The 115343-nt window shown below is 50.7% G+C and carries 97 protein-coding genes (2 of these 97 running past the window's edge); 56 read left to right on the forward strand and 41 right to left on the reverse strand.

The genetic code is table 11. From position 1 onward, the window contains the following. From JTN23_RS01685 to JTN23_RS01695, 3 genes are all read left to right on the forward strand, one after another. On the forward strand, positions 1 to 97 hold the 3' portion of the coding sequence (locus tag JTN23_RS01685; RefSeq protein ID WP_247231888.1) for a serine hydrolase. Its footprint begins 827 nt before the window's first position; only the last 97 of its 924 coding nucleotides appear in the window; its start codon lies beyond the left edge, outside the window; its stop codon occupies positions 95 to 97. A gap of 71 nt (positions 98 to 168) precedes the next feature. After that, positions 169 to 1968: a TrkH family potassium uptake protein gene (locus JTN23_RS01690; protein WP_247231890.1), complete on the forward strand. Its 1800-nt coding sequence runs from the start codon at positions 169 to 171 to the stop codon at positions 1966 to 1968. Between the two features lie 85 nt (positions 1969 to 2053). Continuing rightward, the gene (locus JTN23_RS01695) at positions 2054 to 2737 is read left to right on the forward strand and encodes a potassium channel family protein (protein WP_247231892.1); all 684 of its coding nucleotides are present in this window, start codon (positions 2054 to 2056) and stop codon (positions 2735 to 2737) included. Here the strand turns inward: JTN23_RS01695 and JTN23_RS01700 are convergent, their stop codons facing one another. The 4 genes from JTN23_RS01700 to JTN23_RS01715 all read right to left on the reverse strand — a co-directional run bounded on the left by JTN23_RS01700 (position 2738) and on the right by JTN23_RS01715 (position 5857). Then, a complete protein-coding gene (locus JTN23_RS01700) occupies positions 2738 to 3787 on the reverse strand; it encodes a CHC2 zinc finger domain-containing protein (protein ID WP_247231894.1) in 1050 nt (349 codons plus the stop codon). A gap of 121 nt (positions 3788 to 3908) precedes the next feature. Continuing rightward, positions 3909 to 4391: a BON domain-containing protein gene (locus JTN23_RS01705; protein ID WP_247231896.1), complete on the reverse strand. Its 483-nt coding sequence runs from the start codon at positions 4389 to 4391 to the stop codon at positions 3909 to 3911. Between the two features lie 37 nt (positions 4392 to 4428). Next, positions 4429 to 5085, reverse strand: coding sequence for a DUF421 domain-containing protein (locus tag JTN23_RS01710; RefSeq protein WP_247231898.1), 657 nt, complete (start codon positions 5083 to 5085; stop codon positions 4429 to 4431). A gap of 55 nt (positions 5086 to 5140) precedes the next feature. Next, positions 5141 to 5857: a DUF421 domain-containing protein gene (locus tag JTN23_RS01715; protein WP_247231900.1), complete on the reverse strand. Its 717-nt coding sequence runs from the start codon at positions 5855 to 5857 to the stop codon at positions 5141 to 5143. Positions 5858 to 6421: 564 nt separating this feature from the next. Here JTN23_RS01715 and JTN23_RS01720 point away from each other — a divergent pair. Further along, positions 6422 to 6805: a hypothetical protein gene (locus JTN23_RS01720; RefSeq protein WP_247231902.1), complete on the forward strand. Its 384-nt coding sequence runs from the start codon at positions 6422 to 6424 to the stop codon at positions 6803 to 6805. A 76-nt stretch (positions 6806 to 6881) separates the two neighbouring features. Here the strand turns inward: JTN23_RS01720 and atpH are convergent, their stop codons facing one another. From atpH to JTN23_RS01745, 5 genes are all read right to left on the reverse strand, one after another. After that, positions 6882 to 7418 carry an ATP synthase F1 subunit delta gene (atpH, locus tag JTN23_RS01725; protein ID WP_247231904.1) on the reverse strand — a complete coding sequence of 179 codons (537 nt, stop codon included), beginning with the start codon at positions 7416 to 7418 and terminating at the stop codon, positions 6882 to 6884. An 84-nt stretch (positions 7419 to 7502) separates the two neighbouring features. After that, positions 7503 to 7997 (reverse strand): F0F1 ATP synthase subunit B, encoded by a 495-nt coding sequence (gene atpF / locus JTN23_RS01730; protein WP_247231906.1) that lies wholly within the window; start codon positions 7995 to 7997, stop codon positions 7503 to 7505. A gap of 221 nt (positions 7998 to 8218) precedes the next feature. Then, the gene (gene atpE, locus JTN23_RS01735) at positions 8219 to 8482 is read right to left on the reverse strand and encodes an ATP synthase F0 subunit C (RefSeq protein ID WP_247231908.1); all 264 of its coding nucleotides are present in this window, start codon (positions 8480 to 8482) and stop codon (positions 8219 to 8221) included. Between the two features lie 49 nt (positions 8483 to 8531). Beyond that, a complete protein-coding gene (atpB, locus tag JTN23_RS01740; protein ID WP_247231910.1) occupies positions 8532 to 9626 on the reverse strand; it encodes a F0F1 ATP synthase subunit A in 1095 nt (364 codons plus the stop codon). A gap of 400 nt (positions 9627 to 10026) precedes the next feature. Then, positions 10027 to 10260, reverse strand: coding sequence for an AtpZ/AtpI family protein (locus JTN23_RS01745; protein WP_247231911.1), 234 nt, complete (start codon positions 10258 to 10260; stop codon positions 10027 to 10029). 139 nt (positions 10261 to 10399) lie between these two features. On the opposite strand from JTN23_RS01745, the gene porW reads away from it, so the two are divergent. From porW to uvrC, 4 genes are all read left to right on the forward strand, one after another. Continuing rightward, positions 10400 to 12625, forward strand: coding sequence for a type IX secretion system periplasmic lipoprotein PorW/SprE (gene porW, locus JTN23_RS01750; protein WP_247231913.1), 2226 nt, complete (start codon positions 10400 to 10402; stop codon positions 12623 to 12625). A gap of 131 nt (positions 12626 to 12756) precedes the next feature. Next, a complete protein-coding gene (locus JTN23_RS01755) occupies positions 12757 to 15054 on the forward strand; it encodes a penicillin-binding protein 1A (RefSeq protein ID WP_247231915.1) in 2298 nt (765 codons plus the stop codon). Between the two features lie 93 nt (positions 15055 to 15147). After that, positions 15148 to 16302: a glycerate kinase gene (locus JTN23_RS01760; RefSeq protein WP_247231917.1), complete on the forward strand. Its 1155-nt coding sequence runs from the start codon at positions 15148 to 15150 to the stop codon at positions 16300 to 16302. Between the two features lie 114 nt (positions 16303 to 16416). Next, complete coding sequence (uvrC, locus tag JTN23_RS01765) at positions 16417 to 18228, forward strand: excinuclease ABC subunit UvrC (protein WP_247231919.1); 1812 nt, start codon at positions 16417 to 16419, stop codon at positions 18226 to 18228. 90 nt (positions 18229 to 18318) lie between these two features. Here uvrC and porN read toward each other — a convergent pair whose 3' ends face one another. From porN to sucD, 8 genes are all read right to left on the reverse strand, one after another. Further along, positions 18319 to 19380 (reverse strand): type IX secretion system ring subunit PorN/GldN, encoded by a 1062-nt coding sequence (porN, locus tag JTN23_RS01770; RefSeq protein WP_247231921.1) that lies wholly within the window; start codon positions 19378 to 19380, stop codon positions 18319 to 18321. A 56-nt stretch (positions 19381 to 19436) separates the two neighbouring features. Continuing rightward, the gene (gene porM, locus JTN23_RS01775; RefSeq protein WP_247231923.1) at positions 19437 to 21029 is read right to left on the reverse strand and encodes a type IX secretion system motor protein PorM/GldM; all 1593 of its coding nucleotides are present in this window, start codon (positions 21027 to 21029) and stop codon (positions 19437 to 19439) included. 57 nt (positions 21030 to 21086) lie between these two features. Then, positions 21087 to 21911, reverse strand: a complete 825-nt coding sequence (porL, locus tag JTN23_RS01780; protein ID WP_247231925.1) for a type IX secretion system motor protein PorL/GldL — start codon at positions 21909 to 21911, stop codon at positions 21087 to 21089. Positions 21912 to 22018: 107 nt separating this feature from the next. Next, positions 22019 to 23104 (reverse strand): T9SS ring complex lipoprotein PorK/GldK, encoded by a 1086-nt coding sequence (gene porK, locus JTN23_RS01785; protein ID WP_247231928.1) that lies wholly within the window; start codon positions 23102 to 23104, stop codon positions 22019 to 22021. A 256-nt stretch (positions 23105 to 23360) separates the two neighbouring features. After that, positions 23361 to 24314, reverse strand: coding sequence for a PorP/SprF family type IX secretion system membrane protein (locus tag JTN23_RS01790; RefSeq protein WP_247231930.1), 954 nt, complete (start codon positions 24312 to 24314; stop codon positions 23361 to 23363). Between the two features lie 146 nt (positions 24315 to 24460). Beyond that, complete coding sequence (locus tag JTN23_RS01795) at positions 24461 to 25246, reverse strand: uroporphyrinogen-III synthase (protein ID WP_247231932.1); 786 nt, start codon at positions 25244 to 25246, stop codon at positions 24461 to 24463. Positions 25247 to 25290: 44 nt separating this feature from the next. Beyond that, positions 25291 to 26472, reverse strand: a complete 1182-nt coding sequence (locus JTN23_RS01800; protein ID WP_247231934.1) for a DUF4271 domain-containing protein — start codon at positions 26470 to 26472, stop codon at positions 25291 to 25293. Positions 26473 to 26531: 59 nt separating this feature from the next. Next, the gene (gene sucD, locus JTN23_RS01805) at positions 26532 to 27410 is read right to left on the reverse strand and encodes a succinate--CoA ligase subunit alpha (RefSeq protein WP_247231936.1); all 879 of its coding nucleotides are present in this window, start codon (positions 27408 to 27410) and stop codon (positions 26532 to 26534) included. Between the two features lie 114 nt (positions 27411 to 27524). On the opposite strand from sucD, the gene JTN23_RS01810 reads away from it, so the two are divergent. Then, positions 27525 to 28097: a hypothetical protein gene (locus JTN23_RS01810; RefSeq protein WP_247231938.1), complete on the forward strand. Its 573-nt coding sequence runs from the start codon at positions 27525 to 27527 to the stop codon at positions 28095 to 28097. Here JTN23_RS01810 and JTN23_RS01815 read toward each other — a convergent pair. The 4 genes from JTN23_RS01815 to JTN23_RS01830 form a co-directional block, all read right to left on the reverse strand. Beyond that, on the reverse strand, positions 28086 to 28922 hold the full coding sequence (locus JTN23_RS01815) for a 5'-methylthioadenosine/adenosylhomocysteine nucleosidase (protein ID WP_247231940.1): 837 nt from the start codon (positions 28920 to 28922) through the stop codon (positions 28086 to 28088). The two genes, JTN23_RS01810 and JTN23_RS01815, sit on opposite strands and share 12 nt — an antisense overlap. Before the next feature lie 10 nt (positions 28923 to 28932). Then, positions 28933 to 30246, reverse strand: a complete 1314-nt coding sequence (locus JTN23_RS01820; RefSeq protein WP_247231942.1) for an NCS2 family permease — start codon at positions 30244 to 30246, stop codon at positions 28933 to 28935. 11 nt (positions 30247 to 30257) lie between these two features. Further along, positions 30258 to 31376 carry a hypothetical protein gene (locus JTN23_RS01825; RefSeq protein ID WP_247231943.1) on the reverse strand — a complete coding sequence of 373 codons (1119 nt, stop codon included), beginning with the start codon at positions 31374 to 31376 and terminating at the stop codon, positions 30258 to 30260. Between the two features lie 194 nt (positions 31377 to 31570). Then, positions 31571 to 33244, reverse strand: coding sequence for an amidase family protein (locus JTN23_RS01830; protein WP_247231945.1), 1674 nt, complete (start codon positions 33242 to 33244; stop codon positions 31571 to 31573). A gap of 222 nt (positions 33245 to 33466) precedes the next feature. Here JTN23_RS01830 and JTN23_RS01835 point away from each other — a divergent pair, with 222 nt between their 5' ends. Beyond that, positions 33467 to 34687, forward strand: coding sequence for an ABC transporter permease (locus tag JTN23_RS01835; RefSeq protein WP_247231947.1), 1221 nt, complete (start codon positions 33467 to 33469; stop codon positions 34685 to 34687). 219 nt (positions 34688 to 34906) lie between these two features. Here JTN23_RS01835 and JTN23_RS01840 read toward each other — a convergent pair whose 3' ends face one another. Beyond that, positions 34907 to 36169 (reverse strand): DUF4249 domain-containing protein, encoded by a 1263-nt coding sequence (locus JTN23_RS01840; protein ID WP_247231949.1) that lies wholly within the window; start codon positions 36167 to 36169, stop codon positions 34907 to 34909. A gap of 161 nt (positions 36170 to 36330) precedes the next feature. On the opposite strand from JTN23_RS01840, the gene JTN23_RS01845 reads away from it, so the two are divergent. The 5 genes from JTN23_RS01845 to JTN23_RS01865 all read left to right on the forward strand — a co-directional run bounded on the left by JTN23_RS01845 (position 36331) and on the right by JTN23_RS01865 (position 43865). Further along, positions 36331 to 38727 (forward strand): TonB-dependent receptor, encoded by a 2397-nt coding sequence (locus JTN23_RS01845; protein WP_247231950.1) that lies wholly within the window; start codon positions 36331 to 36333, stop codon positions 38725 to 38727. 384 nt (positions 38728 to 39111) lie between these two features. Continuing rightward, positions 39112 to 40710, forward strand: a complete 1599-nt coding sequence (locus tag JTN23_RS01850) for a TlpA family protein disulfide reductase (protein WP_247231951.1) — start codon at positions 39112 to 39114, stop codon at positions 40708 to 40710. A gap of 177 nt (positions 40711 to 40887) precedes the next feature. Further along, on the forward strand, positions 40888 to 42180 hold the full coding sequence (locus JTN23_RS01855; RefSeq protein WP_247231953.1) for a DUF4249 domain-containing protein: 1293 nt from the start codon (positions 40888 to 40890) through the stop codon (positions 42178 to 42180). A gap of 149 nt (positions 42181 to 42329) precedes the next feature. Further along, positions 42330 to 42896, forward strand: coding sequence for an outer membrane beta-barrel protein (locus JTN23_RS01860; RefSeq protein ID WP_247231955.1), 567 nt, complete (start codon positions 42330 to 42332; stop codon positions 42894 to 42896). Between the two features lie 33 nt (positions 42897 to 42929). Next, positions 42930 to 43865 (forward strand): amidohydrolase family protein, encoded by a 936-nt coding sequence (locus tag JTN23_RS01865; protein WP_247231957.1) that lies wholly within the window; start codon positions 42930 to 42932, stop codon positions 43863 to 43865. 190 nt (positions 43866 to 44055) lie between these two features. On the opposite strand, the gene JTN23_RS01870 is transcribed toward JTN23_RS01865, so the two are convergent. Both JTN23_RS01870 and JTN23_RS01875 read right to left on the reverse strand, forming a co-directional pair. Continuing rightward, on the reverse strand, positions 44056 to 46020 hold the full coding sequence (locus tag JTN23_RS01870; protein ID WP_247231958.1) for a right-handed parallel beta-helix repeat-containing protein: 1965 nt from the start codon (positions 46018 to 46020) through the stop codon (positions 44056 to 44058). Between the two features lie 33 nt (positions 46021 to 46053). Continuing rightward, positions 46054 to 47787: a PQQ-dependent sugar dehydrogenase gene (locus JTN23_RS01875; protein ID WP_247231960.1), complete on the reverse strand. Its 1734-nt coding sequence runs from the start codon at positions 47785 to 47787 to the stop codon at positions 46054 to 46056. 820 nt (positions 47788 to 48607) lie between these two features. On the opposite strand from JTN23_RS01875, the gene JTN23_RS01880 reads away from it, so the two are divergent. The 3 genes from JTN23_RS01880 to JTN23_RS01890 all read left to right on the forward strand — a co-directional run bounded on the left by JTN23_RS01880 (position 48608) and on the right by JTN23_RS01890 (position 51095). Next, complete coding sequence (locus JTN23_RS01880; protein ID WP_247231962.1) at positions 48608 to 49810, forward strand: TlpA family protein disulfide reductase; 1203 nt, start codon at positions 48608 to 48610, stop codon at positions 49808 to 49810. 17 nt (positions 49811 to 49827) lie between these two features. Then, entirely contained in the window at positions 49828 to 50205 is a 378-nt protein-coding gene (locus JTN23_RS01885) for a hypothetical protein (protein WP_247231964.1), read from the forward strand. A 203-nt stretch (positions 50206 to 50408) separates the two neighbouring features. Further along, the gene (locus tag JTN23_RS01890; RefSeq protein ID WP_247231966.1) at positions 50409 to 51095 is read left to right on the forward strand and encodes a metal-dependent hydrolase; all 687 of its coding nucleotides are present in this window, start codon (positions 50409 to 50411) and stop codon (positions 51093 to 51095) included. Between the two features lie 70 nt (positions 51096 to 51165). Here the strand turns inward: JTN23_RS01890 and JTN23_RS01895 are convergent, their stop codons facing one another. Further along, positions 51166 to 51870: a sulfite oxidase-like oxidoreductase gene (locus JTN23_RS01895; protein WP_247231968.1), complete on the reverse strand. Its 705-nt coding sequence runs from the start codon at positions 51868 to 51870 to the stop codon at positions 51166 to 51168. 30 nt (positions 51871 to 51900) lie between these two features. Further along, entirely contained in the window at positions 51901 to 53025 is a 1125-nt protein-coding gene (locus JTN23_RS01900; protein ID WP_247231970.1) for a tetratricopeptide repeat protein, read from the reverse strand. 116 nt (positions 53026 to 53141) lie between these two features. Here JTN23_RS01900 and JTN23_RS01905 point away from each other — a divergent pair, with 116 nt between their 5' ends. The 4 genes from JTN23_RS01905 to JTN23_RS01920 all read left to right on the forward strand — a co-directional run bounded on the left by JTN23_RS01905 (position 53142) and on the right by JTN23_RS01920 (position 57538). Then, positions 53142 to 54383, forward strand: coding sequence for a M16 family metallopeptidase (locus tag JTN23_RS01905; protein WP_247231972.1), 1242 nt, complete (start codon positions 53142 to 53144; stop codon positions 54381 to 54383). A gap of 214 nt (positions 54384 to 54597) precedes the next feature. Beyond that, positions 54598 to 55080: a 2-C-methyl-D-erythritol 2,4-cyclodiphosphate synthase gene (gene ispF, locus JTN23_RS01910; RefSeq protein ID WP_247231974.1), complete on the forward strand. Its 483-nt coding sequence runs from the start codon at positions 54598 to 54600 to the stop codon at positions 55078 to 55080. A 44-nt stretch (positions 55081 to 55124) separates the two neighbouring features. Then, positions 55125 to 56258 carry an amidohydrolase family protein gene (locus tag JTN23_RS01915; RefSeq protein WP_247231976.1) on the forward strand — a complete coding sequence of 378 codons (1134 nt, stop codon included), beginning with the start codon at positions 55125 to 55127 and terminating at the stop codon, positions 56256 to 56258. A gap of 176 nt (positions 56259 to 56434) precedes the next feature. Beyond that, positions 56435 to 57538, forward strand: a complete 1104-nt coding sequence (locus JTN23_RS01920) for a mandelate racemase/muconate lactonizing enzyme family protein (protein WP_247231978.1) — start codon at positions 56435 to 56437, stop codon at positions 57536 to 57538. Between the two features lie 19 nt (positions 57539 to 57557). Here JTN23_RS01920 and JTN23_RS01925 read toward each other — a convergent pair whose 3' ends face one another. Beyond that, positions 57558 to 59339, reverse strand: coding sequence for an ABC transporter ATP-binding protein (locus tag JTN23_RS01925; protein WP_247231980.1), 1782 nt, complete (start codon positions 59337 to 59339; stop codon positions 57558 to 57560). Positions 59340 to 59666: 327 nt separating this feature from the next. On the opposite strand from JTN23_RS01925, the gene nusB reads away from it, so the two are divergent. The 6 genes from nusB to coaE all read left to right on the forward strand — a co-directional run bounded on the left by nusB (position 59667) and on the right by coaE (position 63475). Continuing rightward, positions 59667 to 60896 carry a transcription antitermination factor NusB gene (gene nusB / locus JTN23_RS01930; RefSeq protein WP_247231982.1) on the forward strand — a complete coding sequence of 410 codons (1230 nt, stop codon included), beginning with the start codon at positions 59667 to 59669 and terminating at the stop codon, positions 60894 to 60896. Between the two features lie 80 nt (positions 60897 to 60976). Beyond that, positions 60977 to 61279, forward strand: coding sequence for a YtxH domain-containing protein (locus JTN23_RS01935; protein ID WP_247231984.1), 303 nt, complete (start codon positions 60977 to 60979; stop codon positions 61277 to 61279). A 14-nt stretch (positions 61280 to 61293) separates the two neighbouring features. Beyond that, positions 61294 to 61743, forward strand: a complete 450-nt coding sequence (locus JTN23_RS01940) for a DUF1573 domain-containing protein (protein ID WP_247231985.1) — start codon at positions 61294 to 61296, stop codon at positions 61741 to 61743. A gap of 49 nt (positions 61744 to 61792) precedes the next feature. Further along, positions 61793 to 62095 carry a preprotein translocase subunit YajC gene (gene yajC / locus JTN23_RS01945; RefSeq protein ID WP_247231986.1) on the forward strand — a complete coding sequence of 101 codons (303 nt, stop codon included), beginning with the start codon at positions 61793 to 61795 and terminating at the stop codon, positions 62093 to 62095. A 70-nt stretch (positions 62096 to 62165) separates the two neighbouring features. Next, positions 62166 to 62861: a YbbR-like domain-containing protein gene (locus JTN23_RS01950; RefSeq protein WP_247231987.1), complete on the forward strand. Its 696-nt coding sequence runs from the start codon at positions 62166 to 62168 to the stop codon at positions 62859 to 62861. 5 nt (positions 62862 to 62866) lie between these two features. Then, positions 62867 to 63475: a dephospho-CoA kinase gene (coaE, locus tag JTN23_RS01955; RefSeq protein WP_247231988.1), complete on the forward strand. Its 609-nt coding sequence runs from the start codon at positions 62867 to 62869 to the stop codon at positions 63473 to 63475. Between the two features lie 10 nt (positions 63476 to 63485). On the opposite strand, the gene JTN23_RS01960 is transcribed toward coaE, so the two are convergent. The 3 genes from JTN23_RS01960 to JTN23_RS01970 form a co-directional block, all read right to left on the reverse strand. Next, entirely contained in the window at positions 63486 to 65324 is a 1839-nt protein-coding gene (locus JTN23_RS01960; protein ID WP_247231989.1) for a DNA polymerase III subunit gamma/tau, read from the reverse strand. A gap of 30 nt (positions 65325 to 65354) precedes the next feature. Further along, positions 65355 to 66179 carry a glycoside hydrolase family 16 protein gene (locus JTN23_RS01965; RefSeq protein ID WP_247231990.1) on the reverse strand — a complete coding sequence of 275 codons (825 nt, stop codon included), beginning with the start codon at positions 66177 to 66179 and terminating at the stop codon, positions 65355 to 65357. Between the two features lie 139 nt (positions 66180 to 66318). Continuing rightward, positions 66319 to 67185: a glycoside hydrolase family 16 protein gene (locus tag JTN23_RS01970; RefSeq protein ID WP_247231991.1), complete on the reverse strand. Its 867-nt coding sequence runs from the start codon at positions 67183 to 67185 to the stop codon at positions 66319 to 66321. Positions 67186 to 67238: 53 nt separating this feature from the next. Here JTN23_RS01970 and JTN23_RS01975 point away from each other — a divergent pair, with 53 nt between their 5' ends. From JTN23_RS01975 to JTN23_RS02000, 6 genes are all read left to right on the forward strand, one after another. Next, a complete protein-coding gene (locus JTN23_RS01975; protein WP_247231993.1) occupies positions 67239 to 68243 on the forward strand; it encodes a GSCFA domain-containing protein in 1005 nt (334 codons plus the stop codon). Between the two features lie 106 nt (positions 68244 to 68349). After that, positions 68350 to 69456 carry an Mrp/NBP35 family ATP-binding protein gene (locus tag JTN23_RS01980; RefSeq protein WP_247231994.1) on the forward strand — a complete coding sequence of 369 codons (1107 nt, stop codon included), beginning with the start codon at positions 68350 to 68352 and terminating at the stop codon, positions 69454 to 69456. A 63-nt stretch (positions 69457 to 69519) separates the two neighbouring features. Next, complete coding sequence (locus tag JTN23_RS01985; RefSeq protein ID WP_247231995.1) at positions 69520 to 69783, forward strand: NifU family protein; 264 nt, start codon at positions 69520 to 69522, stop codon at positions 69781 to 69783. Between the two features lie 229 nt (positions 69784 to 70012). After that, positions 70013 to 71758 carry a D-alanine--D-alanine ligase family protein gene (locus tag JTN23_RS01990; protein WP_247231996.1) on the forward strand — a complete coding sequence of 582 codons (1746 nt, stop codon included), beginning with the start codon at positions 70013 to 70015 and terminating at the stop codon, positions 71756 to 71758. A 149-nt stretch (positions 71759 to 71907) separates the two neighbouring features. Continuing rightward, positions 71908 to 74601: an MGH1-like glycoside hydrolase domain-containing protein gene (locus JTN23_RS01995; protein WP_247231997.1), complete on the forward strand. Its 2694-nt coding sequence runs from the start codon at positions 71908 to 71910 to the stop codon at positions 74599 to 74601. Positions 74602 to 74673: 72 nt separating this feature from the next. Continuing rightward, the gene (locus tag JTN23_RS02000) at positions 74674 to 76437 is read left to right on the forward strand and encodes a phospho-sugar mutase (RefSeq protein WP_247231998.1); all 1764 of its coding nucleotides are present in this window, start codon (positions 74674 to 74676) and stop codon (positions 76435 to 76437) included. Between the two features lie 60 nt (positions 76438 to 76497). Here the strand turns inward: JTN23_RS02000 and JTN23_RS02005 are convergent, their stop codons facing one another. Continuing rightward, positions 76498 to 77535 (reverse strand): Gfo/Idh/MocA family oxidoreductase, encoded by a 1038-nt coding sequence (locus JTN23_RS02005; protein WP_247231999.1) that lies wholly within the window; start codon positions 77533 to 77535, stop codon positions 76498 to 76500. 164 nt (positions 77536 to 77699) lie between these two features. Between JTN23_RS02005 and tsaE the strand changes: the two genes are divergently transcribed. From tsaE to ppk1, 9 genes are all read left to right on the forward strand, one after another. After that, complete coding sequence (tsaE, locus tag JTN23_RS02010) at positions 77700 to 78173, forward strand: tRNA (adenosine(37)-N6)-threonylcarbamoyltransferase complex ATPase subunit type 1 TsaE (RefSeq protein WP_247232000.1); 474 nt, start codon at positions 77700 to 77702, stop codon at positions 78171 to 78173. After that, entirely contained in the window at positions 78155 to 79381 is a 1227-nt protein-coding gene (locus JTN23_RS02015) for an alanine dehydrogenase (protein WP_247232002.1), read from the forward strand. Before tsaE ends, JTN23_RS02015 begins: the two co-directional genes overlap by 19 nt. Before the next feature lie 46 nt (positions 79382 to 79427). Further along, positions 79428 to 79832: a hypothetical protein gene (locus tag JTN23_RS02020; protein ID WP_247232004.1), complete on the forward strand. Its 405-nt coding sequence runs from the start codon at positions 79428 to 79430 to the stop codon at positions 79830 to 79832. Positions 79833 to 80097: 265 nt separating this feature from the next. Beyond that, complete coding sequence (locus tag JTN23_RS02025) at positions 80098 to 81771, forward strand: hypothetical protein (protein WP_247232006.1); 1674 nt, start codon at positions 80098 to 80100, stop codon at positions 81769 to 81771. Between the two features lie 294 nt (positions 81772 to 82065). After that, positions 82066 to 85107 carry a SusC/RagA family TonB-linked outer membrane protein gene (locus JTN23_RS02030; protein WP_247232008.1) on the forward strand — a complete coding sequence of 1014 codons (3042 nt, stop codon included), beginning with the start codon at positions 82066 to 82068 and terminating at the stop codon, positions 85105 to 85107. Between the two features lie 39 nt (positions 85108 to 85146). Next, complete coding sequence (locus JTN23_RS02035) at positions 85147 to 86727, forward strand: SusD/RagB family nutrient-binding outer membrane lipoprotein (RefSeq protein WP_247232010.1); 1581 nt, start codon at positions 85147 to 85149, stop codon at positions 86725 to 86727. 101 nt (positions 86728 to 86828) lie between these two features. After that, positions 86829 to 90128 (forward strand): VCBS repeat-containing protein, encoded by a 3300-nt coding sequence (locus tag JTN23_RS02040; protein WP_247232012.1) that lies wholly within the window; start codon positions 86829 to 86831, stop codon positions 90126 to 90128. Positions 90129 to 90212: 84 nt separating this feature from the next. Beyond that, positions 90213 to 92168 carry a DNA topoisomerase (ATP-hydrolyzing) subunit B gene (gene gyrB / locus JTN23_RS02045; RefSeq protein WP_247232014.1) on the forward strand — a complete coding sequence of 652 codons (1956 nt, stop codon included), beginning with the start codon at positions 90213 to 90215 and terminating at the stop codon, positions 92166 to 92168. Between the two features lie 356 nt (positions 92169 to 92524). Further along, entirely contained in the window at positions 92525 to 94804 is a 2280-nt protein-coding gene (gene ppk1, locus JTN23_RS02050) for a polyphosphate kinase 1 (protein ID WP_247232015.1), read from the forward strand. Between the two features lie 77 nt (positions 94805 to 94881). Here the strand turns inward: ppk1 and JTN23_RS02055 are convergent, their stop codons facing one another. Further along, a complete protein-coding gene (locus JTN23_RS02055) occupies positions 94882 to 95373 on the reverse strand; it encodes a DUF4870 domain-containing protein (protein WP_247232016.1) in 492 nt (163 codons plus the stop codon). Between the two features lie 130 nt (positions 95374 to 95503). Here JTN23_RS02055 and JTN23_RS02060 point away from each other — a divergent pair, with 130 nt between their 5' ends. Then, positions 95504 to 96742, forward strand: coding sequence for a NupC/NupG family nucleoside CNT transporter (locus tag JTN23_RS02060; protein ID WP_247232018.1), 1239 nt, complete (start codon positions 95504 to 95506; stop codon positions 96740 to 96742). Between the two features lie 78 nt (positions 96743 to 96820). Here JTN23_RS02060 and sppA read toward each other — a convergent pair whose 3' ends face one another. Then, positions 96821 to 98587, reverse strand: a complete 1767-nt coding sequence (gene sppA / locus JTN23_RS02065) for a signal peptide peptidase SppA (protein ID WP_247232020.1) — start codon at positions 98585 to 98587, stop codon at positions 96821 to 96823. Positions 98588 to 98804: 217 nt separating this feature from the next. Between sppA and JTN23_RS02070 the strand changes: the two genes are divergently transcribed. Continuing rightward, positions 98805 to 99311 carry a SixA phosphatase family protein gene (locus JTN23_RS02070; protein WP_247232022.1) on the forward strand — a complete coding sequence of 169 codons (507 nt, stop codon included), beginning with the start codon at positions 98805 to 98807 and terminating at the stop codon, positions 99309 to 99311. Between the two features lie 3 nt (positions 99312 to 99314). Further along, complete coding sequence (locus tag JTN23_RS02075) at positions 99315 to 99530, forward strand: hypothetical protein (protein WP_247232024.1); 216 nt, start codon at positions 99315 to 99317, stop codon at positions 99528 to 99530. Between the two features lie 81 nt (positions 99531 to 99611). Here JTN23_RS02075 and JTN23_RS02080 read toward each other — a convergent pair whose 3' ends face one another. Next, positions 99612 to 100469, reverse strand: a complete 858-nt coding sequence (locus JTN23_RS02080) for an SDR family oxidoreductase (protein WP_247232025.1) — start codon at positions 100467 to 100469, stop codon at positions 99612 to 99614. A 393-nt stretch (positions 100470 to 100862) separates the two neighbouring features. Continuing rightward, positions 100863 to 101759 (reverse strand): site-specific tyrosine recombinase XerD, encoded by an 897-nt coding sequence (gene xerD / locus JTN23_RS02085; protein WP_247232026.1) that lies wholly within the window; start codon positions 101757 to 101759, stop codon positions 100863 to 100865. Between the two features lie 151 nt (positions 101760 to 101910). On the opposite strand from xerD, the gene aroQ reads away from it, so the two are divergent. Next, positions 101911 to 102333, forward strand: coding sequence for a type II 3-dehydroquinate dehydratase (gene aroQ / locus JTN23_RS02090; RefSeq protein ID WP_247232027.1), 423 nt, complete (start codon positions 101911 to 101913; stop codon positions 102331 to 102333). A gap of 177 nt (positions 102334 to 102510) precedes the next feature. Here the strand turns inward: aroQ and JTN23_RS02095 are convergent, their stop codons facing one another. Then, positions 102511 to 103005, reverse strand: coding sequence for a hypothetical protein (locus JTN23_RS02095; protein WP_247232028.1), 495 nt, complete (start codon positions 103003 to 103005; stop codon positions 102511 to 102513). Between the two features lie 155 nt (positions 103006 to 103160). Here JTN23_RS02095 and JTN23_RS02100 point away from each other — a divergent pair, with 155 nt between their 5' ends. The 6 genes from JTN23_RS02100 (at position 103161) to pepT (ending at position 108653) form a co-directional block, all read left to right on the forward strand. Continuing rightward, entirely contained in the window at positions 103161 to 104024 is an 864-nt protein-coding gene (locus JTN23_RS02100; RefSeq protein ID WP_247232029.1) for a histidinol-phosphatase, read from the forward strand. Between the two features lie 13 nt (positions 104025 to 104037). Next, positions 104038 to 105102, forward strand: coding sequence for an aminotransferase class V-fold PLP-dependent enzyme (locus JTN23_RS02105; RefSeq protein WP_247232030.1), 1065 nt, complete (start codon positions 104038 to 104040; stop codon positions 105100 to 105102). A 78-nt stretch (positions 105103 to 105180) separates the two neighbouring features. Further along, a complete protein-coding gene (locus JTN23_RS02110; protein ID WP_247232032.1) occupies positions 105181 to 105876 on the forward strand; it encodes an NUDIX hydrolase in 696 nt (231 codons plus the stop codon). Between the two features lie 203 nt (positions 105877 to 106079). After that, on the forward strand, positions 106080 to 106658 hold the full coding sequence (locus JTN23_RS02115; protein ID WP_247232034.1) for a MarC family protein: 579 nt from the start codon (positions 106080 to 106082) through the stop codon (positions 106656 to 106658). 185 nt (positions 106659 to 106843) lie between these two features. After that, entirely contained in the window at positions 106844 to 107314 is a 471-nt protein-coding gene (locus JTN23_RS02120) for a nucleoside triphosphate pyrophosphohydrolase family protein (protein ID WP_247232035.1), read from the forward strand. A 100-nt stretch (positions 107315 to 107414) separates the two neighbouring features. Further along, a complete protein-coding gene (gene pepT, locus JTN23_RS02125; RefSeq protein WP_247232036.1) occupies positions 107415 to 108653 on the forward strand; it encodes a peptidase T in 1239 nt (412 codons plus the stop codon). Positions 108654 to 108667: 14 nt separating this feature from the next. On the opposite strand, the gene JTN23_RS02130 is transcribed toward pepT, so the two are convergent. After that, positions 108668 to 109165 carry a DUF4199 domain-containing protein gene (locus JTN23_RS02130; RefSeq protein ID WP_247232037.1) on the reverse strand — a complete coding sequence of 166 codons (498 nt, stop codon included), beginning with the start codon at positions 109163 to 109165 and terminating at the stop codon, positions 108668 to 108670. A gap of 90 nt (positions 109166 to 109255) precedes the next feature. On the opposite strand from JTN23_RS02130, the gene JTN23_RS02135 reads away from it, so the two are divergent. The 3 genes from JTN23_RS02135 to JTN23_RS02145 all read left to right on the forward strand — a co-directional run bounded on the left by JTN23_RS02135 (position 109256) and on the right by JTN23_RS02145 (position 111764). After that, complete coding sequence (locus JTN23_RS02135; protein ID WP_247232038.1) at positions 109256 to 109888, forward strand: ribonuclease H1 domain-containing protein; 633 nt, start codon at positions 109256 to 109258, stop codon at positions 109886 to 109888. A gap of 98 nt (positions 109889 to 109986) precedes the next feature. Then, entirely contained in the window at positions 109987 to 110709 is a 723-nt protein-coding gene (locus JTN23_RS02140) for a tRNA1(Val) (adenine(37)-N6)-methyltransferase (protein WP_247232039.1), read from the forward strand. A gap of 59 nt (positions 110710 to 110768) precedes the next feature. Next, a complete protein-coding gene (locus JTN23_RS02145; RefSeq protein ID WP_247232333.1) occupies positions 110769 to 111764 on the forward strand; it encodes a glycosyltransferase family 2 protein in 996 nt (331 codons plus the stop codon). A gap of 139 nt (positions 111765 to 111903) precedes the next feature. On the opposite strand, the gene JTN23_RS02150 is transcribed toward JTN23_RS02145, so the two are convergent. From JTN23_RS02150 to JTN23_RS02165, 4 genes are all read right to left on the reverse strand, one after another. Continuing rightward, the gene (locus tag JTN23_RS02150; RefSeq protein WP_247232040.1) at positions 111904 to 113079 is read right to left on the reverse strand and encodes a serine hydrolase domain-containing protein; all 1176 of its coding nucleotides are present in this window, start codon (positions 113077 to 113079) and stop codon (positions 111904 to 111906) included. A gap of 24 nt (positions 113080 to 113103) precedes the next feature. Beyond that, positions 113104 to 113691: a hypothetical protein gene (locus tag JTN23_RS02155; RefSeq protein ID WP_247232041.1), complete on the reverse strand. Its 588-nt coding sequence runs from the start codon at positions 113689 to 113691 to the stop codon at positions 113104 to 113106. A 118-nt stretch (positions 113692 to 113809) separates the two neighbouring features. Beyond that, on the reverse strand, positions 113810 to 114643 hold the full coding sequence (locus JTN23_RS02160; RefSeq protein WP_247232043.1) for a LytR/AlgR family response regulator transcription factor: 834 nt from the start codon (positions 114641 to 114643) through the stop codon (positions 113810 to 113812). 130 nt (positions 114644 to 114773) lie between these two features. Beyond that, positions 114774 to 115343, reverse strand: the 3' portion of a protein-coding gene (locus JTN23_RS02165) for an alpha/beta hydrolase family protein (protein ID WP_247232045.1). It continues 378 nt past the right edge of the window; 570 of the gene's 948 nt are visible here — the last part of the coding sequence; its start codon lies off the right edge, out of view; it ends in the stop codon at positions 114774 to 114776.

Here is a 115343-nt window from a genome sequence, read left to right on the forward strand (position 1 = left end):
GTATGAACTGTTACGTACTATCTCGGCTACGGTCTGGAAGCACTTCGAACCACAAAGTACCTGGCAGCCTCCGCAGGGGTATGACAAGTGGTGGTAGCAATATAGTAGTGGCGGCGGGATGTAGTAGTAAGCTTGAATAGTATCAGCACGACTGTGTAACTATTGATTATGTTATCAAGACGTTTATACTGGAACTTCAGAAACTTTACGAACCGAACATTAAAAAGGCTACACAACCTTTTTGAGGATATTACTTTCTACATAGGCCTGTTCGTATTCCTGCTCATTATATATGACGTAGGATTTTCGCACATAGTCGGGTACATCTACTTTGCAAGTCTTTACCTGCTGTACCTGGTAAGCTTTACGATCACGTCGGCGTTACGTACCATTCGGTACCCACCCGAACGCAGATCTGTTCGCCGGGCGTTATGGTTTCTGAATTTTCTGCTGGCCTGCTTTTGCGTCTATAAGTTCAGCATCATCCAGATCAGCCCCGACCTTAACTCGTTGAGCTACTACGGGAGCCTGCTGCTCTGCTTTGTGCTGATCCTGCTGGATACCTCACGGAAGGTACTGGCCATCTATACCCTTGGCTTCAATCCGGCTCTGGCTTTTGCGCTGAGCTTTATCCTGCTATCCTTTATGGGCTGCGGGTTACTACTACTCCCTAGAGCTACGGTACACGGTATCTCATTTACGGATGCACTGTTTACGTCGGTCAGTGCGGTATGCGTAACCGGGCTCACTACTCTGGACACCGCTATGGAGTTTACCCGCCTGGGCAAGTTCTTTATCCTGTGTCTTATCCAGTTGGGGGGATTGGGGATACTATCATTTACCAGCTTTCTGGGGTACCTCTATAAGGGCGGGTTTTCGCTGCAGAACCAGCTCTTCCTGAGGGAGTACGTGACGGCGGAGCGGGTGAGCGACACGTTCCGGTCGCTGTCACAGGTTATCGTGATTACGTTGCTGGTCGAGGCACTGGGGGCGCTGGGTATCTTCCTGACCGTTGATCGTACCTTGTTTGATACGGTTGGCGAGCAGGTCAGGTTCTCCATCTTCCATTCGGTATCCGCCTTTTGTAATGCAGGATTTTCTACTACACCCAACGGGCTTTTCAACCCGGCACTCAGTACCGATTATGATTTTCAGTTGGTAATCTGTGCTCTGGTTATAGTAGGTGGTATCGGGTATCCTATTGTAGTGGATTTCTATAAATATATCCGGCACTATATTCTGCAGACCTTTGCGTGGGTGGTGTACGGGAGGTCATTCTACCATCTGCCGCGTACGGTAAGTGCCAATACCTCCATTGTCATCACGACGACGGTCATCCTGCTGGTAGTTGGATTCATTACGTTTTTTATCACGGAGTACTACGGCATCCTGTACGATCACACGACCTGGGAGGGGAAGGTCGCCACGGCCTTCTTTGGTGCAGTGACGCCCCGTACGGCCGGTTTTAATACCTTTGATCTAAGTCTGATGCAGCCCGCTACCATCCTGATCTACCTGCTTCTGATGTGGATCGGAGCGTCGCCGGCTTCTACGGGGGGCGGGGTAAAGACATCCACCTTTGCCCTGGCGGTGCTGAACGTACTGAGTCTTGCGAAGGGGAAGGATCGGGTAGAGATTCGTCGGCGCGAGATTGCCAACGAGTCGGTACGCCGGGCTTTTGCCATCATAACGCTGTCCCTGCTGGTGATAGGGCCGGCTATCCTGATCATCACGGTGCTGGAGCCCGAAAAGCTCCTGATCAACGTAGCCTTTGAATGTTTCTCGGCCTTCAGTACCGTTGGGCTTACGCTAGGCATTACGCCGCTGCTGTCGGACACGGCCAAGCTGGTACTGGTGGTGGTCATGTTTATCGGGCGGGTAGGTACCTTTACCCTGTTCGTAGCCTTCTCGAGAAGGGCTCTTGCCAAGAACTACCATTATCCCAAAGAGACCATTTTTATCAGCTAATAACAGTAGGGGGCGCGGGGACGTTTTAGTAGTACATGCAGGTCGCCTTTCGGCATAGCCTGGCTTTTACAATGACAATACATATATGAAATTTCTAGTAGTAGGCCTTGGTAACTTCGGGGCCGCCCTGTCAATGAAGCTTACTTCGATGGGGCATGAGGTAATAGGGGTCGACATCAATATGAGTAAAGTCGAGGGCCTTAAAGACAGAATTACTCATACCGTAGCGATGGACCTCACCGATCTGCAGAACCTCAACTCGCTTCCCCTGAAAGAAATGGATGTGGTAGTAGTAGCTATTGGGGAAGACTTTGCAGCTTCGGTACTGGTAACAGCTTTGCTGAAGCAGATGAAGGTAAAAAAACTAATCGGTAGAGCTATAAACGATACGCACCGTACGGTGATTGAGGCGCTGGGAGTGGATGAACTACTCCTACCCGAGCAGGACTCGGCCGAGAAGGTTGCCAAGCGACTGACCATCCCGCAGGTAGAGAACTCCTACGAAATATGCGATGAGTCGGCCATGCTGGAGCTGCGGATACCGCAGCGGTTTTACTACCAGCGCCTGTCCGAAACCGGCTTTACCCGATCCAGTAACCTAAAGGTAGTAGCCTACGTACACGTGGAGAACGAAAAGAGCCTTCTGGGGCACGCGCGTAAGGTCAAGAAACTGGAGCTAGATGTACATCCCGACATAGAGCTGAAGCCGGGCGATCACCTGATCCTGATCGGCAACGTAAAGGAGCTGAAACGGATCCTGGCCCGATAGCTACTCTTGTTCACGCCGGGTAAAGTACTCGTTCACGTCTTTGTAACCATCCCTGACCGACCTGGAGTGAGTACTGATGCCGGATAGCTCAAAAATGTCGTGGTAGGCCTTGGCGGCGTGCTGACCGGCCGGATCGTTATCAAACCAGAAGCATACCTCGAACCGCTGAAACAGCTTAGCCCACTCGCGCTTAAACATAGTAACACTACCCAGGCTAACGGCCGGATGCCCCTGCTGTACCAGTGTCATGCAGTCAAAAGCTCCCTCGGTGAGGTATATTGTATGGCCCGTCCGTACCTTACGCAGCATATCGGCATTGAATAGCGTAATAGGTACTCCATTAAGGAACTGGTAACGGGGCGTCTTGTCGGTGGGAGTACCTATAATCCGCCCCTGCAGGTACACCAGCTTTTCTTTCTGGTAGTACGGGATGATGATGCAGTGCTTGTAGAAAATCAGGTTGTCTTTCTCGTTGTATAAGCCGCACTCGCGCAGGTCGGCCATGGCGTACTGCGAGCGCAGGTAGTAGCTGGCCGCGTGATAATCTTTAATAACAAATATCCCGAACCGGCGGAGTGTATAGTCGGTGAAGCCCCGGCTGTGCAGGTAGGCGTAGGCCTGCCGGGAGATGTCGGTTTCGGGTTGTTCTTCGCAGTACTTTTTAAGCGATTCGTAAATCTCGCTGTGCAGGGGGTGGTACACATACACTTTCGTATCAGGTATGTGGTCAGCGGGTATTACGGGGCGCGGAGGAATACGCTGGGGCGGGGGAGTACCCCTTCGTACATAACCCGATACGTACTTGTAAGCCAGTTCGTGCATAGCTGCCTTGTACTCTTGCTGTGTATAGCCAGCGTAAAAGTGGATCACGTCACCGCGTTTGCCGCAGCCAAAGCAGTAGTAGGTGTTAGTCTGGGGATATAGTACCAGCGACGGCGTTTTCTCTTCGTGAAAGGGACAAACAATCTTCCGGTGCAGATGCAGGTCCAGTCCCAGGTCCTGCACTACCCGCAGCAAGTCTACTTTCCGTACTTCTTCCAGGATATTCATGAAAACTAAGGTACAAAAATTAGCCTTGACCGTGCATATAGTACCTACCAGGCTTCTCATAAAAAGGCCTGTGTCCAATAGAGAACACAGGCCTTCAATAGTAGTATGACAGGTGATGAGCCTACTGCGCAGTAGTTACCTGATAGATGATGCTTCTGGGCTGAAGCGACTTAATAGCTGTCAATAGCTCTTCGGACTTTTTGTTGTCCTGGGCTTTACCGCTCAGAGTAACAATGCTGTCCGCCACTGAAGCCTCTACTGCCGGATATTTCTTAAGTACACTGTCTACACTCGTTTTGAGGTTATGGTCGGTACCGATTGTAACAGGAGCGATGGTAATATGGCTGACAATATCTTTCACCCCATGTACTCCTTTCACCGTTTCTTCTACCTTCTTTTTCGACTTTTCGGACGGGCAAACGCCATTGATGGTAACGATTCCTTCCTCAACGACAAATGACACCCCCTGGAAGTCTTTTTCCCGTTCGGCCTTGGCAATGAAATCTGCCTTAAGATCTGCATCGGAAGGCCTGCATCCTGACAAAAAGGATAGCAGGCAGATACAGAAGGCCAGGGGTACTGATATATTAGTCTTGAATTTCATGCTATACTTGATCTCAGATTAAAAATAGTGCTAGTAGCTATCGGTCAATCGATGCCTGTACCCAATCAGCTTTGCCACAATTGGGACAGCGGGTACTACCATTCTGGGTACTATGATCTGGTTTTCGCGTACCACAATTATTACAGATGACAACATCTGTTGACTTCAGCTTCTCATTAATAAACTCCGTATCCCAATAAGGTAGCGTAACAAGACCCGGAACTGGTTTTTCCTGCTGAATAACAGAAAAGTTTCCGTCCGCCTCCAGGTACACGCGTCTCACATGACCCAGGTGAGGTATATTGCGTGATCGTAGTTCAGTAAAGAGCCGCTCACGGCTGATGAGTACTCCCTCCATATGCTTAATATTCATTACCGAATCTTCTACCAGTATGTCTATATCACCCTGAGTTAGCTGTTCAAACCGTTGGTTACGTACACTAATCATGGCGATAAGTCTGGTGATAAGTACTACAACAGCGGCACATATGAAGGCAGGTAACATACCTCTGTCCGCAACCAGAATAGGTACACCTATTGCCGAAGCAAGGGCTACCATGGCACTCATTTCAATCCGGCTGATTTGCTTAGCCATTCGTTTGCCCAGGGCACGCATACATACCATGAGCAGTATGTACACAAGAAGAGCACGAATGATAATCTCTATGTAAAATGCAGCGGGGACTTCCCCCATTATTATTCTCCCCCAATCACTGAGGCTTATATTATCCGGCATCATAGGTTTTTACTCAATTAGTCTGCAGTTCATTTTCTCTGGTATGGTAGGTATGGGTCCAGTCGGTGGCACCACAGTTGGTACACTGGATATTTTCTCTGGCCCCCTCCTGTACATGTCCGCAGTTACAGCAGGCCTTTACCGATCCATCCAATTTATTCTGGCTTTGTTTTATAGACTGATCAAACTCCGGATATATAGGAAGTCCGGGCTTGTCATCTTCTTCTACGAATACACTGAATGCACCACACCCTTCCAGATAAGCCCGTTTGACTTTACCCAGGTTGTAGATGTTCTTCTGGCGAAGCAGAGCGTACAGCTGCTGGTGAGTGATGTACGTTTTATTCAGCTCTTCGACTACGATTTTGCCATCTTTCACCAGCATGGATAATTTCCCCTGCGTAATTTCTTCAGCCCGGTGGTTTTTAACGGTCCATAGGTTAAACTGACGCTGGAAAATGAGAGCACAGATTAGGGCCAGTACCCCAAACAGAATACCTCGGTCGGGTAACTGCATCACCGGTGATACAATGGCACCAAGGGTAATCATAACAGCCATTTCGGTGAGGGTGATCTGGCCTGACATTCGCTTGCCCATCAACCGTACTATCAATAACAGGAAGATATAAATGAGTACCGTCCGTATTACAACTTCTATCATAAACTCCCACGTCGTTTGCCCGATGAGCCAACGATTAATATCTCCAAGGTGAATTTCCTCTTTCTTCATACTTCCTTTCTAAATGTATATGTTTAGAGCTTTTAAATAATTACGCCAGTACAGAGGGAAGATGAGGTGTGACTTGGCAGAATTATATTATCGCTAATAAAAATATAATATATAATGTAACTGGATATATACAAATGACTAAGGAAAGGAAATACTTATCCTGCTTATATTGTAGAAAATTAAAGGTTTACAGGCATATATGTGGAGGCGGATGCCCAAAGTGTCTTGGTTACATTTTTGAGTAGTAATAAGTTGTTGTATAATCGTTACCTAACTTATTTCCTATTAGTAGACAAGTACATATAGCCGCTATCTATGCAAAACCTCTTCTTTATTGCCCTGCTTTCTGGCTGCCTTACAACTACCAGTCGATAGCGATAATACCCCTCAGCCAGCGCTACGTGGAGTAGTCGTTAAGGTGGCTCCTGCGGAATACTTGGTCAATCTGTATACCATCACGCTGGGAACAGAGGTGCTGGTAGGTGAGCGAATTGGGTTGCATGCAGAAGCGGGTGTTGGTCATCCTGCCTCTAATCCATATGAGTCTGAAACTCCCGTATCTGGTTGTGCCGGCTGGAATGGCGCAAGTACCAGCGTCCCCACTTTGCCAGGACAGCCCGACTATATGGCGCGGTGAAGCATTATAATAAGTTCTCGACCGAATTCAGGACTACTAACCAGCCTTCGGTACTGAATGAACAGGACCATACATTACGGAGAAATATATATGACCTGCGGGTAAAGGACGGTATTCAGTGGATGGGCAAGCTATGGGTACTTGCTCTGTTTGGTGGGATAGGTACCCGGTACAGGGATGTCTGGATCGATGGAACAGACGGGCGTACCACTTTTCAGAGGTGGAGCCTATTATACGAACAACCGGGTAGATCATTTCGGCTGTACCCGGCTTTAGGATGTAAGGTAGGCTGGCTACTATTCAGGAAGTAGCTCAACAGGCAGCAAAAAAAGACCCAGCCGCAAAGCAGCAGGGTCTTTCCAAATTATACAGATAAAAAATGAAATCTTAGCCGATAAGCTGAAGCTTGAGGTTGTTAAGGCGGCTACGGAGCGAGGCATCTACCTGGCGGTCGCCTACCCGAAGCACAAAACCTCCGATCAGTTTAGAATCTACCTTTTCTTCGAGTTCAACCGTTTTGCCGGTAGCCTCAGCGACTATCTTGCTAAACTGCTGACGAAGCTCCGCTGTAAGGGGAGTAGTAGTCACTACGGTAGCTTTTTGTATTCCTTTGTAATCGTTATAGATCTTGATGTATTCGTCGGCTATGGCATCCAGAATTGATTCCCGGTTTTTCTGGGTAATAATTCTAAAGATAGCAAACGAAACCGGATCAACCTTGTCCTGAAACAAACCTTTCAGAATACCCAGTTTTTTTTCGTGACGTACCACCGGGCTACTTAGGGCAAGCATAAGACCCCTGTTTTCGACGGCGGTATTCCTGAAAAGCTGCATATCCTTATATACAGTCTCCACAACACCTTTTTCCTGGGCCAGGTCAATCAGTGATTGAGCGTATCGTGTTGCAACGGCACCTACTGACATATTCTTTTATTTTTGGATGAAGTACGGATGGTACTTCACGTAGTTTAGTTCTATAAATATCGCCTTTCAAAGGCGGAGCCAGTATTAGTTAAGATGAGCGTTGGAAGCCAGCTCAGCTACCAGTTTCTCCTGTGAAGTCTTATCACTCAGTTCACGACGCAGTACCTGCTCAGCGATCTGCAGCGACAGGGCCGCTATTTCTTTCTTCATGGTAGTGATAGCTGCCTGCTGCTCGTTACGGATGGTCTCACGGGCGCTTTCAAGTACTTTCTGACCTTCTACGGCTGCTTTATCGCGAGCTTCGGCAATCATACGGTCAGCGGCTTCTTTAGCCTCCCGGATGATGCGGTCGCGGCTGGCGTTGGCTTCGGCGAGTTGCTTGGCATTGTCAGCCTGCAGCTTAGCCATTTCGGCTTTGGTTTGTTGGGCCAGGTCCAGGGCACTCTGTATTTCGTGTTCACGGTCTTTGAGTCCGGCAATAATGGGTTTCCAGGCGTACGTACGAAGAACCACTACCAGCAACAGAAACACCACCAGCATCCAAAACAAAAGACCAATGGCGGGGGTAAGCAATGACATAGCTTTTAAGGATTTTAAAGTGTAAAGTAGTAATGTTTAGTAGGCAGGAACCCGGTAGTAACTCGAATGACTGAAAGGTACAGGTTACTCCATGCCAGCCGCAAAATATTCTTAAACCTTTTGTTTCTAAATTAAGTCCGTGGAGGCCTAATGCCCCCACGGAATGTTTTTTGCCACCTCATCGCCTAATGCAGATGAAGCTCAGGCCTCCTGATCTGTTATTACAGATTGAAAGAGATAAGCAGACAGATAACGGCTGCAAAAAGAGCCACCGCCTCAATAAGAGCCGCGATTACAAGCATAGCAGTCTGGATACGACCTGCAGCCTCAGGCTGACGGGCGATACCTTCCATAGCGCTACCACCGATGCGACCGATACCCAGACCAGCACCTAGTACAGCAAGACCAGCGCCAAGACCAGCACCCATTACTGCAAGACCTACACCGCTCTGCTCAGCAGCTTGAAGCAAAATTTGAAGCAACATAATTGTGTTCGTTTAGAGATATATTAATTAAAAAACAAAAGATTACTGATTAATGACCGATGCCGTGGTCGGCTTCGTGGTTATCTTCGATGGCACTACCGATGTACATGCATGACAGCAGCGTGAAGATGAACGCCTGGATAAAGGCTACCATGATCTCGATGAAGTTCATGAACAGGGCGAACAGCGAAACTACCGGTGCCAGCGCCAGGCTCTTGAAAATGAATATCAGACCAAAAAGGCTCAACAGGATAATGTGACCCGCGGTAATGTTCGCAAAAAGACGAACCATCAGGGAGAAGGGCTTCATAAATACACCCACGATCTCTACCGGTACCATGACAGGCAGCAGGGCTACAGGTACACCGGTTGGTTTGAAAAGGTGCATATAGTAATGCTTGTTGGCATTGATATGCACGATGATGAACGTCAGGACGGCCAGTGTCAGCGTAATGGCAATGTTACCGGTAAGGTTAGCCGCACCAGGTAGCAGACCGAGCAGGTTGTTGATCAGGATAAAGAAGAACAACGTCAGCATGTACGGGAGGTACTTCTCGTAGGTAGGGCCGATATTGGGCTTAACTACCTCATCGCGAATGAAAAGGATGATGATCTCCATTGCCGACTGGAACCCACGCGGAGCCTTGCCGGGGCGTGTCTTGTAGGCTTTGGCCACAGCTCCGAATATAAGCAGCAGCAGTACAGCGCTGATCAGCATGGAGGCTACGTTCTTGGTAATGGAAAAATCATAAACCGTACGTGACTCATCAACGGGTACGATTACCTCTTTCTCATCGTGGGTAAGACGGTAGCCGTTGTACTCGTGCTGATCGTTGTGAAACTTGCTGGACATGAATACTTCCACACCACGATCCGGCGAATAAAGAATTACCGGGAGAGGAGCCACCAGCCCATGTGCAAACTCCCACTCGTGTGAGTCAGCAATGTGGTGCATGATCATTTCACCAATGTTAAATTCCTCCTCTTCGTCGTGTCCGGGACTATGCTGCTCGGCGTGCTCTTCGTAGTTAGGCACTTCGGCGGCGGTGGTGTCAATGATTTCGTGCTGAGCCCTTAAGGGATTGGAAATCAATAGAGCTGCCGCAATGGCAATTGTAAAATATCGGCGGATATGAATTAACATAAAGCTTGTTATGACTATGCGTTATAAATCGCGGCGCAAGTTACTATACAAACCATATATTTCAAAGCTCGTATAAAATAAATAGAGTACAAGAAAGTTAATTATGAAGATCTTTTGATCAGGAACGCCTCTGTACAGAAAAAAGGCTACGAAAATCATGCACAGCAGGAGCCGGGCTACTATAGTAGAAATGTAGAAGGGAACGAAATTTTCACGCTTATTCCGAAAACCAATTTCCATAAGGCGATGAATCAGTATCGAAACTCCCAGAAAAAAAGCTAGTATATACCAGATCCATTGATGGATAAACCGGCCGAGTTCAGTTTTTTGAGCTAGAAAAAATACAATTCCCAGAAGGGCAGTAGCCAGAATGCTTCTCAGCATGGAAGAGATGAGTTAGTTAATTCTTGGGGAGACCCCGTATAAACATATATAAAGAGCCGCCGATAGACAGCAGCGACAGGATCAGCGTCCAGACCGGAACTTTATTCTGCTGCCACTCGTCAAGCTTATACCCAGCATAGGTGAATACCAGTATGGTACCGAGCATCTGAAAAGCCAGGCCTGAGTACCGGACGTAGGAGTTGGTACGATGGCGGGTCTTATCCAAATTGTCTTGTTTTGGGTCGCTCATGCTGGTTTATGTCTAAGCCCGGTGGAAATAGGGAGTAAAGTTGCCTCTAATTTCGGAATTGGCATTATCTTCGATACGTAATTATCAGAATTTACGTTCTTAATACAGCCAGATACTTTATTTAAATCTTTGAAATCACGTGTCTGTGATCCAGCATACCTTCTCGTTTCTTAGGCGCCTGGGAGCCATGACTGCACTGGTAGGTGCGCTATCAGGATGCTCGCAGTATAGCAACCGGCCCGGTAGCGTGGCTTTTCATAATCTTACCGCCAAGTACAATGCCTACTATATTTCGCGCAATAGCCTCAACGAAGCGGAGCGGGAGATCTACAAGGCCTACCGTGATGATTATAACCAGTTGCTGCCCATACTGTTACCTTTTGACTCCGTACAGGCTGTCAAAGTAAAGCCTCAGCTGGAAGACGCCATCAAGAAAGCATCTATCGTAGCTGAGCGTCACCAGAACAGCAAGTGGCTGGACAATAGCTATACTCTTATTGGAAAGTCGCGCCTGTACCTGGGGCAGTGGGACGATGGCCAGGAGGCCCTCCGGTATGTATTTGCCAATGGCCGTGACGAGGATGATAAAAATGAAGCGCTTATCTGGCTTATGCGCGCCTACATTGCCCGCAACGATTTTTCCAATGCTCTTAATGTGTCGGAATACCTGCGGCAGCAGTCGCTTACCAGGGAGGCTACCCGTGATTTTTATCTGGCCAAAGCGTACCTGCATCAGCAGCGGGGAGAACACCTGACGGCCGTAGCCATTCTGGAACAGACATTCCCGTTACTGAAAAAATCACTTTCAACGGCCCGGCTTCATTACGTAGCCGGCCAGCTCTATGACCGCATCGGGCAGTACGCCCTGGCCAATGAGCACTACCGCAGTGTCAGCCGCAACCGCCCGTCGTACGACCTGGCGTTCAATGCCAGCATGAATTCGCTGCAGAACCAGGTATTACTGAACCCCCGGACTGACCTTACGTCCGTAGGGTTTGACAGAATGCTGCGTGACCGTAAGAACAACGACCTTCGTGACCGCATCTACTATACCATGGGGCTGCTGGCAGAGCGTCGGGAGCAGTATCCTCAGGCGCTGGATTATCTGCACAGGTCCATTGCGGTAGCCGGTGCCAACACCCAACAAGTACCTTATACCTACCTCGAGCTGGCCCGTATCAACTACGACCGCCTGGACAACTACGAGGCAGCCAAAGCCTACTACGATAGTGCCCTGGTAGTGCTTCCCAAGGAGGCACGGGAGTACCGGCTGGTTTCGGATCGTAAGAAAGCACTGGATGAGTTTGTGACGCAGCTGACCATCGTCCGTACCGAAGATAGCCTGCAGCAGTTGGCCCAGATGAATCCGGTTGCGCTGGATCGTAAGATAGATGCCATTATTGAAGCTGAAGAAGAGCACAAGCAACAGCTTCTTCGTAAGGCTCAGGAGGCTCTGGTAGCTTCTAACAACTCCGCCGCTGGTGCAGGGGTACCTTTGGGCGCCGGTAATGAGCGCCGCTGGGAGCTGTATGATCCCGTACTGGTTAATCAGGGGCGCATGGAGTTCCGGAGGTTATGGGGCAATCGTCCTCTGGAGGACGACTGGCGTCGCACCACCAAGGACAACCGGTCTTTTGCCTCAGCGGGGCAGGAGGCTCTGGCCGGACCCGGACAACCCCAGGCAAACCCGCTGGCTGCCTCGGCCATGACCAAAGGCTCACCCGAGTGGCAGGCCCGCCGGGAGGAGCTACGACGTCAGGTTCCGGTTGGCGATGCGGCTATTGCTGCCTCGATGAAAAGAGAGGAAGATGCCCTCTACCGGCTGGGCAAGATATACAGGTTTGATCTGAAAGAGTCCGATAAGGCAGTGGCTTCGTTTAGTCGCTTGCTCAAAGATTATCCTAAGACGGAGTACCGCGAAGAATTGTACTACCTGTTGTACCTGTCGCTGCCGGAGCAGGACAAGACACGCTCCCAGTGGAAGGATAAACTTTTGGCAGAATATCCTGGTTCTACCTACGCTCGTTTGCTGAACCAGACCCCTAAGGCTTCCGAAGACGGAGCGGTTACTGCATCTACGGCTCCGGCCAAGTCCTACGATAAGGTGTACGAGCTGTACGTGGCAGGCAACTACTCGGAAGGATTAGCCCAGGTCGAAAATGCTCTTGCCCAGAACCAGGGCGGGCCACTCGAAGATAAGTTTGCCTTGTTACGGATATTCCTGATCGGGAAAGTACAGGGACGAGACGCGTATCTGCAGGCCATTAACGAGTTTATCCGTCTGTATCCTGACAGCTCCCTTTTACCACGGGTACAGGAAATGCTCGAGGTGACCGGTCAGGCATCCGTACGCCGGAAGTTCTGAAAATGCTATCTTTGCACTACTATATTGCTATATTGTAAAAGTAGGAGAAATAGCTTCCGGTACATTTGATAGTGTCAGGCTCAAAACCTGCCTGAAGCATAGACCCTCAATAAATATTTAAAAGTATACACATGATTGAGTTACAGCGGGGAAAGTACCAGCGAATCATTGTCAATATCTGGCGTCTGGCTGCCATCAGTCTGGCTCTATTCGCCTTCTATATTTTTGCTGTCAGCGTTAACCTCTTCTGGTTGTTCGGCGGAATGCCAGACCTGAAGACCCTCGAAAACCCCAAAAATGAATTAGCGTCCGAACTTATCTCAGAAGATGGTAAGTCATTGGGTAAATACTTCCTGGAAAACCGGGCTCCCATTGAGTTTGATCAGGTGTCGCCCCGACTTATCGAGGCGCTACTGGCTACTGAAGATGCCCGATTTATCAAGCACTCCGGTATAGATGTACGAAGCCTGGGACGCGCCGTTACGGGGGTAATGACTGGAAAGTCAAGCTCCGGGGGAGGTAGTACCTTAACCCAGCAAACGGCCAAAAACCTGTTTGAGACCCGTACCGAGAAGTACCGTGGACTACTGGGGGATGTACCTCTGGTACGTACTATCATTGCCAAAACCAAAGAATGGATCCTGTCGGTGATCCTCGAGCGGAAGTATACCAAGCGCGAGATCCTGATGATGTACCTCAATACCAACTCATTTGGTAACAATACCTATGGTATTAAGGTAGCTGCCCGGACGTACTTCAACAAAGATGCCTGGAACCTGGATGTACACGAAGCGGCCCTTCTGGTAGGTATGCTGCAGAATCCTACGTTCTGGAATCCAGTACGTTTTCCCGAGCGGGCGCTGCTACGGCGTAATACTGTACTCTCGCAGATGGTTAAGTACGACTTCCTGGGCGAAGAGCAATATCAGGCATATAAGGCCAGACCACTGGATGTAAATTTCACTCTGGAGAGCCACAATACCGGACCTGCTCCCTACTTCCGGGAGTCCCTGAAGTCTACCCTCAAGAGCTGGGTAGAGCAGTACAATGAGGACAACGATACTGATTTTGACCTGTATACCAGCGGGCTACGCATCTATACCACCATTGATTCGCGCATGCAACGTTACGCTGAGGAGGCCGTAAAGGAGCATATGAAGCAGCAGCAACAACTGTTCTTTGATCACTGGAAAGGCCGGGATCCCTGGATTGATGAGGAAGGAAAGCCGATGAAAGGCTTTATAGAGAGGGCTATCCGTAACTCGCCGCGCTATATTAGCCTCAAGAGAGAGTTAGGCGAAGAAGAAGCTATGAAGGTGATGCGGACTCCTTACAAGATGAAGGTGTTCTCGTGGGATGGGGAAAAGGAGGTAACTATGAGCCCCATTGATTCCATCAGGTACTACAAGCACTTCCTGCGTACCGGCTTTATGTCTATGGATCCCCGCAATGGCCACGTCAAGGCCTGGGTAGGGGGTATCAACTTCCGGCACTTTAAATACGACCACGTACGGCAGGGTAAGCGCCAGCCCGGTTCTACCTTTAAACCATTTGTGTACGTGTCGGCCTTGGACAAAAACTTTCTGACTCCCTGCTCCCACGTTACGGATCAGCCAATCACGTTTACGCTGGCGGATGGAGTACCCGGTAGCTGGACTCCCAAGAATTCAACGGGTAGGTATTCCTACCAGTCGTTGTCACTTCGGCAGGCGATTGGTCAGTCGGTGAATACGGTGAGTGCCTTTATCATGAAGCAGGTAAAGCCCAATACAGTAGTAGAATACGCCCATAAGTTAGGTATTACCAGTAAGCTGGACGCTAAACCAGCCCTATGCTTAGGTACCAGTGATGTGTCGGTATATGAGATGGTAGGAGCTTACTGTTCTTTCGTGAATGGCGGGTACCGTACGGAGCCCATGACCATCCTGCGTATCGAAGACAGATATGGTAATCTCCTGCAGGAGTTTTTCCCCAAGGCCAATCAGGAGCTTAGCTCTACTGTAGCTTACAACATGCTGTACATCATGCGTGGCGCGGTGGAAGATCCGGGTGGTACAGCCCAGCGTCTGCACAGCTTTGGTATTACCAAGGATAATGAGATTGCGGCCAAAACCGGTACTACCTCCAACTACTCCGACGGTTGGTTTATGGGTATGACCCATAACCTGGTATCGGGCCTGTGGGTAGGGGGTGAGGATCGTAGTATCCACTTCCGTACCATAGCCTATGGTCAGGGAGCGCGTATTGCGATGCCAGCCTGGGCCATGTACATGCAGAAGGTATACGCTGACCCTTCGCTGGTACAGTACCAGAAGGGAGCATTCAACAAACCTGCCGACTATAAGCTGGATTGTGGCGGCGTCTATTTCGATCCTAACGATACGTACGTGGCCCCATCGGTATCCGATGACGAAGGTGCCCTGTTCTAATTCAGGTTTTATAGAATTGATACGGTATGCCGGGGGAGAAATCTTCCGGCATATTCTTTAGTAGAACGCATCACCCATCCTAACCCCACTGACATGCACATACTCGTCGCTCCTGATAAATTTCGTGGCTCACTGGAAGCTGAAGAAGTCTGTCGGGCAGCCAGGGAAGGTATTCTGCTGGCTCATCCTGCGGCTGAGGTAACGACTGTTCCCCTGGCTGATGGGGGCGAAGGTACTACCACAGTACTTACACAAAATGCCGGTGGGAGGCTGGTCACCGTACAGGTGAGTGATCCCTTAGGAAGACCTATCAGCGCGGAGTATGGCCTATCAGCGGATAGCACTACGGCCTATATGGAGATGGCTGCGGCATCCGGTTTGAGACTACTGGCTCCACAGGAGTACAATCCGCTACTGACATCGACCTACGGTACCGGCGAACTTATAAAGGATGCTCTTAACAGAGGCGTTAGTACCATAATACTAGGCATTGGAGGCAGCGCTACTACCGATGGAGGTATCGGCATGGCGGCGGCTCTTGGCTATATATTCCTGAATGGGACAGGGAAAGTACTTCCACCCGTAGGCAAGTCTATGGAAGCGATTGCGTCTATCGACACTTCAAGAGTTGATCCACTACTGCGGCAGGTATCCATAGTAGTGGCCTGCGACGTTACCAATCCGCTGTATGGGGAGAAGGGCGCTGCCTGTATCTATGGTCCGCAGAAAGGAGCTAATCCTCAGATGGTACAACAGTTGGACGCAGGGCTGCGTAATCTGGCGCAGGTAGCGACAAGTACCTTCGGAAAGGATGTCAGCTCTACGCCCGGAGCAGGAGCGGCCGGTGGGGTAGGGGCCGGGGCATTATGGTTTCTGAACGCTACCTTACGCGAAGGGGTACAGATTGTAATGGAGCAGACCCGCCTGGCTGAGCAGGTAGAGAAGGCGGATCTGGTCATTACCGGCGAAGGAAAGGTAGATCATCAGACACTAAGTGGAAAGCTGGTAAAAGGGCTGGCTGACCTGTGTCAGGAGAAGGAGGTACCACTGGCCGTAGTATGTGGTACTTTGCTCATTTCGCCCGAAGAAGCACGAGAGGCAGGCATAGCCTATGCGGTATCGATTCTGAACCGCCCCCAGCGCCTTCAGGAGGCCCAATCCGAAGCATATGTGCGGGTGCGGGAAGCAACTTTTCATTTGGTACGGTTGTTTTATTTAGGCAGGAAGAGTGGCCGGAGCCTACACTAAGCAGTAGGCAGGTCACTACTAATCTTACACCTTGCTTCTACTTTTTAGAGGCTTATATTTCACCCTTCATTTGTGATTTTGATATATCTACCTCTTGGTTTTTAATTATAGATAATGGCTGATTTTGATTATAAAGCGGAGCTTGCCAGAATACCGTCAGACCCGGGGGTATATAGGTATTTTGATGATAAAGATGAAGTGATCTACGTAGGTAAGGCCAAGAACCTGAAAAACCGGGTGAGCAGCTACTTTGTAAAGTCGAATCAGCACGACCGCAAGACCAAGCGGCTCGTGAGCCAGATCCGGCGGATTGAATTTACGATAGTACCTACAGAGTGGGATGCCCTGTTGCTGGAGAATCAGCTGATCAAGCGTTTTCAGCCCAGATTTAACATACTACTGCGCGATGATAAGACCTATCCTTTCATACTGATTACGAATGAGCGTTTTCCGAGGGTAATGACCACCCGCCGGATCGACCGCACTGCCGGGACGTATTACGGCCCGTTTGCTAACCTGCGGGCTATGTACGCGCTGCTGGATATGTTCAAGTCGTTGTACAACCTCCGGTCGTGCCACCTGAACCTCTCGCGTGAAAACGTAGAGGCCGGTAAGTTTAAGGTATGTCTGGAGTACCATATAGGCAACTGCAAAGGGCCCTGTGAGGCTAAAATATCGGAGGAAGAGTACAACGTACAGATTGACCAGATCAACCACATCCTGAAAGGGAATTTGTCGCTGCCGCATCAGTACTTCAAGCAACGGATGCTGGAGTCAGCCGAGCAGATGGCCTTTGAGCAGGCGCACGAATGGAAAACCAAGATTGAACTGCTGGATGATTTTAAGAGTAAGGCTACGGTAGTGAACCCACGTATTGGCGATGTAGATGTACTCACCATTGTATCGGACGAAGATGCGGCGTACCTCAACTTCATGAAGATCACCAACGGCTATGTAGTAGCTACGCAGACCTTCGAGGTAAAGAAAAAGCTGGATGAAAGCGATGAGGATATACTCACCATGATGATTGTGGAGATGCGGGAGCAGTATGGCACCCAGGCCAAAGAACTTATCTCAAACCTAAAGCCGGATATTGACCTGAAGCTGGATATAACTATTCCGCAGATTGGTGATAAGAAAAAGCTGCTGGACATGTCCATGAAAAACGTGATGTACTTCCGACGTGAGAAGGCGGAGCGTAAGGCCGCAGAGTCGTCGGCCACTACCTCACGTAAAGACCGTGTGCTGATCAAACTCAAGGCGGATCTGCAGATCAAGACATTGCCCCGCAGGATCGAGTGCTTTGATAACTCCAATATACAAGGTACCAATCCGGTGGCGGCTATGGTATGCTTTGTGGATGGCAAGCCCTCCAAGAAAGACTACCGCCACTTCACCATCAAGACCGTAGTAGGACCCAACGACTTTGCCTCAATGCGCGAGGTAGTGGGCCGGCGGTATAGTAGGGTACTGAGCGAAGGCGACCAGCTACCGGATCTTATTGTGGTAGACGGGGGAAAGGGACAGCTTAGTGCGGCCTGTGACGCCCTGAAGGAGCTGGGCCTGTATGGGCAGGTACCGATCATAGGTATTGCCAAGCGACTGGAAGAAATCTACTACCCCGAAGATTCACTACCTCTGTACATCGATAAGAAGTCAGAGTCGCTTAAGCTCATTCAGCAGATCCGCGATGAAGCGCACCGGTTTGCGATTACCTACCACCGCGACAAGCGCAGCCGCAATAGCCTAGTGAGTGAGCTGGAGAATGTAGAGGGAATAGGTAAGGTAACGGCGGCTAAACTGCTGAAGTACTTCAAGTCCCTACGCGCTATACGGGAAAGCTCGGCGGAGCAGTTGGCCGTAGTAGTAGGAAATGACCGCGCCCAGAAGGTCAGAGCTTACTTCGATACGATCGAACAGTCGTAAGGTCGTAAGTATAGGTAGCTTACAGAAAGTCCCTATAAAGCAAAAGGAGCGGCCAAACGGCCGCTCCTTTTTATTTCAACAGAGTCACTCTTAGTATTCCCACAGACCGTGCTCAAGCTCCATAAGCTCCTGCTCGTACTGTAGAGACTTCAACAAGGCTTCTTTGTCGTTCTTGTAGATTGACAGGAAATCTTTGTTGTTAGGATTGGAGTACTTGATAATACGTCCGTAGAACAGGCGCAGATCCAGCGCATCGGCCAGGTTCTTGTGCTGAGCCTGGTTCTGGGTGTTATACCAGATGTACTTCTTGGCATCGCTTCTGAACAGACGATCTATATCCTTGTACTTGAAGTAAGCAACAGGTATCTCCATACCGGTAGCGGTGTTCTGCTCGGCAGGCAGTAGGATACCTACGCTCTGAATATCCATGTACAGGCGTGAGCGCTTCTTGTCAAACGTCCACTCTTCTTTCATTTCAAGCAGACTCAGCTGATCCGGGAAGAACTCCTCTTCGGTAGCTGCCATCATCACATCCTGCTGGAAGTCATCAGCGGGCTTAACCTCTTCAGCGGGCTTCTCTTCCTTAGCTGCTGCACCTTTTTTACCCTTTGCGGTAGTAGTAGATTTTTTTGGTGCAGGAGCTCCCCAACCGTCATCCTCCACAGCGGCAGTCTTCTTGGTCTCTTTCTTTGGAGCCCCCCAGCCGTCATCGGCAGGCTTCTCCTCTGACTTGGTAGCACCGGCAGGTTTAGCATCCCAGCCACCATCGGTAGACTGTGGCTTTCCAAAACCAGCCGCAATTTCTTCCTCCGAGAGGCCTACCGTCTGATTAGGCATCAGCAGCTTTTTGCGTAACTGGTCGGTTGTCATCTCCGTGGTGCACGAGTCCGTTGTGTAAGCAGGAATAAGTCCGGCTTTAGCGGCTTCCAACAGATAACGGGTGATCTCGTTATTAGACGAGAACATCGGTAGGTTCTGCTTTTCTTTCAGATCCACTCTACGCCACAGCGTACGCTTCATCATGATATCATTCTGATCAATGGGGCGCGCTGACAGCTGATTGTCTTTCGACTCATCTCTCTCCTGCGCGTGAGCTACCGTAGTACCCATTGCCAGGGAGAGTATTGACCATGCTATAACTTTACCATTCATTCTCATAGCCACTGATGTCTATTTTGATTTTTCTTTATAACGATATAAAACCTAAATCAGTATAACGGAATGATACGAGTTTGGTTCCCCATTTCGACATCACTGATATTACCGCGGAAGTTCCGGCGCTGCACGCCCAGAATCTCTACTACGTAACGGTCACCAGACTCGGCCTGCTGAGCCAGTGATGATATTGATCCTCCACCATTCAGTGTGATTGGTCCGGCTACGCGACGGTTACCACGAGCCAGCGAAACCTGAATCTGATTGACGCGGAACTGAGCATCTTCGGGTGAGAAGTTCTTGAAGCTCTCATCCGGAATAGCCAGTACCTGAAGGCTACGGGCACCAGAGGCCGGCGCACCACGACGCTCATCCAGCGGGGATCCGTTAACACGTAGTTCCAGAGAAGGCTTCGGTACACGCGATACGCGGAATTTCTCGGTACCTAGCATGTTACCCTGGTTGCTAATGTTCAGACTAACCTGTGCCTTGTTAGGAACGATGGTAATCCGTCCTTTCTGACCACTTGGTATAATTTCAGCACCATCAGCCGAGAAGCTTGGAGCCCACAGGGCACCCAGTGAAGGGCTCTGAACGCTGAGCTTGTTAGAACATCCCAGATACAAAGGAGGCAAAGTACCGGTCTCGATCTGGTACGTAGGCTTCGCAACAAAGTACTCATGCTCAAGGCGTACGGTAGTATCACGTCCGGATGGAGTAGGGAAGGAGATAGTACCGGTCAGTACTTTGCGAGCCAGACCTTCGGCGTTATAGGCACCACCCTGTGCCGTAAACTCGATAATACCTCTACCATTCTCAACCCGAACCGGTGATCCGTTCAGACTCATACGAGGCGTAATACCCGAGGCCGAAGCCGCGATAAACATTTCTCCACGGTACTTGGCACCCGCTGCTACTACTTTTGACTCCGAGCTGATCATAGCCAGGATACGGTCAAACTTAATATCAGCAGCTCCCACTTTGCTGGCCAGATAAGTAAGTACTTCACCTTCCATCCGACGGATGTCCGTCTGCTTCTGGCTAAGTACCGCCAGGGCCGCGGCTACGGGAGTCTGTGCAAAGTTCAGCTCAGCGAAGTCTTTGTTACGCTGGTCCGGATTGTTACTGGCAACCGGGTCCTGGCTGCCGTCCATTGCCAACGGCTGAAACTTCTGGTTGCCGTAGTTATTCAGACTGTTTACGAAGTTGTTAAGACGCTGCTTCAGAGCATAGGCCTTACCATTCTTATTAGCCCCAATCATCATTTGGGCTACTTTATCTTCTTCTTGTGGGTTAACGATACCACCCTGCTCATTAAGTCCGCCACCCGCATCCTGGATGATCTGCTGCTTCAGGGTATTGATCTCGTTGATAACATCAGCCGACGCTTTACGTACTTCATCAGCTTGTTTCATTACCGAAACGTCAGAAGCCCGGTTACCCGATTTCTCGACGGCGGCTTTTATTCTTAGTACGGTTTCTTGATTTATCTTATTAGCTGCCCCAGAAGATAATTCGAGTGAATTATTAAGTAGAATGAATTTCTCAATGATTGCCGAACTTACTTGCAACGCAAGCATCGCGGTCAGCACCAGATACATCATTCCGATCATCTTCTGACGGGGAGATTCTTTTCCACCTGCCATATGGTTCAGTGATCAGTTTTCAGTGAAAGGTTAGTTAATTAGAGGATTGTTCCAATATTAGGCGTTACCGCGCATAGCAGTCAACATGTTGCCGTAGATGTGGTTCAGCGACGAGATGTTGTTGGTCAACTTGGTCATCTCATTCTTGAATACCTGCGACTCCTTAGTAGCATCGGCCATGTTTTCCATAGCGGCTGTCAGGTTGCCATAGAACGCATTCATTGCCTTCAGGTGCTTGGTAGTATCCTGCAACTCTAATTCATATACGGCGTTCAGAGCGCCCATGTTCTTAGTGATCTGCTGGAACTGCTCACGGTACGACTGAGCGTCACGGGTAGCGTCAGCCATGGATGACATAGCGTTGATAGCTACACCATATGACTTGTTCATGTCATTGATTGCAACAGAGGCAGACTTAACGTTATGAGCGTATTCGTTGGTAGCTACGGTAGCGTCAGTCAGGTCAGACAGGCGGCTTACTGTGTCAGACAGGTTACGGAAGCCCTTGCCCAGGTTCTCGAATATTTCAGGAGAAATCTTAGCGTCAGAAAGCATTTTATCCATACCGGCGGTCAGGCCATTGCCAGTACCTACGGCTACTGTTCTGCCGGTAGTAACACCAGCGCCTGCATAGTCATCAGCGAGTTCAGGGTATACACGAGACCAATCTGGTTCTTTTTGAACCGGCTGTGCAAATGTCTGTAGAGCATACAGAGCGAAAATTACTGCTTCGGTACCCAGACCGATGGTTAGCATCTCGCTACCACCATCCCAGTGTTGAATTTTAAAGAGGGCACCTAGTACTACTACTGCGGCACCGGCACTGTACAATGTAGGTAGTACTTTATCAAAGAAAAAACTGGAACCGTTGTTCTTAGCCATACTAAATCAAGTTGTTTACAATTATTATAGGTTGTGAATAAAAAAGGTTGAAAAGAAGTAGTTACAAAAGAAGCAGCTTTGCGCTGCTTCTTTTCTTTAAAGTTTGGTTAGCGAAGCCCGCGACCGCGACCTGCGCTGGCCCCCCGGCGCCCATCCACATTATCCATGACGCAGCGGAAGCCTATGAATGCGCGACGCTCGGTTTCGAATTCGTAGCTACGGGTACCTGTCTGCAGGTAGTAGGCTACATCCTTCCAGGAACCACCCTTGATTACCTTACGAGGCTCGGCAGGGTCATCGTTTTTCGGGTTCATATCCCACATGATAGCATTGGCGTTGTCAGCGTAGGCATCCAGTGTCCATTCGGCCACGTTACCAGCCATATTATATAAGCCGTATTCGTTCGGGTTGTAAGCATTAGCCGGAGCGGTGTACGGATAGCCGTCGGCATCGTAGTTTCCACGCTGTGGCTTAAAGTTAGCCAGGAAGCATCCCTTACCGTTCATGGTATAAGGGTTACCCCATGGGTACTTGGCACTGGCGCGACCACCACGGGCTGCCCATTCCCACTCCGCCTCGGTTGGCAAGCGGAACGATGGAGAATAGAACATGCCTTCTTTACCACGGAAGTCATTGTAGATGTTGGTACGCCACTTGCTGAAATACTGAGCAGCGACCCAGTTTACACCTACTACCGGATAGGTATCAAAGGCAGGGTGCATATAGTAGTACTCCACCATCGGGTCACCGTTAGAGTAGGCAAAGTCCTTTTTCCATACAGTGGTATCAGGGTAGTACTTCGTTTTGATCTCTTCTTCACCCAGTACTGATATGGAGTCTACCATGAGTGCATCAATAAACTGACGGTACTCGTGATTGGTGATCTCGGTATCATCCATATAAAATGAACTGATCGTAACACGACGGTTCATATTTACCATAGTGGCTGCCAGATCCTCGTCGGCCTGTCCCATCACAAATGATCCCGATGGAACTGCTACCATCCCTGCCGGTGTAGTCTGACGATACCCTTTACGGGCAGTAGCAGTAATCTCACCATTCGTGACTCCACTTTCTTCACCTTTTCCTCCGCCAAAGCGCTCTTTGATAAAGCCACAACTCTGCATAAGTACGAGCGAGGCTATCACAAGCAAACTTTTGACTCCGTTCCGATAGAACATGTTTACATTCATGTGGCTTTTGCTATTTTGTATAATTAATGTCAGTTGTAAAAACGTTAACCTGTAATTGAATAGTATACTCTAATAAGTGCCTTATTTCCTCAATTAGAAACTCCAGCTTCTAATCGTCCTAACGAAACCTATACATGTTTCGTATATTAACCTTTAATTTCTTAGTAAAAGCCCCAAAGATAAATCAAGCTTCGCAAAGTGTCTAACAACAATTAGACCAAACCCTCAAAAAAGTGTCACCTTCGCACTTAATAATCTAGAAACGGAATCTGGGTGTGCGTACGATCGTTTTCTTGCCTACTTTGGGAGCCGGCAGAGCGTAGGATAGCAGCACTTCGTAAGACGTTGGAGTCTTGACGTTGGTACCACCTATTACTATATCGTAAGCACCCGAAAGCCGCAGGGACTGGTCCCGCATCAGGTTGATACCTGCCATAAGTATGACCGCATCCTGATGCCGATATGTGATTCCTCCCCAATAACGTTCATTGTACGTTGCCATTGCGCCACCCTCTACCGAAAATTCATTCAGATCCGTTTTGACGAGCAGGATGGGCTGTACCGAAAGCAGGTAGCCAAATTCCAGCAGCATGCCCGCGTTGAGGTAGTAGACAGGAACCAACGGATTGGTAGCGGTCTCTGAGCCCAGCTTATATTTAGCTCGCAGCAGGTGTGTCGCCGACAGACCCACGTAGTAGGCGCTGGTTTCGTAGCGTACACCTACGGAAGCATCCGGATGAATCTCGGAAACAACGCCCGTCTGGATAAGCGGGTCGCCCGGCTCACCGGGACGCAGGCGGTTGTAGTCAATGGCGCGGCGGTACATACCGGCCCGGGCACCTACCGCGAAGTTGCCGTTGGTAACAGGAATGCGATAAGCAGCCGATAGCTGAAAGTCCTGATTGGTAAGCGGACCCATACGGTCGTTGAGGGCATAGAAGCCAATCCCAATGTTCTTGATGGGCATGCTGAAAGAGAAAAGCTGACTGGAAGCGGCGCCGCCATCGTCAAAAGTGCCCTGGTAGCCAGCATACTGTGAGCGGTGAGTGAGCTGGAAGCGGGTAATTCCATCAGCTCCGGATGCGGCGGGGTTGTAGTAGATTTGATTTAACGAAAATAAGCTAAACTGAGGATCTTGCTGCCCAAAGGCCCAATGTGTTAGTAGCAGCAGAGCTACCGCCAGTGTGCGTGAAGTAAATGTTCGCATCATAAAGGTTAAGGTCATATCGGGACATCTTCTCTGTAAAATACTGCTCCACTGCCCAAAAGTTTAGAGAATAACGCATAATCAGGAAAAAAATTGAGAAATAAGCAAAAGGCCGGGAAAATTTTCCCGGCCTTTTGCTTATCAGATTGTTACTGGATATTATTCGCTTTTCGAATGTAAAGTTCCAGGGCTCCGGTCATGGAAGGAGCGTTGGGAAGGGGGGCCTGGATGTCCAGAAACAGACCCGCTTCTTCTACCGCCTTGGCCGTTGTAGGCCCGAAAGCTGCGATACGGGTTTTATTCTGTTTGAAGTCCGGGAAGTTCTCGAACAGCGACTTGATCCCGGATGGACTAAAAAATGCTATGATATCATAGTACACGTCTTCAAGATCCGACAGGTCTGACGACACCGTCTGGTACATGGTAGCTTCCGTAAAGTGGAGGTCCTCGGTATCAGCAAACTCCGGAATATCGTTTTTACGAACATCCGAACAAGGGTACAGAAACTTCTCGTTTTTGTGCTTACGGATCAGCTCAATGAGCTCAGCGGCGGTCTTGGTGCCTGAAAATATCTTGCGTTTGCGAATTACGATGTACTTCTGCAGGTAATTGGCTGTTTGCTCGGATATACAGAAATACTTCATGTCAGCCGGTACTTCTATTCTGCCTTCGTTACAGATGCGGAAGAAGTGATCAATGGCATTACGGCTGGTGAAGATAATCGCTGTATGGTCCAGGATGTTGACCTTTTGCTTACGGAATTCTTTGTAGGATACCCCCTCTACATGAATAAAGGGACGGAAATCTACTTTAATACCATACTTCCTTGCTAGCTCATAGTAGGGGGAATTTTCATCGGCAGGTCTCGACTGGCTTACCAGGATGCTTGTCACCCTATTGAGCCGATCCTGGTCAAATTTGATGGTCTCACTCATTTATTTTTCAGCATTAGATATCCCTTCGAAATAGCGCCTTATAATCAGAGAGCAAACTTTACGCCTATGATGAGGGGTATTATTTCGATGACGCAAAGGTACGAAAATAAATACAGATTTATAAAAGAGCCGCTAGGCTTGATAAGAATGTACAGCGAAATGAACCGCAGCAGGTAAAAGATAACAAAGGGAGCAATAACCGTTTTTTCGAAATCGACGGCCCAGACGGGGCTGTAAAGGGTATAGGAAAATACGAGAATGGCGAATAGCCCCAGGAACAGGTATGTGATCTGCAGAGCCTTAAAGTAATGGATCGGCACTACCTTATCCAGATTGAGCATGCCCCCCACCAGCGCCATGTAGATGTACTTAAGGTAAAACAGCAGGAAGGTGATACCCAGCAGCTTGAAGTAGTCGGTGGTTAGTTCGGCCAGATCGGCGCCTCCGGAGAGTATCCTTCCTGACCCAAACAGATTGACACCATTGTAGGAAAACACAACCAGCAGGTAGCTGACTACCAGGCAGTGCAGGATCGTGAACAGGATCACCTGGCTGCTGTACGGTTTGTTGAGCTTATTGATGTCGTCGCGCTCGTCGCGGTCCAGGAAGTCAAGCGGATTGATAAAGCGCCCGAAAGCCATGGGAAACGAGTTGTACGCCAGCACGTTCATGACCAGGATGATCAGCATCACCAGGGCCGAAAAATCACTGAACGGATTTTTGGGCTTGGGCTTAATATTGATCAGAGAGGAGGGAGCGGTGCGGTCCAGTACGACCGGACTAGCCGTTTTGAGATTGGCCACCAGTACCTTTCGGCCGTCGATGCCGTTGGACCCGTACAGGGTAATCAGGATTTCGTCTTTACGGTAGGTGCGGTACAGACTATCGATGTTCAGGACAAGCCACTGTCCTTCCTGTACTTTTTTTTGAAGCGCCCCTTCCACAAACAGGTAGTTCTGTTTCTGTGATTGAATCAGCAGCGTGTAGTGACGGTTTTTTAAAAGATCAACCAGCAGGCTCACCGACAGCGCTTCTTCGTGCAGGGAGCGGGTGTACGGTACGTAGTTTTGATAGCGTGTGCTATAGACCAGCCAGTCATTTTGGTAATCATATACCAGGAAGTACTTCTTATTAGGCCCCACCTCATTTACTGCCTCGGCTGAATTAGGGAGTAATAGTCCGACGGCAGTAAGAACCAACAAAAGCAGTGAATGAAAAATTTTCATTGCTAGAAAGAAAGGGCGGAGTTTCCCCAGCCCTTTTCGATAATATATAGTAGTAGTGATTATTTTCTGCCCAAAGCAACCAGCATAGTCTCACCAATAACGGCAGGAGATTCAGCTACGAATATACCACACTCACGCATAATGCGCATTTTGGCTTCGGCGGTATCGTCAGCACCTCCGATGATGGCACCGGCGTGTCCCATACGACGGCCTTTGGGAGCAGTCTGTCCGGCTATGAAACCAACTACGGGTTTTTTATTTCCATGTTCCTGTACAAAGCGGGCCGCATCTGCTTCCATACTTCCCCCAATTTCACCGATCATAACAATAGCTTCTGTTTCGGGGTCGTTCATAAGGAGTTCTACGGCCTCTTTGGTAGTAGTACCAATGATGGGGTCACCACCAATACCGATGGCGGTAGTCTGGCCAAGGCCGGCGCGTGTTAGCTGGTCTACTGCTTCGTAGGTAAGTGTACCTGATTTAGACACCAGACCGATGGTACCTTTCTTGAAGATAAAGCCGGGCATGATACCTACTTTACACTCTTCGGCGGTGATGATACCAGGACAGTTAGGACCGATCAGGCGAACGTTTTTGCCTTTGAGGTAGTTTTTGGCCATCATCATGTCCTTGGTAGGAATACCTTCGGTGATACATACGATCACACCGATGCCCGCGTCAGCGGCTTCCATGATAGCGTCGCCGGCAAATGCAGGCGGCACAAAAATAATAGATACATCAGCACCGGTCGAACGTACTGCCTGGTCTACTGTATTGAAAACCGGGCGATCGAGGTGGCTTTGGCCTCCCTTGCCAGGTGTTACTCCACCGACGAGGTTGGTACCGTATTCAATCATTTGCTGGGCATGAAATGAACCCTCTGAACCAGTAAATCCTTGTACAATAACCTTTGAATTTTTATTTACTAAAACGCTCATGTTATAGATCGGTTTTTTTGGTAAAAGTAGAACGAAAAGCCCTAAGTAGCAAAATGTGGTTATAATTTGTAAATTGCTTCAACGTATCCATGTTCAATAGAAAGTATTTCGAAGATGATTACATACATAATATCTGATTTCATTCTATGCATTACAGGCCTGGTAGTGTTTGTGGTTTTCTTTAATAAACAATCCATCTACAACCGCCTGCTGTGGGGGATATTCATCCTTAGCATAGCCATGACTTCACTGGTCGGAGTATTCCTTTTCGCAGGATTTGACTCCCTTCAACCAATATACAGCTCTCTGGACAGGCTGCAATCCACCCTTGGTGCCGTATGTATGGTGGTGGCGTCGTGGGGGCTGATTATGCTGTCCGAAACAGGCCGGCTTACCTTCTGGGGCACCATCGGGGCCGGCAGCGGTGTCTACTTTGGCCTGCAGTGGTTTAATATGATAGCCATGGTGAAGGTGGTACAGCCACTCTGCCTGGTTATTACCCTGATCATAGCGTGCTGGGGGCTGCTCCGAAAACAGAAAAGCGCCCTGTGGGTGGTATTCTCGATGATGCTGTTGGCTTTGGCCGCTAAGGCTGGCATGGCAGATATCAATCACTACCTGATCGCGCTGGGCATCTACTGTGCCGGCAAAGCCGTACAGAACGAGTACCAGATCTTATTTAAGTAGGCCTACCAGCTCCACTACCAGGGCCGCCGAGTTACGGGCGGCTACTTTTACGAAGTTGAGCATGTCTTCCCTTGCATTGCTGTCGGCCTTGTCGCTCAGGCTGCGGATCACTATGCAGGGGACCTGCTGCTGCCAGCACACCTGAGCTACCGCGGCGCCTTCCATTTCGGTAGCATCCGCTCCAAAGTCTGTACGAAGCTGCGCTACCTTTTCGGCTGATGACACAAATACATCGCCCGTTACGATACGTCCCGTGATCACCCGGGGAGCCCGGCGACTGGCCGAAGTGGGTTCCAGCGTTACCTTGCTTACCGCCGTCAGGGTCTTACTCAGCAGGCCCGAATCCGCTGGGAAAAAGTCCGGGTTAAACTCGCCCGTGATAGGGTTGCGGGTCTGGCGGGTGGCCTGTTTCTGGAAGGTGATGTAGCCAAAGTCGTGGTGGCTGGTTTCTTTGCCTATCACAATATCTCCCGGCAACAGCTCCGGATTGATACCACCGGCAATACCGGTAAATACCACTTCCGAGGGCCTGAAGGTCTGCAGAGCCAGGGTAGTGGTCATGGCGGCGTTTACCTTTCCGACTCCCGTCAGAGCTATCACTACCTGGCGGCCATTGAGCTCACCCGTCGTAAACTGGATGCCGTGGATGGTATGTTTCTTCGCTTTTTTGACGGATTGTTCCAGTAGCTTTACCTCATCATCAAAGGCACCCAGCAGGGCCGTAACGGGCCGGGTCTTATAGATCTGAGCATTGGATATAACAGGAATTCCAAAGGTGAATAAGACGAAAAATACGAGTAGGGGGCGTTTTACAAAAATATACATGGTACTTAAATTAGTGACTGACAGTAAGTAGAGAGAGTAAGGCAAAAGCGTCGATTACCAGTAGGGTAGGTGATAGTTCGCGGTATTTGCCGGTGGCGATTTTGAGGGCGGTCCAGCTCAGGAAGCCCCAGATAATCCCCTGCGTGATAGAGTAGCTAAACGGGATCAGCAGGATAGCCAGAAAGGCCGGTATGGCTTCGTCCATGGCCAGCCAGTTGATGCGTACCACGGGCCGGATCATGTAGGCTCCCACAATGATTAGTGCCGGAGCCGTGGCAATAGCCGGTATGACCGACAGCAGCGGGGACAAAAACATGAAAGGCAGAAAGCAAAGGGCCGCAAAAACGGCCGTCAGGCCCGTACGCCCGCCCTGCTCAATCCCCACGGCCGACTCGATGTAAGCAGTACCGGGACTACTACCCAACAGCCCGCCCAGCGTAGTAGCCACGGCATCCGTAAGCAGGGCTTCGTTGACATTAAGAGGCTCGCCGCTGGCATCTTTCAGGTTGGCCGCTTCGGCTACTCCCACAAAGGTAGACAGGCTATCGAACAGGTCCGTAAACACAAAGGCAAAGATAACCGGCCACAGCGACCACTGCAGTGACCCTGCCAGATCGAGGCGAAAGAGCAGGCTGAAATCGGGGGAGGATATCCACCCATCCCAGTTGATCAGGGGTACCGCTCCTCCCCACACTCTGCCGATCAGCGCGGCCAGCAGGGTGGTAGTGGTGATACCTATGATAATGGCTCCTTTGACTCCCCGAACTACCAGGGCGGCGGTCAGGAAAAGTCCGATGATGAAGGTGGCCGTCACGGCATTATCAACGCGGGCTATACCCGTTAGGGTTGCGGGATTGTCAACGATAAAGCCTGCATTGGTAAATCCGATAAGGGCAATAAAGAAGCCGATGCCGGCGGCAATGGCGTGGCGAAGTGGCTGAGGTATAGCCCTGAGTAATAGGGTCCTGACCTTAAAAATGGACAGAAGGAGGAAAATTATTCCCGCCCAGAACACAGTACCCAAAGCCGTTTCCCAGGCGAGTCCCATTCCTTTTACAGCCGTAAACGTAAAAAATGCGTTGAGTCCCATACCCGGTGCTACAATAAGCGGATTGCGGGCGTAGAGTCCCATCATCAGGCTACTGAAAAAAGAAAGCAGTACCGTAGCCGTAAGTACCCCGCTGAAGGGCATACCGGTCTGGCTGAGTATAGCCGGATTGACCACAATGATGTACATCGTAGCCAGAAAGGAAGAAAGGCCAGCTATGAGTTCGGTACGTACGCTGGTGCCGTTGCGCGATAGGGCAAAGTAGCGTTCAAGCATGGATCTGGGGGTTAATGAACCCCCGAAAATCGTGGATTTATTACATTATTACTAATCGATCCGAACGTATAGGACATTCCAAAGGAGGATCCAAAGCGGAAATTGGTAGGTAACTGCCGGTTGTTGAGCAGGATTTCGCTGGCGTCACCTTCGCTTTTGGCCAAAGAAATCTGATTGTTGATCAGGCTGAAATTGCTGTGGAGCCAGACCGACAGCCCCTGGATTACCCGCCAGTTGAGGTTAAGGCCCAGGCTCAGGCTATTTTTCTTTAAGTCGTGCAGGTACTGGTACCCGTTCAGTTCAGCATTAAAGGTACCCCAGGGCTCGGTAACTCCCATGATGCCGGTCAGCTGGTGGTAGGGTAGGGTCTCCTCCAGTTGATCGTAAATCGTCGTCTCAAGGTAGGTGAGCCGTCGAAAGCCAGTCTGGTAGACACACCGGAACTGGCGCCGCATGACCTCCGATACCGGGTAGTAGCTGTACTCAATGGCAGGAGCTACACTGTGGGAAAAGTCGATATTCTGGTATATGGAGTGGAAGCCCTTGTAGAAGCCTCCCGCTGACCAATGGTCCGAAAAACTTTTGACGTAGAGGGCGGATAGTCCGTAGTTGGTATTACGTGCGCTTACTTCTTCACCGTCCACCACATAGCGGTTGAAGTACTGGTTGTGGTAGCTGTAAAAAGAAAACTTGGAGGCGTCCGTCACCCGGTTAATGCTCAGTTCGGTATGGATGGAGGTGTTTTTCTTGTTACTCTCGCTGTTATACGAGCCGCTCCCTCCCAGCCTGAATACCCAGAAATTCCACTTGTCTACAGCCGGAGCATCAGTTATTGCTTCTCGTTTGGCAAAATCAATGGTTACCGACTTCATCAGTTCAGAATCTATGATGTACCTGACCAGGCCCAGCTTGATGTTTTTGACTATGGCCTTTCTGATGATATCCTGCGTGTCGGCCAGCTGGGTAGCAAACTGAATAGTATCGCCAATACTCGCGTAGTTGTTGTGTCCGATAAAAGTGAGGGTATATTCAAAACCACCCGAACCGGTGGGCATCCCATTGACCATGATCTCAACATCAGCTACGTAGCGGTCCCGTACAAAGTCAAAGAAAGTAAGCTCAGACCGCACGTAATCGCTATGGCAGTGTGCAGTACAATTGAGAAATAATTTCGGCGGAGCCGAATACTGGGCATAGGTACTCTGGAGAACTCCGGTACTAATAAGAAGCAAAAATACTAGGTAAATAAATTTCATACTGTAGTGGGTTAATACCGCTACAGTATGAAATTATTGTGCCTAAAATGATTAATTCAGAAACAAAATTAATCGAGCCTGGGGTGCTTGCGGTGGTGATCCGTGGCATCCTGGTAAGCCTTGGCTACGGCCAGAACCTTATCTTCCTTCATGAGCTGCCCCATAAATGTAATACTGGTAGGAGTACCCTTCTGGCTGAATCCGTTGGGCAGTACCACGCACGGATGCCCCGTCAGGTTGGTGATGGTGAGGTTGCCCCCGCCGTAGGTCGGTGACAGGTATACGTCTACGTTAGCCGTCTTGAGCGTCTTGTACATATCCTGAATGAGCTTCGTCCGCAGCCGGTTGGCTTGGATGTACTCTACTGCCGGTATAAAGCGGGCTGCCCGGAACACGTTAGGCCAGGCATTCTTGATCTGCCGCACCATCAGGTCGTCGCGGTTGGAGCGGGTGAGTTCGTCAAAAGCCGCCGCCCCTTCGGCCGACAGGATAATGGTCATATCACCGGCCGGATAGCCGGAGGGCAGCTCCATGGGTACCAGTTCGGCTCCCAGTTTGCGGAGTGTCTCGAGTGTTGCCTGGTCGTTGGCTTTGTTGGGGTACTCCGCGTCAAAGGCTTTCTTTAGGTAGCCAATGCGGGTACCTTTCAGACTTTGCAGAGGAGCGTAGTTAAAGGGAGCTTCTATGATCGTAGCGTCCTGTCCGTCGGGGCCGTATATGGCGTTAAATACATAGGCGCAGTCTTCTACGGAGCGGGTGATGGGGCCAATCTTGTCCATGCTCCAGCTCAGCGCCATGGCTCCGTGGCGGCTTACCCGGCCGTAGGTGGGCCGTAGCCCGGTAGTACCACATACCGTCGAAGGCGATACAATGGAGCCGAGCGTTTCGGTACCAATGGCAAAGGGTACCAGTCCGGCCGATACCGCCGAAGCCGAGCCAGCCGACGAGCCACTGGAGCCGGATTCGGGGGCCCACGGGTTTCGGGTCATGCCACCAAACCACACATCGCCCCAGGCCAGTGCTCCCAGTGTCAGCTTGGCGCACAGTACTGCGCCCGCCTCTTCCAGCCGCTTGATCACCGTCGCATCCAGGTCCAGGGTCTGGTCTTTGTACGGCATAGCGCCCCAGGTAGTCTTATAGCCTTTGGTAGCTAATAGGTCCTTGGCTCCGTAAGGGATACCGTGCAGTGGTCCGCGGTACTTCCCGGCCTTGATCTCGGCGTCGGCCTTGCGGGCCTGAGCCAGTGCCAGGTCTTCCGTAAGCGTAATCACACAATGCAGCTTGGGATCGTACTTTTTTAGTCGCGCGATGAAAAACTTAGTAAGGTCCTCGGAGCTGATCTGCTTCGTACGAATCAGTTCCGATAGCTCAGATACCGTATAGTACGCCAGCTCCTCCTGATTCTTGGGCAGCACTACCTTGCCAGCGGGACTACGACGAAATGGCTTGCGCGTTTGATCAATAGTGAAGCCAGTAGGTATTGGGTTAAACTCAAGCGCGGGCGCGACATCATTGGAGAGGTCCACCTTACGTATCTTCTCGTAGCTTTCGCGAGCCTCGGTCAGCTCGGTCAGCATAGAGTCCCGCTCGGCCTCGGTAAACTCCAATCCGAATATCTCGGAGGCCTGATTGACCAGATCGGTAGTGATGGGGCGGGGCGGGTGAATGGTTAAGAAAGAGCCCAGGGTGAAGCTGCCCAGGAATCCGGCCCCCAGCAGGAGGCCTTTGGTATATTTCTGCATGTACTTAAAGAACTGGATTGGGTTGATGAATGGGTACTTGTTCTGGTTGAAACCTACGAATATACAAATATAGGTACGACAACTACCTAAAAAAATGGGGGAGTAGTCTGGTAGGAACAGTAATTCCAGTAGCAGTAGTGATAGGCTATAAAATTCCTTAGGGTCAAAATTTTCGTTAATTTGTTGAAGTACTATATTGATCACTAAACCTTACGCCTCCTGTTGCGATTCCCTTCGTTTATATCCAGCCGCATACGGCACAACAAAGTAGGTTCTTTCTCGGCTACTGTATCCCGGATTGGCGCGGCCTGTATCGCCATAGGAGTAGCCGTGGGCTCGGTTACATTTGCGGTCCTGCTTGGCTTTAAGCAAACCATCCAGGAAAAAGTGTTTCTATTTGGTGCCCACCTGCGGGTGAGCGCGCTAACGCTAAGCAATACCTACGAAGAAGGCCCGCTGTCCCGTCAGACTCCCTTGGCGGAAGATCTGGACCGGATGCCCGAAATCCGGCACTGGCACGCGGTGGCGCATAAGCCCGGTATCCTGAAAACACCCGATGAGCTGAAAGGTATTGTCGTAAAAGGAGTGGACGAAAAGTACGACTGGACGCTTTTTGAAAAAAGCCTCGTGGAGGGGCGGCTGATCCAGCGACCCGACAGCGGTTACTCCACCGAAATTATCCTCAGTCGCAAGATCGCCAGCCAGTTACGCCTTAAATCTGGTGACGACGTGCTAATGTACTTCGTTCAGAATCCGCCTCGCGCACGAAAGCTTCAGGTCGTAGGGATCTATGAGACGGAACTGGAAGAATTTGATACTAAGCTGATTATCGGAGAAATATCACTGGTGCAGCGCCTCAACGGTTGGGGCGCTGACACGGTAGGTACTTACGAAATTTATCTAAGGGACTTTGACCAGCTGGATCAGGTAGCCGAGCAGGTATTTGACCGGATGTCGCCGGACATGGTCCTGCAGAAAGTCACCGAAAGCTTCCGCCCCCTGTTCGACTGGCTCCAGATGCTCGACCGCACCACGGCTATTTTTATTACACTTATCCTGTTTGTGGCCTGCTTCAACATGATCTCAATCCTGCTGGTCATGATCATGGAGCGCACCCCGATGGTGGGGCTGCTCAAGACGCTGGGTAGCTCAGACAGACAGATCCGGGAGATTTTTCTGCGCGTCGGGCTGCATATAGTAACACGCGGCCTGCTCATTGGCAACGCCATCGGCCTTCTTTTCTGCTGGGTACAGTCCCGGTTTCAGCTCATCCCCCTCGACCCCGTCAACTATTACATGGATACCGTTCCCATTGTCTTTGACTGGGGTACCATCCTGCTGGTCAACGCCATTACGTTATTGGTGGTTGGACTGGTATTACTAATTCCAACCTACGTCATTACCCGTATTCAACCCATCCGGGCTTTGCTGTTTAAGAAGTAAATGGTTAGGAAAATTATGAGTGGTAACAGCGTACTGCAAAATAGAAATGTATGATCAACCACTGGCGAAAGAAGAGCCATTCAACTAATTATATTAGCTGTTACTCTACCAAAGTAGTTAAGGCTTTCCGAGAGAAGTGTCAAGTCTAACAGTATGCTATGTAAGATTTAGACGCATGTAGTAAAGGAACCTTGGAATGTAGAAATATTCTGCATCACTCTACTCCCGCCAGCCCTCCGGCATAGCCGATGTTTGCTTCTCACTATCCAGGCAGATAGCTGTGTAGGGTCGACTGCGGGAAGAATTATCAATAAGTTGAACAATTGGGACAGTCGGTGGATCGGGCTCCGGGTAGGGCAGTCGACGGAAAATCGCGTAGAACAATTGATCTGTCCCCGCAATGAAATTCCCGAGCGGGTCTACACCACCGCCGTAAGGTATTCCCCGGGTATCGGTGCGGTCGAGCCAGTACCTTTGCGTAGAGACAGCCGAAGCCGTAAAGTAACCTATCACCAGTTCCTCGGCGTTACCGCTATTTTGTACATTACCGATGGAGGCAGTGGGCGGTGGGTCAGCTATGCCTCCGTTGTTCTGGGTCTGCTCCTGTAGGTCCTTGAAGAAACGGTAGGCCGAGGGCGTTAGGCTGGACTGCCTTAACTCCACCAGGCAACCGTGTTGCTGGTAGTAAGGGATCTGTGCCACCTTGCGGTTGGCAATGAAGGCTCCATCGGTGTAGCCATCAGCAAAGAGGTTAAGCTCGTTACTAAAGAAGATGGACCAGCACTTGGTGCGGCAGCGATAGTCATAGTACCAGTAGGGGACAAGTCTATTTAGAAAGTAATCTGCGGGAGGAGAAAAGCAGTCTTCATAGAGTTCGTTTCCTAACTCTAAGATAGGACGGCCATTTGGCAAATACTTTATTATCACATTATTGATGGAGTACACGCCCTGCTCGCACGTCCGGCACCAATCCTGCTTTTCCCAGAGCTTCCAGTCCCACTTGTAGTAGTTGGGCTGCCCCTCCGGGTCCTGCGTATCAATGTAGAAGTCGTGGGCTGCCCGATAGCCGTTCAGCAGTGTAGGGGAGAGGCTATTGGGGTTAAACTCCGCCCGTACCTTTCCCATAGGAGGTACATCCGGCATGACCTGCTGGGTAGACTGGTAAGTAGTGCCATCGCTGAGAGTGAAGCGCAGCTGGTAGGCGTGCCCCACCTGCCCCCGGAAGTCAGCGGGAAGGGCGTAGACGCCATCGTAGGTTTCATGAGCTTCCACTACTTGAGAGGAGTCTACCACTACCTGTACTTTGGCTTTGGTCAAAGGCATAAAGCCGGGCCTGCCGTTGATGGGGTCGCTCTTCGAGCGGTTGAGGCGTATAATCTGCGGCTCGGGCAGGTTGGTGATGGTACCATCCACAACGACTACATCCAGATTGCCCGGTAACTGCGGGTCAAACTGGTCCACGCAGCCCGAAAGGAGTAGCATAAACAGTAGTAGAGGTAGAAAGGCCCTGGAATACATAGTCGAAGAAGGCTGGTGTGGGACATTTGGAGCTAAAAAGGTAAAAAAAATCAGTAGTAAATAAAAGTTTAATTATATTTCTTCATCCTTTTGCACTACTACCTTTCTGCTCTCACTACACCGCTATGACCCGACTCTACCTGCTGCTGTCCTTTACGTTCCTGTTGACCTTCCCTACCCTGGCCCAGCTCAGCCACACCCTCTCCGGCACCGTGCGTGATTCGGCTTCTGGGCGGCCCCTGGTGCGGGCGGCGGTGATCATTGACTACGAAAAGACCACCAGCGGCACCTATACCGACGACAACGGGCACTACAGCATCAGAGTACCTGCGGGACCTCGCATTCTGGTGGTGCGCTACGTGGGCTACGTCCCCTTACGCACCACTCTGCGTGTCACGGGTGATACCCACTACGATGTACGACTGGCCAGTGTGGAAAGCCAGCTCGAAGAAGTAGTAGTGACCTCCAAAGCCTACGACCGCACCGTGCGACAGCCCCTGCTGGGCGTCACCCAGATCAACATCGCCACCCTCAAACGCATGCCCGCCGCCCTGGGGGAGGTGGACATCCTGCGGAGCCTGCAGATGCTGCCGGGAGTGACCAGTGTGGGCGAAGCCGCTAACGGCGTCAACATCCGCGGCGGAAACACCGACCAGAACCTGATCCTGCTCGACGACACGCCCATCTTCAACCCCACCCACATGTTCGGCATGTTCTCGGTCTTTCCGCCCGATGTGGTCAACAGCCTGGACCTCTACAAGGGCAGTGTCCCCGCCCGCTACGGCGGACGCGCCGCCTCGGTGCTGGACATCAATCTCAAAAACCCCGATCTGGACCAGACCCGCTTCAACGGGGGCATCAGCCTGGTAGCCAACCGGCTCACGCTCGAAACGCCCATCATCAAAGGAAAGCTGGGGCTGCTGGTATCAGGGCGCGGGGCCTTCAATGACTACCTGATGCGGATGGTATCGCCGCGCCTGGAGAACATCAGGGCTAACTTTGGGGACGGTACCACCAAGCTCTTCTGGCGGGTCAATGACCGCAACACCGTGACAGCCATGGCCTACTACAGCTACGACCTGTTCCAGACGGACCTGCTGGGGAGCCTGGCCAATGTCAATGCTGTCGCTACCAAGTACGAGCACAAGACTGCCAACGCCATGGTGCGCTGGTTCCACGCCTTCTCACCCCGGCTCAACCTGCAGACCACCGCCATGATCGCGGACTACCAGCCCAGCATCCTGTCGATAGAAGATAGCACCAACAACGCCGTGGAGCTCAGACAGGCGCTGCGGCAGCGGCAGGCCAAGACCAACCTCAACTACCAGCTGGAGAACCAGAAGATCGAGATGGGCCTGAGCGCCACCCACTACCAGTTGAACCCGGGGGAGCTGATTCCCAACCGGAGCCCGGCGGTGCAGTACCGGCGCACGCCGCCTGAGCAGGCCCTGGAGCTGGCCCTGCACCTGGAAGACGAGATCAGCCTGAACGAGCAGGTGGCCGTGTCGGCGGGCGTGCGCTACTCGCACTTCCAGAACCTGGGTCCCTCGGTGGTGCGGCAGTATGGTAGCGGTGAGATCATAGATGTGACGACCGTAGTAGATTCAGTACGCTACGGAGCCGGAGCGGTCACAGCGCAGTACGGGGGCTTCGAGCCGCGGCTGGGGCTGCGCTACGCGCTGGGCGAGAATAGTTCGGTGAAGCTGGGCTACAACCTCATGCGGCAGTACCTGCAGGTGGTGTCCAACACCACCACGCCCCTGCCCACCTCCCGCTGGAAAACCTCCGACGCGCACATCAAACCGCAGGTCAGTCAGCTGTGGTCGGCGGGCTACTTCCACAACTCTAAGAGCAATATCTTTGAGCTATCGGTGGAGGTCTACTACCGCAGCACGGCCCAGGTACTGGACTACAAGCCCGGAGCCAACTTCCTGCTGGAAGCGTATCCGGAGACGAGCCTGCTGGCGGGCCGCAGCCGGGCCTACGGGCTGGAGCTGATGCTGACCCGCAAGAAGGGGGAGCTCACCGGCTGGGTCAACTACACCTATGCGCGCACCTTCAACCAGGTGGTGACCGGAGCGGACTTCCACCAGCGGATCAACGGGGGCGACTGGTACAGGGCCAACTACGACCGGCCGCACAGCCTCAATGCCAGTCTGAACATTCGTCAGGGCAGGCACCACAGTTTTTCGTTTAACATTGTCTACAGCACCGGCAGGCCCTACACGGCGCCTGAGGGCTTCATCCGCTACCAGGACCGCACCTATCCCTTCTATAACCAGCGCAACATGCAGCGGCTGCCTGACTACCACCGGCTGGACTTTGCCTGGAACATCTACAACCCCAGTATGCGGAACAAGCGCTGGCAGGGGCACTGGACCTTCACAGTCTACAACCTCTACGGCCGCAAGAACGCCTACTCGATCTACTACCGCACCGAGGGGCAGGCGACCAACCCCTACCGGCTGGCGATCTTTGCCGCGCCTATTCCCAGTCTGACGTATAACTTGAAGTTTGAGTAAGTAGGGCTAAAAGATACTATACTCTGACTCAAAGCCAGGGGGGGCTGCCGTGGTGTACCTGGAGTGGCTGATCTTTCCTATATGTAGTTCAAAAAAGATCCATTTCAGACAGAAAAGTATGCTTTACAGGGGGCGTAACTACTGGCAGATGACCGTTGGATAAATTTTTTCAAACGCTGTAGTCCTTATTTGGGTGCTTATGGCAGAATTGTATAACTTAAAATTTAGTTATCCTTTACTTGCCTCTACTCTTCAAGGTATCTGCTGACTTATATTACTAAAAGCCGGAGTAGTAAACTTTGATAAAGTTTAGAATGGGAGTTTATATCCTGAAAGGAAAGTCTGATTTGTAGCAAAGTTTGCACGTTATAACTACCATTTCCTATGAAAACAGTTCTTACTCTACTGGCTGTCATTTCGCACTTTTATTGTACCTCCTGCACAACAGAGCAGACTGGTAGTGAAGCGAGCAACACAGAGGCGAGCGATACAAAAGACAGCACACCTGACACCATCGTAGTGCTGTTCAAGAATAAACCCGATATTGACAACTACTTCTACCACACCGAAAAAATGTGGCTGCGCAATGACCGGCTCGTTTCTCTCTATTGGGGAGTTGAGCAGGAGCAGATTGAGATGAAACCCGGCCTGCTACCCGAGCCCCTGGTACTCCCGCTCAAAGAGAAGTACCTGGTACTGCGCCACCAAACCAACTACCTGGATTACAACGATTACCTACTCCAGAAGGGCGACTCCGTCCAGATTGAGTACCGGCAGGGGCGCCCTCACCTCACCGTCCTGAACCGCCAGGTACGTTCCTATGACCTTGGTATTGAACAGTTGGTCCGCGACCACTTCCAATGCGGGCAGTATTCCTCCATGGGAAGCTACCTGGGAGCAAATCATTTTTCTGCAAAGGGACTTTTATCCAGCAAGGCGATGATAGCTGAGAACAGTCGGCTGACCTTAGAACAAATAATAGAAAGAAATAATAGGCTGCTACCTCCACTCAAAAAAGCTCTGTACCCCGACGCCTTGGCCTACCTGCAAAAGGAGGACGAGTTGCTGGATTCGCTCCGCGCGCTGGACCAGATGTCAGAGGTACCTTACCGGTATCACAAGAATAAGGTGCAGCAGCTGCGTCATTACATCAATATAGAAACCGATCAGGTACCCGAGCCGCAAGTAGGGACGTTGCTACGGAACTACCAGGTCAACGCCTATGGCTATCCCGAGCCCTACCACCGCGAGCTCATTGAGGCTGTCGCGGAGAAGTACATTGTCCAGAAGGCCGCATACAAAGAAATAGAGGATGGCACTAACCGGGATCGGAAGGAGGTGTTTGCACAGCTAAGTACCTCGTCCCTTTTTGGTGAGCAGGACCGGAACCGTTTGCTGGCGCGCGAAGTCCGCCGTATCCGGCACTACTACTCTCACGAGGATTTTTTGTCGTACCTCGCCCAATTTGAGCAGCAGGTCCGGGACACGCTGCTGACGCGGCAGCTCCGGGAAGAGTTTGCGCTGGACCTCGACAGCAGTCGGCAGGAAACCGGTTCGGTCGTGCTGGCGGACCTGAAAGGCAACCGCCTCACGCTGGATGAGCTTAAGCAACGGCACAAGGGCAAGGTCATCTACCTGGACTTCTGGGCGAGCTGGTGTGCCCCCTGCCGCGCCGCCATGCCCGCTTCGGCCAGTCTGCGAGAAGGGTTGAAGGACAAACCAGTAGTGTTTGTGTACCTGTCCATCGACGGCAGCCCTAAACCCTGGCAGGTAGCCAGCGCGAAGGAGAAGCTTGATACCTATTCAGAGAACTACCTGGTGGTGAATGCCAAGGCTTCGGATTTTCTGAAAAAGCAAAAGGTAAATACCATCCCGCGCTACATGATCTTCGATAAGACTGGCAGGCTCACTTATGCCAACGCTCCCCGGGTGGAAAGTGGAGAGACAGGCTTATTATTGACCCAATTGGCAGCTAAACCTTAGATAGGTAACAATCCGTTTGCAGGTTACAAAAAAGGTATTTACTAATCTATCTACTACCGCACCGAGGGGCAGGCCACCAACCCCTACCGGCTGGCGATCTTTGCCGCCCCCATTCCCAGTCTGACGTATAACTTGAAGTTTGAGTAGATGGATAAGCTCCTGTTACACATAAGAAAAATGGCATGGCTGGTAGTGGTGGCGGTATGCCTGGCCCTGTCCGGCTGTGTGGATGCTTTTGACCCACAAATAAAAGCTACGGTGGATGTACTGGTAGTAGATGGTATGATTACCAACCTGCCCGAGCCGCAGATCATCCGGATCAACCGCTCCCGCGCCGATCCCATCACTGGTCGCTTTGGTACCTCACCCGTCACCGATGCTACCGTGGAGGTAATTGTGGATTCGTCGCAGGTAGTACCCGCTCACGAAACCGTGGACGGCAGCTATCAGCTTCCCAGCGATTTTCGGGGGCAGACGGGGCGCACCTACCAACTACGTATCACACTCAAGGATGGTACTACCTACCTCTCCAACCAGCAGCTGATGCCACCGGTATCGCCCATTGAGCGGGTGCAGGCGGAGTTTAATCCCAGGGTACCTCGGCCAAACCACATCATCCCCACCATGGGGGCTCACGAGTTTTATCTGGATACGCAGGACCCCGAAAGTCAGCACAACTACTATAAATGGGACTGGACGCTCTACGAGAGGAAGGAGTGGTGTAAAAGTTGCTCGAATGGCATTTATGCCGTTTACAACATCCTTCCCAATCAGTACTTTCACCGGATGTTTGTATCGGGGGATGAGCTGTTTGAAGACTGTTTTTATCCCCCCACTACTCCCGCTGTTAATGGGAATGAGCCCATTGTTCCGAGTTGGTACTGGGTGTATGACTATCGCTGCCGAACTCGCTGCTGGGAAATTATCCATAACAACAATCTGAATCTTTTCAATGATGCCCTCAGTAACGGAGGCCCTATAAAGCGGCGAAAGGTAGGTGTGGTTCCCTACAACCAGCGATCACCAGCTCTGGTCGTCATCCGGCAGTCAGGTATTACTCCGGAAGCCCATTCGTTCTTTACCCTGGTCGAAACCCAGACTCAGAATTCGGGAGGCCTGGCAGATACGCCCCCCACGGCTCCCATCGGTAATATTCGAAATGCGGCCAATCCGCAGGAAATAGTAGTAGGATTCTTCTCGGCTTCTTCGGTTACGGAGCTGCGTTACTGGCTCGACCGAAGGGATGCTACTGGCTTGCCCATAGGGGCTTATGATGATAATGGTGTAATTCTGAATTGGGAGGAAGAGTTATTTTATGCTCTTACCGGCCGTCGGCCTTCTCCCGAACCGTTACCCCCTTTTTCGCCTTTAATCAGTATTTACGGAGGTCCGCCCCGGGTACCCACGGCCATCTGTGAGAACAATAATACAAGTACCCCATTTAAGCCGGAGGGGTGGCGAGACGAGTAGGTGAGTTAGTAATCCTCTGTGGGGAGCATTGGAGGTTTTATAAATAGAAAATCTTCTTCTTGATGTATTTGCCACCCCGTACAAAAGACAGCAAAGGTTGACCTGACACAGATATGTTCTTTATAAAATCATCCATCCAATTGTCCCTTATGAACAAGCAATCCACCCTTTTACTGGCTTTGTTAACTTTACTGTCTTTCTCCTCTCTCGCCCAAACCGACCAGGGTACCTGGATGGTGGGGCTCTCGGGAAATGGCTCATTTAAGCGGGCGAAGTATAGTACAACAACCAGCCTGCAGCTGGCCCCTCAACTTGGTTATTTCATAGGCAGAAATCTGGCTTTAGGTACTCAGTTCTCTTTGGATTATACCCACCATATCTTCTTTGAGGATCTTACTCATAAAGCCAAAAGAACAAGTTTTTATGGGTTGAGCCGCTACTATATTGGAAACTGGAAAGCCAGACCCTATGTGAACCTGATGGTAGGTCGAAGCTGGAACCGGGATATTATCACGTATTCGAATGGTGTAGTAAGTAGGATGAGAGAAGATGAGGCGTGGAATACATCGCTAGGGGCTGGTGTAGCCTACTTTGTAGGTCCTAAAGTAGCCATAGAAGCAGATGCCAACTACCGCTATTACTTAAGAAATGATTTTGGCAGGAGAATTACTGACGCGGTAACGCTCCGATTCGGTCTGTCGCTGTATCTAAAATAAATCAAGTTAAGCCTTTATTATTTAAATGGACTCATGAACAGAAGAACATTCTCCAAAAACATCCTTGGTGTTTCAACAGGTGCGCTATGTACACCCAAGGCATTGTGGTCCTACGAAAATAGGGACGGCCGACTAGAGAAAATACCTAAAACGGATACACACGTACATTTATTCGATTTAAACAATCTATCCTACAGTTGGCTAAAGAATTCGCCCACCATCAACCGTAATTTCGATTTACAGGATTACAAAGAGGCTACGAAAACTTCGAACATCGGAAAAATAGTGTTTATGGAAAGCGGGACGGACGCCGGTTTGGGTCTTAAGGAAGCTAACCTCGTCAGCCAGTTGGCCCTATCCGAACCAAAAATCAAGGGAATAGTGGCCAGGGCGGATCTTTCGCAAGGCTCTGATACGGAAGAAACCCTGGAACAGCTCTGTGAGCTCCCTTTGGTGAAGGGGATACGGGCCGGTTTTCCGAAAAATGCGGCCTCTTCCAGTGATTTCCTAGCAGGCTTCAGGGCCCTGGCCAACCATAAGCTGAGTTTCGACCTATTGCTCTCTCCACCATTGATGGACGAAGCGGTTGAGCTGGCCAAAAAATTTCCTGATACAACCTTTATTCTGGATCACCTGGGCAATCCGAACGTAGACGAGGCAGATACCACGCCATGGCGAAACGGTATAGCGAAATTGGCGGAACTGCCCAACATAAATTGTAAAATATCAGGGATTATCACCCGTTTTGGGCAGGATTGGTCCGTTGAGAAAATCAAACCTTACATCCTGTATGTCATCGAAAAGTTCGGGATGGATCGCCTGGTCTTTGCCGGGGATTGGCCCGTGGTACTTAAGGCTGGCTCCTACCAAAGCTGGTCCAGAGCCTTTGAAAAAATTACGGAACAATTTTCTGATGAAGAGCTACACAAAATATACCACAAAAATGCAGATCATATTTACAGGTTATGAAAAACAAATCGACCTGAATAAATGGACCTGGGATTTCGGCAATGGCGATAGCCCGACGGAACAGAGTCCAATTTATCGATTTAAGAATAAAGAGGTGCGAACAGTCATTACCCTAACGGTTGAAGGGCCCGAGGGCAGTTCCAAACGTATCCGGTATAGGGAAGTGATGATACGGTAGGGCAACACCTGATCAGCGGTAGAACTCATGAGCCGGATCAAGGCCGCGCGCTCCGTAGATCACAGCCGGACTCCCTACTTCGAGCGCCCCCAAATCCGGGGCTTTTCCGCTAAAGCCATCGTTTACGTTTGGAATGATAACGCCAGCATCTACCGCTTTCCCCCTGGGATCAAGTTTGAAATTAAGATCTACGGCGTGGTAAACAGGACCAGGAATACTACCTACCGCTGGTACGACTGGTTTTTGAAGATTTTCAAAAATGTCGTAATCGACAGTTATACCGTGTGCTTCAAGACCACTCGCTTCGTTCAAACTCTTTAATGTCTTGAAGCCAACTACCTTCCCATCAGGTGCTAACCAGCTAAATTGATTTTCAGGACTCTCAGGACCTCTATTGGGCCGGTATCCGTTGTAGTCAGCTACCGAATAGGCAGTGGTAAAGGGGAAAGCCGCCACGTTTACCGGACCATCCGTTCCAAGAATCAAGTTGTTCCGGTAGTTAGAATTCGGGTATTTGGAACCAGCATTGCTTTCCGAAATGAATGTGTTATGATAAGCGGTGAGACCCGGCACTCCCCCGTGAATTTTGAGCGCTCCTCCCTGTGGTACATTATAGAGGATATTCCTGATATAGTAGGCGGGACCACCGAATACGGGTTGGGCGCTTATTCCATTTTCGGCCGCATTCACACCTCTATTCCGCATGACGCGCACATTGTGTACACTCCCGTCTGCTTCAATAAAATCATCGACCAGGAGGTGCAGGTCGTTGTTGTAAATATCGATCGACACCGCTTTCAGTTCTTGTTCTTTTTCTGGGGTTCCGTAAGTCGATACACCAATGGCATCGTGGAAGAAGGCAATGGAATTGTGAGCGATTACGTGGCCGGAACCATACACTTTGATCCCATAGTAAGAATCCAATAGGTGCGTCCCGTAGGGAATCAGGCCCTCGCGGTGAGCGTTCCAGCCGTACAATCTGTACCGGTCATCGCGACCAAGCAGGACGTTATCCTGGATAAGGAAGTTTTTTGAACCGGCGAATTCAGTCACGACTCCCTCTCCAACATTCTCAAAACGACAGTTCCGAATAGTCAGATCACTTGCTCCCGCCAATCGTTTACGGCCGGCATCAAAAACCCGCCCCGCATTTTTAAATGTAAGCCCCTGAAAGATATGATGTTCGGTGGCCATGACATTGAATAAAATAGCAGCGCCTGCTCCATCAAAAATGACTTCACCATCCCCCGCTGCCTCGATTACAATGGGGCGTTCCGCCGTACCTTTTGCCGTGAAAAAATACGTCCCATCGAAGGGTATGTTGTGCCAATCAGGGTAGTTGAGAAGTACCCCCTGATACAGTCCTCCGTGTATCTTAATGATATCACCAGGTTGCACCATATCTTCGGTCACCACATTCCAGTCTCCCTTTGTGTTAACAGAGCCGCCATAAGCAGAAACCAGCCCCGGGTAATTCGGCTCTTCTTTCACACCCGTATAATATTGAGAATACACATGTCTTACCCTTCCTCCACGGGCAGCCACAGGCTCGGCCCGCGTGGAAACACTGACTACTTTAACCGCCTCCCCATCGACCCCATCGGGATCTTCCAGGGTAAAGCGCGCCTCATACTTAGTATCGGGATTGACGTCCAAAATACTTCCAGCGAACATGTGGGGAACGGTATAATCGATTCCTGCTCTTTCAATATGTTCGCCCCCAAGCCTAAGGAGAGGCATGCCTTTTTTCCATGCGTTGCCCGTTCCTTCGATTCGATATTCGACTTGTATGGTAGCATTCCGGTTGTCGTCACCAGCGATATACCATTCAAATCCCAAATTTTGAAGGGTTGGTGGTTCAACGATAAAATTTTGTCCCTGAACCCTATTCTGGGCTTGTAAAAGCTGTGGCAGAAGAACGAGTAGGATAGAGAATCCCACGATTATATTTTTCATTTTATCAAAAATTCTAAACATGATCGTAGTTGTGTTTAAATAATTTCTGCCCTATTATTTGCCCTTTATTTTACTCCTCACAGAAGCTACTTCCTTTTCGTGGATGGCACTTGCGCTATTATTGAAATTCATTCTGATGTAGGAGGTTACTTTTGAAATATCAGCATCGCTCAAAAAGTCATATTTAGGCATCTCGCCATGGAAGTGCTTCCCATTTACGGTAATTGGCCCTTTCAACCCATTTAGCAATACGGTTATTAGCCTATTTTTATCTCCGGTTACCCATTCCGATCCTCCCAATTGGGGATAGCGACTTCCGTCCCCCATGCCATCTTTCTGATGGCATGAAATGCAATAATTAGTATAGATTTTCTGCCCTTCGTCCGCAACACCTTTGGCAAGGTTATCTTTGATTTTATCAGGAGTCCTGAGGTGGGTTAGCAGTTTACGATCTACCATTTTTTTCAACTGATCCTTCCCAAAGCTTTTTTTACCTCCCTTGTACATGATTCGCCAAATCTTTCCTGTGACAGCATCACTTATGTATAAGGAGCCATCAGGACCCATGGCTATTCCCATTGGGCGATGAGCCGCTTCGGATGAACTCACAATTATTTCCTTCTCCGCAAATCCATCAGCAAATACTTCCCAGGAGCCTGACGGTGCACCATTTTTGAAAGGAACAAAACCAATGAAAAAACCTGATTGTGGGTACTGGGCCCGATTACTTGAACCTATAAAAGCGATAAAAGCACCATTTTTATAATGGTCTGGAAATTGGTTGCCGGTATAAAAGAAAAGATCATTCGGAGCCCAATGTCCCGGAAAGCCCATAATTGGATTGGCGGGTTTATCTACTTCCTTTGTCAAATCTACACCACGGTATTCGGGAGATACTACTTTTTTGTTCTGCAGTTGGTCGTAATAATAGTATGGCCATCCGCCGTTCATTCCCTCTTTCACTTCAAAAAATTCCTCGGAAGGCAACATGGCACTTTCCCATTCTGAATACAGGGATGGCCATGTTTGGTGCAATCCATCTCTGCCGTGTTCTACGGCGAATAGCGTGTTGGTTGCATGGTTCCAGTCCATAGCTATCCCGTCTCTAAGTCCGGTGGCATACCTGACTCCGTCTTTTTGAGTTTGATCAAGTTTATTGGCATCAAATCTCCATATGCCGGCATGTTCAGTAAGTTCAGCGCACGGATATTGACCTGGGCTTTCGGGAATTCTGTTATCAATCTGACAATTATTACTTATTGACCCAAAGTTGACATACATGTGTCCATTGTCGTCAAAAGCAAGCGATTTGCCAATATGCTCCGTTTTATAATAGTCTGTAAGTACAAGTTCTGTTTTGCTTTCGGGTACTAGTTTTCCTGGTGTTAATTTTTGCCTATATACAGCACCTTTTGTACTAAAATAAATATGGCCATTGTAAATTCTCATGCTCGTTGGGCCATAACCGCTCTCCGCTTTGTAATCTCCAAAATAGGCTATACGGTCAGCCTTACCGTCGTTGTTACTGTCGCGGATAGCTACATTTCCGGAGTCTTGCTTCGCATTAGTAAGTTTCACATAAATGTCCCCATTTTCATTCACGGCCAGATGTCTGGCCCGGCCAATATGGTCTGCCACAACCACCGCTTCGAAGCCGTCGGGGAGGAAAAGACCGCCATTGTCAACACTTCCTGCCGGGATGGTTGATTTTTGAACAGAGCCGTAGAGGAATGCACTCGCTATGAAAATGCATATCAGTCTGAAAAAGTAGGCTTTCGATATATTCATTTTACTTTCTTGGATGCTGTATAAAGCTGTTTTTCAGCTTGATTTACTATCTTAGGAATATCAAAGCAAATACCAGGTAGAAGAGCATCAAAAATTGTGACGGTCCGCTGTTGCGGGGCCATGGAAAGACCATTCCCTGTTACTATTGACAAGTGAATAGAGCAATAAAGCATACGATTAGATGTGTCAGGCTGAGCGGACAGGGCCGGAGGGGCGCCTCCCGGAGGATCGCCTCCCGGAGGATCGCCTCCCGCCTGGCGGTCGAAGCCCTACTCGTCCTCGACCACAGCGGTGGCTGCTCCGCTCGGACTGACATAAAGAAGCAGACTTTTGGATCTAATGCACTGCTCTATGAATATACCGGGCTAGCCCATTAAGCTCCTTATTTGTATGAGTATCATAGCCGTTAATTCCGAAGGAGAGGTACAATAGATAAAGATTAGACTCTAGCCCAGGCTACTGTACACCTGCTCTAGTGGAGAAACTACTAAAGCTCAAAAGATTAGCAGCATCATTTTTTGTTTACTTTTTTGTTGCAAGTCAACTAAAAACGACCCTTAGAATACATATAGAGGGCCGCTCTAACAGGTTTATAGGCCACCAAATTAATCCCAGATTGAAGAAGTAGAAGCTCAACCTAGCTAGCCTGTAAGACCGTAGGATAAAATTTAGCATTCAGTTCAAGAAATAGCGCTGGCTATCTCTTAACTTGGCCGCAGATGTGAAGGGCGCGTACCAGCAATTCGGCGATAAGAATACAGCCTCACTCATTTTCTGTAATTTATATTTATTCATAATGTATTTAAATGCGCAGAAACGCATGATGAAGACTTTGTTAGGATTGGCAATAGCAGGCTGGTTGGTTTTTCCAACAACAACCCGGGCTCAGGACATAAGCCTCACCGATGTTTTGAATAAAGTAAATCAAGCTGTCCTACAACTGGACCAATGTCAGTTTACGTTTCACAATAGGATTGCCAAACACGTCGCAGATGATGACTCATCTTATACAGAGTATACAACAAAATGCTTCTTCAAAAAGACTCCTGGTGACTCAGTAATGAATTATCAGGTAGCTTCGTTTAGAAAAGATGGCTATCATCAGCAGATATATGATGGCAATAATCTTTTCACCGTCATTGGCGAAACTCTTGAAGTAACCGGTAAGCAGACTTACTCCGGTAGGATAAAGGAACAGCTTGAGAACTCAGAGCCTACTTATCTAATCAATACCAATCGAGCTCTTCAAGACTTCAACCTGCCGTCTTCTGCTCAGTACATCCGCAATCTGCTCCTGGATCATTTCTTAGGCGAAAAATGCTATAAGTTGACTGTTGATTATCCGGGAGATTCACTGAGAACTTCTAAGGTTAGCTATTATATATCTGCCAAATCGTTTCTTCCCATAAGAACGGTCATCACCCTAACATCAATTGTTGGGAAAGTGAAAGAAACGCAGATTTTTGATCAATCGATCAGGGGTATGAAAAGTGCGCCACTTGAAGTTAACCAGTTCAGCCGGGAAAAACTATCCAACTACCGCATCGAAAAGAATTACGACCCTTCGGAAGAATACGCCAAAGATGAGTTGTTACCCATCGGTTCGCCTGCCCCCAATTGGAAGTTGCCCCTGATCAGCGGCGATACACTAGCACTGGCTGATCTTAGAGGCAAAATTGTCATAATGGACTTTTGGTTCAAAGCCTGTGCCCCCTGCCAGCAGCAAATGATTTCACTGCAGGCATTCCATGAAAAGTTCCCTTCAAATGAGGTTGCTTTTGTTGGCGTCAACACGATAGATGATCCGAAAAAGGACCGCCTGGAGATGTTTTTGAAAAACAGACTCATCAGCATGCCCAGCGTTTATAAGGGCAAATCGATACAACCGCTTTATAATGTTCATGGCTCACCTGCTTTGTTTATCATCGATAAGCAGGGAATGATTGTCTATACAGTTTCCGGCTATTTATCTAAAACAGGAAGCGAAGTTGAACAGATTATCCTGAAACACCTGAAACAATGAATCATGTTCAATGAAGTGTGTGTCATTTCTTATACTACTTGGGCGGTAGTGGTATACCAGGCCCTGACCCGGAAGGCAACTTCCCTCCCGGACATGGCCGGGTGCACGTTCAGGAAGCCCCGGAAGAACTGATTTCCATCCGCATCCTCGAGAATGTGGGCCGCACCCGGACCTTCGAGCGCTGCCGTGTGGTACCCATTGATACCACCGGCAACAAGTACCAGCACTTCGCCCGTATCATCAACACGGAGAATCAGATGGAAATTGCCAAAATCAGACACTGGTACTATTACCTCAGCGGGATCAACCAGCCCCTGGAGCGCATCTACATCCAGTTTGATTTCATAGAAGATAATCAGCGTATTGAAATAAATGCTATTAAAAGAAATGAATAGGAGGGCAGGAACACTTCACTCAGGCGGAGCAATTAAACACGCCATGCCTACTACTGGTACCGGCGGCGATGCGCCCCTTGTTCCGGGTTGGTAGCGGGACGAGTTGGTGTGTATGGTATGTAGCTCCTCAAACCTTCACCTCCGTATTTGGTTAAAAAAGTGATTTTATGTTACCATTTTATCATTTAACCAAAACCTTTACCATGAAAATTACCTACTTCGGACACTCCTGCTTCGGGATTGAGACCTCTCATTTCCGATTACTGTTTGATCCGTTCATTACGCCTAACCAGCTGGCGACAAATATTAATATAGATGATATTGAGGCCGACTATATCCTCATCTCACACGGACACGAAGACCACGTAGCTGATGCGGTGTATATAGCTAAGCGGACGGGGGCTACCGTGGTGGCGGCTTTTGAGATAACGCAGTGGCTGGGTAAGCAGGGGGTAGATAAGCTGCACCCCATGAACACGGGCGGGAAGTGGACATTTGACTTTGGTATGGTGCAGATGGTACCGGCCTTCCACTCGAGCAGCCTGCCCGACGGCAGCTACGGGGGGAGTGCGATTGGGTACGTGATCCAACTGGCCGGGTATACCTTCTACTTTGCCGGTGATTCCGCTCTGTATTCGGATATGCGGCTTATTGGGGAGCAGTATAAGGTAGACTTTGCTTTTCTGCCCATCGGTAGCAACTTTACCATGGATATACACGATGCGCTACGGGCTACCAAGCTGCTGGATACAAAGAAGGTATTCGGTATGCATTATGATACATTCCCCTACATCAAGATAAACAAAGAAGAGGCTGTAAAGCTGGCAGAGGAGAAAAGTGTGGACCTGCACCTGCTGCCGGTCGGAGGTTTCCACCTGATGCAGCAGTAGGGTAGGGGGTACTTAAATATACTATACACAAAAGCAGCGAAGGCGGATGAGCCCGCCTTCGCTGCTTTTATTACTCATCATCGTCGCTGTACCGATCGTTGCGCCAGGGGTAGGCGGTGTTGGAGTAGCCGCGCTCTTCCCAGAAGCCCGGTTTATCTTCCTTCAAAAATTGGATGCGCTTGATCCACTTGGAGCCCTTCCAGGCGTACAGTTGGGGAACAATCATTCGTGCCGGTCCGCCGTGTTCTAAGGAAAGAGGCGCGCCATCAGCCGTATGCACCAGTAGTACATCGGGTTTCAGGGCTTCTTCGAGGGAGATATTGGTCGTGTAGGTATCGTAGCCGTAGCACATGATATGCGTAGCCGTCTCCTTGGGCTGCACCAGCGCCGCCAGGTCCATAAGCCTGACACCCACCCAGGGTACATCCATACGTGACCAGGTGGTGACGCAGTGGAAGTCACTGACATCCTCCGTCTGGGGCAGAGCCATGAAGTCTTCCCATTTGAGTACTACCGGGTTTTCCACCTCGCCATTAATGGTCAGCCGCCAGCGCTCCAGCGAGACGTCGGGGTGGTAGCCAAGGTCCAGCACAGGCCACTTCTGGGTCTGGTACTGCCCCACGGGCAGCTGGGGCATCCCGTGTCGGTTGGCAGGTCCGGTACCCAGCGGACGGTCGTCGGCCACGGAGGGAGTCAATTTCATCTTCTCCTCAAACCGGGCCTTCAGCTTCATCCGGGCCTCCACTATTTTATCAAACTTATTATTTGCTTCCATATGCTATGTATTATAAGGATGACCAGCTACCTACTTATTCAGATAGGCCTTGACTTCTTTGATGATGGACTTGTACTTCGTTATATCCAGGCACTTTTTGTAGTAGCTCCGGGCCTGGGCCTTATTACCCGCCCGGTCGGCCAGACGAGCCAGACCCGCGTAGGCCATGGCGTGGTACTCACGCGTAAACTGTTCGTCGTAGGGAGTACGCAGAGCCGCCTGGTACTCGCGTTGTGCCTGGGCCATATCTCCTTCTTTTTTTTCCTCGATCAGGCCCCGAAAAGTATGCCACGCAATCGGATAAAATCCGCCGGTGTAGCGCTTCAGGTAGTTGACCTCATCGGTGGCCTCGTCGTACCGTCCGGCCAGTAGCAGCGACTCGGCGTGCAGCATTTTGTACACCGGGTTCTGGGGGTACAGGCTATTGAGCTTACCGCTGTATACCATAGCCCGGTCGGGCCGTGACTCTTGCTCTAGGTAGATACGCGCCAGGTAAAAACAGGCTTCGGCGCGGGTGATCACCCCTACGCGCGTAGCCGTATCTACCTGCTTCAGGCCCAGCGGTTTGTTGCCGCTCTTAAAGAAAAACATAATCGGCTTGACGATGGGGTGCTCATTAGGATATACCTCTATATAGTAGTTGTACATGCCGGTTGTGAGATAAAATTCGGGGTTCTGGTCCGTGAGCTTCATACCCGCCATCAGGGCATTATAGGCGCTTTTGGCTTCCGTCGCTGCCTTGATGAGCTCATTCTGGTAGTTAAACATCAGCGCGCGGTAGCCATGGGCTGCCATGGTGAAAAACACCGCCTCCGGGTTGGTACTTTCCTTACCGTACTGTTTCACTACCGCCGCCAGGCACTGGTCCAGGGTAGTGAGGTACTCCTGTGACCTGGCCTTGTTGGTCTGGATGGGGAGGTACTGCCAGTACATCTGAAAAGCCTTCAGCATATAGCTAACGGGGTGGTTGGGGTACCGGGCCTTTACCTGCTGCCCGATCCGGGTGGCTTCGTCAAACTCGTAATTGTAGATATGGTCAATTCCTTCCTGAATCAATTTCATACCGGCCGCATCATTGAGCAGTTGTGCGCGGGCAGGGGTAAGGGTAGTGAGGTAAAGGAGGAAAAATAAAATGGAGTAGAGCGATTTATTCATGGCTATGGTTAATGCTGTAGAGGGATTTGGCTGATTACGGCCGGAACATTAGCTTTGTTGATAACGTTAAAAATATGGTCTGCGTTTCTCAGACCATTTATTTCCTACTACTATACATGATCAGATACGAACATTTTGTCTTGAGTAATGGCTTGCGTGTGTATGTACACGAAGACCATTCTACACCGATGGCGGCGGTGAATATACTGTATAATGTGGGCTCCCGGGACGAAGATGAAAAGCGAACCGGCTTTGCGCACCTGTTTGAGCACCTGATGTTTGGCGGCTCACAGCACATCCCCAGCTACGACGAACCCGTGCAGAAGGTAGGGGGGGAGAATAATGCCTTTACCTCCCCGGATATAACCAACTACTACATCACCCTCCCGGCTGACAACCTCGAGACGGCTCTCTGGCTGGAGTCGGACCGGATGCTGAGTCTTTCCTTTGACCCCAAGGTACTGGAAGTACAGCGCAAGGTAGTGATAGAGGAGTTTAAGCAGAGGTACCTCAACCAGCCCTACGGCGATATATGGCTGAAGCTGCGTCCGCTCGCCTACAAGGTACATCCCTACCGCTGGGCTACCATCGGCAAAGATATTACCCATATCGAAGAGGCCGTCATGGAAGATGTGCAGGACTTCTTCTTCCGCTTTTACCGCCCCAACAATGCCATCCTGGTAGTGGCCGGTGCCGTACAACCGGAGCAGGTAAAGCAATTGGTGGAGAAATGGTTTGGTCCTATACCAGCCGGTGAGCCCTATGTGCGTCAGTTGCCCAAGGAGCCCGCCCAGAACGAGCCCCGATTCCTGGAAACATCCGCGCAGGTACCTCTAAACGGCCTTATCAAGGCCTGGCACATGCCCGGACGCTTTGAGGAAGGTTTTTTTGCGGCCGACCTGCTGAGTGATATCCTGGGCAGAGGTAAATCGTCGCGGCTGTATCGCCACCTGCTAAAAGAAAAACCCTTGTTTAACAGCGTGAGCGCCAGTATTACCTCTTCACTGGATCCGGGGCTGTTTCTGGTACGCGGATTCCTCAATCCAGGTGTTTCGCTGGAAGAGGCCGATGCGGCCGTCAATGAGCTGATCCATGACCTGGTACAGAATGGTGCAACGCCCGATGAGGTAAGTAAGGTAAAAAATCAGTCAGAGGCTACCCTGGCTTTTTCAGAAGTAGAGCTCCTGAACCGGGCTATGAACCTGGCCTTCGCGGCCAACGCCGGCAACGCTGAATGGGTCAACGAAGATGCCGACAAGATCAGAACGGTAGATGCCGAGGCCATTCACCAGGCCGCCCGTACGGTACTCCGTCCCGACAATTGCTCGACGCTGTACTACCGGGCCGAGGCTAACTAAAAGCCTACTTCTTTATAGTATACATCAGCAACTACCGGTACTTCTTAACCGGTAGTTGCTGCTTTTTATGGCCTACTGCCACACATACTGCCTCCGGCTGTTGTCTTTTCAGTTGGATCTTCCCATTTTGCAGAGTAGATTTCCTGGTTGTGCCCTTTCGGGTAAGAGCCGGTTCTACATCTTAGTCCCATTCTTTACCATTTAATTTTACAGTATGATTCCTTTCCGCGTAGGGCAAGGCTACGATGTGCACCAGTTTGAAGAAGGCCGTCCTTTCTGGCTGGGAGGTATACTTATTCCGCATACCCACGGTGCCAAAGGCCACTCCGATGCGGACGTGGTGTGCCATGTACTGTGTGATGCCCTGCTGGGAGCCGCCAATATGCGCAACATCGGGTACCATTTCTCCGACAAAGATCCGCAGTGGAAGGGGGTAGATAGTAAACTGTTACTGGCCAAAGTACTGGAGATGATCCGTGACAAGGGCTACGAAGTAGGCAATGTGGATGTAACGGTAGTACTGCAGCAACCCAAGCTGAACCCGCACATACCGGCTATGAAGGCGTGTCTGGCCGGAGTAATGGGGGTGGACGAAGAGGCCATCTCGATCAAGGCTACTACCTCGGAGCACCTGGGATTTGTTGGTAGGGAAGAGGGTATAGCTGCCCATTGTGTAGCTTTGATCTATAAGCTTTAATTAATGAAATCTTAAACCACCATAGCCTTTCCTTTATTATTGACATGAAGAAACTCTTGTTTTTGTCGCTCGCCCTGGGAGTTGTTCAGGGAGTAGTAGCGCAAACCGCAACCAGGCCCGAGCAGCCACTAGGCTTTGAAGAATACGACCCGGTCTCTACCCTGAAGGTAGAGGAGCACGTAGTCCGCCGGGCTAAGTTTCCTTTTATAGATGTACACAACCACCAGATGCGCATGGCCGATCAGGATGTGAACCACCTGGTGGCGCAGATGGATAGTATGAATATGGCTGTGATGGTAAATCTGAGCGGCCGGGGCTGGTACCAGGAGTGGAACGAAGGGACCGCTCACCTGAAGGGCTCACTGGACAACGTAAAAAAGAATAATCAGGCCAAGCGGTTGACCATCTTTACCAACCTGCAGTTCAAAGGCTTCGGTTCGTCCGACTGGACGGCTAATGCCGTGAAGCAGCTCGAAGAGGATGTAAAAATGGGAGCCAAAGGGCTTAAGATATACAAGAGTCTGGGCTTTAGTGGTATCCGGGATGACAAGGGCAACCGGGTAAAGGTCAATGACCCGCGTCTGGACCCGGTATGGGCCAAATGTGGCCAACTGGGTATACCTGTGCTAATTCATACGGCCGATGTACCTTCATTCTGGGACCCGCTGGACCGCTACAATGAGCGCTGGCTGGAGCTGAAGACGCACCCCAACCGCAAGCGTGACGCCAACGATCCGGCTCCTTTTGAAGACCTGATCGGGGAGCAGCACGATGTATTTCGCAAACATCCCAAAACTACCTTTGTCAACGCCCACATGGGCTGGTACGCTAACGACCTCCGCAAACTGGATAGCCTCATGCAGGTATTTCCCAATATGTACGTAGAGATCGGAGCGGTCATAGCTGAGCTGGGCCGTCAGCCCCGCAGCGGAAAAAAATTCTTCGATAAGTGGCAGGACCGCATTCTGTTCGGCAAGGACAGCTGGGTACCTTCGGAGTATACTACCTACTTCCGGGTACTCGAAACCGAGGATGAGTACTTCCCCTACCACAAAAAGTACCATGCCTTCTGGCGGATGTACGGGCTGGGGCTTTCGGATGATGTACTCAAGAAGGTCTACTACAAAAACGCTCTCAAGATCATCCCCGGAATAGATAAGTCCCAGTTTCCGAACTGATAGTTCGGGCTTTAGGCAGTAAGCTATATGCTTTAGGCTGACAATGGGCCAGTAGAGACGCAAGATATTGCGTCTCTACTAGTTTACAGTAGGACCATCTAATTCCGCTCAACCGGTTATTCACCACTACGGTGGCCCTTCAATTCCACTCACTCATTCACACAATCACTCAATAAATGATCATCACCCGTATCGAAATCTACAAGCTGAACATACCTCTCAAAGCTCCCGTAACCATTGCCATTGGTACCATTGAGGAGTCGCGGAATATAGTAGTGAAGATTCACACCGAAGAGGGTACCTACGGAATAGGAGAGGGCTCGCCCTTCTGGATGATTGTGGGTGAAACGCAGGAGACCTGCTTTGCCGCTGCTCAGGATTTCGCGCGCCTGCTCATCGGACGCAATGCTTCGGATATAGAGGGTTGCCTAGCCGCGCTGGACCGGTACCTGACCCGCAACTATACCTGCAAGAGCGCCTTTGACATGGCCTTGTACGATCTGGCAGCCAAGCGGGCCCGGATGCCCCTGTATCAGTACCTGGGAGGAGAGAAGCGCAGCATCACCACCGACGAGACCATATACATAGGTACTCCGGAAGCCATGGCGGCTGATGCGGTGCAGATCAAAGCCCGGGGCGCGGAGGCGATCAAGGTAAAGCTGGGTACCAATGCCGCTGACGATATCCGTCGGGTAAAGGCTATCCGCGAAGCCATCGGACCGGAACTACCGATACGGGTGGATGCGAATCAGGGCTGGGATTACGTGTCGGCCGTGAAGGTACTAAAGGCCGTAGCCAGTCTGAATGTGGAGTACTGCGAGCAGCCGGTGAAGCACTGGAACTACGAAGATATGGCGCGGGTGCGGCAGAACTCACCCGTACCTATCTGTGCTGATGAGTCGCTCTTTACCCATACCGACGCCTTTCGCCTGGCGCAGATGGGCGCCGTGGATTATTTTAACATTAAGCTTTCAAAAAGTGGAGGTATCAACAATGCCCTCAAGATAAATGCTATCGCCGAAGCGGCGGGTATACCCTGTATGATAGGCTGTATGTCCGAGAGTCGGCTGGCCATTACGGCCAACGCGCATCTGGCCTCAGCGCGTAGCAACATCCGGTTCTACGATCTGGACTCACCCTTTGAGCATGCCGTAGACCCTGTATTGGGCGGTGCCTACTACCACGATCATTACCGGCTCGAACTACCCGATAGGGCCGGTCACGGAGCGGACATGGACGAGGAGTACCTGAGCCGGATGGAGCGGGTGGAGATAAAGTAGCAGACTTTACCTGGCTGGGCTATACCTCTTCGGTCTGAAGCTGTTTTTCGTAGAGTTCGCGGTAGACGCCATTCTTCTCCATGAGCTCGGTGTGGGTACCCTGCTCTACGATCTTGCCATCGTCCAGTACAATGATCCGGTCGGCCAGCTTGGCCGAGGACACCCGGTGCGAGATGATCAGGGACGTGCGATGGTCCATGATCCGCTTCAGGTTGTTCAGGATGATATTTTCGGTATTGGTATCTACGGCGGACAGACAGTCGTCCAGGATCAGGATCTTAGGGTCGCGGGCAATGGCGCGGGCAATGGAAAGGCGTTGCTTCTGCCCGCCGGATAGCGTAATGCCCCGCTCACCCAGCCGCGTGTCAAAGCCTTTGGGAAGGTCTACGATGTTCTGGTACAGGTCAGCATCCTTCACCGCCTGCTCAATCTTATCCGTCGAAATATCCGGCGAACCAAAGCGGACGTTGTTGGTAATAGTATCCGAGAACAGGAATACATCCTGCGGTACGTAGCCCATCTGCTGACGCAGGTACTGCACGTCGTAGTCTTTGATCGGTTGGCCATCGATCAGAATAGCTCCCTCCGTCGGATCGTACAGGCGGGTAACCAGTGTAGCCAGGGTACTTTTGCCCGAGCCGGTAGTACCCAGTATGGCTACCGTTTCGCCGGCCGCGATGTCCAGATTAAAATCATGTAGTGCCCGGATACCTGAGTCGGGATATATAAAGCCCACGTTCTGGAAGGAAATTGCTCCCTGAACCGGTGTACGCAGGTTCTTCTCCGACACCAGATGATTTTTCTCTTCCATAAACTCATTGATACGAGCCTGCGAAGCCGCCGCCCGCTGGATCTGGCTGGTAGTCCAGCCCAGGGCCATCACGGGCCAGGTCAGCATGTTGACGTACAGGATAAACTCCGTGATATTGCCGGGAGTCAGGTTGCCATTGATGATCTCCTGCCCACCTACGTACACCACCAGTACGTTACTCAATCCTACGAGCAGGAGTACCAGCGGGTAGAACAACGCATCTACCATATTTAGTCGTAGTGACTTGTCCTTGAAGTCCTTGGTCTCCTTCCTGAAATTTTGGATCGAATGTTTTTCCTGCACAAACGCCTTGATAACCCGGATACCCGAGAATGCTTCCTGCACGTAGGTAGAAAGGTTGGAGAGCTGACGTTGAATCTCTTCCGACCGCTTTATGATAATGCTATTTACAATATAGATACTTACCGACAGCAGGGGCAGGGGCAGCAGTACGTAAAATGTCAGCTTGGTACTTACCGTTAGCATGTAGGTAATCACCAGTATGAACAGTACGATCAGGTTCATACCGTACATCAGCGACGGCCCCACGTACATACGTACCTTACTGACATCTTCCGAAATACGCGCCATGAGGTCACCCGTGTTGTGCCGGCGGTAGAAGCTCATCGGCAGCGACTGGTAGTGCTCGTATATATCGTTCTTGAGGTCATACTCAATATGCCGCGACATGACGATGATGGTCTGACGTACCAGGAACAGAAAGATTCCTTTAAGCAGCGCCATGAGCAGGATCAGGAGTCCGTACAGCAGAATGGCGTTCTGGAATACATCATACATCCGGCTCTGGATGGCTGCCCCGTCAAAGAGGTAGTAGATATCCAGCGTTTCGCGTACCAGGTCCAGCGCGTAGCGTACCAGCTGAGCCGGTATGATCCCAAACAGGTTGGAAATAATAGTAAATACAGTGCCTAATATCAGGTACCACTTGTATTTGATAAAGTATTTGTTGAGGTACGCCAGTGCTTTCACGTAAATAGTATTTGAGGAGCAGGGACAAAAATCCGCTTGTCCATTAACGGGTTTCTAACACAGATAAATCCTAAATCGTTGCAAAAATAACCCCCCTAGAGTGGGAGTATCTTCCGATTGTGAACAAAAAAATCTAATTTTGCAGATAATTAGAATTATCTGAAGTAGTCAGGCAATCGGGGTTCTTAAGTAACCAATCTGTCGTTGCCTGTGTTTTGTTCACAGTAAAGGTACAAGTGAAGTAAGGAATTGTGAACTACTTTTTTTAAAACATACATCGTTCTTTGCTTTACTGCCACATTCAATTACCAATAGTAGTCCGGTTAGATGCTGAATAGAAGATTATTACGAACCAAGGCTGTACAGGCCCTGTATGCCAGCCGGTTAGCGGCTGATGCCAATCGTCTGGTAGCCATTGATGATATTGCCGAAGCGTATGCGCCCGACCTCAACTCCATGGAACCTCAGAACCGTGAGAAACTGGAGGGTCTGAAGCGCCTTGCCGTTATGACCTTTGATGAGATCATCAGGAACGGCCAACCCAACGAGGACGAAGATATTCCTTATGACGTTATCCAAACGGCCCGTAAGGTGTACAATGGATACGAAAAGAAGGCTGATCCCAAGCGCGAGAAAGTAGCGGGTATCTATCCTTTCTTTAACGGATACAAGAAACAGACCGAACTGGATCGTCAGAAAATGGTACGCCGGGTACTGGACGAGACGGAGTCAATCTACGATGAATTTCTGCTTGTACTGCTTCTGATGGTTGAGTTAGGGCACTTGTCCAAAATGGACCGGGAGCGGGAATTTGTGGATCCGGAATCAGATTTTCCAATGGAGTCGGGCCTGGATAATAACGTAGTAATCCTGAAACTGCAGAATCATGAACCCCTGCAGCAGGAGGTGATCCGGCGCGGAATCAGCTGGGGGAATGATATGGCGACAGTACGTAAAACGTACCGCGAAGCACTGCGTAAAGACGAAGAGTACATAGAGTATTGCAAAAAGAACAGGCACACTGCGGAGGAAGATTACGAAATGGCCCAGCATGTGTTGCGCAAGATCATCCTTAAGCATGAGGTACCTGTTGAATTCTTCGAACAGCGGGACCTGTACTGGGTAGACCACAGTGAGCTCATTCGTAGCCTTGCTATCAAAACTTTAAAATCAACCGAGAAAAACGGAGAACTTCAGCTGGCTACTCTTACCGATGATTGGGACGGAGATCGTTTCTTCGTGGAAGAACTGTTCCGCCGGGTAATCGAGAATGATGAGCAGTATGAAGCATATCTTAATGACCAGCTGAAAAACTGGGACCTGGAGCGCATAGCCCTGGTGGACATGATCATCATGAAAACCGCTCTGGCTGAGTTGATTTACTTCCCCGGCATACCGGTGAAGGTGTCCATCAACGAGTACATCGAGATTGCCAAACGGTACAGTACACCCAAAAGCGGAAAGTTTGTAAACGGAGTACTGGATGTACTGGCCGAAAAACTTAAAGCGCAGGGAATCATTAAGAAGAGCGGACGAGGACTGATTGATAATAAGTAAGAGTACCCTTCCGAATTGGAACATTGGGAAGAGTATTGTTAATTTATAGCAGCGAACTAAAAACTGTAATCAATATAACCATGAGTTCAACTAGCCGTACCTTACTGGCATTCCTGACTGGCTGCGCTACTGGCGCCGCGCTGGGACTGCTGTATGCACCTGATAAAGGAGAAGTAATGCGTGACCGATTGTCGTACCGTCTTTCCAAATACCGGGAGGAGCTCGAACAACTGATCGCTGACCTGATAGAAGGAAAGAATCTACCGGATAGCCTGGCCAAAGCCGAAGGCGAGCGCGTAGTAAGCGATGCCCGCGAAAAGGCCGAGCGACTGCTGGAAGATGTGGATCGCCTGATGGCCCAGATCAAAAGTCAGAACCATTGATCGTACACTGATTTATGAAAAGAATACTAGTTGCCCTATTGGCATTGGGTCTGGGAGGATCAGTACTATCATGTGGGGGAAGCGATAGCAGCAAGGGAGGTAATAATGAGCTACGGGATAAAATGCCGGTTCTGGCTCTGACGGATAGTGCTGCCTATAACTTTGGTACGATCAAGGAGGGGGAAGTGGTGGAGAAGAAATTCAGCTTCCGCAATACCGGTGAGTTCCCCCTGATCATCAACAACGTAACCGCCTCCTGCGGATGTACTATTCCGGAGTGGCCACGCGAGCCCATTGCTCCTAACCAGGAATCAAGCATCATGGTACGCTTCAACAGCAAAGGCAAGCCTGGTCCTCAGGTCAAGACGGTAACCGTGTATGCTAATACCGAGCCGGCTATATCCGAGCTCCGACTCCAGGGTATTGTGGAGAGTGTGCCGGATTCGACGCTGGCTCAGCAGTAAATAAGAATTCAATTATCCGAAATAACGACTAGAGTTAATCCATCGTACTATGCAACTTTCACTTCTGGCTCAGGCACAACCCGGTGGCTCACAGGCTATGATCTATCAGATCGTCATGTGGGTAGGTATTATCGGCGTGTTTTACTTTTTCATGATTCGTCCGCAGCAGAAAAAGCAAAAAGAGCAAAAACAACTGCTGGAAAACCTGAAAAAAGGAGATAGCGTCGTGACCATAGGAGGTCTGCACGGTAAGATTTACAGTGTAGAAGCCACCACCGTAACCCTTGAACTGGACAAAGGGATCAAAATGACTTTTGAGAAATCTGCCATTGCTCGTACGGTTACGGCCTGATCGGGTTTTGGTAGAGATACTATTTATACCACCCTCTTCCAACCCCCGTTGGGACTTATCTTAAAGAGTTTTGAACAATCCTACTTCACGGGCTGGCAAGCTTAAGACCATTGTAGTGTGCCTGCTGGCCGCTACCTTTTTCTGGTTGATGAACGCGCTCAACAAGGACAACTACTCCCTGCGCCTCAGCTACCCCATCAACTTCGTCTATAACGATTCTGCCTATATTCCTGTGCAGCCTCTTCCCAATACGGTATCTGTCAATGTATCGGGAGATGGCTGGAATCTACTCCGAAAGTCGTGGTTTAACTTTAATGCGCGGCCGGTAGAGTACCGGGTGACCAATCCCCTGACGGCAAGCTTCATTAACTCTACATCCCTGACGGATCAGATCGTGGAGCAGTTTCCGGGTATGCGGGTCAACTATGTGGTAGCCGATACCTTTGAGATTGGTTTTGAGCGGAAGTTGAGCCGTACTATTCCGGTACGGGTGGATAGCTCATCCATCAGCATGAACAACGGCTATGTGATATCGAGCTTTATTAACCTGTCTCCGTCACAAGTCACAGTAACCGGACCGGCCTCTGTAATCCGGCAGTACCCGGATACTATTGTGCTGCAGGTACCGGCCCGCCGTATCCAGAACAACTACGACGAAACGCTGCCCGTGCCGCTGCCGGCGCATCCGCTGGTTTCAGTAAGTGATCGGGGAGTACTGGTGAGTTTTGAAGTAGCCCAGTTGCTCCGGCCCATACCTGCGCTCTAGCTACTATGGACAAGCCTCTGCAGATAGGTATAACAGGAGGGATCGGATCCGGCAAAAGTGTGGTTTGCCGGATCCTGGCTTGTCTGGGAGTACCTGTCTACGAGGCAGACGAGCGGGCCCGCTGGCTTACCAATCACGATCCCCAGCTGCGGCAGGAAGTGGTAGCGTTACTGGGGCCGCAGGCCTATACTACGGCCGGTGCCTACGACCGTGCCTACGTGGCCTCCCGCGTTTTTGGTGATCCGGTACTGCTCAATAAGTTGAATCATATTGTACACCCCCGCGTATTTGCTGATTCGGACCGGTGGATAGCCCGATACGCGCAGGTACCCTACGTAGTTCGTGAGGCGGCTCTTATGAATAAAGCCGGCGATAAAAATACCCTTGACTACGTAGTGGTGGTGAATGCGCCGGTGCAGCTTCGTTTTGAGCGCACCCGTAAACGCGATCCCCAGCGCTCGGATGAAGAGATACGGGCGATTATGCAGCGGCAGGTACCTGACGAAGAGCGCCTTCGGATTGCCGACTTCGTTATCTACAACGACGACTCCACCGCCCTGATTCCGCAGGTACTACACCTTCATCAACTGATTCTGGAAAAGCGGGGGTACTGATCAGTACCCCTTAGAAATCAACGTCCAGTCCCAGCGATTGCTGCAGCTCCCGGAGGTAGGGGTTTTTCTCGGCCATGTAGTTGAATTTCTCCTGTGGCGTGTAAGGCATACGCTTTACTTCCTGCGGAGCTACCCGCGGCTCTATGTTCAGGGATGACTCCTGAAAGCGATGACGCAGGAATGTCAGCAGGTCTCCCCTCAGTGACTGCATGGTCTCTTTCTGCAGGTCATTATCCAGCGCCATACGGATAGTAGTACCATCCAGCTCTACCTCCCGGTTCAGGGTTACTTCTTCGGTAATAGAATCACGCTCCTGCTTCCGTATTTCCGCAAATTCCTTCCAGGCAGCATTCAAATTTTCTACGGTAAGCGGAGTAGTCTTTTCCGGATGCAGGTACTGGGGGCTGCTGCTTTCTTTAACGGGTACTGTTTCCCGGATATGATCTTCGGAAAGGGTAGGTGTAAGGAGCTGCATGGTACTCCGTAGCTTACTCGTTACGGGTCGGGCAGGAGGTGCTGCCGTAGCTACTCCCTGAACGGATGGGGCGGGTACGGGCATAGCTGGAGTAGTGGCTACGGGAGCCGGGGCCACAGGGGGGGCTGGCATCGGAGGAATAGCCACAGGGGCGGGCGTACCATTACCATTGCTTTTGGCGTAAGCCGGAGGGGCCGGCTCGGTGGTTACCGGCTGGCGAGGCTCATCTTTTTTTTTTGCCGTTTCGTCAACGGCTACCAGATTGTCAAGATTCAGGACATGGCTTAGGTTCGCCAGCTTCATCAGACACAGCTCCACGTGCAGGCGCTGGTTCTTGGCCGCCTTGTAGTTGATATCGCACTGGCTCCCCACGCTCATGGCCGACAGCAGGAAGCTCATCGGTGCCTGGGCCGACTGCGACAGGTACTTCTGGTGGGCAGCCGTAGATACCTGTAAGAGCGGTATGGTAGCCGGGTCTTTGCACACCAGCAGGTTGCGGAAGTGCTCCAGCAGACCTACCACAAACAGGTGCCCGTCAAAGCCCTTACGTACTATTTCATCAAACAGTACCAGCGTCCTGGCTACGTTACCTTCCATCAGCGCATCCGTCACCCGGAAGTAGTAGTCGTAGTCGAGTATGTGCAGGTTTTCGAGTACAGCCTGGTAGCTGAGCTGGCTCCCGGTCGAGAACGTTACGTTCAGGTCAAACATCGAGAGCGCATCCCTGAGTCCGCCGTCGGCTTTCTGACCAATGAGTTCTAGGGCTTCGCGTTCGGCCTGAATGCCTTCCTTCTGGGCGATTCTGTCCAGGTGGTCGGCAATGTCGGTAGAACGGATGCGGTTGAAGTCAAAGATCTGACAGCGCGACAGGATCGTGGGCAGGATCTTGTGCTTTTCGGTAGTAGCCAGGATGAATATGGCGTAGCTAGGGGGCTCTTCCAGCGTTTTCAGGAATGCGTTGAAAGCCGCCTGCGACAGCATGTGTACCTCATCAATAATGTAGATCTTATACGTACCGGTATGGGGTGGGTACCTGACCTGGTCAATGAGGTTACGGATATCTTCTACGGAGTTGTTAGACGCCGCATCAAGTTCGTGAATATTAAAGGAAGCATTATTCTGGAAGCTCACACATGACTCACACTCACCGCACGACTCTACATCATCACCCAGGTTCTGGCAGTTGATGGTTTTGGCCAGAATACGGGCACAGGTAGTCTTACCAACCCCACGCGGACCGCAGAACAGAAAGGCCTGCGCCAGGTGATTGGTACGGATTGCGTTTTTTAAGGTAGTAGTAATATGTGATTGCCCCACCACCGAATCAAAGGTGACCGGGCGGTATTTTCGTGCCGATACGACAAAATGCTCCATGGCTGCAAGTTACTGCCGCGGCGTGGATTTTCAAAGCTTCTTCTTGTCGATCAGCTCATAAATCCGGACGTAATCCACGACCATTTTCTGGGGGAAAATACTGTCGTCCACTCCCTTTTCGCCGCCCCAGGTACCTCCGATAGCCACATTAAGAATCAGGTGAAAAGGATGGTCAAAGGGCCACTCCTGCCACCGATATGATTCTTCCCGCTTATAGGTAAGATTTGTTTTTCCATCTACCTTTAAAGTGATACGATCGGGGGTCCATTCACAGGTATAAATATGGTAGTCAGAGGAGGCACTTTTGATTACCATGCTATTACCTCTGGTAGGAAAGGCCTTTGTATGGACATTACTATACACCCGGTTCTGATCAAAACCTACGTGCGCAACCAGATCCATACCACCATTGTCGGGCCAGAACTGCTCGCCGTATGACTGCTGGCTTGCCAACGCCCAGATGGCGGGCCATGTACCCCTTCCGCTGGGGAGCTTGGCCCGTACCTCCACCTTACCATAGGTAAAGTCGCCCTTGCCCCTGTTGACCAGCCTGGCTGAACTGTAGGCGCGGTTGCCGGAGGCTTCCTTACGGGCTTCAATGGTGAGCATACCATCTTCTACCCGGGCATTTTCCAGTCTATCGGTGTAGTTCTGTAGCTCGTTGTTGCCCCAGCCGTGTCCGCCCAGGTCGTAGTCCCACTTCTCCGGATCAGGCTTACCCTGGTAGCTGAACTCGTCGCTCCACGTGGGCGTACTACTAAAGGTATAGTTGTCGGAACTGGTTATTTCTTTCTCTTTGCAGGATATAATGAGTAGTGCAAGTGAGCAGGAGTAGAGTAGAGGTAGGATCTTCATCAAATATAGTGAGTGATACAGGTGTTTTCAATGGAATGAAAGAGCTCCTTGAAGTTGCTGTACCATTAATCGTGCCATATTTTAGAAGGATACAAATGTCCCTTGGTTGTGGCCGTCCACTCTACTCCTGATGCTAGTCCTACTGCTTATTTACCAGCTCATATACCCGCACGTAGTCCACCACCATTCTCTGTGGGTAGACCGTCTCGTCCACGCCTTTCTGACCACCCCAGTTACCCCCGACGGCTATGTTCAGGAGCAGGTGAAAGGGCTGGTCGAAGGGCCACTCCTGCCAGCCGTACTGAGCTTCCTTTCGGAAAGTAAAGTAGTCTTTGCCGTCTACCAGCACCGTCACCCGATCGGGCGTCCACTCACAGCTGTACACATGAAAGTCCTCGGAGGCTCCCTCTACCATTACATTGTTACCCTTGTTGGTTTTGATGGAGTGGTTAAAGGCTTTGGTGTGGATGTTGCCGTGTACCCGGTTCTGGTCAAAGCCCACGTGCTCCATGATGTCGATCTCGCCGTTGTCGGGCCAGAACTTATCACCGTAGGTACTTTGGCTCGCCAGCGTCCAGATGGCCGGCCAGGTACCCCGGCCGGTAGGTAGCTTGGCCCGTACTTCAAACTTGCCGTATTTGAAGTCACCCTTGCCCTTGGTTACCAGCCGCGCCGAGCTGTACTGGCGGTTGGCGGAGGCTTCCTTACGGGCTTCGATGATTAGCATTCCGTCTTCTACCCGGGCATTTTCCAATCTATCGGTGTAGTTTTGTAACTCATTGTTGCCCCAGCCGTGTCCGCCCAGGTCGTAGCTCCACTTCTGCGGATCAGGTTTTCCTTTATAACTGAACTCATCACTCCACGTGGGCGTACTGCTGAAGGTATATTCTTTGGCCGGACCAGGAGTGGTCACCAGGGATGGTAAGGTATTTGTTTCGTTTCCGCGGAAGGCCAGCAATAGTGATAGTAAAGAAAAGGCGCCACTAAGTACTATTATTCGTTTCATAAGGATAAAGGGTGAATTGGTGTTATTAGTAAAGACGATTAATCAGAAATATAATGAAGTCATTACAACTTCGGACCGAAGTAGCCGTACAACCCTCAACCTGGAAACTCAGCCTCCAGTCGTCTATCCTGACCATTGGCTCCTGTTTTGCGGAGGTACTGGGTACCCAGCTGGCAAACTATAAATTCAACGTGCTCTCCAATCCTTTCGGTACTGTATTTAATCCGGTGTCGGTGGCGAAGCTGGTGCGGATGTCGCTACGGGATGAGCTGCCGCTCATGGGGCATTTTGTAACAACTGGCGACGGCGTCTGTCTTCACCATGACTTTCACTCGTCGCTCTGGGCACCTGACTCCCACACGCTGGACGTAAAGCTGCGTACCCGCATGGCCGAGGTAAAGCAGTACCTGCTCAGGGCCGATACGCTGGTACTTACGCTGGGTACTTCCTTTGTGTACCGATCCACCCGAACGGACGAATTTGTCACTAACTGTCATAAAGTACCCTCTAATCTGTTCCGGAAAGAGCTGTTATCGATGGAGATGATCCACCGGGAACTGGAAGCGCTGGTAGTCCTGCTTAAGAGCTACAACCCCGGCCTGCGCCTGATCCTGACGGTGAGCCCCGTCCGGCATACCCGTGATACCTTACCCCTGAATCAGGTGAGCAAATCGATCCTGCGGGTGGCGTGCCATATGCTGTCAGAGGCGCATGCGCACGTAAGCTACTTCCCCAGCTACGAGATCATGATCGACGACCTGCGCGACTACCGGTTCTACGAGCCGGATCTAATTCATCCCAATGAGGTGGCTCAAGACCATATCTTTCGTACTTTTGCTGAGGCATTTATGGAGGCCCCTGCGCTTGAATTCATTGAAGAGTGGGATGCCATCCGGCGCATGCGGCAGCACCGGCCCCAGCACGGCATGACCGAAGCACACCGCAAACTGCTGCTGAACCTGACCGAGCGGCTGCAAAACTTGTCCGGGCAAGTGGATGTACAGCAGGAGCTTAGGGAAGTGGAAGCGGAGCTACGCAACTTTCCGTCCTCGGAGTAAACTCATTTTGAGGAATAGGTGTTGTCAGTAGTGGACCCAACTACGTTTTTTATAATTAAATTATACCTCAACTACGCTTACCCTCAGCTTAGGCTGACTAGTTACAATGGGAGAATTTACTGTCAATAAAGAAAAAGTACTGAAGGCCCTCAGCACCGTGGAGGAGCCCGATCTGAAGAAAGATCTGGTTACGCTGGGTATGGTCAAAGATATCGAAGTAGGAGTAGATCAGGTGAGTTTTACGGTAGTATTGACTACCCCCGCCTGTCCGCTCAAGGAGCTGATCCGCCAGCGATGCGTGACGGCCATCCATACACACGTAAGTCCTGACGTGGAAGTAATTGTGAACCTGACCGCCGACGTAACGTCCAGCCGTCAGGGGGCTGTTATGATCCCAGGTGTTAAGAACTTAATCGCCGTAGCCTCCGGTAAAGGGGGAGTGGGTAAATCTACTGTAACGGCCAACCTGGCCATGGCACTGCACCGCTCGGGCGCGAAGGTAGGTATTATCGATGCCGATATTTACGGACCTTCCATTCCGGTGATGTTCGGAGCCGAAGATATGCAGCCTACTATCACACCACGTGACGGTAAGAACTACATCAACCCCATCAGCCAGTACGGCATCAAGATGATCTCCATCGGCTTCCTGACTCCACCCGACAGCGCGGTAGTATGGCGTGGTCCGATGGCTAGTCAGGCGCTGCGTCAATTCTTTGCTGATACGCACTGGGGCGAGCTGGACTACCTGCTCATAGACCTGCCACCAGGTACCAGTGATATTCACCTGACGCTCGTTCAGACAGTACCTGTAACCGGAGCGGTGATCGTTACAACGCCACAGAAGGTAGCCCTTGCGGATGCCAACAAAGGTCTGGCGATGTTTAAGCAGCCTCAGATCAACGTGCCCGTACTGGGTGTGATTGAAAACATGGCGTACTTCACTCCGGAAGAACTCCCCGATCATAAGTACTATATATTTGGTAAAGGAGGTGGACAGCAACTGGCTGAGCGTCACGACGTACCCTTCCTGGGACAGATCCCGCTGGTGCAGAGTATCCGGGAGGCTGGTGACGAAGGTCGTCCGGTAGTGATGAACGATGAGCCGGTGACAAGCGGAGCCTTCAAGGAGGTAGCGGCGGTACTGGCGCAGTATGTTTCGATCCGAAATGCCAGCGCCGATAAGACCAAAGTAGTAGAAGTGCGCGTTTAAGAATTAGCAGGCCTGTTTGATTATTTCGTAAAAATGTTGCATTTTAGCGCATATACTGATACAATGAACGCAATCGAAAAAGAAAAGACCCTGGGACTGATCGAGCAGGCACTCGATTCGGTACGTCCCTATCTGATAGCGGATGGTGGCAATGTGAAGCTGGCTGAACTAACAGATGATTTAATAGTGCGACTGGAACTGACCGGCTCGTGTCAGACGTGCCCCATGAACGCTATGACCTTCCGGGCCGGCCTCGAAGAAGCGGTTCGTAAGGCAGTGCCGCAGGTGCAGAAGGTAGAAGCCGTCAATGTACCGGCCTTAGCCTGATATTTTAATCGTAGTATACCAGGTTTACTGACGTAAAGATTTACTGTCTCATAATAGTGCCGGATGTTCACAGGCAATACGTGAACATCCGGCATTTTGTGTTTTAGGAGGGCATTGTAGCATATTTCGGGCGACTCAATTCTACGCTCCCCACGAACTTAGTAAGTAGCTTTTCAATTACCCGGCCAATCCCTATCTTGCGCCCTCCTCATAAAACATTGGTTACGTCATGCGTATTGGCATTTTCTTCGGGGGACCTTCCCGTGAGCGTGAGATTTCTTTTGCCGGTGGTAAAACCGCCTTCGAAAACCTGGATAAACAACTATTTGAGCCGGTTCCGGTATTTGTAGATAGCTTTGGGCGCTTTATTAAGTTGGACCCCAGGTGGATGTACGAGACCAGCATCCGTGACTTTTTTCCTAGTCCGGTGCAGCAGACTGACGGCTACCGCGTATATATCGAATCACTGCCTCACCTGGCGCACGTAGCCGTTTCCCCCGAAGTAGGCGAGCTCATTACTCCCGACAAATTCAGAGACCATTTTGACTTTGCCATGCTGGCCATGCACGGTCCTGACTGCGAGGATGGAGCCATTCAGGGGCTACTGGAGTGGTACCGTATCCCGTACAGCGGCCCGGGACTGATGGGTTCGGCGGTAGGTATTGACAAGGTACTTCAAAACGAAATGATTGCCCTGGCCAACGGACAGGACAAGGGCATGATGGTAGTACGCTATGATCAGTGGCAGCGCGGAGACCGTCAGCAGCTTTTTGAAGAGGTAAAAGGGAAGCTTGGCGTACCTATAGTAGTGAAGGCGCCGCATCAGGGCTCTTCCATCGGCGTAGCCATTGTGCGTCAGGACAGCTACGGCGAATTTGTGACGGCCCTCAACCAGTGCTTCTTCCAGATGGAGGTAGGGGCTGACGAGTGGCTGGCTCTGGACCAGGAGGCCAGGCAGGCCTGGGCACAACGGATCGCTAACCTGGACGAAGGGATAGGTTTTCCGGTGGTAACGGGTACTACTTTCCTGTACCACCCCAAGGAACTGATCGCTTATCTGGACAAGACTTTCCTGGCTTCTAAAGATACTATCATTCTTTCGAGTGCCCATGCTGAAGACCAGGTACTGCTCGAAGCCTATGTAAGCGGACAGGAGTTTTCGTGCGGGTGCATTCAGCACGACGATGGATCTACCCTGGTACTGCCGCCAACGGAGATCATCAAGATAGTAGAAGTATTCGACTTTAACTCCAAGTACAAGCCCGGAGCTACCCGTAAGCGTATACCTGTCAATACCACCCTGGCTAATAACCAGAAGATCCAGTACAACATCGGTCTGGTATTCCAGCGTTTAGGGATTAACGTCTGCGCCCGCATTGACGGCTTCCTGACGCCGGAAGGGGAGGTACTTCTGCACGATCCGAATACCATTCCGGGGATGTCGCCTACTTCGCTTATCTTTAAGCAGATGGCCGAGATAGGCCTGAATGTGACCCAAGCAATTACCTACTTTATACGTCAGTCGATCCGGGAGCGCATTCGTACCGGCAAGGATACCTGGCACCTGCGGCAGCTACTCCAGACACTGGATGATAAAATCAATTTGCAGAGATCGGCAGTTATACCTGCAAAAGGCATACTTTTTGAAGCTACCGACGAGCAGTACGCCAAGGCCCGTCAGTGTTTCGGGAAGCTCAACGCCGAGGGAAAATGTACACCCGTACCCGTGCTGAAATTAGATGATACGACTTACTACCAGCTGCCCGTACCGTTGATGTTCAAGGACTACGTAGAGGACCTGCTGGCACTGGTCCGTGAGGAGCGGGATCCGCTGCTGGTGGAAACTTCGGAGCGGGCGGCCCAACTCACCGCTTTCTATGCCGGTCGTGTGGAGTATGGTGTGAAAATGGGAAGCACGCCTGAAGCTATTACTCCCGTGGAAGATTGGGTTGTGCTTTGTGCCGAAAGCGTATAAGCTAACCCATTGATAAACAAATCGAGAAAAGAGCCCACAAGCTCTTTTTTTGTGAGGTTCCCATCGCTATTTTTTTATATTTGTGATAAGGGGAAAGAAAAACAGTTCAAAATTTAGTTATAACCAGAATAGGAATAACCGAGAGCAACATGGCTAATGGTGCAGAAAAAGTGAGGCTGGCTTTACAGACAGAAAATAAAGGCTGGAAAAAGTGGGGACCCTACCTATCCGAACGCCAATGGAGTACCGTACGTGAAGACTACAGTGGCAATGGCGATGCCTGGAGCTACATTACTCACGAGATGGCATGCTCCAAGGCATACCGATGGGGGGAAGAAGGCATTGGAGGCTTCTCCGATAACAAACAGCATATTTGTATGGGGTTTGCCTTCTGGAATCACCGGGATAAGTTACTCAAGGAGCGCTTATTCGGGCTAACCAATCGCGAATCCAATCATGGCGAAGATGTAAAGGAGATGTACTACTACCTGGATAGTACCCCTACGCATTCGTACATGAAAATGCTATACAAGTACCCCCAGCAGTCTTTTCCCTACGATAAACTACGTCAGGAAAATGCCCGCCGTGGTAAAGCCGATCAGGAGTACGAGATCATGGACACCGGCGTGTTTGACGATGATGAGTACTTCGACATCTTTATGGAATACGCCAAAGCCGAAGAGGAAGATATCCTGATGCGGGTGACGGTACATAACCGCGGTCCCAAGGATGCTCCCATTACGGTACTGCCTACCATATGGTTCCGGAATACCTGGTCGTGGGGCTACGAAGCCTTCAACTACAAGCCCATGATGAATGGCATCTCGAACCGGCTGATCGAGGTGACGCATCGTAAGCATGGCAAGTTCAATCTGTACCTGGAGGATGCCGATCAGCTCCTGTTCTGTGAGAACGAGACCAATTTTAAGAAGCTATACGGTACCAACAATACGACCGCCTACCCCAAGGACGGTATCAATGACTACATCGTCAGTGGCCGCAAAACAACCACTGTAAACCCGAACCAGATAGGTACCAAGGCCGCGGGCTGCTTTACCCGTCTGGTACCGGCCGGAGGTAGTGTGACTATCCGCATCCGGCTCGTTAATCAGACCAAGTTTGATCCATTCAGTGGGTTTGATGATATATTCAGCAAGCGCCTTCGCGAGGCCGATGAGTTTTATGGAGATCTGCAGAAAGGAGTAGATGATCCCGAGCTCTTCTCGATCCAGCGGCAGGCGTATGCTGGTATGCTATGGAGCAAGCAGTTCTACTACTATAATGTATACGAGTGGCTGAAAGGAGATCCCTCTCAGCCGGAGCCGCACCCGTCGCGCAAGTGGGGGCGTAACTCAGCCTGGAAGCACCTGTACGCCGCTAACCTGATATCAATGCCCGATAAATGGGAGTACCCGTGGTTTGCGGCCTGGGATCTGGCTTTCCACTGTATACCCCTGGCGCGGGTAGATGCTGGCTTTGCCAAACGCCAGCTCGAGATCCTGCTGCGGGAGTACTACATGCACCCCAACGGCCAGATACCCGCCTACGAGTGGAACTTCTCGGACGTTAACCCACCCGTACACGCCTGGGCTACCTGGAAAGTATACGAGATAGACCGGGAGCAGAACGGGGGCGTGGGCGACATCGAGTTCCTGGAAAAGATATTCCACAAGCTCCTGCTGAACTTTACCTGGTGGGTCAATCAGAAAGACGAAACAGGCAATAACATATTCAGCGGAGGCTTCCTGGGCCTTGATAACATCGGGGTGTTTGACCGCTCTACCCCCATGCCATTTGGCGGGAAGCTGGAGCAGGCCGATGCTACGGGCTGGATGGCTATGTACACCCTTAACATGCTGCGCATCGCCGTAGAGATATCGCTGCGACAACCCGTGTACCAGGATATGGCCTCGAAGTTCTTTGAGCACTTCCTGCATATAGCGGGTGCCATGGAATCGATGGGAGGCGAAAACGTCACCATCAGCCTGTGGGACGAGGAAGACCAGTTCTACCACGATGTTATTCATATTCCCAACGGACAAAGCATCCTGCTCAAAGTACGCTCTATCGTAGGACTTATTCCGTTGTTTGCCGTTGAAATCCTTGATCCGCAGATGCTGGACAAGCTACCGGTATTCAAGCGTAGGGTAGAGTGGGTGATAGCCAACCGCCCTGATCTGGCGCGACTGATTTCGCGCTGGTTTGAGTCCGGTAAGGGTGAAAACCGTCTGCTTTCGATCCTGCGCGGTCACCGTATGAAGATGATCCTGAAACGTATGCTCGACGAGCAGGAGTTCCTGTCCGACTACGGGGTAAGGGCCCTGTCGAAGCACCATAAAGACAACCCTTACAAGTTCTTTATCAACGGTGAAGTACTGGAAGTAGAATATACTCCGGCTGAGGCCCTGACCGATATCATGGGAGGTAACTCCAACTGGCGCGGGCCGATCTGGTTCCCCCTGAACTACCTGATCTTTGACTCCCTGCTGAAGTTCCACTCGTACTACGGTGATGACTTTGAGGTGGAGTACCCTACCAACTCCGGTAACCTCACGACCATTAATAAAGCGGCCATGGGTATTGCGGATCGCCTCGTTAATATCTTCAGACGGGATGAGAACGATCGCCGGGCGGTATTTGGTGATTGTGAAAAGCTTCAGAATGACCCCCATTTCCGCGATCATATTCTTTTCTATGAGTATTTCCACGGCGACAATGGCCGGGGCTGCGGGGCCAGTCACCAGACCGGCTGGACAGGGCTGGTAGCCGAACTGATTCTGCAAATGGCACGATCAGGAGCTATTTCACAGTCTAAATCTGAAATGGTATTGTACAAAGATTAAATATTAGGTTTCTTTATCCCGGTTTAATTATCCAACCCAAACTCATACACATATAACACATCTTCCAATCACATGGCAGTACAACTAGAAAGTAATGTTCTGGATAAAGTAAATGTATGGCTCAATGGTAACTATGACATTGATACCAAAGCCGAAATCCAGGATTTGATTGATAATCAAAAAAACACTGAACTCACCGACGCTTTCTATAAGGATCTGGAATTTGGTACGGGTGGTCTGCGGGGGCTGATCGGTATCGGGTCCAACCGCATGAACCGCTACACTATAGGAGCGGCTACCCAGGGCCTCGCCAACTACCTCAACAAGACATTTGCCGGAGAAACCATCAAAGTAGCCATTGCGCACGATAGCCGTATCAAGTCGGATGAGTTTGCCCGGATTACGGCTGACATCTTCTCTGCCAATGGAATCAAAGTGTACCTATTCGATGCGCTGCGGCCTACCCCCGAGCTGTCATTTGCCATCCGATTGCTGGGTTGCCACAGTGGGGTAGTAGTGACTGCTTCGCACAACCCCAAGGAGTACAATGGCTACAAAGCCTACTGGGTAGATGGCTCACAGGTAGTAGCCCCGCACGATAAAAATATTATCACCGAGGTAAATGCTATTACTTCCATTGATGACATCAAATTTGAAGGAGATGAGTCGCTGATTGAGAAGATCAGCACCGAGGTAGACGAAAAGTACCTGGATCAGATTCTTTCACTGTCTATCTCCAAAGACGCGATCAGCCGCCAGAAAGCCCTCAAAATAGTATATACGCCGCTGCACGGGACAGGTATCACCCTGGTGCCGCAGTTGCTGCAGCGTATGGGCTTTGAAAATATCACTATAATAGAGGAGCAGGCCGAGCCCAATGGGAATGGTCAGTTCCCGACTGTAGTATATCCTAATCCGGAAGAGACCGAAGCCATGAGCATAGCTCTGGAAAAGGCCCGGGAAATAGACGCGGATCTGGTGATGGGTACCGACCCCGACTCGGACCGCGTAGGTATCGGTGCCAAGAACCACCACGGCGAGCTGCAGCTGCTCAATGGTAACCAAACCGCCAGCCTGCTCATATACTACCTCCTGAATGCCTGGAAAGATGCGGGCAAGCTGACAGGTACTCAATTTGTATGTAAGACCATCGTAACTACCGACCTGATCGACCGCATGGCCGAGGCGTACGGGGTAAAGTGCTACAATACTCTGACCGGCTTTAAGTACATCGCACAGGTGATCCGCGAGAAGGAAGGGGTGGAGCAGTTTATCGGTGGAGGTGAAGAGAGCTACGGCTACCTGATCGGCGATGCCGTTCGGGATAAGGATGCCATTGCCTCCTGCGGTATGATCGCCGAGCTGACGGCTTATGCCAAGGACAAGGGTCTGAGCCTGTTCGATATGCTCATGGAGATCTACAAGCAGTTTGGATTTTACTACGAAGGCCTGATCTCCCTGACCATGAAGGGTAAGTCAGGAGCCGATGAGATACAGCAGATGATGGCTGATTTCCGGGCTAATCCTCCCAAGACTCTGGCGGGTTCGACAGTAATCCGCATGGATGACTACAAAGCCCTAACTACGACGGATCTGCGTACGGGCAACCGGGACGAAATACCTTCCGGTGAGATGGGTATTGAGCCTTCTAATGTACTGCAGTTCTTTACTGAAGATGGCACCAAGTTTACCTGCCGTCCGTCGGGTACTGAGCCCAAGATCAAGTTTTACGTAGGTGTTCGGGCTGCGCTCGAACGTAACGAGGACTTCGATGCGGTATACGATAGCCTCAAGCAGAAAGTAAAGGCTATTGGCGCAGAGCTGAAACTGCAGTAAGTAGTACGTCCAGCTTTATAATATCAATCCTCCGGGGCACGCCCCGGAGGATTTTTTATGTTATACGGGCAGGATCACCTTCTCCCGGCTGCTTTGCCAGGCCAGGTCTATAACCCGGGTGGTGAGCAGTACCTCTTCCGGCTTTACAGCCGGTGCGGCTTTATTTACAATTACCTTATATAGATTGTCGTAGAAAGGCATGTAGTTGCCGGGGAGGCTTTGGTGTACACCTGTGTAGGCTTCCGAAGAAAGGTGCCCCCAGCGGTCTTCGGGCTCTTCGCCCCAGGTAGTGGTGTCGGGTAGTACATTCTGCCGCAGTGTTTCTTCCTGTACATCCAGGCCCGTCTTGATAAATGAGCCGGTGGTACCATGCAGCGTGTAGCGCAGGCTGTTGTTGTACACCATCAGGCTGGACTTCAGCAGTACGCTCTTGTCCGGGTAGTGCAGCCGGATCGCAAAGAAATCGTCAATCAGACTCCCTTCGCGAAGTGTCTTTATCTCGGCCGATACGGCTTCGGGTTTCCCGAAGAGCGCCAGGGCCTGGTCTACCAGGTGAGGGCCCAGGTTGTAGAGGTTACCCCCTCCTTCACCCGACTGTTCTTTCCAGGTATTGGTTACCGGTACGGGACGGTAGCGGTCGTAGCGGCTTTCAAATTCTACTACCTGCCCGATGGTACCTTCATTGATGAGTTGCTTAATGGTCAGGAAGTCAGAATCCCAGCGGCGGTTCTGGTAGGCCGTGATCATCAACCCTTTCTGAGCGGCCAGTTCCACCAGTTCCCGCGCTTCCTGCTCCGTATTGGCAAACGGTTTTTCGATCACCACGTGCTTTCCTTTCTGGAGTGCAGCCTTCGCGTAATCAAAGTGCGTATCGTTGGGGGTACATATAAATACCAGATCTATGGCTTCGTCGGCCAGTAGCTCTTCGACCGACCGCACGTTTTCAATGGATGAATCAAATTCCTGAGCCTCGTTCTTACTTCGTTCCATTACTTTTTTTAGTCGAAAATGAGGATTGACGGAAAGAAAAGGAGCATGAAAATAACGGCCCGAAAGACCAAAGCCAATTAGGCCAACCTGCAGTATTTTGTCTGACATCTTAAAGTAGATTAGTATGAGTTAGAGAGTGACATATTGGAAAAGCATAGATAATGACACTTTTAATAGTACCTGGCCCGTAAAACTACTCCATTTAATGAACTAAGAAGAGCTCAGTTAGAGCAGGTAGGAGTATCGTGGCAAAAAAATCATATTTTTGCGCTATGAAAGCCCCTGACATCATGATCCGGTTCCGGGATCTGTCCGAGTTAGATTCCGTTGCTTCCCAACTCCTGGCGCTGGGTGATGAAGTGCCCGTGTGGCTGTTTGAAGGGGATATGGGAGCCGGAAAAACTACCCTGATTAAAAAACTTTGTAGTCAGTTGGGGGTTGTTTCAGTAGTACAAAGCCCGACTTTCGCTTTGGTCAATGAGTATGTGACGGATCAGGGAAGAGTAATATACCACTTCGATTTTTATCGGATCAGAAACGAAGCGGAAGCTCTTGATATGGGAGTAGAAGAATATTTCTATTCAGGTGATCATTGTTTTGTGGAGTGGCCCGGGAAGATACCTTCCTTGTGGCCTTCCAGCTACCTGCTTGTTGAAGTCACTGCTGATGAAGAGGGTGAACGTACCGTACAAGCCACTATTATTACTAACGAATTAAATGCTACGCAATGGGACAGCCTCAGGTAACAGGTTTTGAAGAATTAGCCAAACAAACGGCCCTGTACCCTCAGGAGTCTTTGGCAGCTGTCAAAACCAACAATAACTCGCTGCACATAGGCCTCCCCCGCGAAATATCTCTGCAAGAAAACCGCATTGCTCTTACTCCCGACGCGGTGTCGATCCTGGTACGGAACGGCCACGATGTATGGGTGGAAAAAGGAGCGGGTGAAGAAGCAAACTACCGTGATCATGAGTACAGTGAGGCGGGAGCCCTGATTGTACCGGGGCCCGAGGAGGTATACAAGTCCAACCTCATCCTGAAAGTGGAGCCCCTGGTCGAAGAGGAGTTTAAATACATCAAATCGGGCTCTACCGTTATATCAGCACTCAATCTGCCCAGTCTGGAAAGGGGGTACTTCGAGAAGCTGAATCAGAACAAGATTACGGCTATTGGGTACGAGCTCATTGAAGATCAGGTCGGTGGGATGCCCGTGATCCGGGCCATGAGCGAAATAGCGGGTAGTGCCGTGCTGCTCATCGCGGCCGAGTACCTGAGCAATGCCAACGGTGGGAGAGGAGTAATACTGGGGGGAATTACGGGAGTGCCACCTACCAAGGTAGTCATACTGGGGGCAGGTACGGTGGCCGAATACGCCGCCCGGGCCGCTCTGGGGCTGGGGGCTGATATCAAGGTATTTGACAAGCACATCTACCGTCTGCAGCGTCTGAAGTACGCCGTAGGCCAGAACATATATACCTCCATCATTGACTCGGATACGCTCACCGAAGCCATTAGCCGGGCCGATGTGGTCATAGGAGCCATGCGGGCGGAAGACGGATGGAGCCCCTGTGTGGTAACGGACGAGATGGTGTCACGAATGAGACCCGGCTCCGTCATTATCGATGTTAGTATTGATCAGGGGGGCTGTTTTGAATCCTCACGCATGACCACGCACCGGCAGCCCGTATTCCGTCACCACGATATTGTCCATTACTGTGTACCCAATATTCCTTCACGGGTAGCTTACACGGCCAGTGCCGCTCTGAGTAATATATTTCTGCCTTTTTTACTGCAGACAGGTACTATAGGGGGTATTGAGGAAATGATTTATGCCAATCGGTGGTTTATGAAAGGGGTGTACAGCCACAGAGGAACTCTTACCAATCCATTCATAGCACGTAAGTACAACATGCGCTATAAAGACCTGACCCTTTTGCTGGCTGCCCGCATGTAGTAGGGATGAGGTACCTGACGGTACCCAAAACAAAACACGTTATAGAATGATTAATCATAGCAACGAAAACGTACTGATGGACGATGCCAACTCGCCCGAAGTGAATAAAAAACTTCTGGGGATGGTGTCGGAGGATTTTGTGAAAGTGGCCGATCAACTCAAAGAGGCTTCCTATCAGATCAGGAAGAGAGGATTTTCGGAACATCCCGTGTTTGTAACGTCGAGGGACTATGTAGAGATAGGCGTCTTACTGCTCGGGGCAACGGAGCTAACCAACCAGTGGAATTACCGGGCTTCCTTCCTGCAGGAGTTCATTGACCGCAATCTGGTAGGGCAGGAGTCCGAAGAGTTATTTAAAGAAAACTATAAAAACGCCGATGAGTACTGTTGCCTCTTTGTCATTCATGGCGACTTTGCCGGTTTTATATTTGTACCCTATCCGGAAGACTAGCCTAACATAGTGACTCATGTACCTAGCTGATTATCAATAGACACAATATTTAGGAGCAGATACTGACCGTATCTGCTTTTTTAGTAAGTAACCCAGTAACGAGTATATCTATACTTTACATCTTACCTTTGCTCAGCCGGCTTATCGCTGCCTGAGGAGTGGTAAGCTGACTGAGCAAGACTGGACTATAACGGGTAAAGCTCCTGCCGGACCTGCCTTAATTGAAACCTTATTTACCACTTTAACGACGCTGATCGGGAATACAATGAATAGTAAACCAAAAGCTATCCTTCTCTCCATTGCCCTACTGTTTCCTGTTGTTGTTTATCTCATCTATGTTATTGCCAACGCCGTACCGGTCTTCTTTGCGGATGATTTCCATCTGCTTAAGACGATCGTATGGGGGCAGGAGGCTCCCAGTCTTTCGGAGAAGTACATGCTGCTGATCCAGCAGCACAACGAGCACCGTATCCTGATCCCCCGGCTGCTCACCTGGCTGGATTACCTCCTGGAGGGGAGTATCAACTGGGTAAGTCTCATCGTGTTTGGTAACCTGCTCTGGATCGCTACGCTTTGGTTTTTCTGGAAGGCTTTTAAGTCGTTAGAAGTACCTTACTGGTTGTTTATCCCCCTGCCCTGGATCCTGTTTCAGCCCCAGTACTACGATAATGTTACCTGGAGCATCAGTATCCTACAGCAGTCGGTCATTGTGTTCTGGTTTGGTCTGATCGCCTACCTGTGTGCACAGAACAAGTACCGCTGGGCGGTGGCAGTGGCGGTACTGGCCACTTTTACCCATGGTAACGGTATCTTCAGTTTTATCGTCATCGGAGCCATGATTGTACTGGAGCGCAAGTGGAAGGAAGCGGCCATCTGTCTGATCGTAATGGTACTGGTAGCCTTGCACTACTTCTGGGACTTCGGTAAAGGCCCCAACGCCGACTTCACGCGCAGCCTTTCCAATCCGGTACGTCTGGTAGCTTCGTTCTTCGCCTTCTTCGGTACCATGACCAAGGTCATGCTTACCAATCCGCTCTATGCCGCCGCGCTGGGGGCAGTCCTGTTTATGATACCGGCCCTGTACCTGTTGCCCAGGCTGTTTCCCGTGTTCCGAAAGCCGCTCAACCTGAGCTTTTTTGATAAGATTCTGCTGGGCAACCTGCTGTTCCTGGCTATTACCGGTGCCCTGGTGAGTGTGTCCAGGAGCTGGGGAGGCATCGAGACCATCATAGCCCCCCGCTACCAGCACTATTCCCCCTACGTATGCGCCTGGACGTATCTGGTGCTGATCAGGCTCACGGCAGGCTACCTGCGTAATGCAGTGGGTGTGGTATTCCTGGTAGGTGGTATACTGTTCAATGGGTTGGCGTACTTCGTGTACACACAGGAGATCAAGTTTCGTAGGGATTGGCTGGTGGCCGATGATACTAACTGGACCAACCATAAGCGGTTCCTGCAGTACAACGATTTCTTCAACGATAACATCAGGAAAGAGTACGGCGAAGCCGAGTCGCGGGGGATCTGTGCCACCAGGAGTCATTTCAACACACTAGCCCGGTACACGATGGGTAATGGAGTAGTACCTCTCGAATTTTCAACCAATACGTTTGTGATGGAGGCGGCGGACTGGCGCGAGGAGCATCAGAATCTGCGTATAGCTAATACCACCGTGGAGGCAGACAATATTTTCCTTTGCTTCAAAGCAGCTAATCATAAAGAGTACTGGGTACCCGTACAGAAGCACCGGAATTCGGTGCAGAGCTTCCTGAGTACCGGTAGCCACTACAAGCCCGGCTTCATTACGGATATGTTACCTGAGAACTTAGCACCGGGTGAATATCGACTCGGCGTACTGGTCAATAATACCTTCTACTGGACCGACTCAAGAGCCCTTATTCAGGAGAATAAGAGCGTGTCAATAAAAAAAGGTAATAATTAGGATCTGTAAAATAATATTTTGAAGTAGTTGTATGCAGTTACTTATAGGTACTGTGTATATACAAAAGTGGAGTATGTCGTTCGGCTGCTGATGAAGATGATGCTCCTTCATATTTAGTACTGGATAAAAAATAAATTGCATTTTTCGTAGTAGGTTTGGCCTCACTGTGTTACTATAACACGAATGATTTGTAATAAAAATTAATTTGTTGTAACTGGTTATCTAAATATTTAATTTTCAAACCAGTCAAACATTTAATTTTCAACTCAGTCCTAACAAATCCTTCGAACATCTATGGTCAAAAAATTACCTCTCAGGTTGCTCCTCTGTGTATGGGCAACCTTTTTTGTTACACACCTATTTGCGCAGGACCGGCAGGTCACGGGTCGCATTCAGGATGAAGGCGGCGCCGGTATGCCGGGTGTGAGTGTACTCGTAAAAGGTACCACGCGAGGTACTACTTCTGACGCGGAAGGTAATTTCAGTATTGGGGTAGCAGGCGGCTCTGCTACGCTGGTGTTTTCTTCGGTGGGCTTCGAAACCAAGGAAGTACCTGTAACGGCTTCGACTTCAACCCTAACTGTAAGTATGACGCCGGATGTACGGAGCCTGGGTGAAGTGGTAGTAACGGCCCTTGGTATTGAACGTAGCGCCAAGACGCTGACTTACTCAACTCAGCAGATCAGTGGAAAGCAGCTTACTGATGTACGTGATGCTAACTTTGTGAATACACTTTCCGGTAAAATCGCCGGGGTAGTGATCACACAGGGTGCTTCGGGCCCCGGTTCGGCTACCCGTGTTACGTTACGTGGTAACCGTTCGATCAGTGGTAACAATAATGCCCTGTTTGTAGTGGACGGAGTACCCATCGATAATACCGTACAGGGGCAGGTAGGTAGTGACTTCGGAGGAATCAATGGAAGTGACGGAGCGGCCAACATCAACCCGGACGACATCGAGTCAATGAACGTACTGAAGGGAGCTGCTGCTGCCGCTCTTTACGGTAGCCGGGCTGCCAATGGTGTGATCATGATCACTACCAAGAAGGGTAAGGCCGGACGAGTATCCGCCGACATCAACTCAGGAGTAGTAGTTGAATCACCTTTTCTGTTGCCGGCACTTCAGAACACCTATGGTCAGGGAAACGGGGGTGTAAACAGCGACCGGGCCAGTGGTAGCTGGGGTGCCCAAACTACTACGTACCCTAACAACATCGGCGACTTCTTCCGCAACGCTATCTCAACCAACAACTCAATAGGTGTATCGGGTGGTACCGAGAATGTACAGACCTACCTGTCGTATACCAACAATTACAACCAGGGCTTGCTGCCTAACAACGATCTGTCGCGTCATACGCTGAACCTGCGTATCAACTCACAGGTGTCGAAGCGCCTGACTACCGATGCCAAGATCACCTACACCAATCAGCAGATCAACAACAAGCCCCGTTCGGGTGAAGAGAGTGCGGTAGTGATGAACCTGTATAAGATCCCCCGCAGTGTGGATCTGAACCAGTACCGCACCTTCCAGGATGAGAATGGCATTCCTACCTACTGGACCACCTCATCCATCTACATGAACCCCTTCTGGACCATCAATAAGACCTCTGACCTGGAGCGTCGTAACCGCACCATTCTGCTGGGATCGGCCAGGTACCAGCTTACCGACTGGCTGAACATCCAGGGACGCGTCAGCTTTGACCGCTACGACGACCGCTATAACCGTAGCTGGGCCGACCGTACGCTGCTGTTTGCCGGTCCCGGTGGCTCGTACCAGGATTTTACCAACGATGTACTGGAACGGAACATGGACGTAATTGTATCCGGAAACAACCAGGTAGGTCAGGACATCAATATATCGTATAACTTCGGTGCGGGTCAGACCTACAAGAAGTTTTCGCAAGTAGGTGCTAATGCTACGGGTCTGCTGGTACCTAATAAGTTTGACCTGTCATTTGCCAGAGCACTGCGACAAATCGCTGGTTTCTCCGAAAAAGAGCTGCAGTACGTATTTGGTACGGCTACGTTCACCTACCGCGACTACCTGACGCTGGATATGTCGGCCCGTAACGACTGGTCGTCGACCTTGCCTGCTCCTCACTCGTACTTCTATCCTGCTTTTGGTGCTAACTTCATCCTGTCCGATGCGATGCAGATGCCAGATTGGGTAAGCTTTGCCAAGGTACGTGGTTCATGGGCTCAGGTAGGTAACGACACTGATCCGTATCTGATCGCTCAGACCTACTCATTCTCACAGGGTGGTACGGGTGGTTTTATCTCAAGAGACCCGACACAGCCTGCGATCAGCCTGAAGCCTGAGATTTCTTCATCCACTGAGTTTGGTGTAGACCTGCGTTTCTTTGGTGGCCGTCTGGGTATTGATGCTACCTACTACAATAGCAACACCGTAAACCAGCTGCTGACCCTGGGTCTGGCACCTGCCTCTGGATTCTCCAACCAGTTTATCAATGCCGGAAAGATCAATAACAGAGGGGTTGAGTTTACCATCACCGGTAAGCCTTTGAGAAGCTCAGATCTTAACTGGGACATGACCCTGAACTTTGCGCGTAACGTCAATACCATCGTAGAGCTGCATCCTGATATCAAGATCGCCTTCCTGGCCGGTGGATTTGGTCGTACGGCGGGTCCGGTGGTAGCCGAGGGAGGCTCGTACGGCGATCTGTACGCGCAGCGCTGGAAGCGTGATGAGCAGGGACGTTTTGTGGTGGATGCCAACGGTAAGCCCGTAGCTACTTCCAACGAGAAGATCGGAAACTTCAACCCTAAGTTTACTCTGGGCTTCAACAACCAGTTTAGCTACAAAAACTTCGTCGCCAGCTTCCTGATCGACGGTCGCTTCGGTGGGGTGATGACCTCAGGTACCCAGGCTAACCTGGCCTTTGACGGTAATGCCGACTATACCCTTGCTAACCGTGAGGGCGGCTGGGTACTGCCTGCCGTGACTGCCTCGGGCGAAACCAACACCAAAGCGATCGACGCCGAGACCTTCTGGACTACGGTATCGGGTGGTCGCTACTCGTGGGGTGAGTTCTTTACCTACTCAACTACCAACGTGCGTCTGAGAGAGCTGTCGCTAGGCTATTCGTTCAGAACACCGGCCAACTTCTTCATCAAGAATGCCCGCCTGTCGCTGGTGGCGCGTAACCTGTTCTTCCTGTACCGTGGCTACGCAACGCTGGATATTCCGGGTGTAGAGAAGCGTAAGCTGCCCTTTGATCCGGATGTTAACATCGGCGCCGGTAACTTCCAGGGCGTTGAGTACGGTAACCTGCCTTCTTCGCGTACCGTGGGTCTTAACCTGAAACTAGGCTTCTAATAATCTATCTGTGCTAAAACATTGTCAATAAAGAGTTATATGAAACTACTACATAAAAAAAGCCTCCTTAAAATAGCAGCTATGGGCTTGATGGTGGGCTCTGCCGGACTCTGGTGGGGTTGTACGGAGCATTTCGAGGAAATGAATACCAGCAAGACCAAGCTTACCTCGTTGGGTAAAGATGAACTTCCGTTCCTGTTTTCGCGGGCGGAGCAGCAGGCTTCTTACGCGGGAGGTACCTACCAGATCGCCCAGAACCTGTTTGCCGACCTGTACGCGCAGTATTTTGCTACCTCCGCTACCTACTTCCCCTCAGACCGCTACGTAATGCGGTTTGACTGGCTCACCGGCCACTGGAACCCCATCTATACGCAGGTAGTACCTCAGCTCAAAACCATCATGAGCTCCGTAGAGCCTAATTCTGCGGAGTATGCACTGGCGGATATCATGTGGGTATTTGCATTCCACCGCCTGACTGACTACTACGGACCCATCCCTTACTTTGAGGCCGGCGAGCCCGCTCGTAGCGTTAAGTACGACCCACAGGACAAGATCTACGAAGACTTCTTCAAGCGCCTGGATGCGGCTACTACCATACTGAAAGGTAAAACAGCCGAGAAGCCTTACGGTACCTTTGACCTGATCTATGGTGGCGACGTCAACAAGTGGATTAAGTTTGCCAACACACTCCGTTTGCGCCTGGCCCTACGTATTTCTAAGGTAGCGCCGGCTGAGGCCAAGAAGCAGGCCGAGGCAGCCTACGCGGGTGGCGTCATGACAGACCTGGCTGATGGAGCCTTTATGGTGAAAAACCTGGCCGGTGACGACCACAACGGTCTGGGCCGGATCGCCATCTGGAATGAGTTCCGGATGAGTGCTTCCATGGAGTCAGTACTGAAAGGCTACGACGATCCCCGGATTGGTATCTACTTCCAGCCTGCTTCGGCTACCGGTACCTATGAGGGTCTTCGCAATGGCTTGCTACCCGCCCAACTCAACCAGACTGGTAACGGCAACAACGATAACTCCAACGTAGGTACCCGCTGGGCTACCGGTAGCGGTGCTGCCTGGAACAGCGAGCTTACCGTACCTCAGGATATCATGCATACGTCAGAAGCCTACTTCCTGCGGGCCGAAGGAGCCCTGAATGGCTGGAACATGGGAGGTACAGCACAGGAACTGTACGAAGAGGGAATCGAGATATCGATGCGCCAGTGGGGTATTACCAACGATGCCACGATTCAGGCATATGTTAACAGCTCCAAGACACCCGTTGCTCCCGGCGATCCGTTGAAATCACCGGCTCTGTCGAACATCCCGGTGAAGTGGGATCCGGCATCAACGGAAGCCGTGAAGCGTGAGCAGATCGGTACCCAGAAGTGGCTGGCCCTGTACCCCGATGGTATCGAAGCCTGGGCCGAGTTCCGTCGTACCCGCTTTCCAAAGCTGTACCCCATCGTAAGTTCGGATAATGCCGACCTGCCGGCTGGTAGCTTTATTCGTCGGATCCCATTCCTGGATCTGGAGAAACAGACCAATGGTGACGCGGTGAAGGCAGCCGAAGGTCTGCTGAACGGACCTGACAAGGCCAGTACCCCTTTGTGGTGGGATAAGAACTAAACAAACACCCTATTCTATAAGGATTTATAGCAGGAAAGGCAGGCAATTAGTCTGCCTTTCTTTGTAAATTGCACTACTAAATACTTCCTCTTCTCAGTGGCATGAACCGAATTGCTCCCCTCTTACTCCTTGCCTTGCTTTCCACAGGCTGCCAAACCAAAGACACCCTTTTTACCCTGCTTGATCCGGGCGACACCGGTGTTGAATTCAACAACTTCATTGACGAAGATACCGAGAACAACGTACTCGAGTACGGCTACTTTTACAATGGGGGCGGGGTAGCGGCCGCCGATTTTAACAACGACGGGCGGGTAGATCTGTACTTCACCGGTAATATGGTGGCCAATAAGCTGTACCTGAATGAGGGCGAGATGAAGTTTAAAGACGTCTCTGAACAAGCGGGAGTAGCCTTAAATGAGGGATGGAAAACGGGTGTGTCGCTGGTAGATATCAATGACGATGGCTGGATCGACCTGTACGTGTGCCGGTCGGGAGCGGCCAATCCGGCGCTACGTCGTAACCTGCTCTATGTAAACAATGGCAAAACTGCCGACGGCATCCCTACCTTCACCGAAAGGGCAGCCGAGTACGGCCTGGACGATCCTTCGTACACTACGCAGGCGGTTTTCTTCGATTATGACAAAGATGGCGATACCGACTGTTTTCTGCTCAACCACTCGGTGCAGGAGTACGCCGGCTTTAGCAATCTCCTGAGCAGCTATCGGCAGCAACACAATCCGGCCTACGGTAATAAGCTCCTCCGTAACGAGGGTGGGAAGTTTGTGGACGTGACGGATCTATCGGGTATTGTATCCAACGTACTCAGCTTTGGGCTGGGTATTAACGTCAATGACTTCAACAACGACGGCTGGTCGGACCTCTATATCGCCAACGATTACAACGAAAACGACTACCTGTACCTCAACCAGAAGGATGGTACCTTTAAGGAAGTCATACGGCAGGCTACGGGGCATGTTTCGCTCTACTCCATGGGTACCGATGCCGCCGATCTGAATAACGATGGCTGGGCGGACATAATAACGCTGGATATGCTGCCCGCTACCAACGACCGGATCAAGCTAACGGCCGGAGATGATAACTACGACAAGTACCAGCAACTGCTGATGGCCGGCTTCCACGACCAGACCATGCGCAACATGCTCCAGCTCAACAACGGTACCAATGCCGAAGGAGTACCGGTATTCAGCGAAGTAGGTCAGCTGGCGGGTATCTCCAACACCGACTGGAGCTGGTCGGCGCTGATGGCCGACTTTGACAACGATGGCTTCAAAGACCTCTTCGTAACGAACGGCTACGCCCGCGACTACACCAACATGGAGTTTCTGAAGTACTCCACGGATGTTCAGCTCTCCTCACGTACCTCGGGCAAGACGCCCGAGCAGATGGACATTATAGCCGAGATGCCCCCCATCAACCAGCCCAACTATATCTTCCGAAACGAGGGGAATCTGAGCTTTACCAAAAAGATGGAAGACTGGGGCTTTGACAGGAAGAGTCAGTCCAATGGAGCTATTTACGCGGATCTGGATAATGATGGTGATCTCGATCTGGTAACCAGTAATGTGAACGAGAAGGCATTTATCTACCGGAACAACAGCAAAAAGAGTGACTCCAGCCAGTACATAGCTCTGCAGTTGCAGGCCCCCCGCTTTGCGCAGAAGGCCGGGGCCCGGGTAGTGCTCTATGGGGCTGGCGGGGCAGTACAGATGCAGGATTTTATGCCGGTGCGGGGTTTCCAGTCGGCCATGTGGGGACCACTGCATTTCGGGCTGGGAAACAACCGGATCATCGATTCCGTACGTGTTACTTGGGCGGACGGAAAGACGCAGACCTTAACGGGCATTACCGCCGGCAAACCCATTGTAGTTGATTACAAGAATGCTGCTGCTGCCGGACTGCCGGAGGCCAAAGCCGCGCCCCTTCTAGAGGAGGTAGCTGGCATCACCTTTACCCACCGTGAAGACAAACGCAATGACTTCCGGATACAAACCCTCCTCCCAACCATGCAGTCGTTTCAGGGGCCCGCTATGGCCCAGGCAGACCTGAATCAGGATGGTATACCCGATGTATATTTGGGAGGAGCCCGTGGCCAGGCCGGTGAGCTATTCCTGAGCCAGGGCGGCAACTACAAGTCGGCTTCGGTACCGGCCTTCGTGCAGGACGCCCTTTTTGAGGACTCCGATGCGGCCTTCTTTGACGCCGACGGAGACGGCGATCCCGACTTACTGGTGACCAGCGCCGGCTATGAGCTGAATCCGACGGACACGCTACTTCATCCCCGGTTCTACCTGAATGAGGGGAGCCGGTGGACCAGAGCCTCCTTTCCGGCTCTCACGATCAATGCTTCCTGTGTGGCGGTAGCCGATCTGGATGGGGATCAGGATCTGGACTTGTTTATTGGCGAGCGCGTGGCACCGGGACGATTCCCGCATAGTCGTGGAGGGTACCTGCTGCTCAACGATGGCAAAGGAAGATTCACCGACAAGACCACCCAACTCCTGCCGGCGCATGAGTCGCTGGGAATGGTGACTGGAGCTGTATTTCAGGATCTGAACAAGAACAAGGTACCTGAGTTGGTCACTGTAAGCGACTGGGGGGGCATACAGGTGTGGCAGAGGGACGGCAAAGGCGTATGGCAGAACGCCAGCGAAACATGGGGCACCTCCTCCCTTACCGGCTGCTGGACTGCCCTGGAGCCAGCTGACCTGGATGGAGATGGCGACGTGGATTTTGTGGTAGGTAACATGGGTACCAACTGGCAATGGAATCTGACAGCTCCGCAGGGCTTAAAGCTATATACAGATGAGTCATCGGAGCGTACGGTGCCGGTGGTAACGGTACGGGCCGATGGCAAAGAGTACCCTTACGCCAGCCGGGATGAACTCCTGGATCAGGTACCTGCTCTGAAGAAGAAATTTACTGATTATATAAGCTACTCCAGCGCCACCCTGGCGGATCTGTATTCTACCGATCAGCTGCAGAAAATGCCCCCTCGTGAAGTAGCCGAATTCAGGAGCGGAATATTGGAAAATACTAATGGTAAGCTCATCTTCAAACCCCTGCCCGTTCAGGCTCAGTTTTCACCTGTACATGCGGTAGCGTTGGCGGATCTGGACGGGGACGGCAGCCGGGATATTGTACTCGGCGGCAACCAGAGCAAGGTACGGGTAAGGCTGGGCCGAAACGACGCCAATCTGTTGCAGGTGTTTCTGAATAAAGGAAAGAATGGCTTCGAGTACCTGCCTCAGGCACGTAGCGGACTCTACCTGACGGGTGATGTACGGAGCCTAGTCGTTCTTGATCGGCCGCAGGATTTTGTGATAGTGGTGGGCAGGAATGATTTACCTATAAAAAGCCTTCAAATAGTGAAAAAGAGGTAGGAAAAACGGCTAAAAAATTGTATATTTACACGATTAAAAAACCCATAAGACGGGTGCTTTATATTTTAGTGTAAAATAACCTATATGGCAAACGAAGCAACGCTAGAAGTAAGTAATTATCTAGCTGATAACATTCAAGTACTGGAAGGCCTGGAGGCCGTGCGTAAGCGCCCGGCGATGTACATTGGCGATACTGGTTTCAAGGGAGTTCACCACCTTATATGGGAGGTAGTAGATAACTCCATTGACGAAGCAATGGCTGGCTATTGTGACACCATTGACGTCATCATTCGTGAAGACAACTCGGTTACAGTAAAAGATAACGGGCGGGGTATCCCTACCGGAATACATACAAAGGAAAAACGCTCCGCGCTCGAAGTGGTTATGACCGTACTTCACGCGGGGGGTAAGTTTGATAAAGATACCTACAAGGTATCAGGTGGTTTGCACGGGGTAGGGGTATCCTGTGTGAATGCGCTTTCTACTGACCTGCGCGCCGAAGTACACCGCGAAGGCAAAGTATTCGAGCAGGAGTACCAGAAAGGACAGCCTCTGTATCCGGTGCGCGTAATAGGTGAGTCGGACCGTACCGGTACCATCATCCATTTCAAGCCCGATGATACTATATTCACCGTTACGGAATACAAGTACGATACCGTAGCGACCCGTCTGCGTGAGCTTTCATTCCTGAACAAGGGGATCAAGCTTACCCTGACTGATGACCGCGAACTGGATGAAAACGGACAGCCGCGTCATGAAGAGTTCTTCTCTCAGGGTGGTCTGGTGGAGTTTGTATCCTATCTGGATGCTACCCGTCCTCCGCTGATCCCGGATCCAATCCACATGGAGAACGATAAGGGTGTAGTACCTGTGGAGGTATCCATGATCTATAACACCTCGTACAGTGAGAACGTATTCTCGTACGTAAATAACATCAATACCATCGAAGGAGGCACCCACGTATCCGGTTTCCGGGCGGCCCTGACCCGTACGCTGAAAGGCTACGCGGACAAGTCAGGTATACTGGCCAAGGAGAAGGTAGAGATCAGTGGGGATGACTTCCGGGAAGGATTGACGGCGGTAATATCGGTAAAAGTAGCCGAGCCGCAGTTTGAAGGACAGACCAAGACCAAGCTGGGTAACTCCGACGTAGCCGGTGCGGTAAGCCAGGTAGTAGCCGAAATGCTCGAGACCTATCTGGAAGAGCACCCCAAGGAAGCCCGGATCATCATTGATAAAGTAGTGCTGGCGGCCAAGGCCCGTATCGCAGCCCGTAAGGCCCGCGAAATGGTACAGCGTAAGAACGTACTGACCGGTACCGGACTACCTGGTAAGCTGGCCGACTGCTCCGAAACAGATCCTAACCTGTGTGAGCTATACCTTGTAGAGGGGGACTCGGCGGGTGGTACTGCCAAGCAGGGTCGTAACCGGGCGTTCCAGGCGATTCTGCCGTTACGTGGTAAGATCCTGAACGTAGAGAAAGCCCAGGAGTACCGTATCTACGAGAACGAAGAGATCAAGAACATGTTCACGGCGATGGGTGTCCAGATCGGTAAGGACGGTGACGAGCGGGCCCTAAACATCGACAAGCTGCGTTACCACAAGATCATCATCATGACGGATGCCGATATTGACGGTAGCCACATTCGTACGCTGATCCTGACGTTCTTCTTCCGCTACATGAAGGTTCTGATTGATAACGGGTACGTGTACATAGCACAGCCACCTCTGTACCTGATCAAGAAGGGCCGCGAGGAGCGCTACTGCTGGACCGAGCCACAACGCGAAGCTGCCGTACGTGAGTTGGGAGCCGGACGCGAAGAGTCGGTACACATACAGCGTTACAAAGGTCTTGGTGAGATGAACGCCGAACAGCTCTGGCAGACTACCATGAACCCCGAGCACCGCAGCCTTAAGCAGGTAACGGTAGAGTCGGCTGCTGAGGCCGATCACCTGTTCTCGATGCTGATGGGCGATGAAGTAGGTCCTCGTCGTGATTTTATCGAACGCAATGCCAAATATGCTCGTGTAGATGTGTAGAGCCTTTTAAGGTCTTTGCATTCATTCTGAGAAAATTATACGATACGGGTGGCTGACTGTAGTTCGGCCACCCGTTTTTTATGGTTTTACTGGAAGAGAAGAATTAACAATAGCATTATCTCCAACCCTGAAAGAGTACCTCTTTTATGGTTAGTATTGCAGTATAATCAACGAAGATAGAGACTTTCCTGTGGTAGAGCAGGAGGTAGGCAGGTGCCCTGGCAACCCTGTTTTTGGGGTAAAGCCGTACTGTTCAGGATGATCCCTTCGTTCTTTGATAAAGTACCCGATCGGCCTCACAACCAGTGGCCGCTTTTTTAGTTATATATATACATCAAGAAGATTCCCTTTAGCCTATGAATAACGATCCTGACCATATATCCAGCAGTGAAAAAAAACATACATTTTCCAATCTGCTATCCTATTTTAGTGACCGCCGCGACAGCCAGGAAGAAGGTCGGTTTATGCGCTCTGACGAGAAAGTAAATAACGTCATTGAGCAGAGCGACTTTATCAGCCGGGATCTTAGTTGGCTACGATTCAACGAACGGGTGCTGGACCAGGCCAAAAACCCGGAGCGTAATGTATTTGACCGCCTGAAGTTTCTGGCTATTACTTCATCCAACCTGGACGAGTTCTTCACCATCCGGATTGGTAGCCTGTATAATTACCTGGATTACGGAAAAGAACGGGTGGATTACTCAACCTTGCGTGAAGTACCTTTCCGTAAAACCCTGTTTAAAGCAGCCCAGCAGTTTGTCAAAGAGCAGCACGACTGTTACAACCAGCAACTGGTTCCTCTGTTTAAGGAGCATAAGTTTCGTCTGGCCAACATAGCGGATCTTGATGAAGAAGAACAGCGAAAGGTATCCGACTATTTCGATCGTACAGTATACCCCATGCTGACCCCCATGCTGTACGATTATACGCACGTATTTCCGGTACTGCTGGCTAAGGTACTTATATTCGGAGTCATAACGCAGGCCGCTGATACTACGTCTGCCGACGACCGTAAGCTATCGTTTGTGCAGTTGCCTCCCAACCTGCCCAGGTTCTACGTGATCGAGCGTGACGAGGAGATCCTCTTCCTGCCTATCGAGAACATCGTACGGCAGTTTATCACCAAGCTATACCGCAACGTAGATATTGTATCGGTTAATCTGTTCCGGATCATGCGGAATGGTGATTTTTCACTGGATGAAAGCGATGATATCGAAGCCGGATTGATTGACGAAATCAAGCAAAAGATCAAAAACCGTCGGCTCGGTAGAGTAGTGCGGGTTGAAATAGAGCCTGGTCTGGATGGAGAGCTCCTTAATCTGCTCAAGAAGCGCTGGGAGATTGATGACTACAATGTATTCAAGACGGAGGGCTTCCTGGACTATACCGCCTTCTGGCAGATCATCAAGCATCCGGAGTTCAAAGATCAGATTCCACCTATCCACCCTCCGGTACCACCACTGGGGTTAGGCAAGGAGCGTAATACGGATATATTTGAGGTAATGCGGGAGCGGGACATCATGCTGCACCATCCCTACAACAACTTCGAGCCGGTGCTACAGCTCCTCGAGCAGGCAGCCGAAGACCCTAATGTGCTGTCCATCAAGCTGACGATCTATCGCCTGGCCAAGAAGTCACGGGTGACGGAGGCCCTGCTAAGGGCTGCCGAAAACGGTAAGCACGTAGCGGTACTCTTTGAGGTGAAGGCACGGTTTGACGAAGAGAACAATATCCGGGAGGCGCAACGCCTGCAGAAGGCCGGTTGCTTTGTGATCTATGGTATCGGACTCCTGAAGACCCATACCAAGCTGTTGCTCATAGTCCGGAATGAAGGCGACCGCGTTGTGCGCTATGCCCACATGTCCAGCGGTAACTACAACGAAGAAACGTCCCGCCTGTACACGGATATAGGTATCCTGACTACCAATGAGGAGTACACTCACGATATATCCGAGTTCTTCAACGTTATTACGGGCCACTCCCTGCCGAGTGAATACCGTAACCTGATCACGGCTCCCCGCGACATGCGCAAGAAGCTCATCGAACTGATTACCCGCGAAGCAGAAAATGCCCGTCAGGGGCTCGACAGCGGCATCTGTATCAAGATCAATTCGCTGGAAGACCGGGAGGTAATTGAAGAACTATACAAAGCCTCACAGGCTGGAGTCAAGATACGGCTGATCGTACGGGGTATATGCTGCCTGCGTCCCGGTCGCAAAGGGCTGAGCGAAAACATCACAGTACGCTCCATTGTAGGGGATTTCCTGGAGCACTCACGCCTGTTCTACTTCCATAACAACGGTCATCCGCTCGTGTACGGAGGAAGCGCCGATGTCATGGTTCGTAGCTTTGATCGCCGGATCGAGTCGCTTTTTGCACTTGTGGATGAGCGTGTGAAGCAGGAGGCTATTCATATGCTGGCTTACAACCTGCGCGACAATGTCAATGCCTATGAGCTTAGAGAGGATGGCTCGTACGTGAAGTGTACAGAAAACAGCAAGAGCAATCCATTCAACATCCACAAGGAATTCTTCAAAGTAACGATGGAGGAAGTAATGGAGGCAAGGCTTTTTGATGCGGACACACTTGATCCAACCGATACGGTATGTGAACTGACTACCAACAGTGAAGAGTAGAAGGGAGTTGATCTTATTAAAATACAAAACGGACCAGTAAAGGAACAGCCCTTGCTGGTCCGTTTTGTTATATATCCTTACTTCATAAATCGTAGCGCGAGGGGGTAGTGATATACACTGCCATTGTTGGCTCTGATGCTGCCAATGATCATCAGTACAATGGCCGCCAGCATAATCAGGAAGTAGATTATCCCCACAATGATACTGGTACCTACCATCCCCATCACTCCCGATTCGGAGGCCGCCTCATCGCCCGCATTACTTCCCATCAGCATCCGCATCATAGAGCCTCCAAAAAATAGCACGGAAATAAAAAGTATAACAAATCCCGCAATAGTAAGCGTAATCTGGAAGTTAACAGACTCAATACCATTGGCTTTGGCAAAAGTACTCCTATCACGGTACATGTAGTACAAGCCTATGGCAACGATCAGACTCAGGAAAGGAATAGGTATAAAAACATTCAGCAGAATAGCCAGTAGAGGGCCCAGGTGCATCCACATTCCTAATGAATGGTCGTTGGAGCTACTTGGGTGCGGCGTAGACGACGAATACGGCTGGTTTTCCATGAGGATGAATTAGTTAACGGTGTAGAGATTATATTGAAATATACGAAAAAATTGATATAACGCAAATTCAGATAGATAGGCCAAAATTGCCTAATTTTGCGGCTTCGTGGCTTTTAATAACTAATCATTGATGGAAAGATTAACCGGGTTAATTGGTGTAGTACTTATTTTGGGGATAGCCTATGCGTTATCAAATAATCGTAAAGCAATAAATTTCAGAACAGTTGGTGTTGGATTAGGGCTTCAGTTTGGATTGGCAGTATTTATTCTAAGAACAGAAACAGGACAGGCCGTTTTTAAATGGTTGGGCGAAAAAGTACAAAAACTACTGTCTTTCTCAGATCAGGGCGCAGACTTCGTATTTGGTACATTGGTTCGCAGCGATCAGATGCGCAGAGCCTTTGGGGAGGGCAACGATTATATATTTTTCTTTAAGGTAATACCTACTATTATCTTTGTGGCAGTACTGGTCAACATGTTGTACCACATCGGTATTATGCAGCGTGTGATAGGTGTAATTGCCCGAGGTGTATACTGGCTGATGGGGGTTAGTGGTGCCGAAGCTCTGTCCAACGTAGCCAGTACATTTGTAGGTCAGGTAGAGGCTCAGATCATGATCAAGCCGTACCTCAAAGGTATGACCAACTCCGAATTGATGGCCTCCATGTCAGGTAGCTTTGCCTGTATAGCCGGTGGGGTAATGGCCGTGTATATCTCCTTAGGAGTACCTGCTCCTTACCTGATTGCGGCTAGTCTGATGGCGGCTCCGGGAGCCCTGGTAATCTCGAAGATCGTATATCCCGAAACAGAAGTATCCGAAACCAAAGGAGCTGTAAAACTGGAAATCAAAAAGACCCACGCTAACCTGCTCGACGCGATTGCCGCCGGCGCCAGTGAAGGTCTGAAAGTAGGATTCAACGTAATAGCCATGCTGATTGGTTTTATCGCGCTGGTAGCCCTATTTGATTACATATTAGGGTTAGTTGGAGGAATTTTTGCCTTCCCCGAACTGAGCATGAACTTCATCCTGGGTAAGGTATTTTCGGTATTTGCGTGGGCTATGGGCGTACCTTCTCAGGATGTAGAAGTAGCCGGAGCTCTGATGGGTACCAAGATGGTGATCAATGAATTTGTGGCGTATCTGGATCTTGTAAAGGTGAAAGAAACACTCGATCCCAAGACCCTGGTTATTACCAGCTTTGCCCTTTGTGGATTTGCCAATTTCAGCTCCATCGCCATTCAGGTAGGAGGTATCGGTGAGCTGGCTCCGTCACGTCGTTCCGATCTGGCCCGATTGGGTTTCAAAGCCCTGATCTGCGGTACGCTGGCTTCTTATATGTCGGCTACACTGGCTGGTATTCTGATGTAAATAATCCGAAACAGTACCATAAAAAGGCCTCTGGCGGATATCCGCCAGAGGCCTTTTTAGTTAGTAGTTTATCAGGTACTACTGAATCTTCAATTCGTAGGGCAGTCGGGCCTGCATACCTTCCATACGCATCACCTGCTGGTACATCTTTACATACGGTGCCAGCTCGCCCAGATGCTTAGCCAGTGCTTTCTCTTCTGAGTTGCCGGTCAGCTTGCCCAGGATATTCTCAAAAGGATTGATCTTTTCGGGGTAGAAACGAACGCGATAATCACCCTCTTTGAGTTTAGCGGCTTTGGCCGCCAGCAGGATCGCCTCATCCAGACCTCCCAGTACATCCACCAGTCCGTTGGACTTGGCCTCAACGCCTGACCATACCCGGCCCTGAGCCAATTCGCGCAGCTTCTCTACCGGCATATTACGACCTGCGGCGGCTTTACGGGTAAAGGTATTGTAGCCTTCGTTGACGCTCCGCTGGAACATATCCTTCTCAAACTCGGTCATTTCGCGCGTTACGGTAGGCCAGTCGGCGTGCTGGTTGGTCTTGACCCGGTCGAAGGTAATACCCAGCTTATTGTTCATGAAGTTTTCTACGTTGAAGAGTAGCGCGAAGATACCGATAGAGCCCGTAATGGTATTGGGCTGCGCCACGATGGTATCGCAGGCCATGGCTATGTAGTACCCACCCGAAGCCGCCATGTCGGACATAGACGCTATGACCGGCTTCTTCTTAGCCGTAAGCTGTACTTCCCGCCAGATCACATCCGAAGCCAGTGAACTACCTCCGGGGGAGTTGATCCTGAGTACCACCGCCTTTACTTTATCATTATCACGTACCTTTTTCAGCTCTTTTACCAACTTCTCCGAGCTGATTACTCCTTCGCTTCCCTCACCGGATACGATCTCACCTTCGGCTACCAATACAGCAATGCGGTTGTTGAAGTCACCTGTCTGTGCTTTGTGTTCGGCTTTGAGGTATTTATCTACGGATACGTAACTGATGTCTTTTTTGGCATCCAGCTTCAGCTCCTTCCGAAATACATTCTCAAATTCATCCTGATAGCCCAGGTGGGTCACCAGCTTATGTTCCAGCGCCGAAGTAGGATTACGGATGCTCAGGGAGTCAGCCAGATTGAGTAGCCGGGTAGCTGAGAGCTTACGGGCCGTGGCTATATTATTAATAAAATGGCCGTTAATGGCCTGAAGGAGTTCAGCCGTTTGTCTTTTGCTGGCTTCGCTCATGTCTTTGCGGGAGAACATCTCCACCGCACTCTTGAACTCACCTACCCTGAATACGACCGGCTTGATGTCCAGCTTGTCGAAGGTACCTTTGTAGAACTCATACTCCGCCGACAGACCATTCCACTCCATAGCACCGGCCGGATTGAGGTAGATCTTATCAGCCACTGAGGCCAGGTAGTAGCCTTTCTCGCTGTAGAATTCGCCGTAGGTATATACAAACTTCTTTGTTTTCTTGAATTCCAGTAGTTCATTCCGGATTTCTTCCAGGGTAGCCCAGCCGGCCGTAGGAGATTCTACTTTCAGATACACCCCCTTGATCTTATCGTCTTCACGGGCGTAGGTAAGCGCAGCGCGTATATCTTTCAGACCAATAACATCCTGTGTACTGAAGAAAGGACCGCCAATGTCAGAAAATGGATTTTCAACACCTACTTCCTGAACGGGTTTGTTCAGATCGATCTTCAGAATGGAGTTGTCATTGATGGCAACTTTTTCATCCGCCGAGAAAAGAGAACCTATACCAATCAGCAGGAAGAGGGATAGAAGTGAAAAAATAAAGATACCCACAACGGTAGCGAGTACGTATTTCAGGAATTGTAACATAACTGCGACTGTACTATGAGATAGTTAGTATTTGGTATAGTAATTGAACAAAAATAATAATTAATTCCTCCCTTAAAGGGTATAATTTAGGGCAAAGGTTTATAAGGAGTTACAAGCGGCAAAATAGGAGTACCAGTAGGCCCTTTAACGCGTGTAGATACATTATCGGATAACTTTACGTGCATAGAATTGTTGTATACTTGCCAAAAAATCATTTATGAAGAAAACGCTTTACTTAGTTCGTCACGCACAAGCTGAAGATCGTGCTCCCATGTTTAAGGACTTTGATCGTGAACTTACCGGAAGAGGAGTAATGGACGCAGCAAGAATGGGACGACACCTGGCTCAGCAGGAAATGATAGTCAATAGAATAGTAACCAGTAGCGCTGTCCGTTCTTATCAGACGGTCAAGGTTATGGCCGAGCAGTTGCATTTTGACGTGGATGCGATCGAATGCTGGGATAACCTGTACGACGGTGGCCCCCAGGCCTACCTGAAGGCCGTCAATACCACTCCCGAAGATTGTCAGTTGCTGATGCTGTGTGGTCACAATCCGGATATATCCTACTTTGCCGAGTACCTGACCCGCTCGGATGTGGGGTCGATGGAGAAGGGGAGCGTGGCGATTTTTGAATTTGAAGACCTGAACTGGGCGGAGGTATCCGGCAAAACAGGTACCTTTGTGAGGTACGAATCTCCCAAGCAATTCAGAGATAAGATTTGAGGTATGGCCGATCCCAACCGTAACCGTAAGATATTCATTGCAGTCTTTAGCGTATTTACGCTGCTGATAGCCCTGCTTACCATTGATATGGCCCGCAGGACTACGGCCCCTTGGAACAAGCCGAAGCAGCTGGAGCGGGCCCTGCCGGGAGCCCTGCCATCGTCGGATACCATCCTGCTTGACTCCATCCTGGGAGGTGATAATGTAAAGGATAGCTGATACTGCCTTACGGGTACACCTGTCACAAAAAAGCCCCACATCCAGCTGGACGTGGGGCTTTGATATTGATATGCTATAAGGTTAGCCGTTCACAACCCGTCCACCGTTGGGGTGAAGTACCTGACCGGTCATGTAGGAAGCATCTTCACTGGCCAGGAATACATAGCAGGTAGCTACCTCGCAGGGTTGGCCGGGGCGTCCCAGCGGGGTGTTCTTTCCAAAACTCGCTACTTTCTCTTCGTCAAAGGTAGCCGGAATCAGTGGTGTCCAGATCGGGCCCGGAGCTACTGCATTGATACGGATATTCTTTTCCGCCAGACTCTTTGAGAGTGATCGGGTAAAGGCCACAATAGCGCCTTTGGTAGAAGAGTAGTCGAGCAATTGAGGACTCCCTTCGTAAGAAGTAACGGACGTGGTGTTGATGACACAGTCGCCCTCGTTCATATGCTTCAGAGCAGCCTGTGTAAAGTAGAAGAACGAGAATATGTTGGTAGTAAAGGTACTCGTCAACTGCTCAGCAGTGATCTCCTGTATATCATCCTTAGGGTGCTGCTCAGCGGCATTGTTGACCAGGATATTCAGCTTGCTTAATTCCTGTACCGTTCTTTCTACCGCCTCCTTGCAGAAGCTCTCATTGCGTATATCACCCGGCAGCAGCAGGCACTTCCGGCCTTCGGACTCTACCATCTGCTTCGTCTTCTGGGCATCCTGGTCTTCGTCCAGGTATACAATGGAAACATCAGCCCCTTCACGGGCAAAATGTACCGCTACTGCCCGGCCAATTCCACTGTCACCACCCGTAATCAGGGCTACTTTTCCTTCTAGTTTTCCACTTCCCCGGTAGCTGTCCCGAATTACAACCGGTTCCGGATCCATCTGTGCTTCAATACCGGGTTGTCTGGACTGCGTTTGTCCTTTTACTTCTTCTGGTAAGTTCATGAGTAGTCTAAGGTTTAGTATTTTAAAAATATTTAACCCTGACTATCCTAAAAAACACGTACCAAGAGGGCAATGAGCAGTGACCAGTGTTCAATGACCAATTATGATTGAGTTAATGGGTGAATGAGAGAATAGATGATTAGGAGAATCACCTTCACCATGGCCTGTGTCCCCACAGGCTTTTGGAGATACAGTAGTACCATCAGAAGGATTAGCTTATAGTGCCAATATGCAGATGGGTAAAATCCGTTAGCCAGAATGAGGCACCCGTCGCTGTTGGGTGAAAGCTCCTCCCTTTACTCCGCGTGGCGGCCCTACCACCTTTCCTGCTTTTCTTCTTTCCACCTTCCTCCTTTCCTCCCTTCCTCCCTTCCTGCTTTCCTCCTTCAAGACCTATGCCCTTGGATGGAACTCGGTGATGATCTGCCGGAGGTAATCGCGGTCGAGGTGGGTATAGATTTCGGTAGTGGTGATGGACTCGTGGCCCAGCATCTCCTGCACGGCCCGAAGGCTGGCTCCGCCTTCTACCAGGTGCGTAGCAAACGAGTGGCGGAAGGTATGCGGACTGACGTTTTTGGTAATACCGGCTGCTGCGGCTACATCTTTGATGATCATGAATACCATGACCCGCGATAGCTGGCCACCGCGCTTGTTCAGGAACAGGATATCTTCGCTATCCTTCTTGACGTCCAGGTGCGAGCGTACGTGGTCGAGGTAGAGTTGGGTGTACTTGATGGCATCACGGCCAATGGGTACCAGCCGTACCTTATCGCCTTTACCCAGTATACGCAGGAAGCCCACGTCAAAGTAACAGTTGGTCAGTTGCAGGTTGACCAGTTCCGACACCCGCAGGCCGCAGCTATAGAGTACTTCCAGCATGGCGCGGTTGCGGGTACCTTCGGGCGTAGTGTGGTCAATGGCTTCCAGCATCCGCTCGATCTCCGGGTAGCTAAGTACATCGGGGAGCTTGCGGGGCAGCCGGGGTGACTCGATCAGCTCGGTAGGGTCCTGGGTGATGGCGTTTTCTAACATCAGGTACTTAAAGAATGCCTTGATGCCCGATAGTAGCCGCGCCTGTGAATGCGCCGACAGCCCCAGCTCCGTGAGGTACTTAAGGAATCCCAGCAGGTGCTCTTCTTTGATGTCCGTAGGGGAGGAGGCTACTCCCATCAGCTCGGCGTATTCATTGAGCTTCTCGGCGTCGTGTACGTAGGCCTGCACCGAATTATCCGAGAGGGAGCGCTCGAGCCGGAGGTAATCTTTAAAATGTTTGATGTAGCTTTGCCACATAGGAGCTGTTAGCTTTTAGGTGTTAGTAGTTAGCTGATTGAGGTTAGCTGATTCGTCTGCCACCAAGTCTGATGGAAAGTAGCAAAACTATTTCTTTCCTGCACCAGAATTACAAAGCTAACAGCTAAAAGCTAATACCTAACAACTACCGATGAAGCAGATTTTGATCCTGAACGGACCTAACCTCAACCTCCTGGGCAAGCGCGAACCTACCGTATACGGTAATCAGACATTTGAGGGATATTTCGAAACGCTGAAAACGCAGTTCCCGGAGGTGGAGTTGCACTACTTCCAGTCCAACCACGAAGGAGCCATGATTGACAAGATCCACGAAGTGGGCTTTACGTTTGATGGGATCGTGATCAATGCCGGTGGCTATACCCATACGTCCGTAGCCCTGGCCGATGCGCTGTCGGCCGTCACTACGCCGGCCGTAGAAGTACACATATCCAACATCCACGCCCGCGAAGCCTTCCGTCACCACAGCTACCTGACCAGCCGCTGCAAAGGGATGATCTGCGGCCTGGGATTGAAAGGCTACGAGCTGGCGGTGAGGTACTTAGTGGGTGATTGAGTGAGTGGTGATTGAGTGAGTGGGGTAATGAAGAATTGAGAGTTTAGAATGTATAGTGGGAAAGAGAACATAAAATAAACTGCTTTCCTTTCTTGCCTCATTTATTTCCCTTTTTACTTATTCAATCCCCACTGCGGTAGCCACTCATTCACTCATTCACAAATCACTCAATGAAAATTAAAACGCGTACCTTACAGTAAGCGCCAGGCCGCCTTCGTGGTAGCCGGTCCGGCCGATCAGGTTGATGGCGGGCTTCCAGTCTAGGCTACCCGTAATGGGGGCTCGGGGCAGGTGGTACTCAAGGCCCAGTATTCCGTCGATGCCAATGGCGCTGCGGCTCTCGTAATAGTAGTGACGCCGGTACCGCTGGTAACGTCCCAGGTACACGTGGCCGCCGAAGCCGTAGTAGAAGTTCAACCGTTCGGTTCGGAAAGCCTCCTTGTGCCACTCCATCAATCCGGTTACTCCTATGCCCCCCCAGCGGGCGCTTAGTATACCTTCTACCGCGTGGCGGCCATCCATGAAGTGCTTGACAGATATACCGCCGGTGTTACCCATCCGGATACCTACCCCAGTCTGGTAGGACCCTGTCTGGTAAGACTGGGCCTGGCTCGGAGTGATCCCAGTGAAAAGCAGCAGGGACAGGATGATTAGTATAGCTCTATTTTTCATAGTTGATGAATGTTATTGATCCTATATATCCATGACAACTCAGGTTGACTATTCCCCTACGGAAGCTTCTTTAACTTTACTCCGAACTCTGTATTTCTTTGCACGGGTACAGTACTTTTGTCCGTAGTACCTACCATTAATTTACCCCATACCCTATGAACCGCTACTGGGCCAACTACCACAGTCACAACTACTACTGCGATGGTGTCGAATCGCCGGAGGCACAGGTGCAGGCCGCCGTGCAGCAGGGGGTAAGTACCTTTGGATTTTCATCCCACTGTCCACTCCCTTTTCTGAATGGCTGGAGCATGAAGCAGGACCGCCTGAATGAGTACCTGTCCGAAACAGGGGCGCTTAAAGAGAAATATAAAGGTACCATTGAGCTGTATGTAGGTATGGAGGTGGACTATATTCCGGGCGTATGCGGTCCGGCCGACTTCGCCGACCAACTCGACTACACCATTGGCTCAATACACTACCTGGGCACCAACTGGAACGGCGATCCCTGGGAGATAGACGGCGCTACCGAGGGGTTTATGAAAGGGTTGGTAGAGGTACATGGTGGCGGTATAGAGGAAGTGCTCCGGCAGTACTATGCCCACTTCCGGCAGATGGTACAGCAGGACCCGCCGGATGTAGTAGGGCACCTGGACAAGATCAAGATCCACAACATCCAGGGCAGCCTGTATGATGAGGAGTCGGACTGGTACAAGGCAGAGATAGACCAGACGCTGGACGCCATAGCCGAGGCCGGATGTACAGTGGAGGTAAATACGCGGGGCGTGTACAAGAAAAAGCTGGATATGTACCCGTCGCTGTCTATCCTGAAAAAGATGCGGCTACGTGACATCCCCATCATGATCAACTCCGACAGCCACGCTCCCGGCGAGATCACCCTGGCCTTTGCCGATACCGCCGAACAGCTCCGCCAGATCGGCTATGAAACGGTGCGGGTACTGCTACAGAATGAGTGGAAAGACGTACCATTTGATAAAGACGGGTTATCTTTGGACAAATAACCATTGCCCAACTATGATCACCTTTTATCCCGGTCCGTCCAAGATTTACCCCCAGGTGGAGCAGTACCTGGCGGAGGCGTACCAGTCAGGCATCCTTAGCATGAACCACCGCAGCGACGTCTTCATGGCCATGCTGGAGAATGTATTCCGGCAGATGCACCTCAAGTTAGGCTTACCCGCTGGGTACGAGATCTACTTCACCTCTTCCGCTACTGAGTGTTGGGAAATCGTAGCTCAGTCGCTGATCAGGTGCCGAAGCCTGCACCTGTACAACGGGGCCTTCGGGAAGAAGTGGCACGAGTACACCCACCGGATATGCTCTGAGGCCCGACCTTATGAGTTTGATATGAACGAACTACCTGCTCTGGACTCCATGTCGGCTGAACTGGAGGAGGCGGAAGTCATTTGTCTTACCCATAGCGAGACCTCCAACGGTACTATAGTCCCAATGTCGTTTCTGCGGAGCCTACGCGAACGGACGGATCAGATTATAGCCATAGACGCTACCTCGTCGATGGGGGGAGTAGCAATGGACTGGGAAGCCGCCGATGTGTGGTATGCTTCGGTGCAGAAGTGCTTCGGGCTGCCGCCGGGGCTGGGGGTGATGATTGTGTCGCCACGGGCCATTCAGCGGGCCGAGGAAATCGGCTGCCGCAATCACTACAACAGCCTGCTGTACATCCGGGAAAATTTTCAGAAACACCAGAGCCCGCATACGCCCAATACCCTGGGTATATACCTGCTGGGGCGGGTCATGGAGCAAGTGGCTCCTATACAGGAGTTAAACGCCCAAACTGAGGCCCGCGCCGAAGACTGGTACCGGTTCATCGAGAAGAGCCGGTACAGCCTGCTGGTACGTGAACCAGCGGTACGCTCAACGACCGTCGTTGCGGTCGAAGGAACCAAAGAAGAAATAAAATCCTTAAAAAAGGAGGCACTGGAAGCCGGAATCATGCTCGGGAGCGGCTACGGTACCTGGAAGGAAACAACCTTCCGGATCGCTAACTTTCCGGCTATTGAGGCCGTTGAAATTGATCGTCTCAAAGATTTCCTCCGGAAGTACTCAAAAACATACTAAGAGTAGTATTGAGGCTCGAAGTGTCTTTAGTAGATTGACAAAGTAACTACTCTCTTTTATTATTTCGTGACTACCAGAATGTTAGAGCAGTACCAGGCACAAGTAAAATGCCTGGTAGCCCTCGATTCCATCATATTCGGATTCGATGGAGATGAATTGAAATTATTGCTTGTAAAAAGGGGCATTGAAGAAAATGACGTGACCTGGTCGCTCATGGGGGGGTGGCTACGCCCCGATGAAGGACTGGAGGAGTCGGCCGCCCGGATCCTGTTCCAGCTTACCGGCCTTACCAATATATACCTCGAACAGCTCTATACCTTCGGCGCCCCCTACCGCGACCCCGTAGAGCGTACCGTAGCCGTGGCCTACTTTGCCCTGATCAACGTCAACGATTACAAAGAGAAAATATCAGATAGCTACGAGGCACAGTGGTTTTCGATGCACGAGCTGCCCAACCTGCTTTTTGACCACCGCGCTATGGTGGATATGGCCATCCAGCAGCTCCGGTACAAGGCTACTCAGCACCCCATAGGTTTTGAACTGCTTCCGGAGAAGTTTACCATTCCGCAGCTACAGAAGCTCTACGAAGCCATATTTGATACTACGTTCGATAAGCGTAATTTCAGCCGGAAAATCCTTTCGACCAACCTGCTCATCAAGCTCGATGAAAAGCAAAAAGGTTTTTCCAAGAAGGGAGCCTACCTGTACATCGTGGACAACACCCGGTACAAGCAGCAGTTCAACTCCTTCCTGAACTTCATACCGGGGAGTTAGTGAAAGAGCGCATGAGCGATAGAGTAATTATGGCAGTGAATGAATGAGTGATTTGGAGAAAGAGTGATTGGGGGCATGGGAGGATAATGGGTCTATCTGGTACTTTATCAATATTCCTTGCGCCTAAAAAACTTTCCACCTTTTCCGCTTTCATCCTTACGTACCTTTCTCAAACTTTGCGGGGTAATTACACTCATCGCTCTATGTTAAGTTTTAAAGAAATCCTCTCGGTTACGCTCATTCTCTTCTCGGTTATTGATATCATTGGTTCCATTCCCCTGATCGTGGACCTGCGTAAAAAGGTCGGCCATGTCCAGTCAGAAAAGGCCACGCTGGTAGCCGGTATGATCATGATTATTTTCCTGTTTCTGGGGGAGCGTATCCTGAGCCTGTTTGGAGTAGATGTTTCTTCGTTTGCCGTGGCGGGTGCGCTGATCCTCTTCCTGCTGGGGCTGGAGATGATCCTGGGGCGCAATATCTTCCGGCACGACAACATCGACACCGGTACAGCTTCCATCGTACCCATTGCTTTCCCGCTCATAGCCGGAGCCGGTACCATGACTACCCTTATCACGCTACGGGCTGCTTATGCCATTCCGAATATTCTGATCGGAATAGTCGCCAATCTCGTCTTTGTATATATTGTACTAAAGTCATCCAACTGGCTCGAGCGGAAACTGGGACAGGCTGGTTCGGCTGTACTTCGTCGGGTGTTTGGGATTATCCTGCTGGCCATTTCCATTAAAATCTTCAAAACACACCTGATTATAGGAGGTATGTAGGCCTTAGGTACTTAGCTTATGCTCTGACTGCTTCGGTAAGAATAGGTACTTCAGGAGGCGGGAGACTACGATAAATTCAATTTACTTTGCAGAAGCAGGTGATGATAAAAGAGCCGCCAGCCTAATGGAAGTACTGCTAATCCACCAACTGATTCATAAAAAAAGATTACAACCTACAACTACCCATGCAACAACTAGATAGCCTCAACCAGGTAGCCGATTTCCACCGTACATTCAAACACCCTATACTCGACTCCCCCCAGATCCCTTCCGAAGAGCGTTGCCGACTGCGGGTAGCCCTGCTGGCTGAAGAGCTGAAAGAACTGGAAGTAGCCATTCTGGAAAAAGATATTGTAGAGGTAGCCGATGCGCTGTGCGATCTGCAGTACGTACTGTCGGGCGCGGTACTTGAGTTTGGACTAGGGGAGAAGTTCCGGGAGTTGTTTGACGAGGTACAGCGCTCCAATATGTCCAAAGCCTGTAACACCGTAGAGGAAGCCGAAGCTACCGTAGCCCACTACCAGGCGCAGGGGACCGACTGCTACTACAAGGAGGATGGGGGCAAGTACCTGGTGTACCGCACCATCGACAACAAAACCCTCAAAAACGTAAACTATTCACCCGCTAATCTGGTAGGGATACTGGATAAGAATTAATAATTAAGAATTTAGAAGGTATAATGAGGGGCTTTACAGAAGCTATATGCCATTCATTATCAGTTCTCAATTATACATTATCAATTAATACGATAAAGCCATGTCTTCCGTACTCGAACGCTTCCTGACCTACGTCCAGATAGATACCCAGTCGGATCCCCATTCGACCAGTTTTCCATCCACCGAAAAGCAGCGAAAGCTGAGTCAGTTACTTGTGGCGGAGTTGCAGGAGCTGGGTATTGAGGATGCCCATCTGGACGAGCATGGTTATGTCTATGCCACCATACCGGCTACCACCAGTAAGGACAATGTACCCGTGATCTGTTTCTGCTCGCACGTGGATACCTCACCTGACGTGACCGGTGCCGGCGTAGAGCCGATTGTGCACCGCAACTGGGACGGTAGCGATATAGTACTTCCGCTGGACAGGAACCAGGTGATCCGCCGGAGCGAGCACCCGGATCTGGAAGCGCAGATCGGTAACGATATCGTAACGGCCAGCGGCAATACTCTGCTCGGGGCTGACAACAAGGCCGGAGTAGCCGAGATCATGGCGGCAGCCGAGTACCTGATGCAGCATCCCGAGATCCGTCACGGCGAGATCAAGATCCTGTTTACGCCCGATGAAGAAGTAGGACGGGGTACCGAAAAGGTAGATCTTGAAAAATTGGGTGCCGACTACGGCTATACCATGGACGGCGAAACCGTAGGTACCCTGGAAGACGAAACCTTCACGGCCGACGGAGCGGTGATTACCATCGAAGGCGTGAGTACCCACCCGGGCTTTGCCAAAGGCAAGCTGGAGAACGCCCTGAAAATAGCGGCGGAAATACTGACGGCTCTACCCAAAGACCGCCTCTCGCCCGAAACTACCGAAGGCATGGAAGGCTTTATCCATCCGGTGCATCTGGAAGGTATTCAGGAAAAGGCTACCATTGAATTTATCATCCGGGACTTCAGTGAAGAGGGACTGAAGCAAAAAGAAGACTTTCTGCGCGGGATCATGGAGCAGGTACTTACGCGGTACCCCCACTCCAAAGCTAACCTGGAGGTGAGGGAGCAGTACCGCAACATGAAGGTAGTACTGGATCATCACCCTGAGGTAGTGGAGTATGCGCTGGAGGCTATACGCAGGGCCGGAATGGAGCCGGAGCGGCGCAGCATCCGCGGAGGTACCGATGGATCGCGTCTGTCATTCATGGGACTGCCTTGCCCCAATATCTTCGCGGGCGAGCATGCTTTTCACTCCCGACTGGAATGGGTATCGGTGCAGGATATGGAAAAGGCCGTGGAGGTGATCATCCATCTGGCGCAGGTGTGGGAAGAGAAAACGGTGTAAACTGTCTCCTAGTACTACTTCCTCCTGTGTAGAAAGGGGAGAAAGATAGAGCAGACCAATCCGGTGAAGGCATTGAATACCAGCGTCACGCTCTGGTACGTCTTCATCTGGAAGTAGTCTTCCATCATCTTGACCGATTGATTAAAATTATCTTCGGAAGGAGCCGATACCGATATCCACTCCCGGCCCTTGATCATGATGTTGTTGAAGAAGTCGGGATTGATGAGGTTGTAGAACAGCCAGCGCGACAGCAGAAGCATCGGCAGGGCCAGTACCGTAGTCAGGAAGGCCGTCCGGAAGCCGCGTCCGTAGTTCCAGAAGGTAGTGGTAGGTAGGTTTTTCTTCTCCCTGATTTCCCGGTTTAGTACCAGAGCCCACAGTGCAACGGTTAGCAGTGATGTGACCGGCAGGTAGTCGACCAGCGCATCGTGAAAACCAATCCAGAATTCCAGACACAGCCAGAGAAACAGGATCCCAGTCAAATTAGCAGCGTATTTGAATTCAGTTTTCATGAAAAGTAGAGTGGGTAAGGTTGAGGCTTCGTGAGCAAATATCTGTATAAACTACCGAAAAACCCGTAGGAGTGTTTTATTTGCGGTATTATGTCAAAAAAGCAAAAGTACTATGTGGTCTGGCAGGGGCGTCAGACGGGGGTATTCACCGATTGGAAGGAGTGCGAAGCCCAGATCAAAGGTTTTCAGGATGCGCGTTATAAGTCATTTGATTCGCTGAAAGAGGCCGAGGCGGCCATCCAGCGCAACTACTGGGAGTTTGTCAGTAAAAAAGAAACTACTCCCGCCACCAGGGAAGCCCCCGCCAGTGTAGGGCAACCCATCAAAGAAAGCATAGCCGTCGATGCGGCCTGGAATACCGCCACCGGCGACATGGAGTACCAGGGCGTGTACCTGCGTACGGGCGAGCGGATATTTCTGCAGGGGCCTTTCAAAGATGCTACCAACAACATAGGGGAGTTCCTGGCCATAGTACACGGCCTGGCCTACCTGCAGAAGCACAACTCGAACCTTCCTATTTACTCTGATTCTAAAACTGCCATTAGCTGGGTAAAGAAGAAGCACGCCAATACCAAGCTGGAGCTCACTCCCCGCAACAAGCCGGTGTTTGAAATGCTGCAGCGGGCCGAGCGGTGGCTGGCTGATAACAAGTACTCCAATCAGATACTCAAATGGGAGACGGAGTACTGGGGGGAGAATCCTGCTGATTTTGGCCGAAAGTAATATCAACCACCCGTGCCACGGTTCCAAACCGTGGCACGGGTTCCAGAATAAAGTACCTGTGGCACCGCTTTACACAGTGCCACAGATTCAAGCAGACTATGCCGCGTAACCATTCCTTTCGATTTAAGCAGTTCACCGTACAGCAGGACCAGTGCGCCATGAAGGTATGCACCGATGCCTGCGTGCTGGGCGCGTGGGCGCAGGTGGATGGGGCGAAGAAGGTATTAGACATCGGTACCGGTACCGGGCTGCTGTCCCTGATGGTGGCGCAGCGTACTACTGGTGCCAGCATAGATGCCATTGAGCTGGATGAGGCCGCTGCGCAGCAGGCCCGTGACAATGTAGCCGCCAGTCCGTTTACCGGACGGGTACAGGTTATTCATACGCCCATTCAGCAGCACAAGCCGCAGGAACTGTACGACTGCATCATTACCAATCCCCCTTTTTTTCAGGCCGATCTGCGTTCACCTGATGCGGGGGTCAACCAGGCGCACCACGCGCAGGACCTAACCTTTGCCGAACTACTGGCGGCTATAGACCGGCTCCTGAAGAAGACTGGCGTATGGAATGTACTACTACCGGTGGAGGAGAGTGATAAGTTGCAGCAACTGGCAGAGGTAGGGGGCTGGGTACCTACCCACCAGTTACTGCTTACTCACCAGCCGGGCCGGAAGCCTTTTCGGATGCTGAGTACCTACGTGCATAATGAGCGGAGGGCTGTAACTAATATGAAAAAAGAATTGTTTATTTACGAGACCGACGGCCGGACGTACTCCCCGGAGTTTCGTGAGCTGTTGAAAGAGTTTTACATTATTTTCTGAATAAAGATATTTCTGTGTCCGAAAGAGAATCCATATCGCTGCGGCAAACCAGTACCAGTATCCGCCCGTCCAAATCCGAACCGTCCGTTCAGGTATCAGTAGTGGTGCCCCTCTACAATGAGGACGAGTCATTGCCTGAGCTTCACGATTGGATCGTGCGGGTCATGAAGGAAAACGGGTACACCTACGAGATCCTGTTCATCGACGATGGCAGCCGCGACCGCTCGTGGGAAGTCATTGAAGCGCTTTCTGGCCGGAATCCGCACGTGCGTGGTATCCGTTTCTCCCGCAACTACGGCAAAACCGCCGCCCTGCAGACAGGCTTTCAGGCCATTAACGGCCGGGTAGTGATTACGATGGACGCTGACCTGCAGGACAGTCCCGACGAGATACCCGACCTGTACCGGATGATCACCGAAGAAGGGTACGACCTGGTATCGGGCTGGAAAAAGAAACGCTACGACCCGCTGAGCAAGACCATCCCGACCAAGCTGTACAATGCCGCTACACGGGCTATCTCGGATGTGTATCTGCACGACTTCAACTGCGGCCTTAAAGCCTACCGCTGTGAGGTGGTGAAGAATATGATCATCTACGGTGAAATGCACCGTTACATACCCGTTATAGCCAAGTGGAATGGTTACGACCGCATCGGCGAAAAGGTAGTGCAGCACCGTGCCCGCAAGTATGGTACCACCAAGTTTGGGCTGGAGCGCTTTATCTACGGCTTCCTGGACCTGCTGTCTATTGCCTTTGTCAATAAGTTTGGTCGCCGTCCGATGCACTTTTTTGGTAGCATGGGTATTCTGATGTTCTTCTTTGGCTCTATGATTACGCTATGGCTCATTGCCGAGAAGCTCTGGAAAATCTACATGCTCAAGCCGTATCGTAACGTCACCGACAACCCGCTGTTCTTCCTGGCGCTGGTCGTAATCATCCTGGGTACGCAGTTCTTCCTGGGAGGCTTTATTGGCGAGCTATTCGTGAAGCAATCCGTCAAGAAGACGGGGGATTACGTCATTGCCGACATCGTAGGCGATGAGCAGAATCAGTGAGCAGTATTTAATGACCAGTGATCAGTGACCAATTACCAATTCCCACTAATCATTTACCTTAGTAGTACCATCAATAAAGCGCAGCCTTCCCGGAAGGCTGCGCTTTATTATTAGTGTGGATATAGCAGAAAGTATTCTTTTAATGAAGCAAAGCTTCTAGTACCTCATTCTTTAGGCTCTCCGCCAGCCCGGCAAAGGTACTTTCGGTTACGGTACCTACATTGGTAGCCAGGAATAGGTACAGCCCGTGCTCGGGGAAGTAGAGCATGGCACAGCCGGCTCCCAGTCCGGCACCACCGTGGCCGTAGGCTACGTGTCCTCCCTGTTCGTAGTAAAACAGACCCATGCCGTAGGTAGATTTGTTAACTTGGTCGTTAACCCATGTTTTCATCAGCGCCAGGGATGAGGGCTTTAGCAGTTTTCCTTCCATCAGACCTTTGGTGAATTTGATCACATCCAGGGGTGTGGCTACCATTCCATCATCCCCAACCATAGAGCTAACATTGGCCTTCTGCATGACCGAGTTATTCTCCAGGGTACCCGTTCCAAAGCGGTCCCAGTAGGTATTGACCAGCCTGGGGTCTTGCAGATAGTCAGGTGTGTTATAGTACAGGGTATTGTCCAAATGGAGCGGGGCCAGAATGTGCTGCCGGATATACCCGGCATGGTCGCCGGTAATGGCATCAACGACCAGGGCCAGCAGCATATAGTTGGTGTTGGTGTACTGATACTTCGCCCCCGGCTCAAACCGCAGTGGTTTTCCTTTGATAAAACCAAGCAGCTCCTCGCTGGTAAACGTATGCCTAGGATGCTGCAGCAGGTACGTCACATAACCCGGATCTTCGGTGTACTCATTGACACCGGAGGTATGGTTAAGCAGCATCCTCACGGTGATCTTTTCGCTATCCGTCAGGTACCCTTTGTAGGGCAGAGGTAAGTAACTGCTGATGGATTGATCCAGGTCTATCTTGCCAGCCTCATACAGTTGCAGTACTGCGACGGCCATATACGTTTTGGTTACGCTTTGCAGGTACTGCAGTTGACATATTTGCATAGGAGTCTTATCTTCTATTTTAGCGTAGCCCGAGCTACCTGCCCAGAAACCTTCCTGAGGAGAATAAACAGCCATTGCCACGCCGGGCAAGCCCAGGCGGGTGTACTTGTTCATGAGGTTCTGCAGAGCTTCGCTGCCTGAGTACCCGCTGTTGATCGGGTCACTACTGACGCAGGTCGAATCTACTGGTTCGCTGAATGGTTCGGGAGTACAGCCTGTGATCAGCAGTATCAGCAGGCTTATAATTAAGATATATTTCATGGCTAAATAGTAGTAGGTAAATGATTAAAAATGGATTCTGGAGCCGGCCTGCAGGAGCTGGTTAGGAACCAGCGGGGCTGATGGGTTGTAGTGGCCCGCAACGAACAGCTGGTAGCTAATAAAAGGTGAGATAGGCAGACCTCTGGAAGGATTGAGGCCAACCGAAATACCTACCGGTATCAGAGGGAGCCACTTGCCGCTGTTCCTGGCCTGCACCCACTCTCCGTTGGCTGGGCGCCAGCTGTCGGTCGGGTGGTGGATGTACCAGCCACCTACACCAGCTTTCAGTTCGGTATAGAAGGCACCGACTATGCGGGGACGCCAGGCGGTTTGCGTCATGACCATCATGCCGCTGCCCACGGAACGGTTGCTTTGCCATCCCACGCTCAACTGTTGTACCAGGGTACTCTTTCTATTAAGTAGGAGCTCGGTTCCGACAAATACCCCTACGTTGGAAAAACTAGTCTTGACGTCCCGGAGTGGGAGGGCCAGGGAGTGAAACTGTACACCTACCATCAAGGGGAGGCTGCGGTTGGTGGGAGCTGTTTTTTCCTGTGCTAAAGCGTAGGTAGTTGCCCAAAGTAGGAAGGTAAGAAGAAGAAAATTTTTCATGGCTGTATTGTTTTGATGCGGCAAACTTATCTGCCACGGAGTACTCAAAACAAGCCAATAAGTGCCAAATCTGGCGAAATGCAGCATTTATACCCATGAAATGCAGCCCATCGGACTACTAAAGAGCAAACCATTCCTTGAAAGCAGGCGCTTTGAGCCGACTGGCCGTAACAGAAGTGGGGAGCGTAGGCGAGGGGAGTAGCAGTACATGAATCTTGCTGTTGTCGGCCCGCTCAAAGCCACGGATCATGCCCCGATGGATAATGTACTGCCGGTTGACCCGGAAAAAGGAGCGTTCGGGTAGTTGTTCCTCTACTTTGTCCAGCGATTGGTCCAGGAGGTACTTTTCGCCAATCTGGTTGCAGACTACCGTATATTCACCGTCTACATAAAAGCCCGAAATTTCTTCAAAGTGAAGCAGGAGGTCCTTCTTACCGAAACGTACCATCAGTCCCGTCTGGTCCGGCTTCGGCCCTTCCTCTGCAGGTACCGGGGCTTTTTGCCCTTCTGCTTGTTGCCATAGGTCATAGAAGAACAGACCAGTGTAGATGCCATTGACCACAAAGTTCCAGATCACAAAGAGAAACATGGTCTTGGTGTAGAAGTCCAGCGGGATGGGATCTCCGCCGGCCAGCCAGTTGACCAGCTCGGTAAGGAACGAAAGCACCACCACGGTAGACAGCGAGGTACCTATAAGCTGGAGCAGAATCCGTTTGAGAGGCGCTTCGGTGTAGGGGAGGGTACCGTCGAGGTAACAGATGATGCTACGAATGGCCCACCAGGCGGCGTAGCCTTCCAGCGTATCGATACAAAAGGTAGCTACTGTAAACCAGCTGAGCGAAATGGTATCATAAGTAAGGTAGTAGTTGAGGGAGTTGATGAGCGGAATCAGGATCAGGAAAAGCCTGACGTCATTGACGCTGTTCCTGTAATAAAATTTGGGGTGATCCATGGTGTACAGCGTGATTGGCTCCGTTAGGCTACTCTACTTCCGGCTGTCAGGGCAGAAGGTTGCCCATCGGAGGTACTTCCTGCAAAACTAATTCTTTCTTCTGGTACATCATCCGCTGCCGTACCTCTTTTCACCCCCCATGATTCTCCAGGCTGGGCCAGGTTTTGCGGTCGCGCAGGTAGGTGTCAAACCAGTTGATGGTTTGCTGCAGGTAGTCGGCGCGGTGTTCGATGAGCGAGTGCTGCCCGCCCTCGTACAGGATGAACCGAAATGGTTGCTTGATCTGGTAGAATTTGTTGACCAGGTCAAGTACCTGATCCGTAGGTACCCGCCAGTCGGCGGTGCCCTGAAGCATCAGGATCGGGGTAGTCTTGCTGATTTTCTCCGCTACATACACCGCGGAGCGCTCTTTCAGGACGGGCGAGTGGATGTCGGCGTAGCCGGGGATCAGCTCTTTGTATACCTCATCAAAGTCCGGGCGACTCTTCATGAGCTTGATCAGATCCGTAATACCACTACCTACCACGGCGGCTTTGATCTTCGAAGTCCGGGTAAGGGCCAGGTAGGTCATCATGCCCCCCCGGCTCCAGCCAAACATCCCGATGCGGGAGGTATCGGCCTTGGGTACCTCTGCGAGCGCCGGTATCAGGTTCAGTACATCATTCACGTCCTTTCCGCCAAACTCTTCCTTACCCTCGCC

Source organism: Telluribacter roseus, from assembly GCF_017355915.2.
Classification (GTDB): Bacteria; Bacteroidota; Bacteroidia; order Cytophagales; family Spirosomataceae; genus Telluribacter.

Excerpts from the sequence above, each read along its gene's own strand:
- porM (WP_247231923.1), bottom strand. The coding sequence starts at position 21,029 with ATGGCAGGTGGAAAAGAATCTCCCCGTCAGAAGATGATCGGAATGATG.
- JTN23_RS02015 (WP_247232002.1), top strand. The coding sequence starts at position 78,155 with ATGGGACAGCCTCAGGTAACAGGTTTTGAAGAATTAGCCAAACAAACG.
- gyrB (WP_247232014.1), top strand. The coding sequence starts at position 90,213 with ATGGCAAACGAAGCAACGCTAGAAGTAAGTAATTATCTAGCTGATAAC.
- JTN23_RS02025 (WP_247232006.1), top strand. The coding sequence starts at position 80,098 with ATGAATAGTAAACCAAAAGCTATCCTTCTCTCCATTGCCCTACTGTTT.
- JTN23_RS01820 (WP_247231942.1), bottom strand. The coding sequence starts at position 30,246 with ATGCTTGAACGCTACTTTGCCCTATCGCGCAACGGCACCAGCGTACGT.
- JTN23_RS02105 (WP_247232030.1), top strand. The coding sequence starts at position 104,038 with ATGATCACCTTTTATCCCGGTCCGTCCAAGATTTACCCCCAGGTGGAG.
- tsaE (WP_247232000.1), top strand. The coding sequence starts at position 77,700 with ATGAAAGCCCCTGACATCATGATCCGGTTCCGGGATCTGTCCGAGTTA.
- JTN23_RS01700 (WP_247231894.1), bottom strand. The coding sequence starts at position 3,787 with ATGAATATCCTGGAAGAAGTACGGAAAGTAGACTTGCTGCGGGTAGTG.
- JTN23_RS01865 (WP_247231957.1), top strand. The coding sequence starts at position 42,930 with ATGAACAGAAGAACATTCTCCAAAAACATCCTTGGTGTTTCAACAGGT.
- JTN23_RS02075 (WP_247232024.1), top strand. The coding sequence starts at position 99,315 with ATGGCCGATCCCAACCGTAACCGTAAGATATTCATTGCAGTCTTTAGC.
- JTN23_RS01970 (WP_247231991.1), bottom strand. The coding sequence starts at position 67,185 with ATGAAACGAATAATAGTACTTAGTGGCGCCTTTTCTTTACTATCACTA.
- JTN23_RS01855 (WP_247231953.1), top strand. The coding sequence starts at position 40,888 with ATGGCATGGCTGGTAGTGGTGGCGGTATGCCTGGCCCTGTCCGGCTGT.
- porN (WP_247231921.1), bottom strand. The coding sequence starts at position 19,380 with ATGAATGGTAAAGTTATAGCATGGTCAATACTCTCCCTGGCAATGGGT.
- JTN23_RS01840 (WP_247231949.1), bottom strand. The coding sequence starts at position 36,169 with ATGCTACTCCTTTCGGGCTGCGTGGACCAGTTTGACCCGCAGTTACCG.
- JTN23_RS02080 (WP_247232025.1), bottom strand. The coding sequence starts at position 100,469 with ATGAACTTACCAGAAGAAGTAAAAGGACAAACGCAGTCCAGACAACCC.
- JTN23_RS01795 (WP_247231932.1), bottom strand. The coding sequence starts at position 25,246 with ATGAGTGAGACCATCAAATTTGACCAGGATCGGCTCAATAGGGTGACA.
- JTN23_RS01715 (WP_247231900.1), bottom strand. The coding sequence starts at position 5,857 with ATGAAGAAAGAGGAAATTCACCTTGGAGATATTAATCGTTGGCTCATC.
- JTN23_RS01800 (WP_247231934.1), bottom strand. The coding sequence starts at position 26,472 with ATGAAAATTTTTCATTCACTGCTTTTGTTGGTTCTTACTGCCGTCGGA.
- JTN23_RS02100 (WP_247232029.1), top strand. The coding sequence starts at position 103,161 with ATGAACCGCTACTGGGCCAACTACCACAGTCACAACTACTACTGCGAT.
- JTN23_RS01810 (WP_247231938.1), top strand. The coding sequence starts at position 27,525 with ATGATTACATACATAATATCTGATTTCATTCTATGCATTACAGGCCTG.
- JTN23_RS01845 (WP_247231950.1), top strand. The coding sequence starts at position 36,331 with ATGACCCGACTCTACCTGCTGCTGTCCTTTACGTTCCTGTTGACCTTC.
- JTN23_RS02150 (WP_247232040.1), bottom strand. The coding sequence starts at position 113,079 with ATGAAATATATCTTAATTATAAGCCTGCTGATACTGCTGATCACAGGC.
- JTN23_RS02005 (WP_247231999.1), bottom strand. The coding sequence starts at position 77,535 with ATGTCAGACAAAATACTGCAGGTTGGCCTAATTGGCTTTGGTCTTTCG.
- atpE (WP_247231908.1), bottom strand. The coding sequence starts at position 8,482 with ATGTTGCTTCAAATTTTGCTTCAAGCTGCTGAGCAGAGCGGTGTAGGT.
- JTN23_RS02095 (WP_247232028.1), bottom strand. The coding sequence starts at position 103,005 with ATGAAAAATAGAGCTATACTAATCATCCTGTCCCTGCTGCTTTTCACT.
- JTN23_RS01920 (WP_247231978.1), top strand. The coding sequence starts at position 56,435 with ATGATCATCACCCGTATCGAAATCTACAAGCTGAACATACCTCTCAAA.
- xerD (WP_247232026.1), bottom strand. The coding sequence starts at position 101,759 with ATGTGGCAAAGCTACATCAAACATTTTAAAGATTACCTCCGGCTCGAG.
- JTN23_RS01695 (WP_247231892.1), top strand. The coding sequence starts at position 2,054 with ATGAAATTTCTAGTAGTAGGCCTTGGTAACTTCGGGGCCGCCCTGTCA.
- ppk1 (WP_247232015.1), top strand. The coding sequence starts at position 92,525 with ATGAATAACGATCCTGACCATATATCCAGCAGTGAAAAAAAACATACA.
- nusB (WP_247231982.1), top strand. The coding sequence starts at position 59,667 with ATGCTGAATAGAAGATTATTACGAACCAAGGCTGTACAGGCCCTGTAT.
- JTN23_RS01900 (WP_247231970.1), bottom strand. The coding sequence starts at position 53,025 with ATGAATAAATCGCTCTACTCCATTTTATTTTTCCTCCTTTACCTCACT.
- JTN23_RS02160 (WP_247232043.1), bottom strand. The coding sequence starts at position 114,643 with ATGGATCACCCCAAATTTTATTACAGGAACAGCGTCAATGACGTCAGG.
- JTN23_RS01870 (WP_247231958.1), bottom strand. The coding sequence starts at position 46,020 with ATGTTTAGAATTTTTGATAAAATGAAAAATATAATCGTGGGATTCTCT.
- atpF (WP_247231906.1), bottom strand. The coding sequence starts at position 7,997 with ATGTCATTGCTTACCCCCGCCATTGGTCTTTTGTTTTGGATGCTGGTG.
- JTN23_RS01980 (WP_247231994.1), top strand. The coding sequence starts at position 68,350 with ATGGGAGAATTTACTGTCAATAAAGAAAAAGTACTGAAGGCCCTCAGC.
- porK (WP_247231928.1), bottom strand. The coding sequence starts at position 23,104 with ATGAATGTAAACATGTTCTATCGGAACGGAGTCAAAAGTTTGCTTGTG.
- JTN23_RS01875 (WP_247231960.1), bottom strand. The coding sequence starts at position 47,787 with ATGAATATATCGAAAGCCTACTTTTTCAGACTGATATGCATTTTCATA.
- JTN23_RS01710 (WP_247231898.1), bottom strand. The coding sequence starts at position 5,085 with ATGGGGGAAGTCCCCGCTGCATTTTACATAGAGATTATCATTCGTGCT.
- JTN23_RS01965 (WP_247231990.1), bottom strand. The coding sequence starts at position 66,179 with ATGAAGATCCTACCTCTACTCTACTCCTGCTCACTTGCACTACTCATT.
- JTN23_RS01985 (WP_247231995.1), top strand. The coding sequence starts at position 69,520 with ATGAACGCAATCGAAAAAGAAAAGACCCTGGGACTGATCGAGCAGGCA.
- JTN23_RS02020 (WP_247232004.1), top strand. The coding sequence starts at position 79,428 with ATGATTAATCATAGCAACGAAAACGTACTGATGGACGATGCCAACTCG.
- atpH (WP_247231904.1), bottom strand. The coding sequence starts at position 7,418 with ATGTCAGTAGGTGCCGTTGCAACACGATACGCTCAATCACTGATTGAC.
- porL (WP_247231925.1), bottom strand. The coding sequence starts at position 21,911 with ATGGCTAAGAACAACGGTTCCAGTTTTTTCTTTGATAAAGTACTACCT.
- JTN23_RS01935 (WP_247231984.1), top strand. The coding sequence starts at position 60,977 with ATGAGTTCAACTAGCCGTACCTTACTGGCATTCCTGACTGGCTGCGCT.
- JTN23_RS01705 (WP_247231896.1), bottom strand. The coding sequence starts at position 4,391 with ATGAAATTCAAGACTAATATATCAGTACCCCTGGCCTTCTGTATCTGC.
- JTN23_RS01830 (WP_247231945.1), bottom strand. The coding sequence starts at position 33,244 with ATGCAGAAATATACCAAAGGCCTCCTGCTGGGGGCCGGATTCCTGGGC.
- JTN23_RS01975 (WP_247231993.1), top strand. The coding sequence starts at position 67,239 with ATGAAGTCATTACAACTTCGGACCGAAGTAGCCGTACAACCCTCAACC.
- JTN23_RS01690 (WP_247231890.1), top strand. The coding sequence starts at position 169 with ATGTTATCAAGACGTTTATACTGGAACTTCAGAAACTTTACGAACCGA.
- JTN23_RS01850 (WP_247231951.1), top strand. The coding sequence starts at position 39,112 with ATGAAAACAGTTCTTACTCTACTGGCTGTCATTTCGCACTTTTATTGT.
- JTN23_RS01895 (WP_247231968.1), bottom strand. The coding sequence starts at position 51,870 with ATGGAAGCAAATAATAAGTTTGATAAAATAGTGGAGGCCCGGATGAAG.
- JTN23_RS01815 (WP_247231940.1), bottom strand. The coding sequence starts at position 28,922 with ATGTATATTTTTGTAAAACGCCCCCTACTCGTATTTTTCGTCTTATTC.
- JTN23_RS01905 (WP_247231972.1), top strand. The coding sequence starts at position 53,142 with ATGATCAGATACGAACATTTTGTCTTGAGTAATGGCTTGCGTGTGTAT.
- JTN23_RS02110 (WP_247232032.1), top strand. The coding sequence starts at position 105,181 with ATGTTAGAGCAGTACCAGGCACAAGTAAAATGCCTGGTAGCCCTCGAT.
- JTN23_RS02070 (WP_247232022.1), top strand. The coding sequence starts at position 98,805 with ATGAAGAAAACGCTTTACTTAGTTCGTCACGCACAAGCTGAAGATCGT.
- JTN23_RS02115 (WP_247232034.1), top strand. The coding sequence starts at position 106,080 with ATGTTAAGTTTTAAAGAAATCCTCTCGGTTACGCTCATTCTCTTCTCG.
- JTN23_RS01995 (WP_247231997.1), top strand. The coding sequence starts at position 71,908 with ATGGCTAATGGTGCAGAAAAAGTGAGGCTGGCTTTACAGACAGAAAAT.
- JTN23_RS01760 (WP_247231917.1), top strand. The coding sequence starts at position 15,148 with ATGCACATACTCGTCGCTCCTGATAAATTTCGTGGCTCACTGGAAGCT.
- JTN23_RS02035 (WP_247232010.1), top strand. The coding sequence starts at position 85,147 with ATGAAACTACTACATAAAAAAAGCCTCCTTAAAATAGCAGCTATGGGC.
- uvrC (WP_247231919.1), top strand. The coding sequence starts at position 16,417 with ATGGCTGATTTTGATTATAAAGCGGAGCTTGCCAGAATACCGTCAGAC.
- JTN23_RS02140 (WP_247232039.1), top strand. The coding sequence starts at position 109,987 with ATGCCGCGTAACCATTCCTTTCGATTTAAGCAGTTCACCGTACAGCAG.
- JTN23_RS01790 (WP_247231930.1), bottom strand. The coding sequence starts at position 24,314 with ATGATGCGAACATTTACTTCACGCACACTGGCGGTAGCTCTGCTGCTA.
- JTN23_RS01915 (WP_247231976.1), top strand. The coding sequence starts at position 55,125 with ATGAAGAAACTCTTGTTTTTGTCGCTCGCCCTGGGAGTTGTTCAGGGA.
- atpB (WP_247231910.1), bottom strand. The coding sequence starts at position 9,626 with ATGTTAATTCATATCCGCCGATATTTTACAATTGCCATTGCGGCAGCT.
- coaE (WP_247231988.1), top strand. The coding sequence starts at position 62,867 with ATGGACAAGCCTCTGCAGATAGGTATAACAGGAGGGATCGGATCCGGC.
- JTN23_RS01990 (WP_247231996.1), top strand. The coding sequence starts at position 70,013 with ATGCGTATTGGCATTTTCTTCGGGGGACCTTCCCGTGAGCGTGAGATT.
- JTN23_RS01755 (WP_247231915.1), top strand. The coding sequence starts at position 12,757 with ATGATTGAGTTACAGCGGGGAAAGTACCAGCGAATCATTGTCAATATC.
- JTN23_RS01880 (WP_247231962.1), top strand. The coding sequence starts at position 48,608 with ATGATGAAGACTTTGTTAGGATTGGCAATAGCAGGCTGGTTGGTTTTT.
- aroQ (WP_247232027.1), top strand. The coding sequence starts at position 101,911 with ATGAAGCAGATTTTGATCCTGAACGGACCTAACCTCAACCTCCTGGGC.
- JTN23_RS01745 (WP_247231911.1), bottom strand. The coding sequence starts at position 10,260 with ATGAGCGACCCAAAACAAGACAATTTGGATAAGACCCGCCATCGTACC.
- JTN23_RS02030 (WP_247232008.1), top strand. The coding sequence starts at position 82,066 with ATGGTCAAAAAATTACCTCTCAGGTTGCTCCTCTGTGTATGGGCAACC.
- sppA (WP_247232020.1), bottom strand. The coding sequence starts at position 98,587 with ATGTTACAATTCCTGAAATACGTACTCGCTACCGTTGTGGGTATCTTT.
- yajC (WP_247231986.1), top strand. The coding sequence starts at position 61,793 with ATGCAACTTTCACTTCTGGCTCAGGCACAACCCGGTGGCTCACAGGCT.
- JTN23_RS02060 (WP_247232018.1), top strand. The coding sequence starts at position 95,504 with ATGGAAAGATTAACCGGGTTAATTGGTGTAGTACTTATTTTGGGGATA.
- JTN23_RS02155 (WP_247232041.1), bottom strand. The coding sequence starts at position 113,691 with ATGAAAAATTTTCTTCTTCTTACCTTCCTACTTTGGGCAACTACCTAC.
- pepT (WP_247232036.1), top strand. The coding sequence starts at position 107,415 with ATGTCTTCCGTACTCGAACGCTTCCTGACCTACGTCCAGATAGATACC.
- JTN23_RS02120 (WP_247232035.1), top strand. The coding sequence starts at position 106,844 with ATGCAACAACTAGATAGCCTCAACCAGGTAGCCGATTTCCACCGTACA.
- JTN23_RS01960 (WP_247231989.1), bottom strand. The coding sequence starts at position 65,324 with ATGGAGCATTTTGTCGTATCGGCACGAAAATACCGCCCGGTCACCTTT.
- JTN23_RS02000 (WP_247231998.1), top strand. The coding sequence starts at position 74,674 with ATGGCAGTACAACTAGAAAGTAATGTTCTGGATAAAGTAAATGTATGG.
- ispF (WP_247231974.1), top strand. The coding sequence starts at position 54,598 with ATGATTCCTTTCCGCGTAGGGCAAGGCTACGATGTGCACCAGTTTGAA.
- JTN23_RS02055 (WP_247232016.1), bottom strand. The coding sequence starts at position 95,373 with ATGGAAAACCAGCCGTATTCGTCGTCTACGCCGCACCCAAGTAGCTCC.
- sucD (WP_247231936.1), bottom strand. The coding sequence starts at position 27,410 with ATGAGCGTTTTAGTAAATAAAAATTCAAAGGTTATTGTACAAGGATTT.
- JTN23_RS02040 (WP_247232012.1), top strand. The coding sequence starts at position 86,829 with ATGAACCGAATTGCTCCCCTCTTACTCCTTGCCTTGCTTTCCACAGGC.
- JTN23_RS02130 (WP_247232037.1), bottom strand. The coding sequence starts at position 109,165 with ATGAAAACTGAATTCAAATACGCTGCTAATTTGACTGGGATCCTGTTT.
- JTN23_RS02135 (WP_247232038.1), top strand. The coding sequence starts at position 109,256 with ATGTCAAAAAAGCAAAAGTACTATGTGGTCTGGCAGGGGCGTCAGACG.
- JTN23_RS01890 (WP_247231966.1), top strand. The coding sequence starts at position 50,409 with ATGAAAATTACCTACTTCGGACACTCCTGCTTCGGGATTGAGACCTCT.
- JTN23_RS01940 (WP_247231985.1), top strand. The coding sequence starts at position 61,294 with ATGAAAAGAATACTAGTTGCCCTATTGGCATTGGGTCTGGGAGGATCA.
- JTN23_RS01860 (WP_247231955.1), top strand. The coding sequence starts at position 42,330 with ATGAACAAGCAATCCACCCTTTTACTGGCTTTGTTAACTTTACTGTCT.